Origin of the sequence: Bradyrhizobium zhanjiangense (assembly GCF_004114935.1) — a bacterium.
Taxonomy (GTDB): domain Bacteria; phylum Pseudomonadota; class Alphaproteobacteria; order Rhizobiales; family Xanthobacteraceae; genus Bradyrhizobium; species Bradyrhizobium zhanjiangense.
In genome coordinates, this window is sequence record NZ_CP022221.1 from 677,057 (window position 1) to 792,399 (window position 115,343).

97 protein-coding genes and 1 pseudogene (2 of these 98 running past the window's edge) are annotated in these 115,343 nt (G+C 63.8%); 52 read left to right on the forward strand and 46 right to left on the reverse strand.

Annotated features, from left to right (window positions below):
- The 5 genes from XH85_RS03275 to XH85_RS03295 all read right to left on the reverse strand — a co-directional run.
- A protein-coding gene (locus XH85_RS03275) for an NAD(P)/FAD-dependent oxidoreductase (RefSeq protein WP_128930720.1) crosses the window boundary here: on the reverse strand, positions 1 to 646 show its 5' portion. 560 nt of this gene lie to the left of the window's left edge; only the first 646 of its 1,206 coding nucleotides appear in the window; it begins with the start codon at positions 644 to 646; its stop codon lies beyond the left edge, outside the window.
- Positions 647 to 764: 118 nt separating this feature from the next.
- Complete coding sequence (locus tag XH85_RS03280) at positions 765 to 1,070, reverse strand: hypothetical protein (protein WP_245473597.1); 306 nt, start codon at positions 1,068 to 1,070, stop codon at positions 765 to 767.
- A 98-nt stretch (positions 1,071 to 1,168) separates the two neighbouring features.
- Positions 1,169 to 2,128 (reverse strand): helix-turn-helix transcriptional regulator, encoded by a 960-nt coding sequence (locus XH85_RS03285; protein ID WP_128930721.1) that lies wholly within the window; start codon positions 2,126 to 2,128, stop codon positions 1,169 to 1,171.
- 296 nt (positions 2,129 to 2,424) lie between these two features.
- Positions 2,425 to 5,088, reverse strand: a complete 2,664-nt coding sequence (locus XH85_RS03290) for a bifunctional diguanylate cyclase/phosphodiesterase (protein ID WP_128930722.1) — start codon at positions 5,086 to 5,088, stop codon at positions 2,425 to 2,427.
- 108 nt (positions 5,089 to 5,196) lie between these two features.
- Positions 5,197 to 5,889, reverse strand: a complete 693-nt coding sequence (locus XH85_RS03295) for a hypothetical protein (RefSeq protein ID WP_128930723.1) — start codon at positions 5,887 to 5,889, stop codon at positions 5,197 to 5,199.
- Positions 5,890 to 6,066: 177 nt separating this feature from the next.
- Between XH85_RS03295 and XH85_RS03300 the strand changes: the two genes are divergently transcribed.
- Positions 6,067 to 7,134, forward strand: coding sequence for a LysM peptidoglycan-binding domain-containing protein (locus XH85_RS03300; protein ID WP_128930724.1), 1,068 nt, complete (start codon positions 6,067 to 6,069; stop codon positions 7,132 to 7,134).
- A gap of 79 nt (positions 7,135 to 7,213) precedes the next feature.
- Here the strand turns inward: XH85_RS03300 and XH85_RS03305 are convergent.
- Both XH85_RS03305 and XH85_RS03310 read right to left on the reverse strand, forming a co-directional pair.
- A pseudogene (locus XH85_RS03305) lies at positions 7,214 to 7,519 on the reverse strand (transposase); the annotation flags it as partial.
- 276 nt (positions 7,520 to 7,795) lie between these two features.
- Complete coding sequence (locus XH85_RS03310; protein ID WP_128930725.1) at positions 7,796 to 8,314, reverse strand: hypothetical protein; 519 nt, start codon at positions 8,312 to 8,314, stop codon at positions 7,796 to 7,798.
- Positions 8,315 to 8,698: 384 nt separating this feature from the next.
- On the opposite strand from XH85_RS03310, the gene XH85_RS03315 reads away from it, so the two are divergent.
- A complete protein-coding gene (locus XH85_RS03315; RefSeq protein ID WP_128937079.1) occupies positions 8,699 to 9,967 on the forward strand; it encodes a Spy/CpxP family protein refolding chaperone in 1,269 nt (422 codons plus the stop codon).
- Here XH85_RS03315 and XH85_RS03320 read toward each other — a convergent pair whose 3' ends face one another.
- Complete coding sequence (locus XH85_RS03320) at positions 9,968 to 10,795, reverse strand: hypothetical protein (RefSeq protein ID WP_245473598.1); 828 nt, start codon at positions 10,793 to 10,795, stop codon at positions 9,968 to 9,970. It abuts the gene before it with no gap.
- 240 nt (positions 10,796 to 11,035) lie between these two features.
- On the opposite strand from XH85_RS03320, the gene XH85_RS03325 reads away from it, so the two are divergent.
- Together XH85_RS03325 and XH85_RS03330 are read left to right on the forward strand one after the other, a co-directional pair.
- Positions 11,036 to 11,266 (forward strand): AbrB/MazE/SpoVT family DNA-binding domain-containing protein, encoded by a 231-nt coding sequence (locus XH85_RS03325; protein WP_091897901.1) that lies wholly within the window; start codon positions 11,036 to 11,038, stop codon positions 11,264 to 11,266.
- Positions 11,263 to 11,667, forward strand: coding sequence for a PIN domain-containing protein (locus XH85_RS03330; RefSeq protein ID WP_091897895.1), 405 nt, complete (start codon positions 11,263 to 11,265; stop codon positions 11,665 to 11,667). Before XH85_RS03325 ends, XH85_RS03330 begins: the two co-directional genes overlap by 4 nt.
- A gap of 170 nt (positions 11,668 to 11,837) precedes the next feature.
- Here XH85_RS03330 and XH85_RS03335 read toward each other — a convergent pair whose 3' ends face one another.
- Positions 11,838 to 14,285, reverse strand: a complete 2,448-nt coding sequence (locus XH85_RS03335) for an adenylate/guanylate cyclase domain-containing protein (protein ID WP_128930727.1) — start codon at positions 14,283 to 14,285, stop codon at positions 11,838 to 11,840.
- A 207-nt stretch (positions 14,286 to 14,492) separates the two neighbouring features.
- Entirely contained in the window at positions 14,493 to 16,544 is a 2,052-nt protein-coding gene (locus XH85_RS03340; RefSeq protein ID WP_128930728.1) for an AsmA family protein, read from the reverse strand.
- Between the two features lie 248 nt (positions 16,545 to 16,792).
- Here XH85_RS03340 and XH85_RS03345 point away from each other — a divergent pair, with 248 nt between their 5' ends.
- Complete coding sequence (locus XH85_RS03345; protein WP_128930729.1) at positions 16,793 to 17,467, forward strand: Crp/Fnr family transcriptional regulator; 675 nt, start codon at positions 16,793 to 16,795, stop codon at positions 17,465 to 17,467.
- A gap of 5 nt (positions 17,468 to 17,472) precedes the next feature.
- On the opposite strand, the gene XH85_RS03350 is transcribed toward XH85_RS03345, so the two are convergent.
- From XH85_RS03350 to XH85_RS03375, 6 genes are all read right to left on the reverse strand, one after another.
- A complete protein-coding gene (locus tag XH85_RS03350) occupies positions 17,473 to 17,757 on the reverse strand; it encodes a type II toxin-antitoxin system RelE/ParE family toxin (RefSeq protein WP_128930730.1) in 285 nt (94 codons plus the stop codon).
- Complete coding sequence (locus XH85_RS03355) at positions 17,754 to 18,041, reverse strand: hypothetical protein (protein WP_128937080.1); 288 nt, start codon at positions 18,039 to 18,041, stop codon at positions 17,754 to 17,756. Before XH85_RS03355 ends, XH85_RS03350 begins: the two co-directional genes overlap by 4 nt.
- Before the next feature lie 56 nt (positions 18,042 to 18,097).
- Entirely contained in the window at positions 18,098 to 21,247 is a 3,150-nt protein-coding gene (locus XH85_RS03360; protein ID WP_128930731.1) for an efflux RND transporter permease subunit, read from the reverse strand.
- The gene (locus XH85_RS03365; RefSeq protein WP_128930732.1) at positions 21,247 to 22,176 is read right to left on the reverse strand and encodes an efflux RND transporter periplasmic adaptor subunit; all 930 of its coding nucleotides are present in this window, start codon (positions 22,174 to 22,176) and stop codon (positions 21,247 to 21,249) included. Before XH85_RS03365 ends, XH85_RS03360 begins: the two co-directional genes overlap by 1 nt.
- A 158-nt stretch (positions 22,177 to 22,334) precedes the next feature.
- Positions 22,335 to 23,006, reverse strand: coding sequence for an OmpA family protein (locus tag XH85_RS03370; protein WP_128930733.1), 672 nt, complete (start codon positions 23,004 to 23,006; stop codon positions 22,335 to 22,337).
- Between the two features lie 145 nt (positions 23,007 to 23,151).
- Entirely contained in the window at positions 23,152 to 24,684 is a 1,533-nt protein-coding gene (locus XH85_RS03375; protein ID WP_128930734.1) for a caspase family protein, read from the reverse strand.
- A 377-nt stretch (positions 24,685 to 25,061) separates the two neighbouring features.
- Here XH85_RS03375 and XH85_RS03380 point away from each other — a divergent pair, with 377 nt between their 5' ends.
- Together XH85_RS03380 and XH85_RS03385 are read left to right on the forward strand one after the other, a co-directional pair.
- Positions 25,062 to 25,868, forward strand: a complete 807-nt coding sequence (locus tag XH85_RS03380; RefSeq protein ID WP_128930735.1) for an N-acyl homoserine lactonase family protein — start codon at positions 25,062 to 25,064, stop codon at positions 25,866 to 25,868.
- A 288-nt stretch (positions 25,869 to 26,156) separates the two neighbouring features.
- The gene (locus XH85_RS03385; RefSeq protein WP_128930736.1) at positions 26,157 to 27,596 is read left to right on the forward strand and encodes an IS1182 family transposase; all 1,440 of its coding nucleotides are present in this window, start codon (positions 26,157 to 26,159) and stop codon (positions 27,594 to 27,596) included.
- 321 nt (positions 27,597 to 27,917) lie between these two features.
- Here the strand turns inward: XH85_RS03385 and XH85_RS03390 are convergent, their stop codons facing one another.
- Together XH85_RS03390 and XH85_RS03395 are read right to left on the reverse strand one after the other, a co-directional pair.
- On the reverse strand, positions 27,918 to 28,391 hold the full coding sequence (locus XH85_RS03390; RefSeq protein WP_128930737.1) for a hypothetical protein: 474 nt from the start codon (positions 28,389 to 28,391) through the stop codon (positions 27,918 to 27,920).
- A gap of 284 nt (positions 28,392 to 28,675) precedes the next feature.
- Complete coding sequence (locus tag XH85_RS03395) at positions 28,676 to 29,074, reverse strand: hypothetical protein (RefSeq protein WP_128930738.1); 399 nt, start codon at positions 29,072 to 29,074, stop codon at positions 28,676 to 28,678.
- Positions 29,075 to 29,301: 227 nt separating this feature from the next.
- Here XH85_RS03395 and XH85_RS03400 point away from each other — a divergent pair, with 227 nt between their 5' ends.
- The 3 genes from XH85_RS03400 (at position 29,302) to XH85_RS03410 (ending at position 33,439) form a co-directional block, all read left to right on the forward strand.
- Positions 29,302 to 31,863, forward strand: a complete 2,562-nt coding sequence (locus XH85_RS03400) for a GAF domain-containing protein (RefSeq protein WP_128930739.1) — start codon at positions 29,302 to 29,304, stop codon at positions 31,861 to 31,863.
- A 283-nt stretch (positions 31,864 to 32,146) separates the two neighbouring features.
- Positions 32,147 to 32,809 carry a phytochelatin synthase family protein gene (locus tag XH85_RS03405; protein ID WP_128930740.1) on the forward strand — a complete coding sequence of 221 codons (663 nt, stop codon included), beginning with the start codon at positions 32,147 to 32,149 and terminating at the stop codon, positions 32,807 to 32,809.
- Between the two features lie 189 nt (positions 32,810 to 32,998).
- The gene (locus XH85_RS03410; RefSeq protein WP_128930741.1) at positions 32,999 to 33,439 is read left to right on the forward strand and encodes a hypothetical protein; all 441 of its coding nucleotides are present in this window, start codon (positions 32,999 to 33,001) and stop codon (positions 33,437 to 33,439) included.
- 112 nt (positions 33,440 to 33,551) lie between these two features.
- Here XH85_RS03410 and XH85_RS03415 read toward each other — a convergent pair whose 3' ends face one another.
- Positions 33,552 to 34,094: a MarR family winged helix-turn-helix transcriptional regulator gene (locus tag XH85_RS03415; RefSeq protein WP_128930742.1), complete on the reverse strand. Its 543-nt coding sequence runs from the start codon at positions 34,092 to 34,094 to the stop codon at positions 33,552 to 33,554.
- A gap of 110 nt (positions 34,095 to 34,204) precedes the next feature.
- Here XH85_RS03415 and XH85_RS03420 point away from each other — a divergent pair, with 110 nt between their 5' ends.
- The 5 genes from XH85_RS03420 to fahA all read left to right on the forward strand — a co-directional run bounded on the left by XH85_RS03420 (position 34,205) and on the right by fahA (position 39,851).
- Positions 34,205 to 35,818: an FAD-dependent oxidoreductase gene (locus tag XH85_RS03420; RefSeq protein WP_128930743.1), complete on the forward strand. Its 1,614-nt coding sequence runs from the start codon at positions 34,205 to 34,207 to the stop codon at positions 35,816 to 35,818.
- An 8-nt stretch (positions 35,819 to 35,826) separates the two neighbouring features.
- Positions 35,827 to 36,051, forward strand: a complete 225-nt coding sequence (locus XH85_RS03425; RefSeq protein WP_128930744.1) for a DUF2783 domain-containing protein — start codon at positions 35,827 to 35,829, stop codon at positions 36,049 to 36,051.
- A 24-nt stretch (positions 36,052 to 36,075) separates the two neighbouring features.
- A complete protein-coding gene (locus XH85_RS03430) occupies positions 36,076 to 37,032 on the forward strand; it encodes an MBL fold metallo-hydrolase (protein ID WP_128930745.1) in 957 nt (318 codons plus the stop codon).
- A 2-nt stretch (positions 37,033 to 37,034) separates the two neighbouring features.
- A complete protein-coding gene (hmgA, locus tag XH85_RS03435; RefSeq protein ID WP_164940584.1) occupies positions 37,035 to 38,381 on the forward strand; it encodes a homogentisate 1,2-dioxygenase in 1,347 nt (448 codons plus the stop codon).
- A gap of 198 nt (positions 38,382 to 38,579) precedes the next feature.
- A complete protein-coding gene (fahA, locus tag XH85_RS03440; protein WP_128930747.1) occupies positions 38,580 to 39,851 on the forward strand; it encodes a fumarylacetoacetase in 1,272 nt (423 codons plus the stop codon).
- Positions 39,852 to 39,970: 119 nt separating this feature from the next.
- Here the strand turns inward: fahA and XH85_RS03445 are convergent, their stop codons facing one another.
- The 5 genes from XH85_RS03445 to XH85_RS03465 form a co-directional block, all read right to left on the reverse strand.
- Entirely contained in the window at positions 39,971 to 40,282 is a 312-nt protein-coding gene (locus tag XH85_RS03445) for a DUF1272 domain-containing protein (RefSeq protein WP_128930748.1), read from the reverse strand.
- Positions 40,283 to 40,387: 105 nt separating this feature from the next.
- Positions 40,388 to 41,512, reverse strand: a complete 1,125-nt coding sequence (locus XH85_RS03450) for a CaiB/BaiF CoA transferase family protein (protein WP_128930749.1) — start codon at positions 41,510 to 41,512, stop codon at positions 40,388 to 40,390.
- Between the two features lie 210 nt (positions 41,513 to 41,722).
- Positions 41,723 to 42,523, reverse strand: a complete 801-nt coding sequence (locus tag XH85_RS03455) for an FAD binding domain-containing protein (RefSeq protein ID WP_128930750.1) — start codon at positions 42,521 to 42,523, stop codon at positions 41,723 to 41,725.
- A 15-nt stretch (positions 42,524 to 42,538) separates the two neighbouring features.
- Complete coding sequence (locus tag XH85_RS03460) at positions 42,539 to 44,881, reverse strand: xanthine dehydrogenase family protein molybdopterin-binding subunit (protein WP_128930751.1); 2,343 nt, start codon at positions 44,879 to 44,881, stop codon at positions 42,539 to 42,541.
- Between the two features lie 83 nt (positions 44,882 to 44,964).
- Positions 44,965 to 45,465, reverse strand: a complete 501-nt coding sequence (locus XH85_RS03465) for a (2Fe-2S)-binding protein (protein WP_091896516.1) — start codon at positions 45,463 to 45,465, stop codon at positions 44,965 to 44,967.
- Positions 45,466 to 46,016: 551 nt separating this feature from the next.
- Between XH85_RS03465 and XH85_RS47765 the strand changes: the two genes are divergently transcribed.
- The 5 genes from XH85_RS47765 (at position 46,017) to XH85_RS03490 (ending at position 51,191) form a co-directional block, all read left to right on the forward strand.
- A complete protein-coding gene (locus XH85_RS47765) occupies positions 46,017 to 46,127 on the forward strand; it encodes an SRPBCC family protein (RefSeq protein ID WP_420837926.1) in 111 nt (36 codons plus the stop codon).
- Positions 46,128 to 46,540: 413 nt separating this feature from the next.
- Positions 46,541 to 48,256, forward strand: coding sequence for a PQQ-dependent methanol/ethanol family dehydrogenase (locus XH85_RS03475; RefSeq protein ID WP_128930752.1), 1,716 nt, complete (start codon positions 46,541 to 46,543; stop codon positions 48,254 to 48,256).
- Between the two features lie 138 nt (positions 48,257 to 48,394).
- The gene (locus XH85_RS03480) at positions 48,395 to 49,585 is read left to right on the forward strand and encodes a c-type cytochrome (protein WP_338025602.1); all 1,191 of its coding nucleotides are present in this window, start codon (positions 48,395 to 48,397) and stop codon (positions 49,583 to 49,585) included.
- 123 nt (positions 49,586 to 49,708) lie between these two features.
- The gene (locus XH85_RS03485) at positions 49,709 to 50,395 is read left to right on the forward strand and encodes a response regulator (RefSeq protein ID WP_091896604.1); all 687 of its coding nucleotides are present in this window, start codon (positions 49,709 to 49,711) and stop codon (positions 50,393 to 50,395) included.
- A gap of 103 nt (positions 50,396 to 50,498) precedes the next feature.
- Positions 50,499 to 51,191, forward strand: coding sequence for a response regulator (locus XH85_RS03490; RefSeq protein WP_164940586.1), 693 nt, complete (start codon positions 50,499 to 50,501; stop codon positions 51,189 to 51,191).
- Positions 51,192 to 51,338: 147 nt separating this feature from the next.
- Here XH85_RS03490 and XH85_RS03495 read toward each other — a convergent pair whose 3' ends face one another.
- Positions 51,339 to 52,697 carry a hybrid sensor histidine kinase/response regulator gene (locus tag XH85_RS03495; RefSeq protein ID WP_128930754.1) on the reverse strand — a complete coding sequence of 453 codons (1,359 nt, stop codon included), beginning with the start codon at positions 52,695 to 52,697 and terminating at the stop codon, positions 51,339 to 51,341.
- Positions 52,694 to 53,860 carry an FIST N-terminal domain-containing protein gene (locus XH85_RS03500; RefSeq protein WP_128930755.1) on the reverse strand — a complete coding sequence of 389 codons (1,167 nt, stop codon included), beginning with the start codon at positions 53,858 to 53,860 and terminating at the stop codon, positions 52,694 to 52,696. The genes XH85_RS03495 and XH85_RS03500 overlap by 4 nt, the downstream gene beginning before the upstream one ends.
- A 258-nt stretch (positions 53,861 to 54,118) precedes the next feature.
- Between XH85_RS03500 and XH85_RS03505 the strand changes: the two genes are divergently transcribed.
- Together XH85_RS03505 and XH85_RS03510 are read left to right on the forward strand one after the other, a co-directional pair.
- The gene (locus tag XH85_RS03505; protein ID WP_128930756.1) at positions 54,119 to 56,158 is read left to right on the forward strand and encodes a methyl-accepting chemotaxis protein; all 2,040 of its coding nucleotides are present in this window, start codon (positions 54,119 to 54,121) and stop codon (positions 56,156 to 56,158) included.
- Between the two features lie 414 nt (positions 56,159 to 56,572).
- Positions 56,573 to 58,606, forward strand: a complete 2,034-nt coding sequence (locus XH85_RS03510; RefSeq protein WP_128930757.1) for a methyl-accepting chemotaxis protein — start codon at positions 56,573 to 56,575, stop codon at positions 58,604 to 58,606.
- Positions 58,607 to 58,836: 230 nt separating this feature from the next.
- On the opposite strand, the gene XH85_RS03515 is transcribed toward XH85_RS03510, so the two are convergent.
- Complete coding sequence (locus XH85_RS03515; RefSeq protein WP_128930758.1) at positions 58,837 to 59,211, reverse strand: DUF3175 domain-containing protein; 375 nt, start codon at positions 59,209 to 59,211, stop codon at positions 58,837 to 58,839.
- A 182-nt stretch (positions 59,212 to 59,393) separates the two neighbouring features.
- On the opposite strand from XH85_RS03515, the gene XH85_RS03520 reads away from it, so the two are divergent.
- From XH85_RS03520 to XH85_RS03550, 7 genes are all read left to right on the forward strand, one after another.
- A complete protein-coding gene (locus XH85_RS03520; RefSeq protein ID WP_164940176.1) occupies positions 59,394 to 60,878 on the forward strand; it encodes an MFS transporter in 1,485 nt (494 codons plus the stop codon).
- Positions 60,879 to 60,881: 3 nt separating this feature from the next.
- Positions 60,882 to 61,703, forward strand: a complete 822-nt coding sequence (gene otsB / locus XH85_RS03525) for a trehalose-phosphatase (RefSeq protein WP_128930760.1) — start codon at positions 60,882 to 60,884, stop codon at positions 61,701 to 61,703.
- Between the two features lie 231 nt (positions 61,704 to 61,934).
- The gene (locus XH85_RS03530; RefSeq protein WP_128930761.1) at positions 61,935 to 63,398 is read left to right on the forward strand and encodes a trehalose-6-phosphate synthase; all 1,464 of its coding nucleotides are present in this window, start codon (positions 61,935 to 61,937) and stop codon (positions 63,396 to 63,398) included.
- Between the two features lie 251 nt (positions 63,399 to 63,649).
- The gene (gene pcaH / locus XH85_RS03535) at positions 63,650 to 64,351 is read left to right on the forward strand and encodes a protocatechuate 3,4-dioxygenase subunit beta (protein ID WP_128930762.1); all 702 of its coding nucleotides are present in this window, start codon (positions 63,650 to 63,652) and stop codon (positions 64,349 to 64,351) included.
- Positions 64,352 to 64,954 (forward strand): protocatechuate 3,4-dioxygenase subunit alpha, encoded by a 603-nt coding sequence (pcaG, locus tag XH85_RS03540; protein ID WP_128930763.1) that lies wholly within the window; start codon positions 64,352 to 64,354, stop codon positions 64,952 to 64,954.
- A gap of 201 nt (positions 64,955 to 65,155) precedes the next feature.
- Positions 65,156 to 66,844, forward strand: a complete 1,689-nt coding sequence (locus XH85_RS03545; protein ID WP_128930764.1) for a methyl-accepting chemotaxis protein — start codon at positions 65,156 to 65,158, stop codon at positions 66,842 to 66,844.
- Between the two features lie 49 nt (positions 66,845 to 66,893).
- The gene (locus XH85_RS03550; RefSeq protein WP_128930765.1) at positions 66,894 to 67,985 is read left to right on the forward strand and encodes a phosphotransferase; all 1,092 of its coding nucleotides are present in this window, start codon (positions 66,894 to 66,896) and stop codon (positions 67,983 to 67,985) included.
- Positions 67,986 to 68,154: 169 nt separating this feature from the next.
- Here the strand turns inward: XH85_RS03550 and XH85_RS03555 are convergent, their stop codons facing one another.
- Genes XH85_RS03555 through XH85_RS03565 form a run of 3 tightly spaced genes read right to left on the reverse strand, consistent with a single transcriptional unit; the run spans position 68,155 to position 71,360 of the window.
- The gene (locus XH85_RS03555; protein WP_128930766.1) at positions 68,155 to 69,711 is read right to left on the reverse strand and encodes an MDR family MFS transporter; all 1,557 of its coding nucleotides are present in this window, start codon (positions 69,709 to 69,711) and stop codon (positions 68,155 to 68,157) included.
- A 4-nt stretch (positions 69,712 to 69,715) separates the two neighbouring features.
- Positions 69,716 to 70,885, reverse strand: a complete 1,170-nt coding sequence (locus XH85_RS03560; protein ID WP_128930767.1) for an HlyD family secretion protein — start codon at positions 70,883 to 70,885, stop codon at positions 69,716 to 69,718.
- Positions 70,878 to 71,360, reverse strand: a complete 483-nt coding sequence (locus XH85_RS03565) for a MarR family winged helix-turn-helix transcriptional regulator (RefSeq protein ID WP_091896610.1) — start codon at positions 71,358 to 71,360, stop codon at positions 70,878 to 70,880. The genes XH85_RS03560 and XH85_RS03565 overlap by 8 nt, the downstream gene beginning before the upstream one ends.
- Positions 71,361 to 71,517: 157 nt before the next feature.
- Here XH85_RS03565 and XH85_RS03570 point away from each other — a divergent pair, with 157 nt between their 5' ends.
- The 5 genes from XH85_RS03570 (at position 71,518) to XH85_RS03590 (ending at position 76,263) form a co-directional block, all read left to right on the forward strand.
- Complete coding sequence (locus XH85_RS03570) at positions 71,518 to 72,012, forward strand: Fur family transcriptional regulator (RefSeq protein ID WP_128930768.1); 495 nt, start codon at positions 71,518 to 71,520, stop codon at positions 72,010 to 72,012.
- A gap of 35 nt (positions 72,013 to 72,047) precedes the next feature.
- Positions 72,048 to 73,001: a DMT family transporter gene (locus XH85_RS03575; protein WP_128930769.1), complete on the forward strand. Its 954-nt coding sequence runs from the start codon at positions 72,048 to 72,050 to the stop codon at positions 72,999 to 73,001.
- A 12-nt stretch (positions 73,002 to 73,013) separates the two neighbouring features.
- Positions 73,014 to 74,297 (forward strand): flavodoxin-dependent (E)-4-hydroxy-3-methylbut-2-enyl-diphosphate synthase, encoded by a 1,284-nt coding sequence (gene ispG, locus XH85_RS03580; RefSeq protein WP_128930770.1) that lies wholly within the window; start codon positions 73,014 to 73,016, stop codon positions 74,295 to 74,297.
- A 260-nt stretch (positions 74,298 to 74,557) separates the two neighbouring features.
- On the forward strand, positions 74,558 to 75,454 hold the full coding sequence (locus tag XH85_RS03585; protein ID WP_164940164.1) for a TauD/TfdA dioxygenase family protein: 897 nt from the start codon (positions 74,558 to 74,560) through the stop codon (positions 75,452 to 75,454).
- Positions 75,455 to 75,564: 110 nt separating this feature from the next.
- Entirely contained in the window at positions 75,565 to 76,263 is a 699-nt protein-coding gene (locus XH85_RS03590) for an N-acetylmuramoyl-L-alanine amidase (RefSeq protein ID WP_128930772.1), read from the forward strand.
- A 34-nt stretch (positions 76,264 to 76,297) separates the two neighbouring features.
- Here XH85_RS03590 and XH85_RS03595 read toward each other — a convergent pair whose 3' ends face one another.
- From XH85_RS03595 to XH85_RS03605, 3 genes are all read right to left on the reverse strand, one after another.
- Positions 76,298 to 77,905, reverse strand: a complete 1,608-nt coding sequence (locus XH85_RS03595; RefSeq protein ID WP_128930773.1) for a Na+/H+ antiporter — start codon at positions 77,903 to 77,905, stop codon at positions 76,298 to 76,300.
- 48 nt (positions 77,906 to 77,953) lie between these two features.
- Complete coding sequence (gene bla, locus XH85_RS03600) at positions 77,954 to 78,811, reverse strand: class A beta-lactamase (protein WP_128930774.1); 858 nt, start codon at positions 78,809 to 78,811, stop codon at positions 77,954 to 77,956.
- Between the two features lie 222 nt (positions 78,812 to 79,033).
- Positions 79,034 to 79,408: a nuclear transport factor 2 family protein gene (locus tag XH85_RS03605; protein ID WP_128930775.1), complete on the reverse strand. Its 375-nt coding sequence runs from the start codon at positions 79,406 to 79,408 to the stop codon at positions 79,034 to 79,036.
- 93 nt (positions 79,409 to 79,501) lie between these two features.
- On the opposite strand from XH85_RS03605, the gene XH85_RS03610 reads away from it, so the two are divergent.
- Together XH85_RS03610 and XH85_RS03615 are read left to right on the forward strand one after the other, a co-directional pair.
- The gene (locus XH85_RS03610) at positions 79,502 to 79,930 is read left to right on the forward strand and encodes a GFA family protein (RefSeq protein WP_128930776.1); all 429 of its coding nucleotides are present in this window, start codon (positions 79,502 to 79,504) and stop codon (positions 79,928 to 79,930) included.
- A 169-nt stretch (positions 79,931 to 80,099) separates the two neighbouring features.
- Entirely contained in the window at positions 80,100 to 81,908 is a 1,809-nt protein-coding gene (locus XH85_RS03615; RefSeq protein WP_128930777.1) for a caspase family protein, read from the forward strand.
- A 140-nt stretch (positions 81,909 to 82,048) separates the two neighbouring features.
- On the opposite strand, the gene XH85_RS03620 is transcribed toward XH85_RS03615, so the two are convergent.
- Both XH85_RS03620 and XH85_RS03625 read right to left on the reverse strand, forming a co-directional pair.
- Positions 82,049 to 82,732: a DUF1345 domain-containing protein gene (locus XH85_RS03620; RefSeq protein ID WP_128930778.1), complete on the reverse strand. Its 684-nt coding sequence runs from the start codon at positions 82,730 to 82,732 to the stop codon at positions 82,049 to 82,051.
- 172 nt (positions 82,733 to 82,904) lie between these two features.
- Positions 82,905 to 83,828: a polyprenyl synthetase family protein gene (locus XH85_RS03625; protein WP_128930779.1), complete on the reverse strand. Its 924-nt coding sequence runs from the start codon at positions 83,826 to 83,828 to the stop codon at positions 82,905 to 82,907.
- Between the two features lie 161 nt (positions 83,829 to 83,989).
- On the opposite strand from XH85_RS03625, the gene mtgA reads away from it, so the two are divergent.
- The 3 genes from mtgA (at position 83,990) to XH85_RS03640 (ending at position 85,791) form a co-directional block, all read left to right on the forward strand.
- The gene (gene mtgA, locus XH85_RS03630) at positions 83,990 to 84,664 is read left to right on the forward strand and encodes a monofunctional biosynthetic peptidoglycan transglycosylase (RefSeq protein ID WP_128930780.1); all 675 of its coding nucleotides are present in this window, start codon (positions 83,990 to 83,992) and stop codon (positions 84,662 to 84,664) included.
- A 169-nt stretch (positions 84,665 to 84,833) separates the two neighbouring features.
- Positions 84,834 to 85,016, forward strand: coding sequence for a 50S ribosomal protein L32 (gene rpmF, locus XH85_RS03635; RefSeq protein ID WP_007598106.1), 183 nt, complete (start codon positions 84,834 to 84,836; stop codon positions 85,014 to 85,016).
- A 142-nt stretch (positions 85,017 to 85,158) separates the two neighbouring features.
- Complete coding sequence (locus tag XH85_RS03640; protein WP_164940165.1) at positions 85,159 to 85,791, forward strand: hypothetical protein; 633 nt, start codon at positions 85,159 to 85,161, stop codon at positions 85,789 to 85,791.
- Here the strand turns inward: XH85_RS03640 and XH85_RS03645 are convergent, their stop codons facing one another.
- Entirely contained in the window at positions 85,792 to 86,052 is a 261-nt protein-coding gene (locus XH85_RS03645; RefSeq protein ID WP_164934874.1) for a hypothetical protein, read from the reverse strand. It lies immediately after the preceding gene.
- Positions 86,053 to 86,273: 221 nt separating this feature from the next.
- Between XH85_RS03645 and XH85_RS03650 the strand changes: the two genes are divergently transcribed.
- Entirely contained in the window at positions 86,274 to 87,968 is a 1,695-nt protein-coding gene (locus XH85_RS03650) for a bifunctional diguanylate cyclase/phosphodiesterase (protein ID WP_128930782.1), read from the forward strand.
- 105 nt (positions 87,969 to 88,073) lie between these two features.
- Here the strand turns inward: XH85_RS03650 and XH85_RS03660 are convergent, their stop codons facing one another.
- The 7 genes from XH85_RS03660 to XH85_RS03690 all read right to left on the reverse strand — a co-directional run bounded on the left by XH85_RS03660 (position 88,074) and on the right by XH85_RS03690 (position 97,644).
- Positions 88,074 to 89,582: a tripartite tricarboxylate transporter permease gene (locus tag XH85_RS03660; protein ID WP_128930783.1), complete on the reverse strand. Its 1,509-nt coding sequence runs from the start codon at positions 89,580 to 89,582 to the stop codon at positions 88,074 to 88,076.
- Between the two features lie 4 nt (positions 89,583 to 89,586).
- On the reverse strand, positions 89,587 to 90,072 hold the full coding sequence (locus XH85_RS03665; protein ID WP_128930784.1) for a tripartite tricarboxylate transporter TctB family protein: 486 nt from the start codon (positions 90,070 to 90,072) through the stop codon (positions 89,587 to 89,589).
- Positions 90,073 to 90,220: 148 nt separating this feature from the next.
- A complete protein-coding gene (locus tag XH85_RS03670; RefSeq protein WP_128930785.1) occupies positions 90,221 to 91,198 on the reverse strand; it encodes a tripartite tricarboxylate transporter substrate binding protein in 978 nt (325 codons plus the stop codon).
- Positions 91,199 to 91,402: 204 nt separating this feature from the next.
- Positions 91,403 to 94,270, reverse strand: coding sequence for a PAS-domain containing protein (locus XH85_RS03675; RefSeq protein ID WP_128930786.1), 2,868 nt, complete (start codon positions 94,268 to 94,270; stop codon positions 91,403 to 91,405).
- 203 nt (positions 94,271 to 94,473) lie between these two features.
- Positions 94,474 to 95,349 carry an acyl-CoA acyltransferase gene (locus tag XH85_RS03680; RefSeq protein WP_128930787.1) on the reverse strand — a complete coding sequence of 292 codons (876 nt, stop codon included), beginning with the start codon at positions 95,347 to 95,349 and terminating at the stop codon, positions 94,474 to 94,476.
- 40 nt (positions 95,350 to 95,389) lie between these two features.
- A complete protein-coding gene (locus XH85_RS03685; protein WP_128930788.1) occupies positions 95,390 to 96,370 on the reverse strand; it encodes an amino acid--[acyl-carrier-protein] ligase in 981 nt (326 codons plus the stop codon).
- A gap of 56 nt (positions 96,371 to 96,426) precedes the next feature.
- Positions 96,427 to 97,644 (reverse strand): acyl-CoA dehydrogenase family protein, encoded by a 1,218-nt coding sequence (locus XH85_RS03690; RefSeq protein ID WP_128930789.1) that lies wholly within the window; start codon positions 97,642 to 97,644, stop codon positions 96,427 to 96,429.
- Positions 97,645 to 97,998: 354 nt separating this feature from the next.
- Here XH85_RS03690 and XH85_RS03695 point away from each other — a divergent pair, with 354 nt between their 5' ends.
- The 3 genes from XH85_RS03695 to mtnA all read left to right on the forward strand — a co-directional run bounded on the left by XH85_RS03695 (position 97,999) and on the right by mtnA (position 100,543).
- Positions 97,999 to 98,271, forward strand: coding sequence for a phosphopantetheine-binding protein (locus tag XH85_RS03695; protein WP_128930790.1), 273 nt, complete (start codon positions 97,999 to 98,001; stop codon positions 98,269 to 98,271).
- Between the two features lie 271 nt (positions 98,272 to 98,542).
- Positions 98,543 to 99,418: an S-methyl-5'-thioadenosine phosphorylase gene (locus XH85_RS03700; protein WP_128930791.1), complete on the forward strand. Its 876-nt coding sequence runs from the start codon at positions 98,543 to 98,545 to the stop codon at positions 99,416 to 99,418.
- An 18-nt stretch (positions 99,419 to 99,436) separates the two neighbouring features.
- Complete coding sequence (gene mtnA / locus XH85_RS03705) at positions 99,437 to 100,543, forward strand: S-methyl-5-thioribose-1-phosphate isomerase (protein ID WP_128930792.1); 1,107 nt, start codon at positions 99,437 to 99,439, stop codon at positions 100,541 to 100,543.
- A 121-nt stretch (positions 100,544 to 100,664) separates the two neighbouring features.
- Here mtnA and XH85_RS03710 read toward each other — a convergent pair whose 3' ends face one another.
- Positions 100,665 to 101,300 (reverse strand): HAD-IA family hydrolase, encoded by a 636-nt coding sequence (locus XH85_RS03710; protein ID WP_164940166.1) that lies wholly within the window; start codon positions 101,298 to 101,300, stop codon positions 100,665 to 100,667.
- Positions 101,301 to 101,419: 119 nt separating this feature from the next.
- Here XH85_RS03710 and XH85_RS03715 point away from each other — a divergent pair, with 119 nt between their 5' ends.
- Positions 101,420 to 102,178 (forward strand): S1 family peptidase, encoded by a 759-nt coding sequence (locus tag XH85_RS03715; RefSeq protein WP_128930793.1) that lies wholly within the window; start codon positions 101,420 to 101,422, stop codon positions 102,176 to 102,178.
- 125 nt (positions 102,179 to 102,303) lie between these two features.
- The gene (locus XH85_RS03720) at positions 102,304 to 103,806 is read left to right on the forward strand and encodes a flavin-containing monooxygenase (protein WP_128930794.1); all 1,503 of its coding nucleotides are present in this window, start codon (positions 102,304 to 102,306) and stop codon (positions 103,804 to 103,806) included.
- 214 nt (positions 103,807 to 104,020) lie between these two features.
- Here XH85_RS03720 and XH85_RS03725 read toward each other — a convergent pair whose 3' ends face one another.
- Positions 104,021 to 104,947: a response regulator gene (locus tag XH85_RS03725; protein WP_164940167.1), complete on the reverse strand. Its 927-nt coding sequence runs from the start codon at positions 104,945 to 104,947 to the stop codon at positions 104,021 to 104,023.
- Complete coding sequence (locus XH85_RS03730) at positions 104,931 to 108,302, reverse strand: hybrid sensor histidine kinase/response regulator (RefSeq protein ID WP_128930795.1); 3,372 nt, start codon at positions 108,300 to 108,302, stop codon at positions 104,931 to 104,933. Before XH85_RS03730 ends, XH85_RS03725 begins: the two co-directional genes overlap by 17 nt.
- 170 nt (positions 108,303 to 108,472) lie before the next feature.
- Between XH85_RS03730 and urtA the strand changes: the two genes are divergently transcribed.
- From urtA to XH85_RS03765, 7 genes are all read left to right on the forward strand, one after another.
- Positions 108,473 to 109,732: an urea ABC transporter substrate-binding protein gene (gene urtA / locus XH85_RS03735; RefSeq protein ID WP_128930796.1), complete on the forward strand. Its 1,260-nt coding sequence runs from the start codon at positions 108,473 to 108,475 to the stop codon at positions 109,730 to 109,732.
- A 130-nt stretch (positions 109,733 to 109,862) separates the two neighbouring features.
- The gene (gene urtB, locus XH85_RS03740) at positions 109,863 to 110,789 is read left to right on the forward strand and encodes an urea ABC transporter permease subunit UrtB (RefSeq protein WP_128930797.1); all 927 of its coding nucleotides are present in this window, start codon (positions 109,863 to 109,865) and stop codon (positions 110,787 to 110,789) included.
- Positions 110,790 to 110,806: 17 nt separating this feature from the next.
- Entirely contained in the window at positions 110,807 to 111,949 is a 1,143-nt protein-coding gene (urtC, locus tag XH85_RS03745) for an urea ABC transporter permease subunit UrtC (protein WP_164940168.1), read from the forward strand.
- A gap of 226 nt (positions 111,950 to 112,175) precedes the next feature.
- The gene (urtD, locus tag XH85_RS03750) at positions 112,176 to 112,931 is read left to right on the forward strand and encodes an urea ABC transporter ATP-binding protein UrtD (protein WP_128930798.1); all 756 of its coding nucleotides are present in this window, start codon (positions 112,176 to 112,178) and stop codon (positions 112,929 to 112,931) included.
- 10 nt (positions 112,932 to 112,941) lie between these two features.
- A complete protein-coding gene (urtE, locus tag XH85_RS03755) occupies positions 112,942 to 113,631 on the forward strand; it encodes an urea ABC transporter ATP-binding subunit UrtE (RefSeq protein ID WP_128930799.1) in 690 nt (229 codons plus the stop codon).
- Between the two features lie 27 nt (positions 113,632 to 113,658).
- Positions 113,659 to 114,888 carry a formamidase gene (gene fmdA, locus XH85_RS03760; protein WP_128930800.1) on the forward strand — a complete coding sequence of 410 codons (1,230 nt, stop codon included), beginning with the start codon at positions 113,659 to 113,661 and terminating at the stop codon, positions 114,886 to 114,888.
- A gap of 107 nt (positions 114,889 to 114,995) precedes the next feature.
- Positions 114,996 to 115,343, forward strand: the 5' portion of a protein-coding gene (locus XH85_RS03765; protein WP_128930801.1) for an FmdB family zinc ribbon protein. 15 nt of this gene lie beyond the right edge of the window; 348 of the gene's 363 nt are visible here — the first part of the coding sequence; its start codon is at positions 114,996 to 114,998; its stop codon lies beyond the right edge, outside the window.

Below are 115,343 nucleotides of genomic sequence, written 5' to 3' on the forward strand. Positions count from 1 at the left end.
GCTTGTGAAGGGCGTCCTCGATGACGGGTCGAGGGCCTGCGCCCATGTCGGGCGCGATCGCATTGTTGCGCTCGACGATGATGACGCGGGACTTCGCGTTGGTACCGAGGATGTCGCGAAGCCGTGCCGGCATTTCGGTGGCGGCCTCGATGCCGGTGAAGCCGCCGCCGGCGACGACGACCGTGTCGCGCCCGTTCGTGGCCGGCCGCTTGGCGAGGCCATGCAGGTGCTTGTCGAGCGCAATCGCATCGTCGAGCGAATCGACGCTGAAGCCATGGCCGGCAAGACCCGGAATGTTCGGACGGAACAGCCGGCTGCCGGTGGTCACGACGAGGCGGTCGTAAGAGAGTGTCTTCTTCGTGCCCTTCGCGGTGGCGATCTTTACCATGCAGGATTTGGTGTCGACCGTCTCGGCGATGCCCTGCACATAGGTGACGTCGATGGCCTCGAGCACGTCGAGCAGGGGCGCCGTCAGGGTCTCGGGCTTCGGTTCGTAGAGCCGCGGGCGAACCACGAGCGTCGGCTCGGGGGCCACCAGCGCGATCTCGAGCGCCTCCGGCGAGACGCCCTGAATCTCGCGCAGGCGGGCTGCGGAAAGGGCGGCGTACATGCCGGCGAAGCCGGCGCCGATGATGACTAATCGCATGGGGTTGCTCCTTGGTAGGCAGTTTCGAAAGTCCGTGCGCGAGCCGTCGCTGCTCCGTCGAGGGCCGCGTTCGGCGACGGCACGAAGAGATGAGAAGGGATGAAGTGAATCGCTGGTCTTAAGGCGCTACGCAGCGCGACAGCTGCGAACTCGATGGCCAGCCTCGGCGAAAGATGACCGACTGAGCCGCCCTCGGGCTCCAGTCCTGGTAAGGAAGGCCGGAGCCGTCCCGGGTCATGATCGACATCAGCGGGTAGGCTCGGTGCAGGGCCTGCGCGGGAATCTCCACCTCCTCGCCCGTCGCGGACGTGAAGCGAACGGCCAGCGAGAGTCCGTACAAGGTTGCAGTCGCAAGGCCTCGGCGGCGCGAGGCGATCACCCTCCGGCTGATGAAGTTTTTCCAGGTCATCTTTTTCCAGGTCATCTTCGGTCTCCGTCGATTGGTCTGGGCATGGTGATGGTTTAGCGGATCGGATCTGCCGCTGCGCCAGAGCGATTGCCGTGATTGCAGCGCGATTGCTGCTAACGCTGGCGCCTGCGCCAATCGCTCGGGCTCTCGCCGGTCAGCTTCCTGAAGGCGGCTGCGAATGCCGTCTGCGAGGAATAGCCAAGCGCGGCTGCGATCGAGACCACCGCATCGTCACTGTCGCGCAGCATCTTCATGGCCTGCTCCAGCCGGTGCTGGCGGAGCCAGGCATGCGGCGACAACCCGGTGCTTTCCTTGAAGGCGCGGCAGAAGTGAAAGCGCGACAGACCGGCATCGGACGCCAGCGCATCGAGCGAGACGTCCGCATCACTGTCAGACCGCAATCGTTCGATCGCACGGAGCAGGACTTTCGGCGACAGCCCGCCCATGGTCGGCTGCAACGTGGTCGGCGAGCCTGAATGGGCCGCCAGAACGCGCGTGGCCAGAAGATCCGTCAGCTGATGCCGGAACAGATTATCCAGCGCGCCATGGCCCTCCAGCGCGTCCGCCGCGCTCAAGAGCAGTCGGGACGTGATGGGATCGGGATGCGCCGTTCGCTCCAGCAGGTCGGCCGGTCCGGTGGTTCCGGCCTCGTCGGCAATGCGCTTCAGCGTCGCATCGGGAAGATAGAGCTGAACCACGTCGACGGGCTTCGGAATGTCCCACCTGGAGCTCGATCCTTCCGGAATGATGATCAGGACCCCGGGGCGAAACGTACCGATCGCAACCGATCGTCCCGAGCGCCGCTCCATGCGCTGCATCACGCCGTTGTAGGCCATGATCACGTGGTGGCTCATGGGCTCGACGACGTCGTGCAGTGGATCGTGTCTCCAGTGCGCGATGCCGGCGCCGGAGGCATCCAGCGCCATGCGAAATGGCTCGGTCCTGAGCACGCGCGCCATCTCCGCACCGGCGGCGCGCCGGTCGGAATGCGAGTTGTCCTCCCCCTGTCCGCCAAGTGCAGGTGGCAAGCCCTGCTGCGGGGGATCGCGCATGGGAGCGGAGTTTCCGGTCATAGTTGCGCCTCCTGATCAGTCGAACTTCAAATCAGTCGCCCGTATTTGTACGGGCCGGTGCGCGTTCTATGGCTGTGAGTGCCCAGCGTATTGCCTGAAGCGGCCACGCTTTGTCCGATCCTGCTCCAAGCAGGCGCGGGGTTTCGCGAACGCACGATGGGCGGAGGGGGAGGGAAACGCTTTATGACAAAAGGCGTGACAGGCGGTCGCGTGCCATCAGTTCAACCGCATCACGAGCCCTTCGGTGCCGATCGTCTCGGACACCGCGGATGGAGCGGCAGTCATGAGCGCGCGGCTCAAGCCGCCGCGGCCTGCGCCGACAAGAGCTGTTTCAGTTTCGCCGCGGGCACCGCGGGGCTGAACAGCCAGCCCTGCATCTGGCTGCATCCGAGCTGGCGCAGCACCTCGCGCTGGGCCTCGGTCTCGACGCCTTCGGCGGTCGTCGCCATGCGGCGGGCGGCGGCCATGTGCACCACGGCCTGCACGATCGGCGAGGAATCCTCGGGCTCGCCGATGTCGCTGATGAAGCTGCGATCGATCTTGATCTTGTCGAACGGGAAGCGGTGCAGATAGCTCAGCGACGAATAGCCGGTGCCGAAATCGTCGAGCGCGATTCGTACGCCGAGCTCGCGCAGCTGCTGGAGGATGGTCAGCGCCTCCTCGTCATCGCGAATGAGCACGGTCTCGGTGATCTCGAGCTCGAGCCGTTCCGGCGCCAGCCCCGACTCCGCGAGCGCGGCGGCGACCTTGAGCGCGAGCGTTCGCGATCGGAACTGCACCGGCGACACGTTCACCGCAACGTGGATCTGGCCGGGCCAGCTCGCGGCCTCGGTACAGGCCTGCTTCAGCACCCATTCGCCGATCTCGCCGATCAGGCCGGTCTCTTCCGCAACCGGAATGAAGTCTGCGGGCGAAACCATGCCGCGTTCCGGGTGGCGCCAGCGCAGCAGCGCCTCGCAGCCGGTGACGACATTGGCCGCGAGGTCGACCAGCGGCTGGTAGTGCACCTCGAACTCGCTGCGCGCGAGCGCCTGCCGCAGATCGAGCTCGAGCTGCCGGCGCGCCTTCGCCTTGGCGTCGTATTCGGGTGAGAAGACGCGGAAGGTGCGGCGCCCTTCCGACTTCGCGGCGTACATAGCGAGATCGGCGCGCTTGAGCAGGTCGTCGATATTGTCGCCATGGTCGGGCGCGATCGCGATGCCGATGCTGGCATCGGTCGGGATCTCCTGGCCCTTGCAGTTCACGGGTGTGCGCAGGGCATTCAAGATCGTTTCCGCCAGCGTGGTCAGCTGGGCCTCATCGTTGGTGCCGGCCTTGATGATGGCGAATTCGTCGCCGCCGAGCCGTGCCACCATGTCGTTGCCGCTGACGCAGGCGCGCAGACGGTTCGCGACCTGGCGCAGCAGCTCGTCGCCGACCTCGTGTCCGAGCGAATCGTTGACGCCCTTGAACTCGTCGACATCGATATAGAGGATCGCGAACGGCTTGCCTTGGGCAAGCTCGGCGACGCGGCGCTCCAGATGCCCGCGCATCAGCACGCGGTTGGGCAGGTCGGTCAACGCGTCGTAATGCGCCATATGGGCGATACGCTCATCGGCGCGGATGCGCGCGGTGACGTCGTCATGGGTGGCGAGCCAGCCGCCGGCCGCGCCCGGCTGGTTCTTGATCTCGATCAGCCGGCCGTCGGCGGTCTCGACGATGGTGCTCTGGGTGCGCCCGACATTGTTCAGGATGTCGTCGCAATAGGACGAGACGTCGCCGTGGAACGAGCCGGTGTCGTGGCGATGCTGGATCACGTCGCGGAAATGGGCGCCGGGCTTCACCACCTCGCTCGACAGAGCGTACATCTCGATATAGCGCCGGTTACAGACGATCAGCCGCTCGTCCTGATCGAACATCAACAGGCCCTGCGTCATGGTGTTCATGGCGGTGTCGAGCCGCTGCTTCTCCAGCGAGAGCCGGTGCGTCACCTGGCGGAAGATCAGATAGAGCGTGAGCACGAGCAGGCCGATCGACAGCACGGCCACCGTGACGAAGAACTTCGTCTGCGTGCGCCAGGTGGCGAGCGTCGCATCCAGCGACTTGGTCGCAATCACGACCAGCGGCTCGCCGGTGAGGAGGCGCGAAGCGACGATGCGGTCCTTGCCGTCGATCGGGCTTGCGAGCTTCGTGGTGACGAAGGTGCGCTCGAACACCGCCATCTGCTCGGGCGTGCCCTTGCGGTAGTTCTGCCCGATCATCGCATCGACATGCGGGATGCGCGCGAGCAGCTGGCCGTTCTGGTGATGCATCGCGATCGAGGATTCTTCGCCCAGCCCAGTCGAGGCGAAGAAGGATTCGAGCTGCTCCGGCGCGATCGCGCGCGAGACGAGCCCAAGGAATTCGCCGTGCGGGCCGGAGACGCGCCGGGCGAACACGATCGCCGGTCCGTTACCGAGGCGGCCCTTTACGACCTCGATCTCTTCCTGCGCGGCCGGATCGTTCTTGAGCCGATTGAAATAGCCGCGGTCGGCCACCGATATCTCGGCGACCGGCCAGCGCCGCGACGAGTTGATCAGCACGCCCTTGGAATCGAACACGTTGGCGCCGGCGACGTCGGACCAGCCGCTGGCCTTTGCGCGCAGCACCTCGTGCATGGCGAGCGTGCCCATCTCGCTGCGGAACACCTCGGCGGATTCGATGCCGCGGCTTTCGAGCTCGGCGATGATGCTCTTCTGGAGCACCGCAAAGTCCTCGAACTCGCGGTCGAAATGCCGCGCCAGCATGCGGACGGAGTTTTCCAGGCTGTCGCGGCCGCTCTCGATCGCGTTCTGCCGGAAGCGGTCGACGGTGAGCGCGGTGCCGATGGCGGTCGCGGCCATCAGCACGAAGCCGCCGACGATCAGCCATGTCAGCGGTGCCCCGCGCAAGCGGCGCAGCAACGCGCGCATCCGCGCGGTCCATCGGATCGATGTGCCCATCCAGCCCTCCCGTGGGGCGCAAGATGCAGCAAAACCGACAAGACCCCGTTACCAGCAAGGGTTACGAAAATATGAATCGGAACGGAATCAGGGGGTTGTTCCCCGGCGTCACCGCCGGATCTCCCACCTCAAGGCTTCCGCATTCGCCTTGGCGAACATCGCCGGCACGTCGAAGGTCCCGGACTTGAGATCATAGCGACAGCGCCAGTCGGCGAGGCCCTTCATGGCGACGTTCTTCGGGTGCTTGTCCATTTCGCCCGACAGCGAGATCACGAGGTAACGGTTGTCGGGCCATTTCACGCCGAGCCCGCGATAGGCCTCTTCCGTGCCTTTCACGAGATTGGCCGAGATGTGGTAGTCGAGCTTCATCTTCCGCGTGTCCGGCCGGCTGTGGAAATAGGCCCAGGCGAGATCGCTGAGCGAATGCTTCGTCGCGCTCACGAAGGCGCCCTTCTCGACATGGTAGAGAAAGAGGTCCTGCTCGCCCGAGCCGGTCTTCTGCATCCGCACCAGCCATTGCGAGTCGCTGGTGAAGCGGAAGCCGGCGCCATAACCTTGCTCGGGCTTCAGCTCGGTCATCTGCTCGCCGCGCCGGGCCCAGACCTGCCATTTGACGTCGAAATCGCCGCCGTCCTTCATGTACTGCTCGAGCTTGGTGGCACCGTCGGGCGAGGTGAAGGCGAGGTCGGCATTGTCGGTGAGGACGAAACCCGGCGGCGGGCCGGATGCGGCCAATGCGGGCGATGCGGCCAGCGTCAGGACAAGCGCCAGCCATGGTGCGGGGCGGCAAAATGCGTTCACGGGGAAAATCCTTAAAAAAATTGGGCGCAATGCGGTCTCGTTGATTTGACGCCGACAGGGCCCTGCCGGTTCATCTCGGGCGCGGCTGCGCATCATCCCAACGATCGTCTTGCTGCCGCAGCGAAAACGGCGCAATTTGCTGCCCTCGGCTGATTTGCGTCCCAAGGTTCATTTCCGATGATCACCGCATCCAAGGCCTTCATTGCCTTCTGTCTGCTCGCGGTGGGCGGCACCGTGCTGGTGATCGGCCCCACCGAACTGCGCCGCCTGCTGCCGGGCGAGGCGAAGACCGAAGTCGCCGCCAAGCCGGAGGCCAAGGCCGAAGCCAAAGTCGATGCCAAGATCGAGCCCAAGTCCGAACCGAAGGTCGAAACCAAGCCCGCGCTGAAGCCGGAACCCAAGCCGGAAGAGCAAAAGCTTGGCGCCAGCGCGCCGCCGGCACCGGCCGCATCGCCGGCGCCCGAGCCGAAGGCGGGCGCGCTGGCCGAGACGCAGAAGCAGGTCACGGCACTGGCGGATCTCGCGCCGGTCAAGCCGCTGCCGGCCGCAAGCGATGCGGGTCCCCGTTTCGACGTCGCGCGCATCGACGATCATGGCGAGGCGGCGGTGATCGCCGGCCAGGCCACGCCGGGTGCGAAGGTGGAGTTGCTGCGCGACGGCAAGCCGCTCGACACCGTCACGGCCGATGCGTCGGGCCAGTTCGTGATGACCCCGCCGCAGCTTCCCGCCGGTTCCTATGAGCTGACCCTGCGGGCGAAATCGACCGACGGGACCGTCACGCAATCCAGCCGCAGCATGCCGGTGACGATCGCCGAGGCCGCGCCGCCGCCGGCACCCGCCGCGCGGCAAGAAGCGAAACAAGAGGCGAAGCGGGCCGAGAAGACCGACGACAAGCCTGAAGTCGTGGCCTCCTTGCCCTCGGCGTCGCCACACTTGGCCTCAGCGCCCGACAGGCCCGCGGCTCGGCCCAGATTGATGGGTGCTCCGAAGCCGAAGGTAATGACCCGGGCAGCGGGGACGGCTGTCGCATCGGCTTCCCCCGCGGACGCACTCAGTGGCACACCTGCGGAAGCGGGTGGCAGCCGTGTGATCTCCCGCGGCGACAGCCTGTGGGCGCTCAGCAAGCTCGCCTATGGTGACGGCGCCCGCTACGCCGTGATCTTCAACGCCAACCGCAACAAGATCCACAATCCCAATTTGATCTATCCCGGCCAGACCTTCGTGATGCCGCCAAAGGCGCAGTGACGGGCACGGTCTTCCCCTCCCTCTCGCCACAAAGCGGTCCGCAAGCAGGGAGAGATAAGCGGCATTAGGTAGCAAACTCGAAAATCGCGATCGCCAAGAGGTAGTCGCGGATTGGCAGCTTACGGCTGGCGAAGATCGTGCCCGACGTGACGCTGAATTGGTGGTTGCAACCCTTGCACTTGAAAAGCCTGCGGGTTTGGTAGGTGTAAACAGCGACACAGCCGCACTTGGGGCAAAACGGCTCGCCGTTAGTGACGGCCCAGCGGATCAGTTTGAAGGTCTGATAGGCTTCCTCGTCCGACAAACGGGCGACTTTCGCTAAACTTAGCGACCTCGCCTTACGAAAAACAGCGCGGCATCGTCGTGCCGCGCTAGCTAATTTTATATCGAACTGCTATTTTATAGTGACCGATCGGAAGAATGGTGGACCGGTTGGGGATTGGACCCAAGCTTGCACAGGTGGAAATCCGGCGAGCGGCACCAGCCCCGGCCCGTCCGAGAAGCTACCAGCCACGCTGCAACGTGACGGATAGCCTCTCCCGCGTACTCGATAGCTCTATGTTGTCATGTACCACCTACCTTTCGAGCCGCCCCTAGCGGCTTCCACACTTGGTTAGACTGCGATCTACCGGGGCCTTGCGGCCCCGGATTTCGTTGAATCCTACTTCTCCCAACTCGCGTATTCTTCGGCCACAGCGTCATGGTCCTCCGCAGTTGGGTACAGAGGTTCCACAGGAAGCGATTGCCTCGGCTTCTTTACGTTCGGATACCAGGCGAGCAGCCCAAATTGGCCGTTCGGCAGCTTGTGAAACAGCGCCGTATTCTTAGCGAGCGAATTGCGAAGGGACTTCTGTGCAATGTCGTCTGACTTGGTATCGAATTCATAGCCCCCCTTAGTAAGGGCCTCGAATATCTCCTTGATGGTCGCCGCCCCTAGATTTTGAGCGCGGCGCATCTCCAGAATCGTCCGCACTGATCCCGCAAGCGGCTGGCCATAGAATTGATCCGACCGAATCTGCGTCGGTACTGCCGACGAGGCGACCTCAAGTGCATACGCGGGCGGCCTGCCCACCGCGCCGCAGAGCGTATTGACCGTTTCCTTCTTCTTACGAAGCGCGGCCTCGTCCGAGGTGATCTCGGCAGCAAGCTCGCTAATGACCTGATCAACAGTCTTGGACATGGCGTCCGTTTCCGGGGTTGCGATTTCCCCTAGGTACACGATGTCGGGTTCCGTTGCAAACTAGACTTCTAGGTCTTTCATGGCTATTCACACTCTTGGTGTTGTTGCGATTTCTACAACAAATTCCGTATATTGATTGTCAACGTAGTTTTGAACCTCGGATTAGACCGACTCCCTAGAGTCAAAAGCCCGCTTCTAGGCGGGCTGATTCGGCAACCTGATTCTTGGTTTTGGTGAGTTTGCTACCTAATGCCGGCGATAAGCTCGCCCGCGACGCTTTGCCCTGTGTCGCTCCGGAACTATCGGTTCCCCCGCGCGTCATTGTGATGCGACGCAGTGCGCGCTTGGCGTTGGGAGGAGGCCGAGGTGGTCAGGTCAGTTTTCATGTCCGGACGCATGGGACTGGCGCTGGCGGGCGCTGTCCTCATGTTTGGGGCAGTGCTGCTGCCTGACAAGGCCGAGGCCCAGTTCGGATTGCGCGGCGGTCCGCTCGGCGTGGCACGTTTTGCCGTCGGCCACATGATCGGCCTGTCGCGCTTGCGCCAAGCCCGCATGGCGGTGCGCGGCGGCCGATACCGCTCGGCCGCGCTGAGGTCGCAGGATCCCCGCGGCGCCGAGCGCGGCCAGCCGGCCAACCCTTACGTCCTGCGTGCGGCGCTCACCGCGCAGGCCGCGCTGTCGGGCTGGCAGGGCGGTCGCCGTCCGCAGGGCTGGTGGCGCCATCCCGATGGCAGCTATGGCTGGGTCGGCCCGGTGTTCTGGCCGTTCGCGCATGACGATCTCACCACCGCGATCATCTTCGGCGACACTACCAGCCTCTCGCTCTATGGCTATGGCGACATCTATGCCGCGATCTTCACGCCTTATGCGGCCACGGAGCTTGCCGCCTACACTGCACCGCAAGGCCGGCGCGCGCGGCGCACCCCGTCCGCGGAGACTCTTTGCGAAACCAGCGACACCGGCGGTCTGCCCGTCGAACGCATCACTGCCGCCGTAGCGCCGAACGAATCGCAGCGCACCGCGCTCGACGAGCTCGCATCCGCCTGGAACGCTGCGCGCGACACCATCCGGGCCGCCTGCCCGGCGCAGGCCCCGGACACGGCCGCCGAGCGCCTCGGCCTGATGCGCGAGCGGCTCGAGGCCATGATCAAGGCAATTGACGCGGTCGCGCCGCCGCTTGCGAAATTCGTCGGCCTCCTCAAGGACGACCAGAAAGCCAGACTCAATGCGCTCGGCAATGAGCGTCGCGCCGCGCTTGCCGCGGCTCAGCCCAAGGACGCGCAGGCGGCCGCCGCGTGCAAGCCGGGCTACGATCCCCGCTACGATGAAAAGGCGCAGCGCCAATACGAGCAGCTGGTGCAGCAACAATGGCCCGCGAATGACATCGCTTCCACGCTCAAGCTCGACGAGACCGCCCGCGCCCGCTTTGAGGTGCTCCAGGATACCACGCTGCGCACCATGGAGACGCTGAGCGCCTGCCCGGCGGAAACCGCCGCGACACCGCAGGCCCGCCTCGCCGCCGTGAAAGCGCGGCTGGAGACGATGCTGCAAGCGGTCGGCGGCATCAGCGATGCGCTCGACGATTTCGAGGCGGACTTGAGCGATGAACAGAAGGCCGGGTTTGAGGCGATTGGGCCGAAGCGGGGGGCGTGATCACCCGCACGCCCAGTCGAACTTCATATCCCTGAAGTCGAGCTGCGCATTGCCGCCGCCAAAATTGTAGCCGCCGAAATATTCCTCGAACTCGATGTAGAACGGGCTCATCTCCGGCGCCGCCTGGCACGGCCGCATGGTGCCGCCGAGATGGTTGTGGGCGTGGTCCTTGCTCCAGTCGTGCAGGCGGAAATTGTCGCGGCCCGGCACGCCGCCGACGTAATAGTAGTAGGGCTGATAGCCGGTCGGCGCCTTCTCGCGTGTGTGCTCATCCTGCGGGCCCTTGCCGGCGTTCGGATCGCTCGCGCGCGGCGTCAAGGCAATCGCGCGATTTTCAATGAGAGCAGCGCGCGGAGCGCTGGCGAACATCTTCTGCCCGTAAGGCGGCGCGGCCTCGAAGAAGGCGCTGGCGCCGCCGACGTCGAGCCAGCGCGGCCGCTCGGCCGTCGCAAGTGCAATCGGCGCCGGCGGGCTCGCGAACGCGCCCTCATATTCGGCCTTGGTGAGCAGCAGCGCGGCATATTCATAGTCGAGGATGTCGGTCATCCGCGACAGCCGCGGATGCGCTGATAGCGCCAGCACGGCCTCGCGGATTTCGGGATCATCAGGCGCGCCGCCGTCATTGTGATCGGGCGCGGTGGCAAAGAACGACACCGCGGCGATGTCTTCGCCATGCACGCGATAATCCTCCGGCAGCAGAAGCGTAAAACCGTGCATCAGCGGATAGCCGCTGACCGGATCGAGCGGCCATTGCTCGGATGTGATGCCCGGCGGCAGCCCATAGACCCAGCCATGATCGCGCGCGCGGTCGGCGGGACGGTCCAGCATCTGCAAATCATAAGCACGCGAAGGCAAGGCAAACGCCACAGGTCGTCTCCATCCGGATTTTCGCGAAGCGAGGATTGGTCGCAGGGACGCGGGATATGGTTCGTGGGAGGGTGAATTGCGCGAGATCCTCGGCTTCGCCGGCGCGCCTCCCAAGACGAAGGCATCGGCTGCAGGCCTCTTGAGGAGAAATGATATCCGTTTTATGATATACAGTAGCTGATGTATATCATGGAGGGTCCCGTGCTCGTTTCCAAATGGGGAAATAGCTTGGCGGTTCGCCTGCCCAAGGCGCTTGTCGAGGCTCTGAATCTTTCGCCCGGCGACGAGCTCAACGTGGTGGAGGCCTCGAAGGGCCGGCTCGCAGTAGAGAAGATCGACAAGCGAGCGGAATTTCTCAGGCAGGTGGAGCAGTTCCAGTTTCCCCTGCCCGAAGGCTACAAGTTCGATCGCGATGAGGCGAACGAGCGGTGAGCGCCTTCTTCGACAGCAATATTCTGATCTACGCCTATTCGACCGACACAAAGCGCCAGCGAGCGCTGAACACGATTGCTGGCGGTGGTGTCATCAGCGCGCAGGTGCTCAACGAGTTCACCAACGTGTTGCGTAAGAAGCAGAAGCAGGATTGGCCAATGATCGAGGCAGCTGTGCAGTCCCTCCGCTTTCGCTTTCCCGACATCTTGCCGCTGACATCACACACGCACGCCGCGGCGCTTGCGCTTGCCAGCGGTCACACCCTTGCCTTTTATGATGCGCTGATCGTCGCTGCGGCGGTCGAGGCCGGCTGCGACACGCTCTACAGCGAAGACCTGCAACACGGCCGCAGCATCGGCGGGCTCACCATCGTCAATCCGTTTCTCGGGAGCGCACCGTGAACGCCCAGACTCACGTCGCCAAGATCTGGAATTTTACGCATCTGCGCGATCAGCCTGAGCGCCCGATCATGTCAAATCACGCCAGCACCCGCGCGAGACCCGTCTAACTCATTGATCTCACAGACCCCACCTACTGTGCATGGGGTTGTTTTTCGACTTTTTTGTTTTGGCTAGCCTCGCCGCCGCGCCGCCGCGGCATCCACCACGTTCGCCATCTCCTCGCGCCAGTTCAAAATCTCCATCGCCAGCACGGGGTGATTGAAGCCCTTGAGCTGGAGGTCGTCGAGCGCGCGGGCTTCGACCCACGGTTCGACCATGCCGTAGACGCGGCGGCTCACCACGATCTGGTTGGGCTTGGCCTCGCCGCAGAGGCGGGAGGCGAGGTTGGTGACGCTGCCGATCGCGGCATATTCCAGCCGCTGCTCGAAGCCGACCTGGCCGAGCGTCGCGTAGCCGAGCGCAATGCCGATGCCGAAGCCGAGGCTATGTCCGCGGTTGCGCCAGCGCTCGGTCAGCGGGCCGATGGTGTCGCGCATCTCCACCGCCATCTTCACCGCGCGCTGGATGTGGTCCTCGAATTGAATCGGCGCGTTGAACAGGATCATCACGCCGTCGCCGGCATATTTGTCGAGCGTGCCCTCATATTTGAAGATCAGCTTGCCGAGTGCTGCGTGATATTCGCGCAGCACGTTCATCGCCTCTTCCGGCTCGGTCGCTTCCGTGAACGCGGTGAAGCCGCGCAGGTCGCAGAACACCACGGTCACCTCGCGGCGTTGGCTGGTGAGCAGCCCCTCGGGGCTGTCGGAGGAGGCGATCAGCTGCGCGACCTGCGGCGCCAGGAAACGCTCGAGCTTGCGGATGCGCTCGATCTCGCCGAGCTGGGTCTTGACGCGCGCCTCCAGCGACTTGTTCCAGTCCTTGAGCTGCTCGGTCTGCTCGCGCAGCTTGTCGGCCTGGGCGCGCACGGTCTCGTTCGCCGTCTCCAGCGCGTGGCTCTTGTGGTCGACCTCGGTGAACAGCCGCGCATTGCGCATCGCCAGCACCGCCTGGTTGGCGAAGGTACGCATCAGGCCGATGATGCTGGGGGCGAATGCGCCGCTGGCACGGCGCAGCACCACCAGCGAGCCGAGCGTGCCCTGCTGGTCGACCAGCGGCACCACCAGCACGGAATGGAAGCCGGCATTGACGGCAGCGTCGCGCAGCGGCTGCTCGGTGGCATCGTCGAGATCGGCCAGCGCGATCGGCTCGCCGCTCCCTGCCGAATCGCTCAGGATGTTCTCGCCTTCGTCGATGGTGACATGCGCGCCCTCGGCCGATTTGCCGATGCCATTGGCCTCGACCAGGTTGAAGCGGCGCGCTTCCGCGTCATAGCCGTAGATCAGCACGGCATCGGCACGGGTGATCTCGATGGCGCGGGCCGCGATCGTCGGCAGCACGGCATTGAGATCGAGCGAGGAGGCGACCGCGCGGCCGACCTCTTCCAGCACCTTGAGCTCGTGGATCGACTGCGCGAGATCGCGGGTGCGCTCCTCGACCTTGGTCTCCAGGTTCGAATAGGTCTCCTGGATCTGATCGGCCATGCGGTTGAATTGGCCGGCGAGGTCTTCCAGTTCGTCGGAGGTGTGGACGTCGATGCGGTGGCTGAAATCGCCCTCGCCGAGCTTGTGCGCGCCGTCGCGCAGCGCCGTGATCGGGATGATCATGCGGCGGGCGAGCAGCGTGCCGGCGAGGATCGCGACCATCAGGCCCATGCCGATCAGCAGCGCGATGCGCACCAGCTGGTCGCGGATCGGCATCAGGGCCTGCGTGGTCGGCTGCTCGAACAGCACGCTCCAGCCGAGCTTCGGCACCGTGCTCGCGGCGCTCATCACCGCATGGCCGTTGAAGTCGGTGCCCGACGTGTCGGGGTCGCGGCCGGGTGCGATCGCGGCCGCGACCTGCGGCAGCTTCGACAGGTCCTTGCCGATGTCGGGCCCTTTCGAGGATGTCGCCAGCACGCGGCCGCGCGGATCGACCACATAGGCGAACGCGGCCTTGCCGACCTGGGCGTCGGACAGGAAGTCGGAGAGGAAGCTGAGATCGATCTCGGCGACCGTGACGCCGGCGTTGAAGCCGGAATGCGCCACCGAGATCGACATCAACGGGGTCCGGTCGGCGAACCAGGCCGGCGCGTAGCTGACGCCGCGGGCGACGGTGTCGGTGAAGCGCATGTCGCGGGAGAGGTCGGCATTGCTCCCGGTCGTGGTCGACTGGCGCGAGACGCGCAGCACCTCGCGGCCCTCGCCATTGAGCTGGAACAGCTGGTTGACGACTGAGACCTGGTGCAGGAGCGAGGCGTAGTCGGCACGGCGCTTTTCGAGCGTGTCCTGGCTCGCCCGCGTCACCCAGCTGATCTGGCGCTCGAGCTCCGAGATCGATTGCTCGATCCGCCGCGCTGCGCCTTGCGCCTTGTCCTCCAGCCCGTCGGTCAGCGACGTCCGGGTGGCGCGGTAGGAGATCCAGGTCTCCATCGCGCCGTTGACGGCGAGCACGAACACGACGAGGCCGACGAGGGAGACGACATATTTGGCGAACAGGCCCTCGCGCAGAAACCGTGTCTTGTCGTTCGCTCCTGCCATCCCGATCCTCTCGCGCCGCCATTGACGCTGCGCGCTGCCGGCCGTACGGGCCCTTTCGAGCCCGTTCTACCACAATTTGGGCCAGGGGATTGCCGAGCGGCCGGCCGAGCCGCCGTTGTGGTTACCCGCTATGGACGCCAGAAGCGGTGACAAAGGGGCAGGTGGAAAAGCGGTTGAATTGCCGCAGCCTGCGCGTTGGTCCGCCCCTCATCGATTGAAGAGCTGCCGCAGCACGTCGTTCATTGGCTGACTGTCCTGCTGCGCGACCGGCGGGTCCTCCGGGGCTGGACCGGAAGGTGAGGCCTGTGGGGCCGGCGTGGATGATGTCGCCGGCAGGCTGCGGCTGCGGCCGGCGCCGGTGTTGGATCCCGCACCGCTGGAAAGCCCCTGCTGGATCAGATTGCCGATGGCTTCGCCCAAGGGGCCGCCGAGCAGATTGTTCTGTCCCGGCTGCTGACCTTGCGGATTGGCATTGCCGGTCGCGTTGCCGCCGCCCGGCGTGGTGCCGCCCAACCCGAGGCTGCCCAGGATATTGCCGAGCCCGGCGCCATCAGGGCCGAACAGGCCCTTGCCCATCTCGCGCAGCTTGGCATAGGCGGCGTCCGGATTGTCCAGCACACCGGCCATGTCTGGATAGATCCGCGGCTGCGACCAGGTGCCCTGGATCATCACGGGAATGCCGAAGCCGACCGGATCGGAGGTGCGACCCTGGCCCTCGGTCGTCATCACGAGCTTGGGCTCGACGCGGAAGCCCATCATCTTGGTGTCGAGGGCGATGGTGCCGGCGCCGGTCACGCGCACCAGCGGTCCGATCAGATTGAGATCGGTCGTCACCGCCTGGCCCTTGTCGATGTGGAACGAGGCCGAGAGCTGCGACAGGTCCGTGCTCTGCTCCTGGCCGGGGTCCTGGCTTTCTTGCCAGCCGGACAGCGTGCCTGTGGTCAGCGAGCGGATCATCTGCGCAACGTTGATGCCGCGGATCGCGCCGTCCTGAAAATTGACGAAGGCCGTGCCCTGCATGTTCGCCATCAGCGCGCGCTGGCTAGTGCCGGCGCTGCGCAAAGCGAGCTTGGCCTGCAACTTGCCGTCGATCCGGTCGAATTCGGCAAGGCCCTGCAGCAGCGGCCGCGCGCGCACGCCGACGAGATCGGAATGCATGGCAAAGCTCGGCGCGCCGGTGGTCGCATCCAGGATCACCTCGCCCGAGACCTGGCCGCCATAGGCGCCGAGATTGGCGGTGCCGGCCTTCAGTACGCCGCCGGCGAGTTTTGCATCGAGCGCGAGCGGCGAAAGATGGGCATCGCCGATCACGGCTTCGTTCGCGGAGATCCTGACTTGCGCATCGACATAATTGAGCCCGGAGACGTCGATCGGCGCATTGCTCCAGGGTTGTCCGGCCGTGCCTTCCGGCGATTTCGCCAGCGGAATCGCGAGCCGCTGGAAGTCGAGATCGACCTTGACCAGCGGCTTGCTCGCGATGTCGACCGAAGCCCAGCCGTTGAAGGCGCCGTCGCCGAGCCTGCCGTTCACGCCGTTGATCATCACGACATCGCCGCTCAGCCGCATCTCGGCGTGACCTGCGAGCTGGGATTTCAGCACGTCAGGCATGTCGATGGCGAAGTCGACCGGAATCGTCGGCCGGTCGCCGGGCGCCGTCGGTGGGGTTGCCTTGATATCGAACTTGGTCGGGTGCTCGCCGACGCGCGCGGTGCCGGTGATGTTGACCTTGCGGTCGCCGCCAACGACGGCATCGGCATTGATGGCGCTGATGCGGCCCTCGACGCGATCGCGTATCCGCGCGAATGCCACCTCGCCGTCGATGACCTTGACGCGGTCGATGGTCGCACCGCTCGTGTCAAGTGCGAGCGGCTTCGACGCGGTGCCGGCATTCGGCAGGCGCTCACGCAGCAACGGCTGGTAGAGCACGGGATGGGTGACGACGAGCTCGCTGATCGCAGGCCGGCCCGACCACACGCTGGAGAGCGACATGTCGGCCTGCACGCTGTCGACCGTCAGGCGCGTGATGCCGCTGCGGTCCTTCGGGTCTTGCAGCGTGAGGTCGTTCAGGGTGACGTTCAGCGTCGGCCACAGGCTGATCTTGGTAGTGCCGTCGATCGACAGGCGATAGCCGGTCGCGCTCTCGACCCGCGCGGCAATCGTCGAGGTCAGGAAGCCGGACGGGATTCCGACCACCAGCAGGACCGCGATCGCGATGATGACGACAGCCAAAGCCGCGCCGGCGAATTTCAGTGCTCTCATGTCGACTTCCCAACGACGGACGATCGGCAGCGAACCCGGCGGATTAACCGTCCTTTGCGCCCGTCTTTTGTGCCTGAGTTTATCCCGGGACGGGAAGCGGCTCCAAGCGCGCAAAAATAGTCGGGGGGTGCTGCAAAGTTATGTGACTTATGACACACTTCTCCGGCGCGGTTTTACGCGATCCTGATGTTGATGGTTCCAAGCGATTTGCCAAGGACATTCACGAGTAAATTGACGAGGACATTGAAATGAGCAAGCAGGCCGAATTTGCGGTCATCCTGAAGATGAACGCGATGTTCGCGGATCTCGGTGCGGACGAACTCCAGCGGCTGTCCAATCTCTGCCACACCCAGCATCTGGGGAGCGGCGAGGTGCTGTTTCAGAAAGGCGATCCCGGAAACGCGCTGTTTGGCGTGCGCCGCGGCCAGGTCCGCATCGAGACCGGCGCCTCCGACGGCAGCCGGCTGACGCTGAACTTCATGGGGCCGGGCGACCTGTTCGGCGAGGTCGCGGTGCTGGACGGCCAGAGCCGCACGGCGGATGCTACCGCAGGTGAGGCGAGCGAATTGTTCGTGCTGCGCCGCGAAGATTTCCTCGGTTTCCTCGAGCGCGAGCCAAAGGTCGCGATCAAGATCATCGCGCTGCTCTGCCAGCGCATCCGCTGGCAGAGCGAGCGCATGGAGGAATCCATGCTGCAGCCGCTGCCGGTGCGGCTGGCGCGGCGGCTCTGCGCGCTCGCCGCCGATTTCGGCTCCGAGGTTCACATCTCGCAGGAACAGCTTGGCGTCTTCGTCGGCGCCGCCCGCGAGAGCGTCAACCGCCAGCTCCAGGCCTGGCGCAAGGAGGCGATCCTGGATCTCCAGCGCGGCCGGATATTGCTGCGGAACATGACCAAGCTGACCGCGATCGCGCGGAACGAGTAGAGACTTCAGGTGCGTTCCTCACGACCGTGCCAGAGCCGAGTGATGAGAATATCGCCCGACTCCTCAACAATGACGTATCGCACGATGTAACCGGAAGAACCGAACCGGACGATAATCTGGCGGATGCTGTCATCCTCCGTTGGTTTGCCAAGGGATGGGAATTCCGACAGCCGATCGATGGCTGTCCAGATTAATCGCAGGGCACGTGTCGCGGCTTCGGGATTGACTGCGTCAAGGAAGCTTCGCAGCCGCTCAATATCCTCCAGAGCGGCCGGCGAAAGCAGGATCATTTGGTCTTGCGTGGTTGTGGGCGAGGCAGCTCGTTGGCTGAACCCCAGCTTGCCACCCATGCTTTGACGTCGTCGAGGGGCACGGCAAGTCCGGTGCGCTTGAATTCCTCATAGCGATCGCGATCCTCTGCGAGATCCGGACCTGAAAGGTCGATGACTGAATCCAGCAGCGCGACGGCCTCGGCGAGCACCGTTGCAACATCCTTGCCGCGCTCAGAGGCGATCTCCCTGAGACGGGCATCAGTGTCAACGTCGATTTCAAGCGTGCGGCTTACGAGGTTCATGCTCAAAAGATAACACTTCACCTGCGCATGTCGAGCCCGCTATCGCGGGGAAATATCTACTCCGCCGCCGGGTGCACGATTTTCTTTGGCGTTGGCCCCGCTTCCGCTGGCGCCGCTCCATAATGCTCCGTGGTCTCCGCATCCTCGCTGTGCACGATCAGCCGCTTGGCAAAACGCCAGATCAGGGCGCCGAAATCGTCCATCACCATGAACATTGCCGGCACGAACACCAGCGACAGGATGGTCGAGAAGATCAGGCCGCCGATCACCGCGAGCGCCATCGGTGAGCGGAACTCGCCGCCGGCGCCGACCGCGAGCGCGCTCGGCATCATGCCCGCGGCCATTGCGATCGTGGTCATCACGATCGGGCGGGCGCGCTTCATGCCGGCATCGATCATGGCCTCCTCGCGCGGCTTGCCGGCGTGAATGGATTCGATGGCGAATTCCACCAGCATGATCGCGTTCTTGGTGACGATGCCCATCAACATCAGGATGCCGATCCACACCGGCGTGGTGAGCTGCTTGCCGGTGACGAGCAAGGCGGCGATCGCGCCGCCGATCGAGAGCGGCAGCGAGAACAGGATGGTGATCGGCTGCAGGAAAGTGCCGAACAGCAGCACCAGCACGGCATAGACCATCATCAGGCCGGCCGTGATCGCGGTCGCAAAACCGTCGGACAATTCGTTGAGGCTTTCGGCGTCGCCCGAGGGTGAGACTTTCACGCCTTTCGGCAGACTCTTCATCACCGGCAGCTCGTAGATCTTCTTGGTGGCATCGCCGAGCGCGGCGGAGCCAACGAGGTCGGCCGCGACGGTCGCCTGTCGCTCACGATCGTAGCGGTTGATGCTGGTCGGGCCCTGGTCGAGCTTGACGTCGGCAATGACCGAGAGCGGCACACCGCCCTTCTCGCCGTGCTCGCCGAGCGGCACGCGGAGCTGCTCGAGCGTCTTCAGATTGCCGCGCGCAGCATCCTCGAGCTGAACGCGGATCGGCACCAGGCGGTCGCCAACGTCGAACTTGGCGAGTGCAGGCCCGACGTCGCCGATGGTGGCGACGCGGATGGTCTGCGACAGGCTTTCGGTCGAGACGCCGAGGCGCGCGGCGAGATCGGCGCGCGGCTCGATGCGCAGCTCGGGCCGCTCCAGCGAGGTTTCCGAGATCACGTTGGAGATGGTGGGAATGCGCTTCATCTGCGTCGCAAGCTCGCTCGCGACGTTGTTGACGATGTTGGGATCGACACCGGTCACCACCAGCGAGATCGCGCGCAGGCCGTTCTCGTCCAGGAACCAGAAGCGGATGTCGGGAACGTTCTCCAGCTCCTGGCTGATCGAGAACTCGAGCTCGCGCTGAGTGATGTCGCGGCTGTCCTTGGGCGTGTAGTTGATGATCAGGGCGGCGCGCCGGACTTCCTGGGTGCCCGGCGGGACGCGCCCGCCGTCGACGAAGATGCTCTTCACCTCGGGCCGCTTGCGCAGGCGCGCGACGATGTCCTCGGTGACCTTTTCGGTATAGGCGAGCTGAGTGCCCGGCGGCAGCTCGAGCGCAAGCAGCGAGCGGGCGCTGTCCTGCGCCGGCAGGAAGCCCTGCGGCAGCAGCGTGATGCTCCAGATCGAGGCGGCGAAGATGCCGAGTCCGATCAGCACCGTGATGAAATAGTGCCTCACCGACCAGGCCACGATTCCATGATACGACCGCAAAATGCGGCCGGGCGGCGGCTCCTCATGCGAACTGTGCTTGAGGAAGTAGGCTGCCAGCACCGGAGTGACGAAGCGGGCCGCGAGCAGCGAGAAGAACACTTGCACCGAAACGGTGATGCCGAACTGCTTGAAGAACTGCCCGGCGATGCCCGACATGAAGCTCGCGGGTGCGAAGATCGCGATGATGGTCAGCGAGATCGCGATCACCGCGAGACCGATCTCGTCGGCGGCCTCTAACGCGGCACGATAGGGCGACTTGCCCATATTCATGTGCCGGACGATGTTCTCGATCTCGACGATGGCATCGTCGACCAGAATACCTGTCGAGAGCGTGATGGCGAGGAAGCTGACGAGGTTGAGCGAGAAGCCGAGCAGGTCCATCGCCCAGAACGCCGGGAAGATCGACAGCGGCAGCGAGATCGCGGCGATGATGGTCGCGCGCAGGTCGCGCAGGAACAGGAGCACGATGACGACGGCGAGGATGGCGCCTTCGAACAGGGTCGAGATCGCCGCGTGGTAATTGCCCTTGGTATATTCGACCGAGGTGTCGATCAGCTTCAGGTCGACGTCGGGATAGGCGGTTTTCAGCGCGTCGATGCGCTTCTGCACGGCCTCGGCCACTTTCACGTCGCTGGCACCCTTGGAACGCTTGATGCCGAGCGCGACCACCGGCTCGCCGTTGAAGCGGGCGAAGGTGCGGCGATCGGCGATGGTGTCGGTGACAGTGCCGAGATCGTCGAGCCGGACCTCGCCGCCGCCGAACAGCGGGATCATGGTGCCGGCAAGATCGCCCAGCGTCTTGGCGCCGGCGAGCGTGCGGATGGCCTGGTCGTTCTTGCCGATCTCGGCGCGGCCGCCGGCGACGTCGACATTGGTGCCGCGCAGGCTCTGGCTGACATTGACCGCGGTCAGCCCCATCGCCTGCAAACGGTCGGGATCGAGCGAGACCAGGATCTCGCGCTCGACACCGCCGATGCGCTCGACCTGGGCGACGCCGCGCACGCCTTGCAGCGCGCGCTTGACGACGTCGTCGACGAAATAGGAGAGCTGCTCAGGCGTCTTGCCGGGCGAGATCGCGGCATAGGTGACGATCGGCAGGCCGATGACGTCGACGCGCTGGATCAGCGGCTCGGTGACGTTCTGCGGCAGGTTGGAGCGCACGCGCGTCACCGCGTCCTTGACGTCGTTGAGCGCGCGGTCCGTGTTGGTCTCCAGCGCAAACTGGATCGTGGTGACCGACAGGCCGTCGGTGATCGAAGAGGTGATGTGCCGCACGCCCTCGACGCCGGAGACCGCGTCTTCAACCGTCTTGGTGACCTGGGATTCGAGCTCGGCTGGCGCTGCGCCGAACTGCGAGACCGCAACCGAGATCACGGGGATGTCGGCCGACGGCAGCCGTGTGATCGCGAGCTTGGTGAAGGAGGTCCAGCCGAGAACCAGCAGGATGATCGAAAAGACGACAGACGGCAGCGGATGACGTATCGACCATGCCGAGATATTAAGAGCCATCAGCGTACCCGCGTGCGATCGAGTTCATCGGCGAACATGGTTTTGATCTGGTCGCCATCATGGAGCGAAGAGCCGGCGTCGGCGACGACGATTTCGCCGACCTCGAGCCCTTCCAGGATTTCCGTCGCGCTGTCGGACGACAGTCCGACCCGCACCTTGCGCGTCTCGACAATATTGCCTTTGACGACTTGCACGGTGAGATGGTCGATCGCGGTCTTGGGGATCGAGACGCCGCAGCTTCGCTTGGCGTCGATCGAGGCGCGCGCGAATACGCCGACCTTCAGCGAGGGATTGTTGGTGACGCTGATGCGGACGCGCCCGAGCTGGGTCGTGCGGTCGATTTCGGGCGCAACCAGCCGGACTCGGCCGATCAGATCAGGCGCGTCGTCGCGGCTGATGCGCACGGTCGCGCCGGAGCTGAGCTTGGGCATGTGAACCGCCGGGACTTGGGCGTCGAGCTCGATCTCGTTGTTGACGGCGATGCGGAACACCGGGCCGGCCTGCGGCGAGGCCGGCGCGCCGACGATGGTGCGGACCTCGGTGACGAGGCCCGGCGCGGGCGCCTTCAGCGAGATCGGGCCTTGCGGGCCGGGGCGCTGCGGCTGGCCCGGGATCTGCGGTGGCGCGGTCAGGCGCGCCAGCTCCTGATTGTCGGTGACAGTGGTGCCTTCGGTGACGAAGAGGTCCGTGACCCGCGAGCCTTCCTGGTCGGCGACGACCACGGCCTCGCGGCGCGGCACGAAGAAGCCGGTCACCCGCACGAGGTCGGAGAAGCAGGCATTGGTCGACTTCGTCACGATGACGAGCGCCTCGCCCGGCGTTTCCTTCGCCTCGGGGCGGCGCCGATGCTCGAACAGATAATAGCCGATGCCGAGCGCGACGACGAACGCCACCGTTCCGGCCGGCTTGAGATATGCGGAAAGGTTCATCGCCGGATCACCCTGGCCTGGCTCACGGCCGTCCGTACGAGGCCTATCGAGAGCGTTTCCCCGAAATAAAGCGGCGTCCCGCAAGGCTGCGGGACGCGCTTTGGAAGCGAGACGTTACACCACATCACGACGTGTCACTGCAAAGGATTGCGTCGTGCTTACTTCGATGCGGTGGTCTTGTTTTCCATGTTGACCACCTGCACGCGGCGGTTGACCTCCGCCATCGGCTGGCTCGGATCCTTCAGCTTGCTCTTGCCATAGCCGACGGTGACGAGGTCGGTCGCCGAGATGCCGTACTTGTCGACGAGGTAGCGCTTGATCGAATCCGCGCGGCGCTCCGACAGGTCCTGGTTGTAGGCTTCGCCGCCGGCGGCGTCGGTGTGACCGGCGACCACGAAGGTTGAGCCCTTCAGGTCGGGGCTGGTCAGCGCGCGACCGAGCGCCTGCACCGAAGGCATCGATTTGGTGCTGATATTGGCGGAGTTGTAGTCGAACGTGATCTCGAGATCGATGTTCGGCTTGTCCTTGGCGACTGAGGCGATTTCCTCGCGCTCGGTCGACGACAGCGAGCGTGTCGAGCGGCCGCGCACGGACTGGATCAGCTTGGTCTCCGCCGCGTTCGGCGCGGGATCGGCCTGCGGGGCGATCGAGAGGCCGCGGGTCAAAGGCTTCTTCGGCGGCGGCGCGAGTGCGCGGACGATCTCGTCCTCGGTGACGTTCTTGCTGTTACTTTCGTCGCCCGCGAAGGCGGGCGAAGTCGGCAGCGACAGAGCGGCGCCGATGGTGATGATGGACAGGATCGCGGTCAGTCCCTTTGCAGCCAATTTCATAGCAGTCCCTCCTGCGCAGCCAGCTCGCGCATTTCCAAATTCCTGCAACAAGCCCTCGGGAAAGGCCCCCTTGCGGCATCCGCCCATTAGTCTTCCTTGGGCTGTTGAAGGTTCGAGGCGTCTGCTGCCTCAACCCAAAAAAATATCAACGCACTCCGTAGCTTGTGAATTCCTGAACGATGTTTGGATCCATCGCCTTGGCATTGGCGATGTCGAGCGCGCCTTCCTGAGCGGACCCGTTGCGCTGCTTGGCGAGGCCGCGTCCGTAGAGCGAGGACGTCAGGCGCGGGTTGATCCTCAGGGCCGCGTCGAAATCGGCGATGGCGTTCTTGACCGCTCCCGATTTCAGATTGACGAGCCCGCGGCTGTCCAGCGCATCGACGAAGTTCGGCCGCAGCCGTAGCGCCTCGTTGCAATCCTTGAGCGCGCCCTGGAGATCGCCGACCACGGTGCGAGTCCAGCAGCGGTTGTTCAGTGCCTCGACGTCCTTCGCGTTGATGCGGAGCGTATCGTCGAAATCCTTGATGGCGAGGTTGTAGGCGCCCTTGCTGGCATAGACCTGGCCACGCCGGTACAGCGCGTTCACGTCGTCCGGATTGGCGGCAATCTTGGCCGTCAGGCTCTTGATCGTGGGGTCGTCAGCCAGCACGGCGGGGCTCGGTCCGCTGTCCGTGCTCGGCGCGGGACCGGGATCAACCGGCTTCACGGGCGGCGGCGGTGGCGGCAGGGCGGCTTCGACCTGCGGCTTCGGCGAGGCGGCCGGTGCGGGCGCAGGGGGAGCGGGAGGAGGTGCAGGAGCCGCAGCCGTGTCGGCCGGCTTCGGGGGCGAAGGCGGCGTCGGCGGCGCGGGTGGTGCCGGCGGCGGGTTGTTGGCGACCATGGCCGGCGGCGCGGGTGGCGGCGTCGTTGACGGACGCGATCCGCCGGCCCCCGGAATGAACGAGAAATCTTCGGCCAATGAAGAGGATATCCACGGCACCTGCTCGCCACGCGAGGCGCGGGTGACGCCCATCTTGGTGCGGTTCAGCGTCTCCTCGGCCATCAGGTCGGGGACGCGGATTTCCTTCAGCAGTTCCTGGACGAACAGGCTGTGCTCGCCACCAGCGTCCGAGACCACAGAGGCCAGTGCGGCCGAATACATCACCAGCGTGCCATTCGGCGCGATGACTGGGGTCAGGCCGGCCGAGAAGCTGCGGAACCGGCGCTCGAACGGGTTGCGCCTGGAGGCGTCGATCAGCGCGATCTTGACGCCCGCGCCGCGGGTATTGAGCTCGCCGAGCACGGTCTCCAGGCTGAAACCATCGCGGCGCACGTCGGATTCGGTCCAGATCTGCGCATCGACCGGCAGCATGTAGCTCTGACGCGCGGACTGGATGCCGAAACCGCTGAAGAACACCAGCGCGACCGAGCCCGGCTTGATCTTGCCGTAGAGCTTGTCGAGGGCGCGGCGCATCCCGTCGCCGGTCAGGTTCTCGCCGATCTCGACGGAAAAGCCGTCGCGCTTGAGCTCGTCGGCGACGTCGCGCGCGTCATTGATCGGTTCCTTCAGCGGGGCATCCGCATCCGGATATTTGGCGTTGCCGATCACCAGCGCAAAGCGGTCGCCAGCCGCAAGTGACGGGGCAGTCGGAACAAGCGAGATCAGCAAAGTCAGCAGAAAAAGGAAGCGAATTTTCATAATCAGCGCGGTCCAGCCAAAAAGGCACCGTTCCCAGCTTGCGCCGCGGCGACCTTAACTTTCGCTCCATGCATTATCAGACCCGGGATGGGGGGCGTCAACCGCTTGGAGATTCGACTTTATCGCGACGATCGACCGCAAGGCATGGCCGTGCTGCGAGGGGAATAAAGAGGCTGTCATGGTTGCACCCGATGCGATCTGGCTCGATCCTGTCCGCGGGACGTTAGGGCAGCCAGGGCGACTAAAATGTGATTGGTCTCACATTGCGGGACCGCGGTCGTCGCAACCTCAGGTGTTTGACCTTTGCGACGGACAATGGCTTGGTCCGCCGGCTCGTCTCTGGTCCACTCAGAAAAAGCAAAACAAAGAGCTGCGTCATGGGAAACGTCTATGAGATCTACGCACTGCGCTATGCGACGATGTCGCCGCGCACCCCCCACATGAACTTCCTCGTGCCCGACCCGCATGACAGCGCGGCGCAGGACCTCGACTATTTCGTCTGGCTGATCCGAGGGCACGGTCGCGACATCCTGGTCGACACCGGCTTCAACGCCGAGGAGGCGAGCGCGCGGGCGCGCAAGCTGACGCTCAATCCGGTCGACGCGCTGGAGCGCTTCGGCGTCGCCGCGGCCGCGATTCGCGACGTCATCGTGACGCATCTGCATTACGACCACGCCGGCAATCTCGATCGCTTCCCGCATGCGCGCTTCCATCTCCAGGAGCGCGAGATGGCCTACGCGACCGGCCGCTGCATGTGCAACGGCCTCTTGCGCCATCCGTTCTCGGTCGAGCACGTCACGCAGATGGTGCGCCATGTCTATGGCGAGCGCGTCACCTTCTGTTCCGGCGATGGCGAGGTCGCGCCCGGCGTCACCGTGCACCGCGTCGGCGGCCATTCCGACGGCTTGCAGGTGGTGAGGGTCGAGACCGCGCGCGGACCGGTGGTGCTGGCGTCCGATGCCGCGCATTACTACGCCAATCTCCAGCGCAAGAGCCCGTTCCCGATCGTCTACAATGTCGGCGATATGGCGCAAGGCTGGGAGACCATCGAGCGCCTCGCCGGTCACCCTGATCGATTCATTCCCGGCCATGATCCGATCGTGACGGAAATCTATCCCCGCGCCAGCGACAAGGTCGATGCGTGGGCGCTGCACCTGCCGCCGTTGAGATCGTTTGCGAAATAGCCTGACGCAGACCCTCATCCTGAGGCGCGCGCTCTTGCGCGCGTCTCGAAGGATGAAGGCCGAGATGCAGCTGAGGGGCCTTCATGGTTCTCGCGGCGATGCGAAGCATCGTCCCGCGAGACGGCGCTTGCGCACCTCCGGGATCGAACTAGGGCGGCGCCCGGCACGTCAGCAGCCGGTGCCAGACCGGACGCGGTGGCGACGCGGCCAAATCGACGCGAATGACCCTGGCTGTGTGAAAACGCTGGGCTGCTGTTATGATTCTCCTGTGATTCTATGGGGGAATCGATGAGGCGCTTCGTTGAAGAGGCGGATCGTGGGCAGCGGACGCTGTTGCCTGAATGCCTCGATGATTTCATTGACGAGAACAACCCTGTTCGCGCGATCGACGAGTTTGTCGATGCGCTTGATCTGGCCGAGATGTGCTTCGGCGGAGTTGCGCCGGCGGCGACTGGCCGGCCGTCGTATCACCCCTCGGTTCTCCTGAAGCTTTACATCTACGGCTATCTGAACCGGGTACAGTCAAGCCGGCGGCTGGAACGAGAGGCTGGACGGAACATCGAGGTGATGTGGCTGCTGGGTCGGCTTGCTCCTGATCACAAGACGATCGCGGACTTCCGCAAGGACAACAGCGTCGGGCTGCGTAAGGTCTGTGCGCGTTTTGTCGAGCTCTGCCGCGGGATGGGTCTTCTCACGACGGCGAGCGTCGCCATCGATGGGAGCAAGTTCAAGGCCGTGAACAACCGGGACAGGAACTTCACGCGCGCGAAGGTGGAGCGGCGGCGTGCTCAGTTGGAGGAGAGCGTCGCGCGCTATTTGAGCCAACTTGACACGGCCGACCGACAGCAGCCGAGCGAGGCGCTGGCGGCGAAGGTGACGAGGCTTACCGAGAAGCTGACGAAGCTGAAGGGGGAGATGGGCAAGCTTGCTGCCTATGAGAAGCAGATGCTTGCTTCGCCGGATCAGCAAATCTCCCTGACCGATCCGGATAGCCGTTCGATGGCAACCAGTGGCCGCGGATCCGGCGTTGTCGGCTACAATGTCCAAGTCGCCGTCGATACCGACAATCACCTGATCATCGCGCATGAGGTGACGAACAGCGGCTCAGATCGGGCACAACTTGCCAATATGGCCAGGCAGGCGAAGGCTGTTCTGAAGGCTGAGACGCTCGAGGCCGTTGCCGATCGCGGCTACTTCAGCAGCCCGGAGATCCTCGCCTGCCACGAGGCCGGCATCACGGTAACTCTGCCTAAGCCGATGACTTCGGGCGCCAAGTCGGACGGACGCTTCGGTAAGCAGGACTTTGTCTATTTGCCGGAGGAAGACGCCTATCGTTGTCCGGCCGGGGAGCGATTGCCGTATCGCTATACAAACGAAGAAGCCGACAAGATGCTGCGGCGATACTGGACCAGCGCCTGTAAGAATTGCTCGATCAAACCCCAGTGTACGCCCGGGTCAGAGCGACGGATCACGCGATGGGAGCACGAGGATCTGCTCGACGCCGTGCAGCAGCGGCTCGATGCGAACCCGCTCGCTATGCGCCTTCGTCGCGAGACTGTCGAGCACCCGTTCGGCACGATGAAGGCACGCATGGGAGCAACGCACTTCCTGACCAAAACCCTCCCAAAGGTAGCCGCCGAGATGGCCCTCTCGGTTCTGGCCTACAATCTGACCCGAGCAATGAATATCCTCGGGATCAGGCCGCTGATCGCCGCGATCGCGGCCTGAGACCGGACCAGTTTTGGCAAGACTGATGGTCCTGTAAGGCCGTTTTTACACGGCCAAGACCCACAAGAGACATCGATTGCTCGGAGTGCTACATACCAGCCGAGGATGCGGGAACCAGTTGCTTGTGCGGTCACCGATAGCTGCCGACGCTTTGAGCCTGTTGCCGTTTCTTGACGCCGGGATTGACAGTCGCGCCTATGACAAGGCGCAGCATCGGCAAAGGCTTTGCGCACGCAAGCCCATTGCCCGGAGGCCTTCCGCCTCCGGGCTTTTTTAATTGTCTTGGCGATCGCTAGTTTCAGTGTTCGACGAGACTTGGCGCTATTGCGCCTTCATGGTCCCGTTCGCATTGAAGTCGTTCTTCCGATCATATCCGGAGTCGTGCAAATTTTTCATATACTGAGCGTGGTCCTTGCTGCTCACACCGCCCGGAGCCATGGCGTAGGAATTAGCCGGGTAATAGCCATAGGAATTAGCCGGCCGGAATGGTGCCGTTGCAATCGCGCCTGCGGTATTGACTGCGCCAGCGGCGATCGCTCCGGCCGTTCCAATCGCGGCGCCGGCTGCATCGGCCGGCCAAAAGCCTGAACGCGCATAACCCGGACCATAATAGCCGTTGTTGTAAGCGCTATAAGCGCGGTTGTTCATGGCTTCGCGTTGAGCTGCCCTGGTCGCGCCGTAGGCGGAACCATAGTGAGGCCGGTGGCTATTCCGGTAGCTTTGATGAGTCCATGCCGAAGCGGCAGAAGTGGAGACAGTGAGGATAGCAAGACCAACAAGAATGGTTTTCTTCATGCTCAGCTCCTCTGAAGCGACGCATCATTCGCGCTAAACCGCCTCAGAGAGCCTTCGTTCCGATGCGCTAAAAAGTTTAGGTCCAGCTTGCTGCGTACTTGATTCTCATGCCGGGTTTTAGGGCCCAAATACTCGGACCCGCCGTTCCCTTGGCAGGATGACGATTGAGGCTACCTCAGTGTCGGCCTCCTCAGCGCGTCGCCGCGATGTCGCCTACTGGCCCTTTAGCTGACCTTTCGCATGCCTTGAGCGAACGTCCGCGAATGCCTCCAAGCCGACATTCGTCAGGCAGTGATATCGACAACTTCAAAGGATGGCTCCACTCCAGAGAGCACATCCATGCAGCCCCACCCGGTGATGAATTCGTACTGTCGAACGGGACGATGAATCTCCTTCCAGGTCTCCGACTGGCTGTCCGCGAAGGTCGAACCCTCCACGCGATAAGCGAAGTGCCTTGGAACTAACCTCTCGTTTTTCGTAGGCTGTTGCTCCGTACTGAGCGGCATTTCGTCCAAAAGGCGGACTATAGTGGCGCCGTTGAAACGAACGCGAAGCGCCTGACCCTCAGCGCTCGGAAGAACGAAGTCCGCCGAGAGGCTTTCTGCCTTCCACTTGATCGCGAGCAGGTCGCTCTTATCGCAGTCAAACGTCACGCCTGCGTCGATCGGAAAATACTTAGGCATGGCTTGCTCGGGTGGCACCAATCAGGCAGGGGCGTTCTACCATTTCCCCGCCTGTATGTCTGCTTGGGCCCGTGGCAGACCTTGTCGCGCAGCCCGCCGACCGTCTGCTTGTGGACCCTTCTCGGACATCAGCCCGGCCCGGTGACATGCGATTCAGGCTATCCCGGCCCTTCCTGAATGATGGTTTGGACCGATAAGATACCCTTCTTGACCCTTTGGGGGCGGATATGGCGCGGCCATCAAGAACGGGCGGCAAGACGAGCCAGGCGAAGACCCGCAAGGGCCGCAAGACCACCAAGAGCAAGCGCCGCATTGCGCCAGCGGCCAGCCGAGCGAAGCGTCGTTCGGTCGCCGGTTCGAGCAAAGACCTGAAGGAGGCCCGCGAGCAGCAGGCGGCGACGGCCCAAATATTGAAGGTCATCGCAAGTTCGCCTGACGATGTGCAGCCGGTATTCGAGGCGATTGCGATCAGCGCCAACAGGCTGATTGGCGGTTTCTCTACGGCAGTGTTTCGCTATATCGACGGCATGCAACACCTGGAGGCGTTCACGCCGACCAATCCGGTCGCTGACGAAGCATTGCGAGCTTCGTTCCCGCGGCATCTCACAACGACTTCGGCGCCCTTCGAGTTACTGCGTGATGGCAAACCAACGCAGATTGTCGATACCGAATCCTCGCCAAACATACTGGCCAGGGATTTGGCGCGATTGCGCGGCTTTCGCAGCATGTTGTTCACGCCGTTGATGAGCAATGGGGTGCCTATCGGCTTGATCACCGTGACGCGAGTCGAGACCGGTTCATTCGCCGACCATCACGTGCAATTGCTACAGACCTTCGCCGACCAGGCCGTGATCGCCATCGAAAACGCGCGGCTGATCAACGAGGTGCAGGCCAAGACCCGCGATCTCTCCGAAGCCCTCACCTACCAGACCGGCAGCAGCAATATCTTAAGGGTCATAGCGTCCTCACCGACTAACGTCGAACCAGTTCTCGAAGCAATCGTCGCAAGTGCGTGCCAACTTTGTGAGGCCGATGACGCTGCCGTGCTCTTGAAGGACGGCGACGAACTGCGCTTCAGCGCACATCATGGCCCGATTTCGATAGATGTAGGAAAGTGGCCGATCAATCGCGGCTGGGTCTCGGGGCGTGCGTTCCTCGATCAGACGCCGGTGCACGTGCGCGACCTCCTCTCAGACGAAGGCGCCGAATTTCCAGATGGTCGGAAATTGACCCAGCATACCGGCACCGGGGTTATTCACAGCATTCTGGCTGTTCCGTTGCTGCGCGAAAAGGAGAGCATTGGCGCGATTCTGCTTCGCCGCACCGAGGTGCAGCCATTTAATGAGAAGCAGATTGCCTTGCTACAGTCCTTCGCCGACCAGGCGGTGATTGCGATCGAGAACGCGCGATTGTTCAATGAAACGAGGGAAGCGCTGGAGCGGCAAACTGCGACGTCGGAAGTGCTACGAGTCATATCCAGTTCGCCTGGCGGACTTGGGCCGGTGTTCGAGGCCATGCTGGAAAATGCCGTGCGCATCTGCCGTGCCAGTTTTGGGACGCTGCTCCTATACGAAGGCGACAGGTTGCGGCGGGTGGCCCGGATGGCCGCGCAAAACGTGCCGCAATTGTACGCGCCCGACCAGGAAACGCCGCCACACTTCATCGCGCCGTTTGATGGGGCGCCTTCGCTGGGGCGCCTCGTCGAGACCAAGGCGCTGGTTCACATTGCCGATATCGCCACAGAGCATCCCGACGATCTGATCTACAAGGTCGCCGCAGCCCGCACCGTTCTGATTGTGCCGATGCTCAAGGACAGCGAGCTTGTCGGTGGCTTTGCTGTCTACCGCAAGGAAGTGCAAGAGTTCAGCGACAAGCAGGTCGAGTTGCTGGAAAATTTTGCGGCACAAGCGGTGATCGCCATCGAAAACACACGACTGCTCAAGGAGCTGCGGCAGCGAACCGACGATCTCTCGCAATCCCTCGACGACCTCCGCACCGCACAGGACCGCCTGGTGCAGACCGAAAAGCTTGCCTCGCTCGGCCAGCTCACCGCGGGCATTGCGCACGAGATCAAGAACCCGCTCAACTTCGTCAATAATTTCGCAACCCTTTCAGCGGAGTTGACCGAGGAGTTGAACGAGGCCCTCAAGCCCGCCGAACTCGTCGACAAGATCCGCACCGAAGTCGATGAGCTGACGGCGCTTTTGAAGAGCAACCTCGAAAAGGTCGTGCAGCACGGCAAGCGGGCCGATTCCATCGTCAAGAACATGCTGCTGCACTCACGCGAGGGACCGGGCGAGCGCCGCCTCGCCGACATCAATGCCCTGGTCCAGGAGAGTCTTAATCTAGCCTACCATGGCGCGCGCGCAGAGAAGTCCGACTTCAACATCACGCTCACGCAGGACCTCGACCCCGACGCGGGCGAAATCGAGGTATATCCGCAGGAGATCACGCGCGCGCTGCTCAACGTGATCTCCAACGGCTTCTATGCCGCGACCAGGCGCAAGTCCGAGGCGGGAGACGAGACCTTTGAGCCTGTGCTGAGTGCGGCCACGAACAACCTTGACGACAAGGTCGAAATTCGCATCCGCGACAACGGCACCGGGATTCCGGTCGAGGTGAAGGAAAAAATGTTCAATCCCTTCTTTACTACCAAGCCAGCTGGCGAAGGCACGGGGCTCGGTCTGTCGATGACCCACGACATCATTGTCAAACAACACGGCGGAACCCTCGATGTCGAGAGCGAGCTGGGTGTGTTTACCGAGTTCATTATCACGCTGCCGCGATGACCTCTTTTGGCCATCGGCGAAACTGTGGATAGCCTTTTAGAGTTCTGCTTCGGGTCTAGCGGACGCGAATTGCTCTCGTTGAGCTCTTCTCAGTTTGACCCGAAGGCGAAGATCGCGATAGCGCCCGGACGTCAGCAGCTGACGCCAGACCGGACGTGGTGGCGACGCGGCCAAATCGATGAGAATGACCTTCAACGGACGTTTACTTGGGGTCGCTTCCGCCAATTAGCTTAAGGATATAATCTGGCCAGCCTCCAGTCGGACTGCTGCCAGGTTCAGACCCATGAAGCGGTGGCGCTCAGTCAGCATTATCTGCATGGTTGTCACTGCGGGCCTGCTGGGTGCCGGGGCCCTTGTCGTCGGCCAGTCACGCGTGCCGACAGAAGCCATTGCATCCTCGGTAACACGTACACCGGAGCTTATGGAACGCGCGTGGCACCTGCCAGTGGCCGCCACATTCCATGGGAACGTGAACTGGCAATCAAATAGCTCTCGTTGCGGACCTGCAGCTGTTGCGAATGCGTATAGGTCGCTCGGCGAGACGGCAAGCACGGAGGATAAGGTGTTGGCCGGTACCGGGCGGTGCTGGACGGGCTTATGCATCCTGGGTCTCACGCTCGACGAACTGGCCGAGGTGGCGCGGACCAACACGAGCCGGAACGTCACGGTCTTGCGTAATCTCAGCGAGGGCCAGTTTCTGGAACATTTGCGTCGCTCCAACGATCCAGGCCGACGCTACATCGTGAATTTCAATCGCGCGCAAATTTTTGGTGCTGGTGTTGGACATCATTCGCCCATTGGCGGCTATCTGGAAGCCGAAGATCTAGTTTTCGTGCTCGATGTCAATTCCAATTACCAGCCATGGCTAGTCGAGCGAAAGCGGCTGTTCGCAGCTGTGAATACGTACGATGGCGATAAGAAGCGCGGGCTGCTGCTGATCGAGTAATTGCAAATCTCTTCGGCCTGTCACGTACAGCCCTGGGCTGAAGAAGGCGAGCGAGGCGGTGGAGGTGACCAGGCGATCGAATAAAACAAGGCTGCGAGCGGCTGCCTTGCGACGGGTCTGCTCGTGGCCCTGAGTCGAACAGAACTGCAGCCGTCACGACGTCGGCTGTCTGATGTGGTCCGGATTCCGATGAAGCATTTTATGGAAGGACAGTCGGTTTTAGCGCCTCTCCCTGTTTTACTTTTGCTGGGCGGGTGTGCCGGAACGATGCCCGAGTGCAATTCTTTGGATGCGCGTAATACAGTGATTAAGATCGTTTCGGGCGACAGCAACAACGCGCTTGTCAACTACGCCGTTATGAACTCGAGCGCGGTTGCGGCGATGATAAGTCGTGCGACCACAGAGGCCGAAAAACTAGCGATTTGGGAAAAGGCGAGACAAGGTGCCGCTTATAGGTTGGATGATGCGATAAGCACAAATTCAAGAAGCAAAGCCAAGCGAGCAGTTACCTGTACCGCGTTATTGTCTGCGACCGTTGAGGATGTGACAGCGCAAAAGGAGGTGGACTTCGAGGTGGAACTAACCGCAGACGGCAAGATTTCCGTTTCGGTCAGACCGTTTCAATTTTGACCGATGCCACGTAGCGGCCTCTTTCATATCAGGCCAAGCAGGGAATGTCGCCTTTGGTCCATAGCAGGCCTTGGCCTATGCTTCGTCGATTTCCGCTTTATAGATACCCACCCTAATACGCCTGCTTGGCGTCCGCCTCTTCGCTGGTCTGGATCAGGTCGAGGCTCTGCTCGATCTTGCCGAGCAGGGCCGAGAGCTGCTTGCGCTCCTGTGCGGAGAGGCAGGCGAGGATCTCGTCTTCCCGCCGCAGCAATTGCGGGAATAGCTCCTCATAGAGCGCGCGGCCCTTCTTCGTCAGTTGCAGGCGGAATTCGCGGCGGTCGGCTTCGTTCTCGACCCGCTCGATCAATCCCTGGTGCAGCAGCGTCGTCACCGCCCGGCTGATGGTCGATTTGTGCGTGCGGGTGCATTGCGAGATGAATTGCGCGCTGCAGGCATCATTGCGGAAGCCGAGCGTGGCGATCACGCGCCATGCCGGAATGTCGAGGCCATGCCGCTCCTGATATTCGACCGCGAGCGCGGAACTCACCTCCGCCGCGAGCCGGTTGAGGCGGAACGGCACGAACTTGAACAGGTCGAGCCGAGGCTTTGGCCGCGGCGAAGCCTCGTCGGCTTGCCGTGTCTTCAGCGCGATGTCGCTGGATGTCCTCGCCAAGGAAAGCGCTCCGAATTCAGTTGACGGCCGGCCGGCTCCGGTCCAAAATAGTTGCACGTGAGACTATCTAGCAGATCAGTCCTCTCCTGACCAGAGCGAAAGGTTAGCGCATGGCGCAGGCCAAATCCCAGTTCGGCTATCGCCGCCACCCCGATCAGGATCGTCCGGGCCAAGACCCGGCCGCGCATCCGGTCGTGGTCGTCGGTGCGGGCCCGGTGGGGTTGTCGCTCGCGATCGATCTTGCCCAGCGTGGCCAGCGCGTCGTGCTTTTGGACGATGCCGACCGTATCGGCGAAGGCTCGCGCGCGATCTGCTTCTCGAAACGTTCGCTGGAATATTGGGACCGCCTCGGCGTCGGCGACCGCATGGTCGAGAAGGGCGTGGTGTGGAGCGTCGGCCGGATCTTTCACGGCGAGTCGCAGCTCTACCAGTTCAACCTGCTGCCCGAGGACGGCCACAAGCGGCCGGCCTTCATCAACCTCCAGCAATATTACGCCGAAGCCTATCTGGTCGATCGCATCCAGGATCTGCCTGCGATCGACCTGCGCTGGCGCAACAAGGTGACGGCGCTGGAGCAGCGCAATGATTCGGTCGCGCTGACGATCGAAACGCCGGAGGGAGCCTATCGGCTGCACGCGCAATATGTCATCGCCTGTGACGGCGCGCGGTCCTCGCTGCGACAGATGGTCGGCGCCGAGTTCGCGGGACAGGTGTTCGAGGACCAGTTCCTGATCGCCGACGTCCAGATGACCGCAGAATTCCCGACCGAACGCTGGTTCTGGTTCGATCCGCCGTTCCATGCCGGACGTTCGGCGCTGCTGCACCGGCAGCCCGATGACGTCTGGCGCATCGATCTCCAGCTCAATCGCTACGCCGATCCGGTTCTCGAGAAGAAGCCGGAAAACGTGCGGCCGCGCATCGCGCGCATGCTTGGCCATGACAAGTTCGAGTTCGAGTGGATCTCGCTGTACAAATTCCAATGCCGGCGGATGGACCGCTTCATTCATGGCCGCGTGATTTTTGCCGGCGATTCCGCGCACCAGGTCTCGCCGTTCGGTGCGCGCGGCGCCAACTCGGGACTGGAGGACGCCGAAAACCTCTCCTGGAAGCTCGATCGCGTGCTGCGCGGGACTTCGCCCGCGAGCCTGCTCGAGAGCTACCATGCCGAGCGCAGCATGGCGGCCGATGAGAACATCCGCGAATCCACCCGCTCGACCGATTTCATGGCACCGAACTCGCACCAGGAAGCGCGGCTGCGCAAGGCGGTGCTGTCGCTCGCCAAGGAGACCGAGTTCGGCAAGCGTATGGTCAATGCCGGCCGGCTGTCGGTGCCGTGCAGCTACGACTCGCCGCTGTCCTCGCTCGATGCGGATACGTGGCGCGGTGGACCGTCGCCCGGCTGTTCCATGCTCGACGCGCCCGTCGCAACGCGTGCCGGCGAGCAGATCTATCTGACGGATGCCTTCCGCGAGGGTGGAACGGACTTCACCTTGCTGTCGTTCAGCAATGGCGCGCCGATCGATGTGCCCGATGGCATCAAGGGCATCTGCATTGGAGATGAAGGCGGACTTGCCGATCCCTCGGGCCTGGTCGCAAAACGCTACGGCGCCGAGCCGGGTGCCGCCTATCTGCTGAGGCCCGACGGTTATGTCGCGGCGCGCTTCCGCCACCCGACGCGCGCGACGATCGCGGCGGCGCTGGCGCGGGCCGAAGGTTTGTATTGAGGTTTCGCATGCCGCTCTCCACCAACTCCAACTTCGCGCGTCCCGACGATGCCTTTCGCGCCATCGTCGAGGCGCATCGCGGCCTCACCGAGGAGCAGAGCGCCGATTTCGACGCGGCGCTGGTGCTGATCCTCGCCAACCATATCGGCGACATCGACGTGCTGCGCGAGGCGATCGGCCTTGCCAAGCGGCGCATGATCGACGGCCAGCAGCAACAACAGCAACAACAATAACCCAATGACTTGAAGGACGAATTGATGGCGAAGAATTTCGCATCCACCGGCGATCTCTCCGAGAAGAAGATCACCTTCTCCGAGATCGGCACCGATCTCTATGCCTTCACCGCCGAGGGCGATCCCAACACGGCCGTCATTGTCGGCGACGACGGCTGCCTCGTGTTCGATGCACAGGCAACGCCCGCGATGGCGAACAAGGTGATCGAGCGCGTGCGCGCCGTCACCGACAAGCCGATCAAATATGTCGTGCTGTCGCATTATCATGCGGTGCGCGTGCTGGGCGCATCCGCCTACAAGGCGCAAGGTATCGTCGCCTCACAGGAGACCTATCGGCTGATCGAAGAGCGCGGCAAGCAGGATTGGGATTCCGAATACGGCCGCTTCCCGCGCCTGTTCCAGGACGCGCAGAGCATCCCCGGCCTGACCTGGCCGACGCTGACCTTCGAAGGCGAGATGTCGATCTATCTGGGAAAGCGCGAGGTGCGCCTGATGCAGTTAGGGGCCGGCCACACCTCCGGCGACATCGTCGCCTGGGTGCCGGATGCCGAGGTGATGTTCTCCGGCGATCTCATCGAATATCACTCGGCCTGTTATTGCGGCGATGCGCATTTGCGCGAATGGCCGCTGACGCTGAACGAGATTCGCAACTTTAATCCCAAGGCCATCGCGCCGGGCCGCGGCGATGCCCTGAAGGGCCTCGCCACCGGGCGCGAGGCCATCGCGATGACGCGCGATTTCGTCTCCACACTCTATGGCGCGGCCGAAATCTCCGTCGCCAAGGGCCGCACCTTGAAGGAGACGATGGCGGCGACGCGCGAGGTGATGGATCCGAAATTCTCGAGTTTTGCCATCTACGAGCACTGCCTGCCGTTCAACGTGTCGCGCGCGTTCGACGAAGCGTCGGGGATCGACGACCCCGTGATCTGGACCGACAAGCGCGACCAGGAGATGTGGTCTGCCCTGCAAGGAGGAGGATAGTCATGAACATCAACACCTCGCCCGATCAGATCGTTCGCAGTTCCGCACAGGTGACGCCGGGCTATATGTCCGGCTTCGGCAACAGTTTTGAGACCGAGGCGCTGCCGGGCGCGCTGCCGATCGGGCGCAACTCGCCGCAGCGCTGTGCCTATGGCCTCTATGCCGAGCAGCTCTCGGGCTCGCCCTTCACCGCGCCGCGCGGCACCAATGAGCGCTCCTGGCTCTATCGCATCCGTCCGTCGGTGAAGCATTCCGGCCGCTTCGAGAAGATCGATGCCGCGCTGTGGCGCTCGGCACCGTGCCACGAATACGATCTGCCGATCGCGCAGCTGCGCTGGGATCCGACGCCGATCCCGAAGGAGGAGGTGACCTTCCTCCAGGGCGTGCAGACCATGACGACAGCGGGTGACGTCAACACGCAGGCCGGCATGGCGGCGCATGTCTACCTCATCACCAAATCGATGGTGGACCAGCATTTCTACAATGCCGACGGTGAGCTGATGTTCGTGCTTCAGCAGGGCGTCTTGCGTATCGTCACCGAGTTCGGCCGCATCGATGCCGAGCCCGGCGAGATCGTGGTGATCCCGCGCGGCGTCAAGTTCCGCGTCGAAATCCCGAACGGTCCGGCGCGCGGCTATCTCTGTGAAAACTATGGCGGCGCTTTCACGCTGCCGGAGCGCGGGCCGATCGGCGCCAATTGCCTCGCCAATGCGCGCGACTTCCTGACGCCGGTCGCGTACTATGAAGACAAGGATACACCGACCGAGCTTTACGTGAAATGGGGCGGCTCGCTGTTCAAGACCACGTTGCCGCATTCGCCGATCGACGTCGTCGCCTGGCACGGCAATTACGCGCCCTATAAGTACGATCTGCGCACGTTCTCGCCGGTCGGCGCGATCAGCTTCGACCATCCCGATCCCTCGATCTTCACGGTGCTGACCTCGCCGTCGGAGACGGCTGGGACTGCGAATATCGACTTCGTGATCTTCCCCGAGCGCTGGATGGTCGCCGACAACACCTTCCGCCCGCCCTGGTATCACATGAACATCATGAGCGAGTTCATGGGCCTGATCTACGGCGTCTACGATGCCAAGCCGCAAGGCTTCGTCCCCGGCGGCATCAGCCTGCACAACTGCATGCTGCCGCACGGCCCGGATCGCGATGCGTTTGAGCATGCCAGCAATGGCGAACTGAAGCCCGTGAAGCTGACCGGCACCATGGCCTTCATGTTCGAGACCCGCTACCCGCAGCGTGTCACCGCGCATGCCGCGAAATCATCGACGCTCCAGGACGATTACGCGGAGTGCTGGAAGGGCCTGGAGAAGCGGTTCGATCCGAACAGCCCGTGAGGCTTCTTACCCTCCCCTGGAGGGGGAGGGTCGATCGCGCGTAGCGCGAGCGGGGTGGGGTGACGGTCTCTCCACGTCCAACAGTGCTCGTGTTGAGAGATCACCCCACCCCGTCTCATATTTCGCTGCGCTCAATACGAGCCGACCCTCCCCCTCCAGGGGAGGGTGACACCGCCACCGCTGCGCCACGGAAAACCAATGCCCCACCCCAACGACCCCAGCCTCCGCTCCTTCATCGACGTCGATCCCGCTTCCGACTTCCCGATCCAGAACCTGCCTTACGGCGTGTTCTCGACTGCGGGCAATCCAACGCCACGGATCGGTGTTGCGATCGGCAATTACGTGCTCGATCTCTGGGAGCTCGAGCAGGCCTCGCGGCTCGACGTCGGCCCGCTCGGCGTGTTCTCCGGGGCCTCGCTCAATCCCTTCATGGCGCTCGGACCAAAAGTCTGGACCAAGACGCGGGCGCGGATCGGCGAGCTCCTGCGTCACGATCATCCGGAGCTGCGCGACAACGAGGAGCTGCGCAGCCGCGCGCTGGTGCCGATGCGCGATGCAAAGCTGCATCTGCCGTTCGCGGTCTCCGGCTACACCGATTTCTATTCCTCCAAGGAGCACGCCACCAATGTCGGCGTGATGTTCCGCGGCAAGGACAATGCGCTGCAGCCGAACTGGCTGCATATGCCGATCGCCTATAACGGCCGCGCCTCCACCGTCGTGGTGTCGGGCACCAAGGTGAAGCGGCCGCGCGGGCAGCTGAAGCCGCCGAACGTGGAGGTGCCGAACTTCGCTCCGTGCAAGCGACTCGATTTCGAGCTGGAGATGGGCGTCGTGATCGGCCAGCCATCGCCGATGGGCGGCATGCTGAGCGAGAGTCAAGCCGAGGAGATGATCTTCGGTTTCGTGCTGCTCAACGATTGGAGCGCGCGCGACATCCAGCAATGGGAATATGTGCCGCTCGGCCCGTTCCTGGCAAAAGCGTTCGCGACCTCGATCAGCCCGTGGGTGGTGACGCGCGAGGCGCTGGAGCCGTTCCGTCTGAAGGGGCCGGAGCAGGCGCCGGCGCCGCTCGACTATCTCAAGCAGAACAAGCCGCAGAACTACGACATTGCACTCGACGTGTCCTTGCGCGCTGCCGGCGCCAACGCCCCCGCCAGCATCAGCCGCACCAATTTCAAATACATGTACTGGTCCTCGGTGCAGCAGCTCATGCACCACGCCTCCAGCGGGTGCGCCATGAATGTCGGCGATCTCCTGGGGAGCGGCACCATCTCCGGCCCGGAAAAGGATCAGCGCGGCAGCCTGCTCGAGATCAGCTGGAACGGCACCGAGCCGGTCGAATTGCCCGGCGGCATCAAGCGGTCGTTCCTGGAAGACGGCGACAGCCTCGTCATGCGCGGCTGGTGTCAGGGCAAGGGCTATCGCGTGGGGTTCGGCGAGGTCGAGGGGACGATTCTGGCGGCGGAGTAGCGCGCGCCGCCACGACCTCCGTCATTGCGAGCGCAGCGAAGCAATCCAGAATCTCTCCGCGGAGGGATTCTGGATTGCTTCGTCGCAAGGGCTCCTCGCAATGACGGTGTGGCAGCAGTTCACCGTCTCTCCGGCGGCACCTCGCGTATCCTCGCGCAATGCGCCGCGACGTCGTCCAGGCTGTACTTCAGATGCACCCGCTTGTCGGACGGCACCTGCTTGGTCGTGCACACGCCCGGCCGCCATTCCTGCGCGGGCCTGATCGGGCGCGGGGCAAAACCGCCGCCGCAGTTCGGGCAGACGTTGAAGAGTTTCGTCTCCACGCAATCCGCACAGAACGTGCATTCATACGAGCAGATCCGCGCGTCGGTTGCATCAGGCGGCAGGTCGCGGTCGCAATATTCGCAGTTCGGTCGTAGCTGGAGCGCCATGGCTGAATCTCCCGGATTGACCGGGATCATCGCAGATCGCGCCCGCGGCGCGAATGACGTAGTTCCCTCGATTTCAGCCGGGCTCCAGGCGATTGCCTAGCGCCGCTAGCGCCCGGCCTTCCACGCAGCCGTCACAGCCCCGATCTCCGCCGCCTCCGGCTCGCGGACGGCCGAAGGCGTGCGTGAGAATCTCGGCGCGGGCGCGGGCTGCTTCACGCCGTGACGCTCGACGAAGACATTGCGGGCGACCATGTGCGGGTGTTGCGTGGCCTCCGACATGGTCAGCACTGGCGCGAAGCAGATGTCGGTGCCTTCCATGATCTTGCACCAGTCCTCGCGCGTCTTGCTCTTGAACACCGCCTTCAGCTTCTCCTTCAGCGCCGGCCAGGCGTTGCGGTCCATCTGCGCGTCGAAATCGGCGTCGGTCAGGCCCGCGTGCTGGCGCAGCAGCGCGTAGAATTGCGGCTCGATCGACCCAATCGAGACGAAATGGCCGCAGGCGCATTCGTAGACGCCGTAGAAATGCGCGCCGCCGTCGAGGAAGTTCTGGTTGCGCCCCTCGGTCCAGCGTCCCATCGTGGTCATGTCGAAGAAGAACGACATCAATGACGCCGCGCCATCGCACATGGCGGCATCGACCACCTGGCCCTTGCCGGACTTTTGCGCTTCAAGCAGCGCCGCGAGCACGCCGACGACGAGATAGAGCGCGCCGCCGCCGAAATCGCCGACCAGATTGAGCGGCGGCACCGGTGTCTCCTTAGGTCCGATCGCGGCGAGCGCGCCGGTGATGGAGATGTAATTGATGTCGTGGCCAGCGGCGTTCGCAAGCGGGCCCTCCTGGCCCCAGCCGGTCATGCGGCCGTAGACCAGCTTCGGGTTGCGCGCGAGCACCACGTCAGGCCCGAGCCCGAGCCGCTCCATCACGCCGGGACGAAAACCTTCGACCAGCGCATCGGCGCTGGCCAGCAGGTCGAGCACTTGTGCGATCGCCGCCTTGTCCTTGAGGTCGAGCTCGATCACCTTGCGGCCGCGGCCCGCCACCGACTTCATGCTCTTCCTGGCGCCGATGCGATCGAGCGTGACGACGTCGGCGCCCATGTCGGCCAGCATCATGCAGGCGAACGGGCCGGGTCCGATGCCGGCGAATTCGACGATGCGGAAGCCCGACAGCGGGCCGGAGGCGCGGACGGAGGAGCCATCTGATTTTTGTTGGGCTGGTTTATCGAGCACGTTGTTGTTTCCTCGGGTCGCGGGCGGATGCCGGTGATCCGGCAACGGCCTCGGACATTGCTCTTTGGGGCGAGTTAATTGGCTGATTAACTTTTCTCGCCTTCACACCAGCGAGGCAAGCGGTTTTCATGCCGCATGGCCAAAATAAAAACGGCGCGCACCGAAGTGCGCGCCGCGGAAAATTTGTGTCGAGGCGCTAAAGCGCGATCGTCAGCCCGCAGCGGTCACCGCGCGCTGTGCCATCACTTTGACGAGGTTGGCGCGGTACTCGGCAGTGCCATGGATGTCAGCCAGCAATCCGCTCGCAGAAATATTGACGCTGTCGATCGCCGATGGCGACCAGTTCGCCTTCAACGCGGCTTCGATGGCGCCCACCCGCATCACGCCGTTCTGCGAGGCGCCGGTGGCGGCCACCCGCACCTCGCCCGACTTGGTCTGCGCCACGAACACGCCGGTCAGCGCGAAGCGCGAGGCCGGATGCCGCATCTTGGCGTAGCCCGCTTTCGCCGGAACCGGGAACGACACGGCGGTGATGATCTCACCGTCTTCGAGTGCCGTGGTGAACAGGCCCTTGAAGAAATCATCCGCCGAGATCGACCGCTTGTTGGTCTTCACGGTGGCGCCGAGCGCGAGCAGTGCGGCGGGATAGTCGGCAGCGGGATCGTTGTTGGCGATCGAGCCACCGATCGTGCCGCGATAGCGCACCGCGGGGTCGCCGATCAGCGACGCCAGATAGGCGAGTGCCGGAATCGCCTTCTTCGCGGCATCGCTAGTGGCGACGTCATGATGCGGCGTGGCGGCTTTGATGGTCAGCGTGTCGCCGGAGGCCTCGACGCCGATCATGTCCTTGATCTTGCCGAGGTCGATGACGTCTGACGGATTGGCGAGCCGCTGCTTCATGACCGGCAGCAGGGTTTGTCCGCCGGCCAGGAATTTCGCCTCGCTGCTCTTGCCGAACAGGCTCACGGCTTCGTCGACCGAGGAAGCCCGATGATAGGTGGTCTGGTACATCTTCGTTCCTCCCTCTTAAGCCGCGTGGATCGTGCGCCATACCCTGTCGGGGGTCGCGGGCATTTCCAGATTGTTCTTGCCGATCGCATCCGTGATCGCGTTGATCACGGCTGCAGAAGCGCCGATCGCGCCGGCCTCACCGCAACCCTTGATGCCCAGGGGATTGCCCGGGCACAGCGTCGTGGTGTGGGAGAGGTTGAACGAGGGCAGGTCGTCGGCACGCGGCATGGAGTAATCCATGAACGAGGCCGTCACCGGCTGGCCGTTGGCATCGTAGATCGCGTGCTCGAGCAGCGCCTGCCCGATGCCCTGGGCGAGGCCGCCATGGACCTGTCCCTCGACGATCATCGGGTTGATCAGCCGGCCGAAATCATCGGCTGCGACAAAGTTGACGAAGGAGGTCTTGCCGGTGCCGGGATCGACCTCGAGCTCGCAGATATAGGCGCCGGCCGGGAAGGTGAAGTTGGTGGGGTCATAGAAGGCGCTCTCCTTCAGGCCCGGCTCCATCCCCTCAGGCAGATTGTGCGCGGTGTAGGCTGCGAGCGCGACCATCGGGAAGGCGATCGCCTTGTCGGTGCCCGTGACCTTGAACTCGCCGTTCTCAATGACGATGTCGGCCTCCGACGCCTCCAGCGCATGCGCGGCGATCTTCTTGGCCTTGGACTCCATCTTCTCCATCGCCTTCAGGATCGCGGTGAGACCGACGGCTGCGGAGCGCGAGCCGTAGGTGCCCATGCCGAACTGCACCTTATCGGTGTCGCCATGGACGATCGAGACCTGGCTGATCGGAACGCCCAGGCGGTCGGCGACGAGCTGGCAGAACGTGGTCTCGTGGCCCTGGCCGTGGCTGTGCGATCCCGTGAGGATCTCGATGGTCCCGACCGGATTGACGCGCACCTCGGCCGATTCCCACAGGCCGACGCCGGCACCCAGACTGCCGACGGCTTTTGACGGCGCGATGCCGCAGGCCTCGATGTAGCAGGACACGCCGATGCCGCGCAGCTTGCCTTGTGATTTGGCTTGTGCCTTGCGGGCAGGGAAGCCGGCATAGTCGATCGCCTTCATCGCGGCATCGAGTGAGGCGTTAAAGTCGCCGGTGTCATAGGCCATGATCACAGGCGTCTGGTGCGGGAACTGGGTGATGAAGTTGGTCCGGCGCAGCTGGGCCGGATCGACCTTCAGCTGCCGTGCCGCCGTCTCCATCAGCCGCTCCAGCAGGTAGCTGGCCTCGGGTCGGCCGGCGCCGCGATAGGCGTCGACCGGCGTGGTGTTGGTGTAGACGCCGATCACCTCGGCATGGATCGCCGGGATGTTGTACTGGCCCGACAGCAGCGTCGCGTAGAGATAGGTCGGCACCGACGACGAGAACAGCGACATGTAGGCGCCGAAATTGGCGTAGGTCTTCACCTTCAACCCGGTGATCTTGTTGTTGGCGTCGAAGGCCATCTCGGCATGGGTCACATGGTCGCGGCCATGCGCGTCGGTGAGGAAGGCCTCGGTGCGGTCGCCGGTCCACTTCACGGGACGACCGACCTTCTTGGAGGCCCACAGCGCCACCATCTCTTCGGGATAGATGAAGATCTTCGAGCCGAAGCCGCCGCCGACGTCGGGCGCGATCACGCGCAGCTTGTGCTCGGGCGCGATGTTATAGAACGCCGACAGCACGAGGCGGGCGACGTGCGGGTTCTGCGACGTGGTGTAGAGCGTGAAATGCTCCTCCGCCGCGTCGTAATCGGCGATCGCCGCGCGCGGCTCCATCGCGTTCGGGGCGAGGCGGTTGTTGGTGACGTCGAGCTTGACCACATTGGCGGCCTTCGAGAAGGCTGCATCGACCGCACCCTCGTCGCCGATCACCCAGTCATAGACCTGGTTGCCAGGGGCTTCGGGATGCAGCTGCGGCGCGCCGGCCTTGATCGCGGCGTGCATGTCGGCGACCGCGGGAAGCTCCTCGTAATCGACGACGACAGCTTCCGCCGCGTCGCGCGCGAGATTCTTGCTCTCGGCGATCACGACCGCGACGGCCTGGCCAACGAACCGCACCGTCTCCGGCGCCATCGCCGGCCATGCGCCCATCTTCATCGGGCTGCCATCCTTGGAGGTGATGGCCCAGCCGCAGATGAGGTTACCGACCTTGTCGTCGACGAGTTGCTGTCCCGTGAGCACCGCGACCACGCCTGGCATCTTCAAGGCGGCAGAGGAGTCGATCCCCTTCACCTTGGCATGCGCGTGTGGGCTTCTGATGAAATAGGCATGAGTCATGCCCGGCAATTTGATGTCGTCGACGTACCGGCCCTTGCCGGTAATGAAACGCTTGTCTTCCTTGCGCACGACGCGCGCACCGATGCCTTCAACACCCATGTCTGGTCCTCCCGACCGGAAATTTGTTGACCGGCGCTTTCCATCGAAAGCGGCAGTGGTTTTCTTGTTCGCGGCGGCCCGCTTTACTCGGCCGCCTGCGCAACCTTCATGCGACCGGCTGCATCCAGCACGGCTTTGACGATGTTGTGGTAGCCGGTGCAGCGGCAGATATTGCCTTCGAGCTCTTGACGGACGGTGGCTTCGTCGAGCTGGCCGCCAGATCCTTGAGCTTGATGGCGCTGCACGATGTCGATCGCCGACATGATCATGCCCGGGGTGCAATAGCCACATTGCAGGCCGTGATTGTCGCGGAAGGCGGCCTGCATTGGATGCAGCTCATCGCCCTTGGCGATGCCTTCGATCGTGGTGACGTTCGCGCCGTCCGCCTGTCCCGCCAGCATGGTGCAGGATTTCACGGCACGGCCGTCCATATGCACGACGCAGGCGCCGCACTGGCTGGTGTCGCAGCCGACATGGGTCCCCGTGAGGTTGAGGTGATCGCGCAAGAGGTGGACCAGCAGCGTGCGGTCCTCGACGTCGACAGCAACGGCCTTGCCGTTGACCGTCAGTTTGACTGTAGACACGTGAAGTCCTCCCAGAATGATTTTGATTGGTTCTAATTAGAAACAGCGCAACGGAACTTTGCAACTGGCATTTTGGTGACCTCGCGTCATGGAAAGGTCATCGTGGCGGCCGTCACGGCGCGCGATTCGATCATGATGCGCCACGCCGCCGCCAACGCATGGCGCGACCGCAAGCTAGGTTCGGAAAGTTCTCATCGCGTCCGCGGACAACGTCGCATCGCGTCCGAAGCCGCGTACGGCCGTCGCTCGCCTGCGAGCTCAGCCCTCCCGCACGTTGTTCTCCCTTGGATGTCTTGTTCCCTAGTGTGAATAGGAGCACGCGCTCGCGGCTTTGCAATCGCGATCTTGGTAGTAGGCGGCGGGACGCTAAGCCATTGATTTTATTGCGGGTGCGCCTGGGGTGCGCCGAGCGCCTGATGTCGCTGTGCCGGCCCTCGCGCCACGTCGGCGAGGGCCGGCGGCGTGGGCGGCTTCGCCAAGGGCGGCGCGAAGGCCAGGCTTGAGGGAGAGGTACCGACGTCACCACCCTGCATTGCGAAGCCGAGGCGCAGATCGGCGGCAAGCTCGCGCAGCTCGACTCGTGGTTGATCGATTCGACGTCGCGAAAACTTGCCGCGAACTTCTTCGAAAACTTCGCGGCGGTGGTAGCGCCATCATCGTGACTGCGCCGCACGATCGTTGCGCGATGCCCGATGCGTGCGGCCGGCTTGCGCGCGACATTGCCAAGCTGGCGAAGCAGTGGGACGAGGCAAGGTCAACACAAGCTCCCCTGTCGTCCCGGATCAGCGCTCACTTCGTTCGCTTGTCCGGGACGACGACCGAGAGTGAGGCGATGCCGTCGGTCCCCACACTCGCTTGGTGCGTTTCCACCTGAAAATCAAGGCAAGGAGCCGAGATTCGACAACGAGATGCGCGACGAAAGCGCCGACGATTTGCACTACTACCTTCCGCCTATACTAAGCGCGAAAAGCCGATGCTGTAATTTGCGCGATGGCTCGCAGGCAAACTGCGCATCGGGAGCGCAATGCGTTCCAGCGCCCAACCGGCGTACACAACAACACCGCGGAGGGAATACATGACCTTTGGAACGAAGGGTTTTTTGGCTGGTATTTCGATGGTTGCGATGCTGGCCGCCGGCACATCAGGCGTCCGTGCCAACGACTCGCTGATCAAGGCACAGTCCGATTCGAACCAGTGGGTCGTTGCCGGCCACGATTACGGCAATACGCGTTACAGCCCGCTCAAGCAGATCAATACCGAGAACGCCGGCAAGCTGACGCTCGCCTATTCGTTCTCGCTGGCGTCGTTGCGCTCGAACGAATCCTCGCCGATCGTCGTCGGCAACACGCTGTACGTCTCGAGCTCCTGGGGTCCGAAATACGTCTATGCGCTCGATGCCGCGACCGGTGCGCGCAAATGGACCTGGGAGCCCGAAATTCCCGATGACGTGCTGCAATATGCCTGCTGCGACGTGAACAACCGCGGCGTCTCCTATGCGGACGGAAAGATCTTCGTCGGCCGGCTCGATGGCAAGCTGACGGCGCTCGATGCCGCGACCGGCAAGGCGCTGTGGACGACGAAGGTCGTCGATTACAAGCAGGGTTCGGTCATCACCTCGCCGCCGCTGGTGGTGCGCGACAAGGTCATCACCGGCTTCGGCGGCGGCGAATACGGCGTGCGCGGTTCGCTCCAGGCCTTCGACATCAACAGCGGCAAGCAATTGTGGCAGACCTTTACGGTTCCCAGTCCGGATGAGCCCGGCGGCGACACCTGGAAAGGCGATTCCGCCCAGCATGGCGGCGGTGCGGCCTGGCTGGTCGGCTCCTACGATCCCAAGAGCGACACCGTTTATTGGGGCACCAGCAATCCCGGTCCGTGGAACACCGGCGTTCGTTCGACCGGCGACGGCAATTTCGGCAAGCTGACCAATCTCTACACCGCCTCGACGCTCGCGCTCGATCCCAACACCGGCAAGATCAAGTGGCATATCCAGACCACGCCGGCCGATGCCTGGGACTATGACGGCGTCAACGAAGCCGTGCTCGCAGATCTCAAGATCGGCGGCAGCACGGTGCCGGCGCTGATGAAGGCGGATCGCAACGGCTACTTCTTCGTCGCCAACCGTGAGACCGGCAAGGTGCTCTCGGCGGAGAAATACGTCTTCTCCAACTGGGCGAAGAAGTGGGACGTCAACACCATGCGGGCGGTCGAAGATCCGGACAAGCGTCCGGGGCCGGGCCATCCCGCCAAGGACATCTGTCCGAACCTGATTGGCGGCAAGAACTGGCAGCCGATGTCGTTCAATCCGCAGACCGGGCTCGTCTACATCCCCTCGAACAATGTCTGCATGGACTGGTCGGTGTCCGACGTCGCCTACAAGCGCGGCGTGTTCTATCTCGGCGCCGAATTTCCGACCAAGGAAGGCCCCGGCGGCTTCCTCGGCGAGCTCGTGGCCTGGGATCCCATCGCCCAGAAGAAGGTCTGGTCGATCAAGGAAGATCTGCCGTTCAACGGCGGCACGCTGACCACCGGCGGCGGCCTCGTGTTCGCCGGTAACATCCATGGTGACTTCCGCGCCATCGATGCGAAGTCTGGCAAGGTGCTGTGGAGCAAGAATCTCGGCTCCGGTATCGGCGCGGGACCGGTGACCTACAGTGTCGACGGCAAGCAGTACGTCGCCATCGTCGTCGGCCGCACGGCTGCATTGCCCGCGTTCCTGGGCGAGGTTGGGAAGAAGATGACGGCCGCAGCCCCCGAGGGCGGTTCGCTCTTCGTGTTCTCCGTCCAGTGACGACTCGCGCGCGTATCCCGGAGAACGGGATACGCGCGCGCTTTCTCGACATCGCGCGGCGACGGCATCGGCCAGATCTCGGGCCAGATCCTGTGTTGCCACGCTTGGTCCAACAATTCCCACCTGCCGGAGATGAGGATGCGTCCGATCAATCCAGGAAATGGCAACAGCCGACTTCGCACCATCGCGGGACTGCTCGCATGGGCCGGCGCGTCCGCGCTGATTGCATCGGCCGCAACCGCTCACGCAGACGAGGCGAAGCCGTTCCGTCTGTGCGCCGATCCGACCAATCTGCCGTTCTCGAGCGATAATCCGTCGCGGCCGGGCTTCTATGTCGAAATTGGCCAGGCGCTGGCGCAGGCGCTCGGCCAACCGATCACTTACGATTGGTACAAATCCTATTTCGGCAAGCGCACCGTGCGGGTCACGCTGCTGGGCAAGCAATGCGACGCCATGATCGGCTTGCCACGCTCCGAGGATTTCATGGGACCTGCCGTGATCTTCTCCAGCACCTTTGCGAAGGAAGGCTACGCCCTGGTCGCGGCGAAAGGTCAGGCGATCGGCGGCGTGGAAGACCTCAGGGGCAAGCGCGTCGCTGTCCAATACGCCAGCACACCACAAAACCTCCTTGCGACACGTGACAACATCCAGAAGGTGACCGTGCTCTCGCCCGAGGAGGCCATGCAGGCGCTCGATCAGGGTAGGGCCGACGTCGCCTTCATCTGGGGGCCCGTCGCCGGCTGGTTGAACATGACCGCCTATCATGACCGCTATCAAATCCGGCTCACCGAAGGCGAAGGCCTGTCATGGGATGCCGCCATCGGCTTTGCGAAGGGTTCGACCGAGCTGCGCGATCGGGTCGATGCGATCCTGCCGACGCTTCAGAGCACAATCGCCGATCTCGCGGTGAAATACGGCTTGCCGGCTGGACAGCCTGTCCGCTTTGGCGCGGCCCAGGCTGTGCCGGCGGGAACCACGACAGGAGCGGCCCCCGGGCCGAGCGTGAGGCAGGTCGCAAATGTGGTGGCAACCGAGATCAAGAGCGATGCATCTGCGCCGAATGCGGAGACCATCGGCGCGGGCAAGGAGATCTTCAACGGAACCTGCGCGCATTGCCATGGCCCCGACGCCATCCAGAGCGAACGGAAGATCGATCTGCGGCTCTTGCGTCACCGCTACGGCGACGACATGCGCGACACGTTCTGGAAGACCGTGCATGAGGGACGTCCCGCCAAGGGCATGCCGGCCTGGAAGGAGGTCTACACCGACGACCAGTTCGACAGCATTTATTCCTTCCTGCTGACCGTCCAGGTCGAATCGAACGACTGAACGGCCTTGACCGGACGGGATCGGGAAGATGTGGTAGCGTCCATCATGCATCTTTCCGACGCCGGACCGGCGCAGGATGGGTGCGCTGCCGCCGCGCGTGCGGTGGATCCTTTGGAAGGCGCCATGGCCAGCTTCCTGATCATCGACGATCATCCGCTGTTTCGCGAAGCTCTGGGCAATGCAGTGCGGCTCGCCTTGCCGGAGGCCCGCATCCTGGAGGCGATGTCGATCGAGGACGCCCTGCACATCCTGTCGGCCGAACAGGGGATCGACCTCGCGCTGCTCGATCTGTCGCTGCCGGATGCGACCGGCTTCTCCGGCTTTCTCCGCTTGCGCGAAACCTATCCGCGCCTGCCGGTCGCCATCGTATCGAGCGAGGAGGACCAGCATGTGGTCCGCGAAGCGCTGGCGCTCGGCGCGGCCGGCTATCTCCCGAAGTCGACGTCGAAGCGCGAGCTGGCCCAGTCGATCGAGGGCGTGCTGTCCGGATCGGTATCGGTGCCCCGGGATTTCGTGCCGACGCCGCCGCGGCGAAAAGCCGAGACCAGCAAGGCCCTCGTGGTCAAGCTCCGCGAGCTCACGCCGCAGCAGCTTCGGGTGCTGGACCTGCTTCGCCGCGGTTATCCGAACCGGCAGATCGCGCAGGAGCTACAGCTTGCCGAATCCACGGTGAAAGCGCACATCACCGAGATCCTGCGCAAGCTCGGACTGTTCAGCCGCAACAAGGCGATCATCGAAATCGGCAAGATGGACCTGCCCGATCCCAGGAGCCGGCCCTATGCGAGGGTCGATCGTGGGAGGCCGCAATGATCCGCGTCGTCGTTCTTGACCTGGATCAAACCGGCCCGGACCGGCTGATACATGCTCGGTTCAAGCTTGAACCCGGCAACGATTTGGGAATGGCTCACGCGTGATGCGATTTCTGATTGTCGAAGACCATCCGTTGTTTCGAGAGGCGCTCGAAGGCGCACTGCAAATGGTGGCGCCCGGGGCCGAGATCCTGCAGGCGACGTCGGTCGACGGCGCGCTCGAGCAGCTGTCCGCGGGCGCCGAGCTCGATCTCCTCCTCCTCGATTTGTCGATGCCGGGCACGACCGGCCTCTCGGGCATCATTCGCATCCGCAAGGCATTCCCGAAGGTTCCCGTCGTCATCGTGTCGGGGCATCAGGATCCACGCATCATCTCCGGCGCCTTGTCGCTCGGGGTGGCCGGCTACATCTTCAAATCCTCGTCCAAGCAGGAGCTTGCCCAGTCGATCGGCGAGGCGCTGCAGGGTCTCGTCTGTATTCCCGACGCCTATCGCGCACTCCGGCCGCGGCGGGCCCCAAGTCCCGCGCATGACCTGCTGAAACGGCTGCATGACCTGACGCCGCAGCAATTGCGGGTCCTCGAAATGCTCAAGCGCGGCCTGCAGAACAAGCAGATCGCCTATGAGCTGAAGATTTCCGAGACCACCGTGAAGGTCCATGTCTCGGACATCCTGCGCAAGCTGAACGTGCTGAGCCGCACCAAGGCGATCGTCGAAATGTCGCAGATCGATTTCGCGACGCTGGCAGGCGAGGGCACTACGCTGAGGCGCGAGCGTGCCCAACCGGATCAGCAGTGACACGAATTTCTTCCGTCCCGTCCCATCGATTGGCGGTCGTTCCTGTCGGTTATTTTATTTAAGAATCAATGTCTTGGCGGAATGTAATTCGTTACCGCTACTGTGCATGGGGTTGTTTTTCGATATTTTGTGTGACCGTCGCACCAGCTAGCTCAGCAGGAACGACAGCAGCGCGCGCATCTCGGCAGGCTTGACCGGCTTCTTCAACACTTCGAGGCCGGAGAGGCTCGCTTGCTTGGCGGCCTTCTCGGAGTAGTCGGCGGTGATAATCATCGCGGGCACGTCGAGCTTCAGTTGCTGCCGGATGTCGGCTATCGCCGACAATCCGCTTTCGCCGTGATCGAGATGAAGATCGGCGATGACCGCGTCGGGCGCGCCGCCCAGCTCGCTGAGACGCAGCAGCGCTTCCGCAGTCGATCGCGTGGTCGCGACATCGCAGCCCCAGCCTTCCAACAAGGCGGCCATGGCCTCGGAGCCGGATGGATCGTTCTCGACCAGCAGGATCTTGGCGCCTTCGAGGCCGCCATATTGACGTTCGGAGAGCTTGGTCTCGTGCACCTCGTCGCTGACCTCGGCGAGATCGGCCGGCTTGAGCTCCAGGACGAATGTCGATCCTTTGCCGACCTGCGACGACAGCTGCACCGCATGTCCGAGCACCGTCGCGAAGCGGCGAACGATGGAGAGACCGAGCCCGAACCCGGCCTGGTCGGTTGCGCTGGCCTCACCGCGCTGGAATTCGCGAAAGATTGCCTCCTGTTGCGCCTGCGCAATTCCCGGTCCGGTGTCGGAGACCTGGACGCAGATGCGGTTGTTCCGGCGCCTGCATCCCATTACGACGCCGCCGCTGCGGGTGTAGCGGATGGCATTGGCAAGCAGATTTTGCAGGATGCGCCGGAGCATCATCACGTCCGACGACACCGCGAGCGGCGAGTTGCGGATCCGCAAGGTCAGGCCTTGCCGTGCGGCGATCGGCGCGAATTCGTTGCGGAGCTGCTCGAACAGCGGCGCGAGCGCCAACGGACGCACGTCGGGCCTGAGGGCGCCGGCGTCGAGCTTGGCGATCTCCAGCAACGACCGCAACAGGTCCTCCAGCGTCACCAGCGAGCGGTCGACCTGGTCGATCAGCAGGCCCGCCTCCTGCGTCTCCATCATCTCGGCCAGCGCCGAGAGCGTCAGGCGCGCCGCGTTCAGCGGCTGTAACAGGTCGTGGGTGACCGAGATCAGAACGGACGATTTGAGCGAGCTTGCGGCCTCGGCCTGCTGCTTGGCGCGATACAGACCCTCATTGGCGCGTTCGATCGAATGCAGCGCCTCGCGCAACTGGTGCGTCCGGTCTCGAACCTGGCGGTCGAGCGCGATGGCTGTCTCGAACAACGAGAAGGCATTGAGCTGCTGGTCCATCGAGCGTTCGACCCGGGACATCAGCGCGGCATTGATCTTCTTCAGCTTCGCGGTTTCCCGCTGCAGCTGTTCGACCGTTTCGGCATCCTGCCATAGCCCGGTCACGAGGAGCGCCTGCCGATGGCGACGCCCGTGAACGTCTGGTTCACATGCATCGAGCCGAACTGTTCGCCGTAGGTATGAAAACCGACCACGCGATTCTGGTGGTAGAGCTCGGACATGTCGCGGGCGAGCTGGTGCTGCTCGGCGTCGAGCCGGCGCAGCAGGCACTCGAAACCGATATAGAGCGAGACCTCGCCGATCTGGTCGCGCGTTTCCGCGAAGGCCTCGCGCGTCGTGCCGACGAGGCTGCGCGATGTCGCCGCCGTCAGCACCATGCCCTCGTCGATGGCGCAAAAGAAGTGCAGCGAGCCGTCCGGTTCGACGCGCTGGATCGACCGGGCGTAGTAGGAGCCGCCGACGCGGACCAGAACCGGATGCGAGGCGAACGAGAACGGATCGAGCTTGGCGTCCATGATCCCGACGACGCGGGAATATTCCTGAGCCGCGGGCTCGGCGTTCAGTTCCCTGACCGTTCGATTCTCGATGTCGGCCTCGGTGACCACCATCTTCTGCGGCCGCGGTTCGAAATTGTCACATTTGAACACCCGGAACGGCAGCGACGTGCTCAGGAGGATCAGGAGAGCGGCATTCGTGTACGCCTTGCCGTCGAGGAACACCCAGGTCCTCTCGAAGCGCATCCCGTCGCCCGCAGATCCACCGACGATCGGAATGTCGTCCAGCGAGGCATAGATCGCGGACATCACCGCTTCTTCCCGGCGGCACAGGCCGTCGATCAGGACCAGACCGAACGGATTTCCGCGCTCGACCTGGGAGGACACCCGCAGCAGCTCCTGCCGAAGCTCGGCGCCGATCCTGCGGCCGTCCCCGACGCGAAAACTGTCGAGATTGAGGATGGGGCGCACCACGGCCGAGAAGTCGGCTCGGCTGAACGCGAGAGCGACGACGCTGTTCTCGTCCCAGCCGTCGGGGGCAAGCTCGCCGGCAGTGGTGCAACCGCAGACCGGGACCCCGTCAAATTGTCGGCTGATCTCGGCGATGAATTGGTGTGGATCGTAGCTCGGGGAGACGAAGAGCAGAATGAGCGCCAGCTCGTCGGATGGGAGCTGGCCGGCGAGGTCGGCAACGGCTTGTTCGGCGCCCGCGGCCTTCGACTTCGCGACAGCAACGCCAGACGCACCGCCAAACCGAAAGTCGGTTTGCCCCACTCCGTTTCTCCCCTCGAGGACCCGCTCGGTCTAATGCCAAGTGCCTGACAAGTGTCCAAAGAGTATGGCCTTTTTCGCCCGGTCGCAACACGGCGGCCAGGTGGCCGGGGCGGGTGTTCCGCACCAAGCCGCCGTTGCGGAGGGGGGACGGACGAATTTACCGCCCCTTGACGATTCTGCCCTAATTTTCATCGCCGGTCCGGAAGGGGCTGCTTCCAGGCCGCGTTGCACGTGCAAGAACAGATCTTGGGGGTTGGAATGTCCGGGCGTACCGCATCGCCGTCGAAGCGCACACTATTTCCGACCCTCAGATTTCGTACCAAGATCATTCTGGGCTTCGCCGCAGTGCTGGTGATCTCCGCCGGCAGCATGGCCTTCTCCTATTTCGGCTTCGAGCGGGTTTCCTCCGGGGTCGGATCCTACCGCACCAGCGTTTCCGAGGCCGACCTTGCCCGCAACATCGACCGCGAGCTGCTCGGCTATCGTTCGGCCGCCCGCTACTTTGTCGTGACCGGCAAGGAGGACGACGCCAAGGCGGCGCTGGAGGCGGAAGCCAACCTGAAGGGCGCGATCGACCAGGCCATCAAGAGCGCCAAGAAGCCGGCGCGGCAGGAGGGCCTCAACAAGCTCGCCAAGGAGTTTTCCAACTTCTCCGCGACCTTTGCCAAGATTTTGCAGGCCAAGCGCGACAGCGCGCTGCTGGTCCAGAACCAGCTCCAGCGCAACGCCAATCTCCTGAAATACAAGCTCGACGACATCGGCAACAACGCCTCCGACGCGGAAGCGCAGGCGATCGAGTTCGGCACCAAGCAGGTCAATGCCCAGTTCCAGACCGCAAGTTCTGCCGCGAGCAATTTCATCCTCAATTCCGACCAAGCGGTCGCGGCAAGCGCGCTGGCGCGGCTGAAATTCGTCGATAACTCGCTCGGTGCGGTCTATTCCATGGACGACAAGATCGTCGCCGGGCTGAAGGACGCCAAGGCGCTGCTGGGGGCCTATCGGCAAGCGCTGGAGAAGCTGATCGCCAACGCCAAGATGATCGATGACCTCGTGACCGAAATGAGCGGCTCGGCTGGGGCGATCCTTCAGGGCGCCACCGCCATGAAGGCGGACCTCGTCGCCGAACAGCAGCGGCTGGAAGCGGAGTCGGAAGCGACCATCGGACAGACCGAGCAACTGGTGCTGATCCTCGCCGTCGGCGGCACGCTGCTCGGTGCGGTCCTCGCCTTCCTGCTCGGGACCGGCATGTCGCGTCCGATGATCGCGATGTGCAAGGCGATGCGGGAGCTGGCTTCGGGCAATTTCGACGTGGTGCTGCCGGGACTTGGCCGCAAGGACGAGATCGGCGAGATGGCCGGCGCGGTCGAGGAGTTCAAGGTTCAGGCGGTGGCCAAGGCCGAGCGCGATGCCGCCGCCAGCGAAGTCCAGAACCGGGAGCAGGCGGCAAGCCGCCGCGCCGAGCTGATCCGCTTTGCCGACGATTTCGAGAGCGCCGTCGGCGCCATCGTCTCCAATGTCTCGGCCTCCGCCGTGCAGCTGGAATCGGCCGCCTCCACGCTGACCCGCACCGCCGAGACCACGCAGAGCCTGTCGAGCCAGGTCGCCGGCGTCTCCGAGCAGGCCTCCTCCAACATGCAGTCGGTGGCGACCGCGACCGAAGAGCTGTCGGCCTCGGTCGAGGAGATCGGCCGCCAGGTTCGCGATTCCAGCCGCATTGCCGAGGCCGCCGTGGTGCAGGCCAAGGAGACCGACGGCCGCATCGGCAAACTGTCGCATGCCGCCCAGCAAATCGGCGAGGTGGTCAAGCTGATCACGGCGATTGCCGAGCAGACCAATCTTCTGGCGCTCAACGCCACCATCGAGGCGGCGCGCGCCGGTGAAGCCGGCCGCGGCTTTGCGGTGGTTGCGAGCGAGGTGAAGTCGCTGGCGAGCCAGACGGCGAAGGCGACGGATGAAATCTCCTCGCATATTACCGGCATGCAGGGCGCCACGGCCGAATCGGTCGCCGCGATCAAGGAGATCGGCGCGACCATCGGCCAGATCTCGTCGATCTCGACCTCGATCGCGAGCGCCGTCGAGCAGCAGGGTGCGGCAACGCAGGAGATCGCCCGCAGCGTCCAGACCGTCGCCCAAGGCACTCAGACCGCGGCCACCGATATCGGCGAGGTCAACCGCGGCGCCGCCGAGACCGGGTCGGCCTCGGAAGAGGTGCTGAACTCGGCCAAGACGCTGTCGAGCGAAAGCACCCGCCTGCGCGCCGAGCTCGACCGCTTCATGGCGAATATCCGGGCGGCGTAAGGGCCCGCTGTCGCACTACCCTCTACTGTCGTCCCGGACAAGCGCGCCCTCAAGCGCGCGCCGATCCGGGACCCATAACCACCGAATTGCGTTGCTGCACGAGCTGGCAACTCCGAATCTTCGCAAAACGATTGCTGCGGAGTATGGGTCCCGGATCTGCGCTCCGCTCCTGACAACGCTTCGCGCTGCCAGGGCTCCGCTTGTCCGGGACGACGGTGGAGGATTTGCGCGCCGGCCTTCAATTTGTAGCGGCGCGGGAAAGCCCGCCTTAAGAAATCCCCGCGTCACCTCACCGCCAGTTGCGGTGCCACAAATTTACCACAGCTTATCCTTTGCCCCGTAACGTGCCGCGGAGTCGGGGAGCGGGCTGCTTCCGGCTGCGCCTGGTTTTCCGCGAATGGAATGGGGTGGGGAATGTCGGTCAAGTCGAAGTCGCAGCAATCGAAGCTGCCAACGCTACGGTTTCGCGCAAAAATCATCCTTGGCTTCGTGGCGGTGCTCGCCATCCTCGCCGTCAGCATGGCTTTCGCCTATTTCGGCTTCGAGCGGATCCAGGCCGCCGTGGGCTCCTACCGCGCAAGCGTCTCGGAAGCCGACCTCGCGCGGACCGTCGATCGCGAGCTGATCGCCTATCAGGGGTTGGCGTGGGCCTACACGTTGACCGGCACGGCGGATGACGAGACCGCGGCCAAGGCCGCCGAAGAGAATCTGAGGAGCGCGATCGGCAAGTCGATATCCGCCACGACCGGGGCCGCCCGCCGTGAGCAGGTCGGTAAGCTCGAGGCCGAATTCCAGCGCTTCACAAAGGTGTTCGGTGAGATCATCACCCTGACCCGCGAGAACAACAAGATCGCGGCCGATGAGCTCAACAGCGTCGGCAACAAGATCCGCTTCAAGTTCGACGATCTCGCCGACACGGCTGCGCTGGCGGGGCTTGCATCGGTCCAGACCACGGCCAAGGACGTCACCTCGCAATATCTGGCCGTTTCCACCTCGGTCAGCGCCTTCGTCGCCAAGCCGGAGCCGAAGACCGCCGATGGCGTGATCGCCCGCATCAAGTTTCTGGAGACCTTGCTGGTCTCGATCTATGCGAACGACCAGAAGATCACCGACCGCGTCACCGAGATCGGCAATCTCCTGAAGCAGTACCGCACCTCTTTCGCGAAGCTGACCGAAAACGTGAAGGTCATCGTCAAGCTGAACGGTGAGATGACCAAGACGGCCGCGTCGATCCTCAAACTCTCGGCCGAGCTGCGTTCGGACCTCACCGCCGACCAGCAGCGCATCGAGGCGAGCGCCAATGCGACCATCGGGGAGACCGAGCGGCTAATGCTGATGATGGCGCTCGGCGGTCTTGCCGTCGGTGCCGTCCTGGCCTGGATGCTCGGCAATGGTATCTCGCGTCCGATGATCGCGATGTGCAAGGCGATGCGGGAGCTGGCTTCGGGCAATTTCGATGTCGTGCTGCCGGGACTTGGCCGCAAGGACGAGATCGGCGAGATGGCCGGCGCGGTCGAGGAGTTCAAGGTTCAGGCGGTGGCCAAGGCCGAGCGCGATGCCGCCGCCAGCGAAGTCCAGAACCGGGAGCAGGCGGCAAGCCGGCGCGCCGAGCTGATCCGCTTTGCCGACGATTTCGAGAGCGCCGTCGGCGCCATCGTCTCCAATGTCTCGGCCTCCGCCGTGCAGCTGGAATCGGCCGCCTCCACGCTGGCCCGCACCGCCGAGACCACGCAGAGCCTGTCGAGCCAGGTCGCCGGCGTCTCCGAGCAGGCCTCCTCCAACATGCAGTCGGTGGCGACCGCGACCGAAGAGCTGTCGGCCTCGGTCGAGGAGATCGGCCGCCAGGTCCGCGACTCCAGCCGCATTGCCGAGGCCGCCGTGGTGCAGGCCAAGGAGACCGACGGCCGCATCGGAAAACTGTCGCATGCCGCCCAGCAAATCGGCGAGGTGGTCAAGCTGATCACGGCGATTGCCGAGCAGACCAATCTTCTGGCGCTCAACGCCACCATCGAGGCGGCGCGCGCCGGTGAAGCCGGCCGCGGCTTTGCGGTGGTTGCGAGCGAGGTGAAGTCGCTGGCGAGCCAGACCGCGAAGGCGACGGATGAAATCTCCTCGCATATTACCGGCATGCAGGGCGCCACGGCCGAATCGGTCGCCGCGATCAAGGAGATCGGCGCGACCATCGGCCAGATCTCGTCGATCTCGACCTCGATCGCGAGCGCCGTCGAGCAGCAGGGTGCGGCAACGCAGGAGATCGCCCGCAGCGTCCAGACCGTCGCGCAAGGCACTCAGACCGCGGCCACCGATATCGGCGAGGTCAACCGCGGCGCTGCCGAAACCGGGTCGGCCTCGGAAGAGGTGCTGAACTCGGCCAAGACGCTGTCGAGCGAAAGCACCCGCTTGCGCGCCGAGCTCGACCGCTTCATGGCAAATATCCGGGCGGCGTAAGGGCCCGCTGTCGCACCACCCTCCGCAGTCGTCCCGGACAAGCGCGCCCTCAAGCGCGCGCCGATCCGGGACCCATAACCACCGAATTGCGTTGCTGCACGAGCTGGCAACTCCGAATCTTCGCAAAACGATTGCTGCGGAGTATGGGTGCCGGATCTGCGCTATACTCCTGACAACGCTTCGCGCTGCCAGGGCTCCGCTTGTCCGGGACGACAGTGGAGATCTGAAACTCACTCCCGCCCGAACGCCCGCTTCAGCTCCACCTTCGCGCGCTCCAGTCGCGTGTGCTGCGTCTTCGGCAGCGTCTTGCCGGCGCGGTTGATGTAGAACGTCAGCATTGACAGCGCAGAGCGATAGGCGCCGGCCTTGCGGCGCGAGCTGTGCTCGGCCGAACGCTTCAGGGAGCCCGCGATTTTCTTGGGGTCCTTGAGCTTGAACACACCGCGCTTGAGATCGAGCGCGTCGCTCTCCTTCGTCACACGCTGCGACCATCGCTTCGGCGCTGCGCGGCGGCTTGACCTCTTGCGTGTCGTGCTGGCCTTGCGGCGCGCGGTGTTGCGCGCGCCTGTCTTCCGTGAATGTGTCGTCTTTCTGACCTGAGCCATGCGTCAACTCCTTGCAGCTCCATCGAAAACGGATGTTCTCGGCAGCTGTTCCTATGGGAACCCAGCCTCGTCGCAAACGTTGTCGCAGGTGGTAGGCGGAATGCCGCATCCCCATCATCGGATCGACCCCGTCCACGTCATGTGAACCGGGGCCGCTTCCATTGATCAGACACAACAACGCGATGGAATTGCAGCAAAGCCCAGCGCTGAATTATGAATCTGCGATCTCGGCGGTGGCGACGGATCGCGTCGTCGAGACCAGCATTCCCTCGCGCCTCGATGCGCTGCCGTGGAGCGGCTTTCACACGCGCGTCGTGCTCGCGCTCGGCATCACCTGGATCCTCGATGGACTCGAGGTGACGCTGGCCGGTGCGCTCTCGGGCGCGCTGAAGCAGAGTCCCTCGCTGCATTTCTCCAATCTGGATCTTGGCATCGCCAATTCCGCCTATCTTGCCGGCGCGGTGCTGGGTGCACTCGGTTTCGGTTGGCTCACCGACCGCATCGGCCGCAAGAAATTGTTCTTCATCACGCTTGCGCTCTATCTCTCGGCGACGGCTGCGACTGCTCTGTCATGGGATATCGCGAGCTACGCGCTGTTTCGTTTCCTCACCGGCGCCGGCATCGGCGGCGAATACACCGCGATCAATTCGACCATCCAGGAGCTGGTGCCGGCGCGCTATCGCGGCTGGACCGATCTCATCATCAACGGCAGCTTCTGGATCGGCGCTGCGATGGGCGCGGTGGCGGCCATCGTGCTGCTCGATCCAGCCGTGCTCGGTCCCGACATCGGCTGGCGCCTCGCTTATCTGATCGGGGCGACCGTCGGCCTCGTCGTGCTCTTGATGCGGATGTGGATTCCGGAGAGTCCGCGCTGGTTGATGATCCACGGCCGACCCGACCAGGCGCATGCCATCGTCGACGAAATCGAATGCTCGGTGATCGGACAAGGCCAGGATACGAGCGACGGACGCTTTGCGAAGATCCGTCTGAAGATGCGCGATCACACGCCGATCCCCGAGGTCGTCCACACGCTGTTCTCTGCCTATCGTCAGCGCGCGCTGGTCGGCCTCGTGCTGATGAGCGCGCAGGCGTTCTTCTACAACGCCATCTTCTTCACCTTCGCGCTGGTGCTGACCGATTTCTACGGCATCAGCGCCGATCATGTCGGCTGGTACCTGCTGCCCTTCGCCGCCGGCAACTTCCTGGGTCCGCTGCTGCTCGGCCGCCTGTTCGACACGCTCGGCCGCCGTACCATGATCGTGTTCACCTATGGCGTATCGGGCTTGTTGCTGGCGCTGTCAGGCTATCTGTTCTCGATCGGCGCGCTCAGCGCGCAGGGGCAGACGGTGGCCTGGATGATAATCTTCTTCTTCGCCTCGCCGGCCGCGAGCGCGGCTTATCTCACCGTCAGCGAGAACTTTCCCTTGGAGGTCCGCGCGCTGGCGATCGCAGTGTTCTATGCAGTCGGCACCGGCATTGGCGGCGTGATCGGGCCGGCACTATTCGGCGCGCTGATCGACACGGGATCACGCATCAGCGTGTTCGCCGGCTATCTGCTGGGGGCGTTCCTGATGATCGCGGCTGCGATCGTGGCGTGGCGCTATGCCGTCTCGGCAGAGCGCAAATCGCTCGAACAAATCGCACGGCCGCTTGCCTTTATGGAGTAGACTATGAAATCGGAACTTGCGGAAATGGCATTGGACGAGAAGCTCACCATCCCTGGTGACGACGAGACACCGGAAACGGTGCCGGTGCCGCATGCGCTCGTGCCGCATCTGGACGATACCGCGATCCTGCTCGACATCGACGGCACGCTGCTCGACTTGATGCCGACGCCGCGCGAGGTATGGGTGCCGCCGGGGCTGTCGGACACGCTCAATCGTCTGGTGGAACGCACCTCCGGCGCGCTGGCGCTGGTCAGCGGCCGCTCGCTTAACGACATCGACCTGATCTTCGCGCCCGACGTGTTTCGCGCCGTCGCCGGTCATGGCGCCGAGATGCGGCTGTCGGTGGACAGTGAAGCCGATGACGTCCACGCGCCGCCGCTGGACAAGGAGCTGAAGCGGCGGCTGGCTGCGATCGCCAAACTCAGCCCGGGAATTCTGCTCGAGGACAAGGGCTATTCGCTGGCGCTGCATTACCGCCTTGCGCCGCATGCGGAGAAGGCGATCTACGAATCCGTGTCGCTGATCCGCGCCGATCTGCCCAATGCGCCGATCGAGGTGCTGCCTGGCAAATTCGTCTGCGAGATCAAGCATTCCGGCTTCACCAAGGCGAGCGGCGTGCACGAATTGATGAAGCATGAGCCGTTCAGGGGACGTCGTCCTCTGTTCATCGGTGACGACGTCACGGACGAAACTGTGTTCGCGATCATGCCTGATATGGACGGGCTCGCCTTCTCGGTCGGCCGCCGCGCCATGGGTGTGAATGGTCACTTCGATGCGCCGAGCGATGTGCGTGCGTTCCTTGCGCGCTTGCTCGATCCGAGGTGAAACAAAGGCAGCGCCACCTCGCGGACATAATACGCGCCAGCATCGTTGCGCATCGCAATGCATGCTGCGCTACACAAATCGCAAAAAGCTGATGAATCGTCGGGTTCCGCGAAGGAAGCCAGTTCCAACGCGCACGCCCGATTTTGGTTTCAATTCGTTGAAACGATGATCCGGAACCATATTGATGAACGGCAGTTAAACGGGCTGGAATGAAACAGGAGGGGACGACCTGTGAACTTAGTTGTCGTTTCAAATCGCGTCGCGCGCGGCAAACCTAATGAACCCATGACGGGCGGCCTCGCGGCGGCCTTGCTGCCGGTGGTGGAACATTCGGGGGCCATTTGGGTGGGTTCTTCAGGCCGCGTGCGTGATGGCCATCAGAAGGAACCGTTCGCCGAGATTGAAGCACTGGGTTCGGGCGCGATTGCGACGCTGGATCTGCCGGCGGCACATTACGGCGGCTATTACGAAGGCTTTGCTAATTCAGCGTTGTGGCCGGCACTGCATTCGCGCAGCGATCTGATCCGCGTCTCGCGCGAAGATTATGTCAGCTATCGCGAGGTCAACGCCTTCATGGCGCGCGCCTTGATGCGATTTCGAAAAACAAAAACTGCGTTCTGGGTGCAGGATTATCACTTCCTGGCGCTCGGCGCAGAACTGCGTAGTCTCGGCGTCGGCGATCCCATCGGTTTCTTTCTTCATACGCCGTGGCCGGTCGCCGCGGTGGTGCAGGGCGTGCCCAATCATCGCGAGCTGATCACGGCGATGCTGGCCTACGATCTGCTCGGTTTCCAGACCAATGAGGACTGCCAGAACTTCCTCGCTTATGTCGGCGGCGAGCTCGGCCTCGCCATCGAGGACGGTGTTGCGATCTCTCAGCATGGCCGCACGCGCTGTGAAGTGTTTCCGATCGGCATCGATGCGGAAAAGTTCGCGCAATATGCGGCGAAGTCGGCCTCGCATCCCGACGTGTCGCGGCTGCGGCGCAGCCTCAATGGCGAGCGCCTCGCGATCGGCGTCGACCGCCTCGACTATTCGAAAGGCCTCGTCAACCGCATCAGTGCATTCGACCGGCTCTGGACGGAGCAGCCGCAGTTTGCGCGCAGCATCTCGCTGCTCCAGATCGCGAACCCCTCGCGAGGTGGCATCGAGGCCTATGGCAATCTCCAGAACGAGGTCGCGCGCCTCGTCACAGACGTCAATGGTCGTCACGGCGAAGTGGACTGGACGCCAATCCGCTATTTGAACAAGGGTTTTAGCCAGACCGTGCTCGCGGGCCTCTACCGCACGGCGCAAATCGGCGTGGTGACGCCGCTGCATGACGGCATGAACCTCGTCGCCAAGGAATACGTCGCCGCGCAAAATCCGGCCGATCCCGGCGTGCTGGTGCTGTCGAAGTTCGCCGGCGCGGCCAATGAGCTCGACACCGCCTTGATGGTCAATCCGCACGACATCGATGGCATGGCGCGCGCGATCGCGGTCGCGGCCTCAATGCCGCTCACCGAACGCAAGATGCGCTGGGACGCAATGATGAAGAAGCTGCGCGGCCACACCATCCAACAATGGTCGACCGACTTCGTGGCTGAGCTCGAGAAATGCCGGACCGAGAAGGCCGTCGTCGCCCCGCTCGCAGCGCAGCCGCCGCAGGCGCTACGCTGGCTGAAGTCGGCGATATCAGGTGTGCGGTTGATCTAGTTTTGCTCCCTCGCCCGGTTTTTACGGGAAGAGGGTCTGCACATGATTTGTCGAAGGGAGCTGTACCCCCCTTACCCGGATCGCGCCGGACGATGCTTCGCATCGCCGGGACGATCTGACCCGTCCCCGCTTGCGGGCGAGGTGAAGAAAGGAAGCCCGCGAAACCCGCTTCCCCAAATTAGTTATGTCCTATAATGATTGGCGGAAGCGTTGACCGGCCGGTCCACAATGGCCGGGGAGGAGTTCGCCAAATGACATTCATCTATCCCACGGACAGCAACAAGGCGCATCCGCTGCCGCTGTCGCCCGAGTACAAGAGCTCGATCAAGCGCGCGCCGAACAAGCCTTTGATCCCGATGCGCCACACCCTGTCGGAGCTGACCGGTCCGGTCTATGGTCATGAGACGGTGCGCCAGGGCGACAATGATCTCACCCGTCAGCACAGTGGCGAGCCGCTCGGCGAACGCATCATCGTGCACGGCCACGTCCGCGACGAGGACGGCCGCGGCGTGCCGAGCTCGCTGGTCGAGATCTGGCAGGCCAATTCCTGCGGCCGCTATGTCCATGTCCGCGACCAGCACCCGGCGCCGCTCGATCCAAATTTTACGGGCGCCGGCCGCACCGTGAGCGATGCCTCTGGCTACTACCGCTTCGTCACCATCAAGCCGGGCGCTTATCCCTGGGGCAATCATCACAATGCGTGGCGGCCCGCGCACATCCACCTGTCGGTCTTCGGCCATTCCTTCGTCACGCGCCTCGTGACGCAGATGTATTTCCCGAACGATCCGCTGTTCCCGTTCGACCCGATCTTCAATTCGGTGCCGGACGAGAAGGCGCGGGCGCGGATGGTCTCCTCGTTCGATCTCGAGAACACAAAGCCCGAATGGGCGCTGTGCTACCGCTTTGACATCGTGCTGCGCGGCCAGAACGCCACGCCTATGGAGAACCATTAAGTGCAGGATTCTGTGAAGCCAAACGGCATCACCCCATCGCAAACCGTCGGACCGTTCTTCAAATACGGGCTGACGCCAAACGGCGAATACGCCTGGAACGACGCGTTCACCAACTCGACGCTGACGCCCGACGTCACGGGCGACCGTGTCCGCATCGAGGGCCGGGTGTTCGACGGCGACGGCATCGCCGTGCCGGATTGCATGCTGGAGATCTGGCAGGCGGACGCGCAGGGCCGCTTTGCCGACCCGCAGGACAAGCGTGCGCTGCCGAATGCGAGCTTCCGCGGTTTTGCCCGCTGCGGCACGGATAAGGACGGCAATTATTCCTTCGACACCATCAAGCCGGGCGCGGTGCCCGATCCCGAGGGCAAGCCGCAGGCGCCGCACATCCTGCTTGCGGTGTTCGGGCGCGGCATGCTCAGGCATCTCTATACCCGCATCTATTTCAGCGACGAGGCCGGCAACGCCGCCGATCCCGTGCTGGCGCTGGTGCCCACTGAGCGGCGCGCCACGCTGGTTGCGACGCGCGAGGGCGGCAAGGCGGTCTACCGCCTCGACCTGCGGCTCCAGGGCGACGACGAGACGGTGTTCTTCGACGTTTAACTCCCGCGTCGTCCCGGATCTGTGCGCGCCCGAGGTGCGCTTGTCCGGGACGACGGCCGAGCGGGGTAGCGGAAGCCTCCCGACCGTTTTCCCGTAGTTTCCCGGAGTTCGCGCGGTGCAATTTCTGCGCGTAGCAATCCCGTGTTTACCGCAGTCGTTTAGGATCCATTCGGATTTTGACGTGCGGCATTGGATTGTTCCATGAAAATTCGTCTTTCGCTTTCTTCTGCGATCATTGCATTCGGCATCGTCCTGGCCCTCGGTTTCACGGCCGTGGTCTCCACCAGTCTCTATACGCTACGCGAGCTCAAGGTCGGCGGCCCGCTCTATTCCGACATCAAGCTCGGCAACGACCTCATCGCCGACATCCTGCCGCCGCCGGAATACGTCATCGAAGCCTATCTCGAGGCCACCCTCGCCATGCGCGAGCCGGACCAGCTCGCGGCCCATGGCGAGCGCCTGGTTCAGCTCCGCAAGGATTACGACGAGCGCAAGGCATTCTGGGTCTCCTCCAGCCTCTCGGCTGATCTGAAGACCGCGCTGGTGTCGAAATCCGATGCCGAGGTGCAGAAATTCTGGAAGGCGTCCGACCAGCTCCTGCCGGCCCTCAAGGCCAAGGACGCGGCCGCTTCCGAGCGCGCCTATGCGCAGCTCAAGGACGCCTACACCGCGCATCGCACCGTCATCGACAGCATCGTCGAGAGCGCCAACAAGCAGAATGCCGCCATGGAGAAGCTGGCCGCGGATCGCGACAGCTCGATGCTCTACATCCTCCTCGGCGTCTCCGCCGCTGTCCTCGCCTTCATTGCCGCAGGCCTGCTCGGCGTTGCACTCGGCGTGGTGCGCCCGATCGTGCGCATGACTGACACGATGCAGAAGCTCGCGACCGGCGATCTCGCCGCCGACATTCCTTTCGCGCACCGCCGGGACGAGGTCGGCTCGATGGCCGGTGCACTCCTGGTGTTCAAGCAGGCGGCGGTCGAGAATTCCCGCCTGCGCGAGGAGCAGTTGCGGCAGGAACAGGAGGCCGCACTCGCCAAACGCGGCGCCCTGCAGCAGATGGCCGAAACCGTCGAGCGCGAGACCGGCCGGTCGGTCGACACCGCGAGCGCGGCGACGCATGGCGTGGAGCGCGCCGCCACCAGCCTGTCCGAGATCGCAAGTTCGCTCTCCGCGCAATCGCAGGCGGTCGCCGCGGCCTCCACCCAGGCCCTCGGCAGCTCGCAGACCGTCTCGGCTGCGGCGGAAGAGCTGAGCGCCTCGATCCGCGAGATCGCGAGCCAGGTCGCGCGGACCAGCACGGTTACCAAATCTGCGGTCGCCGGCCGCGAGCAGGCGCGCTCGACCATCCAGGCGCTGGCCGGTTCGGTGAAGAAGATCGCCGAGGTCTCCGATCTGATCGGCGGCATCGCCGGCCAGACCAACCTGCTCGCGCTCAACGCCACGATCGAGGCGGCGCGCGCCGGCGAGGCCGGCCGCGGCTTCGCGGTGGTGGCCGCCGAGGTGAAATCCCTGTCCGATCAGACCGCCAAGTCCACCGAGGAGATCGGGCGGCTGATTGCCGAAATCCAGACCTCGACGCAGGCCGCGGTCGATGCCGTCGAGACCATGGGAGGCCACATCGTCGAGATCGACGGCGTCGCGACCTCGGTTGCCGCCGCGATGGAAGAACAGGATGCCGCGACGCGGGAGATCACGCGGTCGATTTCCGAATCGGCGTCCGCGGCACAGGAGGTCTCGGCCAAGATCGGCAATGTCAGCCGCGACGCTGCCTCGGTGAACGAGCGCGCCGCGGAAGTCAGGCAGGCGATCGCCGGCATGGCGGCCAATCTCGAACAGCTGCGGTCGGTGGTGGTGCGGACCGTGCGGGACTCGACTGCCGCGGCTTGATGCCCGGCATCAACTCGGCCGCTGGTGTGTGGGGTTATGATCGTGCAGTATGGCGCGGGACAGGGGCATCGTGGTTATGACATCCCCACAATTGCCGGCGGTCATTGAGCCCGCCCGACTGACGGCCGCGCTACGCAGAGGCGGCGTGCTGGACGCTGGCGCAGTCCGCGAGGTGAAGGTGCTGCATCGGCGTGACACCGTGGTGTCGCACATTGCCCGCCTTGGACTGCGCTATGTCGGCGAATCGGCCGGCGCGCCGCAATCGCTGATCCTCAAGACGCCACATGCCGATTTTGCCAAGACGCTCGCCGATGGCGGCCGGCACGAGGTGGCCTTCTATACGAAGCTCGCTCCGAACATGCCGTGGGGGTTGGTGCCGCGCTGCTTCGACGGACGTTTCGACGAGCCGGGCGGGACCTGGCATCTCCTGCTCGAGGACCTCACCGATAGCCATGAGATCGCAACCCAATGGCCACTGCCGCCGTCGCGCGAGCAAATAGTCGCGATCGTCACCACGCTCGCGCGTTGGCATGCGGCCTGGTGGGACCATCCCGATCTCGGCGACACGATCGGCACCTGGGCGAGCCCCGAAGACAGCGCGCAGCACATGGAGACCTTTGCCGGCCATTACGACCGGTTCGCCGATCTGCTCGGCGATCGCCTCAGCGAAGAACGCCGGCTCCTCTATCGTCGCCTGATTGACCAGTCGGCCCGGCTACCCGAGCGCTACCATTCGCGCCGTAACCTCAGCATCACCCATGGCGATGCCCATACCTGGAATTTTTTCCTGCCGCGCGCTGGCGTTGCCGACACCGTGCGCATCTTCGATTTCGACCTGTGGGGCGTCAATGTCCCGACCAACGACCTCGCTTACATGATGGCGCTTCATTGGTTTCCGGAGCGCCGGCAGGCGCTCGAGCGCCCCCTGCTCAATCTCTATCACGAGACATTGCTCGCAAGCGGCGTCACCGGATACACGCGCGGCGCGCTCGATCGTGACTACCGCTTGTCGGTGCTCTGGCACATCACTAAGCCGGTCTGGCAATGGGCCATCAACATCCCGCCGGTGATCTGGTGGCACCATCTGGAGCGGATCATGATGGCGGTCGAGGATCTGGGGTGCGAGGAGTTGTTGGGGTAACTCGTCCCGCAAATCCGATGTCGTCCTGGCGAAAGCCAGGACCCATTACCCCAGGGAGAGGTTGTGGCACGAGCTGGCAACCGCGAGTCTTCGCCAAATTTCCGCCGGGGGTAATGGGTCCTGGATCTGCGCTTCGCTTGTCCAGGACGACAGCGGAAACTATAGCTGCCTACTCCATCACCGCGTGCTCCGGCCCCGCGGCCTGCTTGCGCAGTGTGGCCTTGGTCGAGCCGATCAGCAAAGCGAGCGGGATGGTGCAGAGGATAAAGACCATCACCAGCTGGTAATCGTGCGCGAAGGCGATGATCTGCGCCTGCACGCTGACCATTCTGTCGGCCATGGCGCGGCCGGCGTCGGTGGAGAGATTGATCATGCCGCTGACGCTGGGCATCTGGAGCGCGTGGTTGAACGGGTTGATGTGCTCGGAGAGGATCGCGTAGGTCCGCCGCGTCCCCTGCGTCAGCTCGGCGATGACGACGGAAATGCCGACCGAGCTCGCGACGTTGCGCATCAGGGTCAGCATCGCGGTGCCGTCGGTGCGCAGATCGTTCGACAGCGTCAGGAACGCCACGGTCGAGAGCGGCACGAAGACGAGGCCGAAGCCGAAGCCCTGGATGACGCTGACGGTGACGATCTCCGGCACCTGGGTCAGGTCGGTCCAGCCGGTCATCTGGAACAGCGAGCCTGCAGTCAGCGCCAGCCCTGTGATGATCAGCGTGCGCGCCTCGAAATAGCGCATCATGCGGCCGACCAGCATCATGGCGAAAAAGGTGCCCAAGCCGCGGCTCGCCAGCAGCAGGCCGGCGGTGATGATGGGATAGCCGATCACGTTCTGCATGTAGGGCGAGGCCAGCGCCATGGTCGAGAACAGCACGAGTCCCATCACGATCATGAACACGCAGCCGGTGACGAAGTTGCGATCCCGAAACAGCGCGAAGCGGATGAACGGCGTCGAGGTCGTGAAGGAATGTGCGAGGAAGAAGTAGAAGGCGATAGCGGAGACGATGAACTCCGCCAGGATCTCGTTGGATTCCAGCCAGCCCAGCTGCTCGCCGCGGTCGAGCGCGAGCTGAAGCGCGCCGATCGCGATCGCCAGCGCGGCGAAGCCGAACCAGTCGAATTTGAGGCTGAAATCCTTCCGGGTCTCGTCCATGAAGACGATCAGCCCGAGCACGGTGATGGCGCCGAACGGCAGATTGACGAAGAACACCCAGTGCCAGGAATAGGTCTCGGTGAGCCAGGCGCCCAGCGACGGTCCCATGATCGGGCCCATCATCACGCCCATGCCCCAGATCGACATCGCCTTGGCGCGTTCGTGGAGCGTGTAATAATCCAGCATCACCGATTGCGACAGCGGCACCAGCGCGGCGCCGAACACGCCTTGCAGCAGGCGGAACAGCACCATCTGGTTGATGTCCTGCGCGAGGCCGCACAGCACCGACGCCATGGTGAAGCCGGCCGAGCAGATGATGAAGATGCGCTTGCGGCCGAAGCGGTTGGCGATCCAGCCGACCGGCGCCGTCATGATCGCGGCGGCGACGATGTAGGAGGTCAGCACCCAGTTGATCTGGTCCTGCGAGGCCGAGAGCGTGCCCTGCATGTAGGGCAAAGCGACATTGGCGATGGTGGTGTCCAACGCCTGCATGATGGTCGCGGTCATGGCGCAGATCGTCACCATGTTCCGGCGCAGGCCGGGGACCATCAGGCTGGCATTGGGGCCGGACATCGGATCAGTCCTTGTCGTGGTCCTGGCCCGCTGTCGCCGACAGGCCAAACAGGCCGGCGAGTGAGCGCCGGTGGCCGGTGTCGATGGTGGCGTAGACGCTCATGCCGGCTTTCAGCTTCCGCACGTATTTGTCGGTCTCGTCGAAATAGATCCTGACCGGCACGCGCTGCACCACCTTGACGAAATTGCCGGTGGCATTTTGCGGCGGCAGGATCGCGAATTGCGCGCCGGTGCCGGGCGAGAGCGAGCCGATCTTGCCCTTGAAGACGTGATTCGGGAACGCGTCGACCTCGAGCGTGACGGGCTGGCCTTCTGCCACATAGGTGAGGTCGCTCTCCTTCGGATTGGCGTCGACCCAGGGATGCGCGACGTCGATGATGGAGAACACGGGCGCGCCGGCGGCAACGTAACGGCCGAGCTGAATCTGCTCGACCTGCGTCGCCACGCCGTCCATCGGCGCGCGCAGCACGGTGTGGTCGAGGTTGCGCTGGGCGTCGTCCAGCTTGGCTTTCGCCTGCGCGTAGGGCGGGAACTGCTCCAGCGGCAACGCGGGATCGCCGAGCAATTGCGTCTTGGCGTTGGAGAGCTGCTGCTTGATGAATTGCGCCTGCGCGCCCGCGGTGACCAACGCATTCGCCGCGTTGTCGAGATCGAGCTGCGAACCGTAATTGTTCTTCACCAGCGCCTGCTTGCGCTCGACGTCGCGCTGCTTGAGGTCGACGCCCTGTTGGGCAAGGTTGAGCATGTCGCCATAGATCTTGATGTTGGCAACGAGGTTGTCGTAGGTCGTGCGGGCCTGGGCGAGCTGTGCCTTGGCTTCATCTACCGCGTGGCGGAAGGGAACGGGGTCGATCTCGAACAGCTCGTCGCCTTGCTTGACGACCTGACCTTCTTTCACGACCACCTTCTGGATCTTGCCGGAGATGTCGGGCGTCACCAGCACCTTCTGCGCGCCGACATAGGCGTCGTCGGTGCCGACATAGCGGCCGCCATGCAAATAGAAGGTGATGCCGCCGATGGCGACGATGACAGGCAGGACGACCAGAAGCAGGAAACGGCGATAGCGGCGCAGGCCCGCCACCAGACGGCGGCGGGGGTCGCTGCCGGCTTTCTTGGTCGGCTTGCCGCTGTCGCTCTTCTGCTCGGGCTGGAACTTGAGAACCTGATCAGCCATAGCGCTGCTCCCTACGCGCTTGCTCCGCGCCGCTGGTCTGGGTCGCGTTCCGCACGTTTTCCTTGATTGTTTCGAGTTGGGTGAGGAGGCGGTGCGCATCAGCCGGGGCGATGCCATCGAGCGCGTTGGCGGTGATTTCGGACCGGAGCCCGCTCATCCGGCCGAGCAGCTGCCGGCCGGCCTTCTTCAGGTACAGGCGCTTGACCCGGCGGTCCGAGGCGTCGCTGCGGCGTTCGATCCAATCATTGTCGCAGAGCTTGTCGATCAGGCGCGTCAGCGTGATCGGCTGCACCTCCAGGAGCTCGGCGAGCTCCGACTGCTTCATGCCCTCGCTGCGCTCCACCTTGGCCAGCACCGCCCATTGCGCGCGGGTGATGCCGAAGCGCGACGCCTCCTTGTCGGCATAGACGCGCAGCAGGCGATAGAGCTCGGCGAGCGTGAACAGGAAGTTCTGGTCGACAGACCCGCGGGTCATGAGCTTAATCTCCAATGAGCCTGCAATATAATAAGCAAGCTTATGATTATTCCAGCGCAGATTGATGCGACGCTGTCCCGCAGCGAGAGCATGGCTGACAGCCATCCGAAGTGTCGCGCTTTGGGTTCCCTCGCCGAAATGCTAGAAAATGGGCCGCATGACCCTCGCAAAGCCGGCATTCCCCGCGCCTGACCACGATCACGGCCGCTGCACTGCGGATGCGCTGGCGCATGCCGAACAGGTCTGCGAGCAGCGCGCGCAGAAATTCACGCCGATACGCCGTCAGGTGCTCGGGGCGCTGCTCTCCAGCCACCGTCCACTCGGCGCCTATGAGGTGATCGACGAGCTCGCCAAGTCGATGGCGCGACCGGCGCCGATCACGGTCTATCGTGCCCTCGATTTCTTGATGGCCAACGGCCTCGTGCATCGCATCGAGAGCCGCAATGCCTATCTCGCCTGCGCCGCCCATGACCACGACGCGACCTCGGCCGTCGCGTTCCTGATCTGCGAGCGCTGCGGCCTGGTCGGCGAGATCCCGTCGGCCTCCTTCGCCAAGGATCTCAATGCCGCCGCGCGCAGCTCAGGCTTCGCCCCCAAATTGTCCGTGGTGGAGATCACGGGCGTCTGCACCCATTGTCAGAAAGCTGCTTAAAGCAACAACGGCACAAAGCCGGTATTCGGGAAGAGATGTCCTCGCCACAAGCCATACCATCCGCCGCACGTCCCCTCAGTGCCGGCGCCATCGCCCTGATGCTGATGCTGTGCCTGACCTGGGGGTTCAACCAGATTGCGGTGAAGCTGGTGCTGCCGGACATCCCGCCGATGCTCCAGGCCACGATCCGCTCAATGGGCGCGCTGCCGGTGCTGTTCATCATCGGCACCTTACGTGGCGTCAATTTCTTCGAACGTGACGGCACCTGGAAGCCCGGCCTCATCGCCGGACTGATGTTCGGCATCGAGTTCGTTCTGATCTTCCAGGGCCTGCGCTTCACGCCGGCGTCGCGCGCGGTCGTGTTCCTCTACACCGCCCCGTTCTTCGTCGCGCTCGGCTCCTACCAAGTGCTCGGCGAGCGGCTCGGCGGTACGCAATGGCTGGGGCTCGCCGTGAGCTTTGCCGGCGTCGCACTCGCCATCGGCGTGCCGCAGCCGGATGTCGATGCCAAGGTGTTGCTCGGCGACCTCATGATCGTCGGCGGCGCGGCGTTGTGGGCGGCGACCACGCTGGTCGCCAAGGGCACGCGGCTGCGCTTCGCCGCGCCCGAGAAGGCGCTGGGCTACCAGGTCGCGACCTCGATCCCGATCCTGGGGCTGGCAGCCTGGCTGTTCGGCGAATCCATCACGCACACGCCGGCGCCACTATCGCTCGCCCTCATGGCCTTCCAGGCGATCTGGGTGGTGGGAACCACGTTCACGCTTTGGTTCGCGCTGGTGAAGGCTTATTCGGCCAGCAAATTGTCGGCTTTTACCTTCATCACCCCTTTGTTTGGCGTGGTCGGTAGCTATTTCATCATGCACGACACCTTAAGCCTGACATTCGGGGCCGCTGCGGTCCTTGTAATTGTTGGGCTTTTTCTGGTTAACCGTCCGAACCAAACGGCTGCGGCGCCGCGCGATGCATTGCTGAACGTCACCAAAACCTGATATTTGGACCCCATGAACAAGCTCGAAAACACCATCGATTCCGACCTCGCGGGCCCCGCGCCCCGGCACAAGACCACCCAGGTCAAGGTCGGCGACGTCTCAGTGGGCGGCGGTGCACCGATCGTCGTGCAGTCGATGACCAACACCGACACCGCCGACATCGACGGCACCATCGCCCAGGTCGCAGCGCTCGCGCGCGCCGGTTCCGAAATGGTTCGCATCACCGTGGACCGCGAGGAAGCCGCTGCCGCCGTTCCGCATATCCGCGACGGCCTCGCCAAGCGCGGCATCAGCACGCCCTTGATCGGCGACTTCCACTATATCGGCCACAAGCTGCTTGCGGCCTATCCGGCCTGCGCCGAGGCGCTCGCCAAATACCGCATCAATCCCGGCAATGTCGGCTTCAAGGACAAGCGCGACACCCAGTTCGCCGACATCATCGAGATCGCGAACAAGAACAACAAGCCGGTGCGCATCGGCGCCAATTGGGGCTCACTCGACCAGGAACTGCTCACCAAGCTGATGGACGAGAATGCTGCCTCGGCCGATCCGCGCGACGTGCGCGCGGTGACGCGCGAGGCCATGGTGCAGTCGGCGCTCTTGTCAGCCGCGCGCGCCGAAGAGCTCGGCATGCCGAAGAACCGCATCATCCTGTCGGCCAAGGTCTCGGCGGTGCAGGATCTGATCGCGGTCTACCAGGATCTCGCCTCCCGTTCCGATTATGCCATCCATCTCGGTCTGACCGAGGCCGGCATGGGCTCGAAGGGCATCGTGGCGTCCTCGGCCGCGCTCGGCATCCTGCTGCAGCAGGGCATCGGCGACACCATCCGCATCTCGCTGACGCCGGAGCCCGGCGGCGACCGTACCCGTGAGGTGCAGGTCGGCCAGGAGCTGTTGCAGACCATGGGCTTCCGCACCTTCGTGCCGCTGGTCGCGGCGTGTCCCGGTTGCGGCCGCACCACCTCGACCACGTTCCAGGAACTGGCCCGCTCGATCCAGGATTTCATCCGCGACGAGATGCCGACCTGGAAGACGAAATATCCCGGCGTGGAAGAGCTCAACGTCGCGGTGATGGGCTGCATCGTCAACGGTCCCGGCGAATCCAAGCACGCCAATATCGGCATCTCGCTTCCCGGCACCGGCGAAGCGCCGGCCGCGCCGGTGTTCGTCGACGGCAAGAAGTTCCGCACCTTGCGCGGGCCCACGATCTCCGCCGACTTCAAGGCGCTGGTGATCGACTACATCGACCAGCGCTACGGCCAGGGCGCCAAGGTGCCGGTGACGGCGGCGGAGTAGTTTTCTCTACTCTCGCCCCACACACCTCCGTCGTCCCGGACAAGCGCGCCGCAAGCGCGCGCAGATCCGGGACCCATAACCACAGAGTCTGTGGTTATGGCAGGTCGTCACTCCGAGTCTTCGCCAAACCTAACCCTGTGGTTATGGGTCCCGGATCTGCGCTTACGCTGTCCGGGACGACGGCCATGTTTGCAGTGCAGATTGCACATCCATCGCCGCGCGCTACCATGCTCTCAATCAAAATGATCGGGAGACACGCCATGAGCTCACTCGCCGGCAAGCAAGGTCCGCGCTATCGCCACACCGCCGATGACGGCGCCCCTTATGAGACCATCGCGGTCGAAAAGCTCACGCCCATCATCGGCGCGGAAATCTCCGGCGTCGACATCGGCAGGCTCGTCGAGGGCGATAGCCGCTCCAACCGGCAGATGGACGAGATCCACCGCGCGCTTGCCGAAAACCTCGTGATCTTTTTCCGCGACCAGCACATCACGCCCAAACAGCATCTCGCCTTCGGCCGGAAGTTCGGCGAGCTGCATTTTCATCCGGCCGCACCGCACGAGGACGAAGACCCGGCGCTGATGAAGATCTACGCCGACAAGGACTCGCCGCGCGCCAACGGCGAGGGCTGGCATTCGGATGTGTCCTGCGATCTCGAGCCGCCGATGGGCTCGATCCTTTACATCAAGCAATGTCCGCCGCGCGGTGGCGACACGCTGTTCGCCAACATGTATGCGGCCTATGACGCCCTCTCGGATCGCATGAAGGCCTATCTCGACGGCTTGTCCGCGCTGCATGACGGTGAACCGATCTATCGCGGCCTCTACGCCAACTACGGCGTCGCCGACCGTCCCTCCTATCCGCATGCCGAGCACCCGGTGGTGCGCACGCATCCGGTCACGGGCAGGAAGGCGCTCTACGTCAACCGCGGCTTCACCCGCCACATCAACGGCATCCCGCGCGACGAGAGCGATGCGATGCTCGCTTATCTCTACCTGCATGCCGAGAACCCGCTGTTCCAGTGCCGCTTCCGCTGGACCGAGAATGCCATCGCCTTCTGGGACAACCGCTGCACCCAGCACCGCGCGATGTGGGACTACTGGCCGCATACGCGCTCCGGCACGCGGGTGACGGTGAAGGGGGAGCGGCCGGTGTGAGGAGGTCGTGGCGCTCGATCGCCGCTATCGCCATTTCGCTGATCCCGTTCTTGCTCTTGTCGGTTGACGATAGCCAGGCGGCCAGGACGCGGAAGGCTGCAAAGACGCAAATGAGGGCGGCAGCGCCGGCCAAATGCGAGATGCCGAAATTCCGGATCGTCGTGGATGTCGGACACACCCCGGACTCCTACGGCGCGTTGAGCGCGCGCAATGATCCGGAGTTCGGCTTCAACTTCCGTCTCGCAAGTCTGATCGCAGCAAAGCTCAAGTCCGAAGGCTTTGCCGCAACCCGCCTGCTCGTCACGGACGGCAAGGCGAGGGCGAGCCTGTTCAAGCGCGTCAGTGCCGCGAATGACGGCCGGACCGATCTGTTCCTCTCGGTCCATCACGATTCGGTGCCGGACAAGCTGCTCGAGAGCTGGGAATTCGACGGCGCCAACAGCTATTTCAGCGACCGCTTTTCGGGACATTCGCTGTTCGTGTCGCACCAGAATCCGCACTTCGCCACCAGCCTGTTGCTGGCCCGGATGATCGGCAGGCAGTTGAAGGAGCAGGGCCTGCACTATGCGAGGCAATACACCCTTCCGGTGATGGGCCGCTACCGGCACCAGCTGCTGGACAAGGACGTCGGCGTCTACCGCTACGACGGGCTCGTCGTGCTCTCGCGGACGAGAAGCGCCGCGGTGCTGCTCGAGGCCGGCTCGATCATCAACCGCGACGAGGAGATGGAAATGAATTCGTCGGAGCGGCAGGACGCGGTTGCGGGGGCCGTTGCGGCCGCGATGAGGGAGTTTTGCGAGCGGCGGTAGATTGCTTCGCTGCGCTTGCAATGACGACAGGAAGCTACAGCGGCGCGCCCCGATACTCTCTGTTTGCCAAACTCGCCTCCTCCAGATCGAGATCCCGCTCGATCCGCCGCCGCGTCTCGTCGGTGATCTGACCGTCGCGCAAGAGGTCGTGGATGAATTTGCGCTCGGCGACGATCAGCTCCCGGGTCAGTGCGATGCCGGCGGCGGAGACGTCGTGGTGGGTGGGATCGAGCAAATCCGGAAGCTGATTGATGCGGATCTCGTGGCGGGCACGAAGGAGCCGCATCACCTCGTCCGATACCTCCTTCTCCGCGGTCAGCGCGTCGAGCGACCTCAGTGCGGCGTCAAGCGCCTGGCGGCGTGCTGCGATCTCGGCCTCGTGCTCGCTGACATGCTCGTTGCGGCCGGCCTCGGCAATGCCGAGCCAGCGCACCACTGGCGGCAGCGTCAGGCCGACGCCGATCAGCGTGATGAAGATGACGCCGAAGGCGACGAACAGAATCAGGTCACGGTACGGAAATGCTTCGCCGTCCGGAAGCGTGAACGGCAGCGCCAGTGCCGCCGCCAGCGACACCGCGCCGCGCACGCCGGTGAAGGCGAGCGTGAACGCCCATTGCCAGGGCGGCGACGGATCGCGCTGGCGCAGCGATTTGCTGAGCATCCGCGGCAGATAGGTCGCGGGATAGAGCCAGGCGAAGCGCGCGATCACGACGATCACCAGAACCACGGCGGTCGCGATCAGGATATCGTCGAGCGGAAAGGCCTTCGACTTCTCGTAAAGCGCGCGCATCTGGAAGCCGGTGAGCAGGAACAAGAGGCCCTCGATCAAATAGATCACGAGGTCCCAGAAGAAGATGCCCTGCAGCCGCGTCGCGGAAGAAATCAGCAGCGGACCGTTCCAGCTCACATAAAGCCCGCAGGCGACCGTTGCGATCACTCCGGAGCCGCCGACATGCTCGGGCAGCCAGTAGGAGACGTAAGGCGTGATCAGCGACAGCGTGAGCTCGACCTGCGGATCACCCGACCATTTGCGGAAACGCAGGGAAAGCCACCCGACGCCGATGCCGAAGGCGATCTCGCCGGCGATGATGAGGAGGAATTCGCCGGCCGCCAGCGGCAGCGAGAAATGCCCGACCATGATCGCGGCGAGCGCAAAGCGGTAGAGGATCAACGCGGTGGCGTCGTTGGCGAGCCCTTCGCCCTCGAGCACGACCAGGATCCGGCGCGGCATGTGCAGCCGGCGCGCGATCGCGAGCGGCGCCACCACGTCGGGCGGCGCGACGATGGCCCCCAGCAGGAAGCCGATGGTCCACGGCAGGCCGATCATGTAATGCGTGGCGGCCGCCACCATGGCTGCAGTGAAGATCACCGCGCCGACTGCGAGCAGCACAATCGGACGCAAATTCTTCTTGAACTCGCGCCAGCTCATGGCGACGCTTGCCGAGTAGATCAGCGGTGGCAGCACCAGCAGCAGCACCAGCTCCGGCGGCAGTTCCACCGATGGCATGCCCGGCACGAAGGCGAGGCCGACGCCGGCCAGCATCAGCAGGATGGCGGGGGCGACGTTGAAGCGGCGTGCGGCCAGCGCCACGCCTGCCAGCACGGCCAGCAGGATGAGAAAGGTCTGAAACTTCGCTTCCATGACGGTCTGTCTTGACCCGGAAGCGACTGCTGCGTCAATGCGCGCGGCTCACGCCAGCCGCTCGGCCACCATCCGCCCGATCCGCGCGAACGCCGCCGCGATCTGTGCGGCGCTCGGCGTGCCGCCCTGGGTATAGGCCGCGATCAGGATCGGGGCATCCGGCCGCGGCCACACCACCGCGATATCGCCCGATGCGTCCTTGCCGTTGTTGCCGGTCTTGTCGCCGATCCTCCAGCCTGCCGGCACGCCGCCGCGCAGCCGGTTTGCGCCGGTCTTGCAGTTCACGATCCATTCGGTGAGCTGCGCGCGCGAGGTCAGTGACAATGCTTCCCCCAGCACGAGGCGGCGCAGGTTTCCGGCCATCGCCGCCGGCGTCGTGGTGTCCCGGGGATCGCCCGGCCGGGAGCGGTTGAGTTCGGGCTCGTTGTGGTCGAGCCGCGAGGTGGTATCGCCGATCGATCGCCAGAACGCGGTGAGCGCGGCCGGCCCGCCGATCCGCGCCAGCAGCAGATTGGCGCAGGTGTTGTCGCTGAGCTCGACGATCGCCTTGCACATCTCAGTGACCGACATTGCGCCGGCCGCGAGATTTTGCTTGGCAACCGGCGCGTACTCCAAGAGGTCGGCTTGGCCGTAAGGAATCATAGCCGCAAGCTGCTCCTCGCCGCGATCGACCCGCGCCAGTACACAAGCGGCGAGCGAGGCCTTGAATGTCGAGCACATCACGAACCGTTCGTCGGCGCGCCAGGCGAGCTTTGCGCCGGTCGCGAGGTTCTCCGCATAGACCCCGATCCGCCCGCCGCTCTCGCGTTCGTAGGTTTCGAGCTCAGGCGGCGCAGCCGCGGCAAGCGCGGGAGAAGCGGCCATCCAGCACAGCGAGGCGAGCAGGGCGCGGCGATCGAGAGACATGGGGGACTTTCGGGCGAGTGTGGCAGGGAGATGTAGCTTATGCTCCATCCGCACCGTCATTGCGAGCGCAGCGAAGCAATCCAGAGTCTCTCCGCGGAGGGATTCTGGATTGCTTCGTCGCAAGGGCTCCTCGCAATGACGTGTGGCGAGAGTTGGCCCCGCACTGACGGAGAATAGAAGAGAGCGAGTCCGAATTCGGGCAGCGGAGGGTCGAGAGACCCTTCACTCCCTCAGGTCGTACCGATACGACTTCGACACGATCTGCCAGCCGTCGGCGAGTTTCATCGCCACCAAATAGTCGGTGAAATAGCGCGGCGGCAATTGGCACCGGACCTTGATGAAGGCGGTGTTGTCGTCCGAACGGTCGATGGTGACGATGAAATCCTCGCGCGGCTTGCCTTCGGCCTTGCCGGAGGGGCGCTTGCGCACGCGGTCGAGCCAGTCCGGCACGGTCAGCACCTGCAATTCGCCCTTCTCGACCCAGCGCAGGTCGGCGGAGGGATGGAAGATGGCGCCGAGCTTTTCGGCGTCGCCCTCATAGAGGCCGTCGAAATAGGATTGCACGACGGCTTCGACACTTGAACGATTTGGGCTCATGGGTCATCCCTTCGAATGATGGCTTGGGGTGAACTTAGTCGTGCGCATCAAAATGCGCTATGGGTGTCTGTCGCCAATTGCGAGGACGCTGAAATGACCGCATCAGAGAAATCGAACGCCCGTATCCTGATCGGCGAATGCTATTGCCGCACCGTGCGCTTCGAGGTGGCGGATGCGTTCTCCTATGCGATGAACTGCCACTGCTCGAACTGTCGCCGCACCACCGGCGCCGCCTTCAAGCCGTTCGCCGGCATTACCCAGGACCAGCTCCGCATCGTCAGGGGCGGCGACCAGCGAATCATTTTCGGCGACGACACCACCCATGACGCGCACTGCGCCCGGTGCGGCTCGCTGCTCTATTCCCGGGTGCGTGGAGGAGCATGGGTCCATGTTGCCATGGGAACCCTGGTCGATACCCCCTCGATCCGGCCGAGCGCCCATATTTTCGTGGGCTCGAAGGCGCCCTGGCATGAAATTACGGACAATCTGCCGCAATATCGGGAGCACATCGGCGTTGTCTGAGGGAACCCGATCCTCCCGGCGAACCCGCGATCCCGCTGGTGCGACAAACAAAAGTGGCCTTTCCGCTTGTCGTTGGCACCTTCGTGACCTCCATCACAAGCGCCCGCGGTGGATCTTGCTAAAGCGGTCCCAAAGGGCCCAAGCGGCCCCGAATTTCGGAAGTCGTGTCATGCGCAATTTGCTCAGACTTTGTCCGCTTCTCCTCGCCCTCGCGCTGCTGCTCGGCGCCCAACCTGCTTTCGCCGGCAAGCGCGTTGCGCTGGTGCTCGCCAATTCGGCCTATCAGCACGCGCCGTCGCTGGCCAATCCCGTCAATGACGGTTCGGTGATGGCGAAGACGCTGAAGGAGGCCGGCTTCGATGTCGTCGATTCCCGGCACGATTTGTCGGCGCTGGATACGCGGCGGGTACTCCGCGACTTTGCGGATGCGACCCGCGATGCCGACATCGCCGTGGTCTACTATGCCGGCCACGGCATCGAGGTCGAAGGCTCCAACTATCTGATCCCCGTCGATGCCAAGCTCGAGCGCGACACCGACGTCTACGACGAGGCGCTTTCGCTCGATCGCATCCTGGTCGCGGTCGAGCCCGCAAAGCAGCTCCGCCTGGTGATCCTGGATGCCTGCCGCGACAATCCGTTCGGCAAGAGGATGAAGCGCACGATTGCTTCGCGCGGCATCGGCCGCGGCCTCGCCCAGGTCGAGCCGACCAGCCCCAACACGCTGATCGCCTATTCGGCCAAGGCCGGCTTCACGGCGCAGGACGGCGACGGCGCCAACAGCCCGTTCACGGTGGCGCTGTCGAAGCATCTGACGACGCCAGGCCTCGACGTCCGTCGCGCCTTCGGCTTCGTGCGCGACGACGTGCTCAAGTCGACCGGCAACAAGCAGGAGCCGTTCGTCTATGGCTCGCTCGGCGGCGAGGATGTTCCGCTGGTGCCGGTGAAGATGACGGCTGCGGCCCCCGCGCCTGCGGCGAACCCGCAGGCCGATATCCGCCGCGATTACGAGCTCGCGCTCCAGGTCGGCAACAGAGCGGCGTGGGATGCCTTCCTCGCCCAGCATCCCGACGGTTTCTATGCGAGCCTTGCCAAGCTCCAGGTCGAGAAGATCGGCGCCGAGCAGGCTCATGCCGCGGCGATCGCGAAGGCGAAGCAGGCCGAGGCCGAGCGCGATCGTCTCGCCGCCCTCGGCGCGCAGAAGGATGCGCAGGTCAAGGCTGCGGCCGATGCGAAAGCCGCCGAACAGGCGCAGCTTGCCGCCCAGAAAGCGAAGGAGCAGGCGCAGCAGCAGGCCGCCGTGGCTGAGCAGCAGCGCGTCGACCTCGCCGCTGCGGCACCGGGCGCTGCCCCGGCCAGCACGGCCAGCACCAACGTCGCCGCGCTGACGCCTGCGATTGCACCGGCCGATCTCAGCCGCTCGGTGCAGACCGAACTCGGCCGCGTCGGCTGCTTCTCCGGGCAGGCCGACGGCAATTGGAATACGTCGTCGCAGCGGTCGCTGTCGCAGTTCAACCGTTATGCCGGCACCAAGCTCGACGTGAAGGTGGCGAGCACCGATGCGCTCGATGCGGTCAAGTCAAAACCGTCGCGCGTCTGCCCGCTGGTCTGTGAGCACGGCTTCAAGGCCGACGGCGACAAGTGCAGCAAGATCGTCTGTCGTGACGGCTATGCGGTCAACGACGACAATGAGTGCGAGAAGCAGCGTGCCGCCAAGCCCGCAACGGCCAAGCGTGTAACTGCCAAGCGCGACGACGGAGATGAGCGTCCTGCACGGCAGCGTCGGCAGTCCGCTGGCGCAGCGGGCGGTTATGGCGCCGCTGCCGGCATTGCTGCTGCCGCTGGCGCCGGCCGCGCGACAGGTGGCGGGCAGGTCTACTGCAATAGCGGTGGCTGCCGTCCGGTGCATCGCGGCTGCCGTCTCGAATATCGCGGCGGCGGCGGCCCCGGCAACGACGCCAATGCCGAGGTCTGTTACTAGCGATCGCGGTATCCCCACATGGTCGTCCTGGCGAAAGCCAGGACCCATTGCCACCGGCCTTGATTTGGCAACTCAGCGCAGCAACTTCTCCCTGGGGTAATGGGTCCTGGCTTTCGCCAGGACGACTCCCTGGAGTGAGTTCAGGTCGCAATCGCGCTTGCAGCGATGTTCACCGTCAGCGCCAACAACGCCGTGTTGTAGATGAAGGACACGATGCCGTGCGCCGTCGCCGTGCGGCGGATGGTCTTGTCGGTGATGCCGACGTCGGAGACCTGCGCGGTCATGCCGATCACGAACGAGAAATAGACGAAATCCCAATAATCGGCGTGGTCTTCCTTGTCGCCGCTCGGAAACTGAAGGCCTCCTGCCGTACCGTGCCGATAATAATCATGCGCGTAATGCAGCGCGAAGGTCGTGTGCACCGCAGCCCATGACAGCGCGATCGTGGTGATCGCGATCGTCAGCTCCAGGACGCCGCGATGCGACGTGCCGAGCTCGGAGACGATCGCCGCGATGCTGGCGAAGGCGCCGGTCGCCGTCACCAGCAGGATGACGAAGCGGCCGTCGTCCTGCATCGCGGCGGCGCGACGGATGTGCTGGTGGTCGTTGCACAGCATCATCGCATAGACCAGCACGAGATAGACCGCGATCAGCGCGTCCCAGCCGAACAAGAGCCGCGTCACCAGCCGGTGCGTGCCCGGCAGCAGCAGGCAGACGAGGACGCCGATAGCGAGTGCGATGAACGTTCGCGGCCGGGCATAAAGCAGCCGCATCGGCCGCGACATCTGGCGGAAGCGGACGAGGACGGGATCTTCTTTTTGCATGCAGATCGTCCGGTAAGTCCTGAGCGACATCGCTGGTGCGCTCCCTCCCCCGCTTGCGGGGGAGGGTTGGGGAGAGGGTGTCTCCACAAGCGAAAACCCCCGAGGGGAGAGAGCCCTCACCCGCGCCTTCGGCGCGACCTCTCCCGCAAGCGGGAGAGGTGCAAACCCAACGTCAGTTCTTCCGTTCGGCGACGAAGCGCGCCGCGGCTTGCAGCACGGCGGCGCGGTCGCCGAAGATCGACACGGCGCTGTCGGCGCGCGCGAGCAGGTCGCGCACGCGCTGCTTGGCGCCTTCGATGCCGAGCTGGGTGACGAAGGTGGTCTTGCCGAGCGCGGCGTCCTGGCCCGAAGGCTTGCCGAGCGCTGCCGCATCGCCTTCGACGTCGAGCAGGTCGTCCGCGATCTGGAAGGCCTCGCCGAGCGCGCGGCCGTAATCGTCGAGCGCCTGGTATTCTTTCTGCGAGGCCTGGCCGAGGATCGCACCGGCGATGCAGCCATAGCGCAGCAGTGCGCCGGTCTTCATCTGCTGAATACGGGCGACATCGATCGGTTCGTTGCCGCCGAAGCGGCCTTCGCCGGCGAGATCGAGGATCTGGCCACCGACCATGCCGCCAATGCCGGCGCAGCGCGCCAGCGCGCGCGTCAACAGCAGCCGCACATTGGCATCGCGATGGATCTCGTCGCGGGTGACGATGTCGAAGGCGAGCGTCAACAGGCCGTCGCCGGCGAGGATCGCGGTGGCGTCGTCGGTCTGCTTGTGCAGGGTGGGGCGGCCGCGGCGCAGGTCCGAATTGTCCATGGCCGGCAGATCGTCATGGATCAGCGAATAGCAGTGAATGCATTCGAGCGCGGCGCCCACGAGCAGTGCCGCTTCGCGCGGAACGCCGAATACGGTCGCGCTCTCGACCACAAGGAACGGCCGAAGACGCTTGCCGCCGTTCAGGCTCGAATAGCGCATTGCGTCCATCAGTCGCTTGGGCCGGGCGATCTCGTCGTGCAGGATGTCGTCCGACAGCAGGCGCCCGAGCAGGGCCTCGGTGTCATCAGCGGTCTTGTCCAGACGTTTGGCGAAATCGGACGGGGACGTGCCGGTCATCAAGAAGGGCTCCAGAACTAAAATTCGGCCGGACAATCCTTTATGCGCCCGCCTCAGTCAATCGTTTGGAAGGCCTAAAAAGTGCTGGAAAAGGCCAGAATTATCACAGACTTAATGGCCCAGCCCGTGGCCGCGTTTCATTTTGCGCCGGAAAGGTCGATTTGCGCATCGTCAAGATCCTGCTGGTCGTGCTCGCGGTCGTGGCTCTCGCGCCCTATGTGATCGCGCCGTTTTACCGGACCGGCCATCCGGTTTCGACGCTGATGGCCTGGCGTTCGCTTCGGGGCGCGCCGATGCAGCGGCAATGGATCGATCTGGCGGCGATGTCGCCCTATCTGCCGCGGTCGGTGGTGGCAGCCGAGGACGCCCATTTCTGCAAGCATCGTGGCATCGACTGGGGTGCGCTGCGTGAGGCGATCGATGACGCCCAGGAGGACGGTACGCCGTTCCGGGGCGCCTCCACCATCACTCAGCAGGTCGCAAAAAACCTGTTCCTCTGGCAGGGGCGGGACTTCGTCCGCAAGGCGCTGGAATTCCCGCTGGCGCTGTGGATCGACCTCGTCCTGCCCAAACCGCGGATCCTGGAGATTTACCTCAACATCGCAGAGCTCGGTCCACAGGGGCAGTTTGGCGTCGAAGCGGCCAGCCTCTATGCCTTCGGCAAGTCGGCCGCCAACCTCTCCCCCCGGGAAGCCGCCCTTCTGGCCTCGACCCTGCCCAATCCGGTCAAACGCAGTGCCCGGACCCCGGGACCCGGTGTCAGGCGGCTGGCGGCGACCTATATGGCGCGGGGGCAGGCGAGCTCGCTTGCGACCTGCTGGCGCGAAAATCGCTGATTTCGGGCCCATTTCGGGCGTATTTTCCGGCCCAAGAGCCTAGCTTTACGGCCAGCCTTCCTCTATAAGCGCGGCCTTGATCGGCATTCAGCTCGCCTCGTATTGCGGGTGCTGAGCCGTCCTTTCGCGGACGATGCCCTGATGACACCAATCCCTAGAGGATATTGAAATGGCCGTTCCGAGAAGAAAAACCTCGCCGTCGCGCCGTGGCATGCGCCGCTCGGCAGACGCCATCAAGAAGCCGACCTATGTGGAAGACAAGGACTCCGGCGAGCTCCGTCGTCCGCACCATCTCGACCTCAAGACCGGCATGTACAAGGGCCGCCAGGTCCTGAAGAAGAAAGAGTCCTGAAGGCAGGACCTTTCTTTAGGCGGGAGGATTGGGCCCGCCTGATTTCGGCCAACCCATGAGATAGACGGTGACGGCGGCGGAGCAAATGCTTCGCCGCCGCATTGTCCTGTCCGGATATCTTGATCGAGAAGGCATTTTGCCGATGGTCGGTTTCCCGCTGCTTCTGATTCCGCTCGCGGTCTACAACATCATCGCCTTCCTGATGCCGACGGTGTCCTTTACGGACGTGCTGTTCAAGGTGCCGATGGTGTCCGGTGAGACCTGGCCGGTTACGCTCGCCGACCTGCTGCTCGCGCTCGGCGTGGTGCTGCTGCTGCTCGAGGTGGTCAAGGGCGCGCGGCCCGGCTCGAAATTCCTGATGGATCACCTGCTGTCGCTGATCGTGTTCGGCGCGGCCGCCGCCGAATTCGTGATGTGGCCCAAATTCGGCAACTCCACCTATTTCCTGCTGGTGCTGCTCGCGATGGCCGACTTCCTCGGCGGCATCGCCCAGCGCACGCGCCGTCGCGTCACCTATGTCGCCGAGACGACGGTGGCGGCGCCACGCAAGGCCAAGCGCCAGGAAGCGCCGGAGGAGGATGTGGCGTCCGAGCGCAAGTTCGAGCCGGTGATTGCGCCGCAGCCGGCACCGTCGGCGCAATCCGTCGCCGAATCCGTGCTGATGGATCATCCGGCGCCCAAGCCGGTGCAGGGCGCGCCCTCGCCGGAAATCCCCTCGCCGCAGCTTCAGCCGGGCAACGGCACGCCGTCCTCTCCCGACGCGCCACCGCGCTGATCAAGCCACCTGCCGTGTCCGCGCGCTGACGCTTTGCAGCGGGCGCTTGCTGCCATAGGCCATCAGCGCGTCTTCGGACGAGGCGCGGCGAAGCCGGCTCGTCTGGGGCATGTGCTCGGCATTGGCGATCAATTGGGTGACGAAGCTGGGATCGGGGCGCGGCAGCGGCGCCTTGTGGACCCATTGCAACGTCGGCATCAGCGGCACGAGGCCCGTGCCCGTGCCGTTGTCCGCCGCGTCCGATCGATCAGTACTCAACATCGCAATCACCGTTGATCCGGCCGGATTGTCGCATTTCGGGACGCTGGCGCCGGTGCGTGTCATGTACTCGCAAGCCCTATGCCGGCTGGGCCCGATTGGTTCCCCGAGGTCGGCAAACGTGGTTTCCAAATTGTTTATCAACTTTGCCTAGGGTCGAGGGCGAATCTGGCTTTATTCTGTGCCGGCTCAGGACTTTCCCACTGTCCCGAAACGAGGCGATTTTGACTCCAGCATTGCCGCAAGCCTCCGACATCCTGGCCGCGCTCGGCCAGGCCGTGTTCGCCTGGGACATCGCCAGCGACGTCATCGTCTGGGGTGAGCAGGTCAGCGCCGTCTTCCCGGGCATTCCACCCGAGCGGCTCGCCACCGGGGTGGAATTCGCCAAGCTGATCGAGCCGGCGCAATCGCTGCGGACCGCTGCGCTGGCACAGACCTCCGCCGTGCACGGTGCCGACGGCACACCTTACCGGGTCGAGTACGGCGTGCGCATGAGCGCCTCCGATCCCGTAGTCTGGATCGAGGAGACCGGCCGCTGGTTTGCCGGTCCCGACGGCCGCCCCACGCGCGCGATCGGCTCCGTCCGCATCAACAATGAGCGTCACGCCCGCGACGAGGAATTGAGGAAGCTGGCCCGGCTCGATCCCTTGACCGGCGAGCTCAACCGCTCCCATCTGATCGCGTCGCTGGCCGAGGCGATCGAGGAGACGACCCGCTTCCGCTCGACCGCAGCCTTCATGCTGGTCGGCATCGATCATCTCGCCCGCGTCAACGACGCCTTCGGCTTCGACGTCGCCGACGCGGTGATCCTCGACGTCGCCAAGCGCATTCGTGCGCGCTTGCGCGGCGGCGACGTGCTCGGCCGCTTCTCCGGCAACAAGTTCGGCCTGATCCTGAAGAACTGCACCGTCGACGACATGAACGTTGCCGCCGAGCGCTTCCTCGCCGGCATCCGCGACGAGGTGGTGCCGACGAAATCAGGCCCGGTCTCGGTCACCGCATCGATCGGCGCGGTCAGCGTGCCGCGCTATGCCCGCAACACCGACGAGGCGGTCAACCGCGCCCATGAGACGCTGGATGCCGCCAAGCGCCGCCGCGTCGGCTCGTTCGCGACATGGCGCCCGGATGCCGCGCGCGACGCGCAGCGCCGCGTCAATATCCGCGTCACCGACGAGATCGTCACCGCGCTGAACGAGCGCCGCATCAAGCTCGCCTATGAGCCGGTAGTCTCCGCCGCCTCGCGCGAACGCGCCTTCCACGAGTGCCTGGTGCGGATGGATCAGGGCGATGGCCAGGTGCTGCTCGCACCCGACATCGTGCCGGTCGCCGAACGGCTCGGCCTGATTCGCCTGGTCGATCATCGCGTGCTCGAGCTCGTGGTCGCCGAGCTTGCGGCCGCGCCCGACATCTGCCTCAGCCTCAACATCTCGCCTGATACCACCATGGATCCGGACTGGTGGGCGGGGATCGAGTCGCTGATGCTGGCCCATCCCGGCGTCGCCGAGCGGCTGATCGTCGAAATCACCGAAACGGTCGCGATCCAGGACATCGACGACGTCCGCGGCTTTGTCACGCGGCTGAAGAATTTCGGCAGCCGCATTGCCATCGACGATTTCGGCGCCGGCTACACCTCCTTCAGGAACCTGCGCAAGCTCGGCGTCGACATCGTCAAGATCGACGGCGCCTTCGTCCAGAACGTCACCCGGTCCGCCGACGACCGCGCCTTCGTGCACACCCTGATCGACCTCGCCCGACGCCTCGATATCAAGACGGTCGCCGAATGGGTGCAGGACGAAGAGACCGCAAGCATGCTGCGCGATTGGGGTTGCGACTACATCCAGGGCCGTTTGATTGGACTGGCGTCTGCCGAGCGGCCGTGGGCGGCTTCAACGGATAGTGCGCTGCCTGCTGCAAGCTGAGAAGCCGTAGGGTGGGCAAAGCGAAGCGTGCCCACCATCGTGCTGTGTCGTTGGAAAGATGGTGGGCACGGCGCAAGCGCGCCTTTGCCCACCCTACGAAATCTCTCATGCCCCTTCGTCCAATGCCACCAGCTCGCGCTTCTTGCGCAGCGCGGGCAATAGCGGCGCGATCAGCAGCACCGTTGCGAGTGCAAGGCAGGCCGCCGAGATCGGCCGCTGCACGAAGGTCCAGAGATCGCCCTGCGACAGGATCAGCGACTTGCGCAGATTGTTCTCCAGCATCGGTCCGAGCACGAAGGCGAGCACGAGCGGCGCCGGCTCATAGCCGAGCTTGCGCATGAAATAGCCGATGATCCCGAACGCGATCATGACGTAGACGTCGAACACGTTGTTGCTCGAGCAGTAGACGCCCAGGATCGTGAACAGGATGATCAGCGGGAACAGGATGTTGTAGGGCAGCTTCAAGAGCTGCACCCACATGCCGATCATCGGCAGATTGAGGATCAGCAGCATGACATTGCCGATATACATGCTGGCGACGATGCCCCAGAACAGGCCGGGATTCTGCGTGATCAGCAGCGGTCCCGGCTGCAGGCCATGAATGACGAAGGCGCCGAGCAGCAGCGCCATCACCACGTTCGGCGGGATGCCCAAAGTCATCAGCGGAATGAACGCGCCGCCGGCCGCTGCATTGTTGGCGGATTCGGGGCCCGCGACGCCCTCGATCGCGCCGTGGCCGAACCGCTCTGGCGTTTTCGACAGCCGCTTCTCCAGCGCATAGGACGCGAACGAGGCCACCACGGCACCGCCGCCCGGCAGGATGCCGAGCAGAAAGCCGAGCAGGGTGCCGCGCGCCACCGGGCCGGCACTCGCCTGCCAATCCGCCTTGTTGGGCAAGAGTTGTGTGATCTTGGCGTTGATGATGTCGCGCTTGATCGCCTGCTCGGTATTGAGCAGCACCTCGGCAACGCCGAACAGGCCCATCACGACGGGCACGAGGCCGATGCCGTCGATCAGCTCCATGCGGCCGAAGGTGAGCCGCGGCTGCGCCGTGATGCTGTCGAGGCCGATCAGGCCGAGCACGACGCCGATGCAGGCCATCAGCAGCGCCTTCGGCATCGAGCCCTGCGTCAGGAAGGTGAGCACGACGAGGCCGAGCACCATCAGGCTGAAATACTCGGCCGGGCCGAACGCGATGGCGATGCTGGCAAGCCTGGGCGCCACCAGCATCAGCGCGACCAGCGCGAAGGTGCCGGCGATGAAGGAGCCGAACGCGGAGATGCCGAGCGCGGGGCCGGCGCGGCCCTGCTTCGCCATCTGGTGGCCGTCGATGCAGGTGACGACGGAGGCCGCTTCGCCGGGGATGTTGACCAGGATCGAGGTGGTCGAGCCGCCATACATCGAGCCGTAATAGATGCCGGCCATCATGATGATGCCGGATTCCGGCGTGCCCGAGAGTGTCACGGGCAGCAGCAGCGACATCGCCGAGATTGGGCCGATGCCCGGCAGCACGCCGACCAGCGTGCCGATGAAGACACCGATGAAGCAATAGAGCAGGTTGATCCCGGTCAGCGCGACGCCGAACCCATGGGCGACATTGGCAAGCGTATCCATGCGATCAGCCGATCCCGAACAGGCCCGAGGGCAGCTGGATCAAAAGCAGCCGCTTGAGCACCCACCACATGCCTGATGGCACCAGCACCGCGATCGGAATCGCCAGCGTCCAGCGCACGGGATCGATCAGGCGCAACAGCAGCAGCATCAACGGGATCGACGACAACAGGAATCCCAGTGGCTCCAACGCGAACGAGAAGGCGGTGAGGCAGGCGATGACGAGAAGAGGCTTGCTCCAGCGCACATTTTCCCAGCGGGAGGCCAGCGTTGGCCCGCCCTCGGTGATGGCCGAGATGATGATGGAGGTTGCGAACACGCAGATCAGGATGCCCGTGTAGAACAGCACGTAACCGGAGCCAGGATCGTTGATGGTGCCGAGCTTGAGCTTCAGCCCCGACCAGATCACGAAGCCGCCGAGCGCGAGCCCGATCAGCCCGCCCCAAAGTTCGGAATTGCTGAGGCGGAGTTTGACGTTGGTTTGGTTGGTCATGTGAGATACCTCTCGACCACCGTCACCCTGAGGTGGCCGCTTCTTCAGCGGCCCTCGAAGGGCGACGGTGCCCGTCTGCATCCTTCGAGGCGAGCCGCAAGTGCGGCCCGCGCCTCAGGATGACGCCGGCATGTGTGGCAGCAGAACTCTACTTCTTCGCAAGCCCGAGCGTGTCGATCACTTTGCGCTCAGACTCCGTGACCTCGACGACGAACTTCTTGTAGTCCTCGGTGTTCTTGTAGTTCGGCACCATGTCGTATTTGGCGAGCGTTGCCACGACGGCGGGGTCCTCGACTGCCTTCTTGAAGGCATCGTGCAGCTTGGCGACGATTTTGGGATCCATTCCCTTCGGGCCGGCGATGCCAAACGGGGAATCATAGACCATGGGATAGCCGAGCTCCTTCAGCGTCGGCACATCGGGGTAATTCGGCGAGCGGGCACCGGTCCACACCATCAATAACCGCAGCTTGCCGGCATCGACCAGCGGCCGCCATCCCGTGGAATCAGCCTGAAGCATCGTATGCTGCCCCAGGACCGCGGCGTTGGTTTCCGCGCCGCCCTTAAAGGGGACCTGGGTCAGCTTGATGCCGGACATCGCCGCGATCTGCTCCATGCCGATATGCAGCGAGGTCCCGGTGCCCGGCGTCGCGTAGGTCACCTTGCCCGGGTTCGCCTTGGCGAACTCCACCACGTCCTTCCAGCTCTTGAACTGGGATTCCGCGTTGGTGGTGACGCCGAAGGTATAGCCGGTGAGATGGATGATGTAGGTGAAGTCCTTGGCCGGATCCCACGACACCTCCTGCATCAGAGGCAGGCGGAAGACGGTGATCGGGATCTGCGAGATGGTGTAGCCGTCCGGCTTCGCGCCCGCGGCCATTGTCGCAGGTCCCACCGTGCCGCCGCCGCCGGCCTTGTTGTCGATCACGATGGGCTGTCCCAGGACCTTCGAAGCGCTGTCCGCGATCGCGCGCATCGAGATGTCGGTCGAACCGCCGGCCGGCCATGGCACGATCAGCGTGATCGGTTTGGTCGGATAGTCCTGCGCGCTGGCGGCAGTGGAGAGCACTGCGCCCATGACCGCATGCATGGCGGCAAAGGCAATCGTCTTCAGCCCGTATCGCGACATCGAAACGCCTCCCTCGCAGCGGCCTCGCTCGGGCCGCCATCTCTCGTTCTTGTGGGGCGATTGTTTCCGAAATCACGAGAGAAGAAAAGCGCCATTGCGCGTGTGCCAGGCAAGGGCGAGACGCCAATTCCGCCGGAAACCATCCATGCGACAATTGGTCGTTTGGAGGCGTGCCGAGATACGGAATTTGAGTGGGGAAAGCCGCTACGCCACGCGGCGGACTGCGCTCAGCGTCTCGATGGTGCCGCCGACCTCGGCCGCCGGGCACGGCTTGCCGAAATAATAGCCCTGCACGGCGGTGCAGCCGCATTCGCGCACGAAGTCGAGTTGCTCGGCGGTCTCCACACCCTCCGCCGTAGTCTCGACGCCGAGCACGGAGCCGAGGCTGGCGATGGTGCGGACGATGGCAACGCTTTCCGGGCTTTCGCCGAGCGTGCCGACGAAAGAGCGGTCGATCTTGATGCGGTCGAACGGAAATTTGCGCAAATAGCTCAGCGAGGAATAGCCGACGCCGAAATCGTCGAGGCTGACCCGCACGCCGAGTGCGCGGAGCTGGTGCAGGATCTCGATCGTCGCCTCGCTGTCGTCGAGCAGCGCCGTCTCGGTGACCTCGAGCTCGAGACGTTGTGGCGGCAGGCCGGCTTCCGCAAGTGCGCTCGTGACCATCGCCACCAGGCCGCGCGAGCGGAACTGCACCGGCGACAGGTTTACCGCGACGGTGCCCCCGGGCCAGGAGACGGCGGTCGCACAGGCGGTGCGCAGCACCCATTCGCCGATCGGGACGATCAGCCCGGTCTCCTCCGCGATCGGAATGAAATCGGCCGGCGAGACGAAGCCGCGCGAGGGATGTTTCCAGCGCAACAGCGCTTCGAAGCCGGTGAGCTCGGAGTTGTCGAGCCGTACCTGCGGCTGGAACACGAGGTGGAATTCACGTGATTCCAACGCGCCGCGCAGATCCTGCTCCAGCGCGTGCCGGCTGCGCGCCTCCTCTTCCATCTCGGGCTCGAACAGCTGATAAGCGCCGCGTCCCTTGGCCTTGGCCTGGTAGAGGGCGAGGTCGGCGCATTTCATCAGTTCGTCGGCATCGAGCCCGTGATCGGGCGCGATCGCGATGCCGACGGAGACGCCGACATGGATCGACTGGCTTTCCAGCGGCGGCGGATGGCCGATGATCTCGACCAGGCGACGGGCGAGCTTTTCAGCCGCTTGTGGCTGCGGTCCGCGCTGGAGTACGGCAAACTCGTCGCCGCCGAGCCGCGCGACGGTATCATGCTCGCCGACATTCTCCTTTAGTCGCGCCGCAACCCAGCGCAGCAGGCGGTCGCCTGCGGCGTGGCCGAGGCGGTCGTTGACAGTCTTGAAATTGTCGAGGTCGAAATACAGCACGGCCATTGCGCCGCCGGCGATCGCGACATGGTTCAGCCCTTCACCCATCTTCTCGCGGAACAGCGTGCGGTTGGGCAGGTCGGTCAACGAATCGTGGCGCGCCATGTGCGCGACGCGGGCTTGGGCCTTGTGGCGCTCGGTGACGTCCTCATAGGTGACGACCCAGCCGCCAAGCTCCATCCGCTTGTGATTGAGCTTGATGATGCGGCCGTCGTTCAAATGGCGGTGCAGCGTGTGCTCGCCCTCGCGCAGCCTCTCGACATAGTCGGCATAGAGCCGCGCGCCTGTGGTGTTCGGATCAATGCCCAGTTCGCAGCTATGCTCCATGATCTCGCGCATCGAGACGCCCGGTTTCACGATCTCGGGCGACAGCCCGTACATCTCGATATAGCGGCGGTTGCAGACGATGATGCGCAGGCTCGAATCGAGCATGCACAGGCCCTGGCTCATGTTGTTCAGTGCGGCGTCGAAACGTCGATACTGCTCGCTCAGCTCCTCAATCGCGCGTTCGCGTTCGGTGATGTCCTCGTAGGTGGCGACGAAGCCGCCGTCTGGCTGCGCGCAGTAACGCACCGAGATCACGGAGCCATTGGACATGCGCCGTCGCATCGACGAGGAATCGCGGTTCGCAATCCTTGCGCTGGCGGCTTCCAGGAGCTGTTGCGGGCTGTATTCGGAAGCGAATGCGCCGTTCGCCATCGAACGCTCGATCAGCTCGGAAAGATGCGTGCCGGGCCGGGTCTCTTCGGGCGACAGCCGGTAGATCTTGCGGTAGTTTGTATTGCAGACGCGGAGCCGCATGTCGCTGTCGTAGAAGGCGAGTCCGTGCGCCATGTTCTCCAGCGCTGCATCGAGGATGAAGTTCTGCTGCCTCAGCGTCTCCTCGTATTGCAGCCGCTCGGTGACGTCTTCGTGCACCGTCACCCAGCCGCCGTCGGGCAGGAAGCGGGAGACCGCCTGCACCATCCGCCCGTCATAGCGCATCACCAGCAGGGTTTTTGCCTTCCTGGCGCGCACGTCGTCCAGCCTGGTGTCATGGAATTCATCGGCCGACATGCCCGGCAGGTTGCCGCGCGAAAGCCAGTGGTCGATGGCCGCGCTGTGCGTGACGCCCGGCTTCATGATCTCCGGGTCGAGGTTGTAGAGCTTCAGGAAACGTTCGTTGCAGACGACGACGCGGCTGTCGGCATCGTACATGATGAGGCCGTGCGACATGTTCGCGAGCGCGTGCTGGCTGCGCTCGGTCTGCACGCGCAATTCCGCCTCGAGCCGGGCGAGACGACTGACGTCGTCGCAGATCGTCATCCAGCCGCCGCCGGGGAGGGGCTTCAACTCGAGCGCCATGACGAGGCCGCTTGCAAGCCGCTGTTCGGTGCGGAATGGTTTGCCCGCTGCGATTTGCGCAATCCGCGCCGAATACAGCGCATCGAGCTCGTCCTGGGGGAAGTTCCCGCGTGTCGCGCTGTGGGCAAGCACCTCGCGATAGCTCGTGCCCACCCGCACGATATCGGCCGACATGTCGAACAGCGTGAGGTAGCGCTGATTGACCAGCACGATCCGGTTGTCGGCATCGTAGACGCAGACGCCCTGCTCCATGTGGTCGAGCGCAAGCTGGCCGAGCGCGATCAGGGCCGCGGGGGCCTGTTCGCGGTGTGCACCATGCTCATTGTCGCAGGTCGACATCATGGGAGTCGTGGATCTCGGCGGGCAATAGACTTAACGCAACGTAATTCAGCCGCGGAGGGTAGCGAAGAGGCCGGAAAATTCCCTTAAGCGCAGTAGTTTACGGAGGGTGACTGGCGATGCAGAGATGCGCGTGACGGCGCGAATGCGGAGGTGCGCGCAAGCCAGCGCTAGCCGGGACGACACCAAATAGTGACAGATTAGCGCTACGGCCCGTACAGCACGAGCTCCGTATCGGTGAGATCGGCAAGCTGTGGCCGATGCGGGCCCTTGAAATATTTGCGGCCGCGGCGCTCTGTGTAGAGGCCGATGAGGCCGGAAAGCGGGCTGTTGCAATCGACGGCCACCGAGATTTTGCCGAACCGCAGCAGCAGCCGGCCGATCCGGCCGGCGCAGGCGGCATATTCGGCGATGTTGCGGCAGTAGATTAGTTTCATCGCGGGCGGCGCGATGAAGCCGCGGCGGATGCGCACCGGTTGCAGGATGAAGGGGAACGTTCCCTGCGGCGTGCGGCAGACCAGGCTGAGGCAATTGTAGCGTGCATGACGCGTCAAGAGCTCGGTCTCTGTGTCGGAAAGCCCCTCGATCGCCTTGGCGTGCTGCGAGATCACCGCGATCTTGCTCCAGCGCGGGGCACGCGCCAGCGCGGGCACCGAGAAGAAGATGCCGCGGCAGTAATCACGAAAGCCCTGCGTCTCGATGATGGGCCAGGTCCACGGCGCCGGGCTGATGTTGAGGTAAGTGACGTCCTTGTGCCGCTGCGCAATCTTGGTCAGCAGCGGCGCGTAGTTGCGATAGGCCGGATCGACATACCAGCTCGACAAATTGCACTGGATGGTAGTCTCTTCGCCGTTCTTGCGCGCCGTGTAGATCAGCAGCAGCACGCCGACCGGTGTGCCGTCATCCTCGAGCATGTAGCCGAAGCGCGGATAGCCCTCCGGCACGGTCCGGAAGGCCTGCCGGCGCAGGCCCTGGATCCAATAGTCACGCGAGCGGCCGACGAAGCCGCGCGTCAGGAGGTCCGCGATGGCTTCGACATCGGACTCGGTGATTTCGCGGCATCGGACCTTGGTGTGGATCACGCTCGTCTTGCCCGTGGAAATGATCAGCCTCGTGGTTTCGTTAGCGCCAGCCTTCGCCGTGGGCCTCGGCCGCAACATGCGGCTGCAGGCCCAGGACGTCCCGTACCTTGGCGGGCCAGGCGGAAAGATCGGTGCCGTGGGTGTGGAACATGGCAACGGCCAGGCGGTCCATGCCGAAGGCAACGCAGCCGGTATGGGCCGGCTCGCCATTGGCCTCCCTAATGTCCCAGGTCGTGCCGAAATGCTCGCGGTGATAGTTGAAGCTCATGCAGGCGGTCGGCTGCTCTTCCGAGCGCAGCGGGATCAGGAGCTCGAACTTCAGCTGCTGCTGTTTCTGGCTCACCGCCTTCATCTGGCCGACGCGGCCGAAGAAGGGATCGCTGGCATAGTCGACGCGGAAGGTGAGGCCGAGATCGCGCGCGATCGTCTGCGCGCGGACCATCCAGCGCTCGCGGAAGTCGGCGACGTCATCGGGGCTGCCGATGCAGACATATTCGCGCATCCGGAACGATTGCAGCCGGTCGAGATGCTTCGACGGCTCGCGGCGGAAGCAGTCGGCGGCGACGTCGAAGCGCAGACCGCCCTTCGGCAATTGGCCGCGGCTCGCCGCGATCGGGTAGACGGGATAGCAGGCGGCCGGCGACAGCACGAGGTCGGCCGGCGAGAGCGATGAGGTCCAGTCGCCGCCGGCATCGAAGCGGCTCACCGCGGCGTTGATCTCGCGTTCGGTGCCGTGCAGGCCGCAGACGCAGCCGAGCAGGTTCGGAAAGCTCTTGAGGTAGCCGGACTTCTCCAGCTGAGCCCGGCTCATCACCGGCGGAAAGCGCATCACCTCGGTTCCGGCCTCGCGATGGCCAGTGATCAGCGTGGCGAGCTTTTCGACGATGCCCTCATAGAGCGCGGTGCGGGCGTAGACCCCGTCCGAGCCCATGCGGTGGAACAGCTTGTCGGCGAGATGATCGAGCGGATCGATGATCTGCGGTGCGGTGTCGGGCGAATTGGGGAGGACGGCAATATTCATGGGTCGATGTCCTGCTATCTCAAAATTGTTCTTGTTGGTTCAGTCGCCAAGGCACCTTAGTCACGAAGGCTCATTGGCACGCCGCTCATCAGCGTCGCTGTCGCGGCGTTGGCGAGAATACGGTCGTTGTTGATCATGATCGGCGACGACAGCACGTCGCGCAGGTGACGGCCCATCGTGAATTCGCCGTCGTTGCGGTAGCCGGAAAGACCCGCGGTGCGCATCGCATGCATCACCGTCTCGACCGCGAGCTCGGAGGCCTGCACCTTCAAAAGCGTGATCGAGGACTGGAAGTCGAGCGAGCCGAGCGCGCGCTCGTCATGCTCAGCGCGGTCGAAAGCGTCGATGTTGGCAGCAATCAGCGCGCGCAGCTTGGCGAGCGACATCTTGGCGGCGGTGAAATGCGCCGCGGCCGGCGGCATTTGTCCGCCGGAGCTGCGGGCCGCCTTGCGGATGAAGGCCTGCGCACGGGTCACCGCGGCGGCGGCAATGCCGGCCCAAGCCGACGACCAGCACAGATGCGCGAATGGCGTCATGGTCTGGGCGTGGATCTTGTCGTAGGATTCCGGGAAGACGCGGTCGGCGGGGCAATCGACCTTCAGCTCGAAACCGGTCGAGCAAGTGCCGCGCATGCCGAGCGTTTCCCAGCCCAGCGTCCGCTTCAGCGAATAATCGTCCTTGGCGAGTGCCAGCAGTACTTGGTCGGAAGCGGCAGCGTCGGTGGCGCGGCGGGCGATGGTGACGAGGCCGTCGGCCTCGGCGCCGTAGGAGATGACGGTGGCGTCGCGTACCAGCGACACGGTATCGCCGGCGTGATCGACGGCGGCGGCGCTGGCGCGGATGTTGCCGCCGTTCTGTCCTTCGGTGGTGGAGGAGGCGAGCAGCCACTGGTCGCGCGCGACCCGGCGCATCATGGTTTCCATCCAGGGAATGCCGTGGCCGTGCCTGACGACGCAGGCGACCTTGGTCTGGTGCATCGCGTAGATCATCGCGGTGGAAGCGCAGGCACGCCCGAGCGTGTAGCAGATATCGGTGACGTCGTAGATCGAAGCGCCGAAGCCGCCGAACTCGACCGGGATCATGACGCCAAGCAGTTTTTGCTCACGCGCGACCTCGAAAGCCGTGTGGGGGAAGCGGGCGTCGCGATCGACCCCGTCTGCATCGGCCGCTGCGGCAGCGGCGGTCCGGGCGGCACGCTCGATCAGGGAAGGACCCTGCTCGAGAAAGTTCGTCTGCGTTTCGTCGACAGTGAGGACTGCTTCACGCACGTTCATGCTCGTCCGCCTCCGGTTTGCCGTTCGAGATCGCCGCCATCATTCGCGATGCCGCCAGCGATCCTCCGACCATCTTTGCTTGTGAGACGAGGCTACGGATTTAATTCAAATTCGTCGATGAAATAGAGGGTAAACAAATCCCAATTCCGAACGAACAGTTAAGGTCCGGTTGTTTGCATCACCGGAATTTCCGCGGTCGCGTTAAGACTGGAAGAGGTCTGAATTTTAGTCAATCTGAGTCATCGTTTACTAAGAAAAGCGAAGTAACCCTCGCGCCCATTGCGGGATCGACTGGCCGTGCCCATCGTAGCCGGCAGTCCGGTCCGCCTCCGATAGACAGATGGGAATTTGCCGATGCAGGCCTTCGATACCGACATGCGCAGTCGCATCATCAAGCTGGTGAAGGGCATCCTCGAACAGAACTCGCTCACGGCGGACATCACGCCGTCGGCGAAGCTCGTGGACGTTGGCCTGACTTCGATGGACATGGTCAATCTGATGCTCGGCGTCGAGGCCGAGTTCGACTTCACCATCCCGCAAGCCGAGATCACGCCGGAGAACTTCCAGTCCGTCGAAACGCTGGAGCGGATGGTCGCGACGCAGCTGCAGCCGGCAACGGCGGCTTAGCTCCGGCACAACTGCTTATCCGGCGTCGTCCCGGCGCAGGCCGGGACCCATAACCCCCGGGAGTGGTTGTGGCGCAAAGCTGGCAACCACGAGTCTCCGCCAAACTCTATCCTGTGGCTATGGGTCCCGGCCTTCGCCGGGACGACATCGAGCGTAAGGCGCTTGCTTGTGCTTCTCACCGCACCGGCATTGCCCCCACCCCCGTTCCAAAACCGCTGCAAAACTGGCATAGCTTAACCATGTCGCACAGCGCGGACGGGATGGAGCAGGCATGACGCAGGCGGTATTGGGCATCATTGGCGGCTCCGGCATCTATGATCTGCCGGGCCTGGAGGGTGCGCGCGAAGAGGTGATCAAGAGCCCCTGGGGCGAGCCGTCCGCGCCCGTGCGGCGCGGCACTATGGCGGGCCTGCCGGTCGTGTTCCTGCCGCGGCACGACAAGGGCCATCGGCTGTCGCCCTCCGACATCAACTACCGCGCCAATATCGACGTTCTGAAGCGGGCCGGCGTCACCGACCTGATCTCGCTATCGGCCTGCGGTTCCTTTAGGGAGGAACTGCCGCCCGGCACCTTCGTTCTCATCGATCAGTTCGTCGATCGCACCCACAAGCGCGAGAGCTCGTTCTTCGGCCGAGGCTGCGTCGCGCACGTGTCGATGGCGCATCCGGTTTCGCCGCGGCTGCGCATTCACCTGGCCGCAGCAGCCGAGGCCGAGGGCATCGCAATCGCGCGGACCGGTACCTATGTCTGCATGGAGGGGCCGCAATTCTCTACTTATGCGGAAAGCATGACGTACAAGACGCTGGACTACTCGGTGATCGGCATGACCAACATGCCCGAGGCGAAGCTCGCGCGTGAGGCGGAGCTCTGTTACGCTACCGTCGCGATGGTGACGGATTTCGATTGCTGGCATCCCGACCATGATGCGGTCACCGTGCAGGACATTATCCGCGTGCTGAACTCGAATGCCGACAAGGCGAAAGCGCTGGTGGCGCGGCTGGCGAAGGATTTTCCGCGCGAGCATGAGCCGTGTCCGATCGGCTCGGATCGTGCGCTCGACACCGCGCTGATCACGGCGCCCGAGGCGCGCGATCCCGAGCTTTTGAAGAAGCTCGATGCGGTGGCAGGGCGCATCCTGCGTGGTTGAGACGAAAGGCAGAATGCCATGAAGGTCGACGGCAAGCATTTTCGCAGCATCTGGCGTGAGCGTGACGGCTGGTCGGTCGGCGCGATCGACCAACGCAGGCTGCCCCACGAGTTCGTCATTGCGAAGCTGACGTCATGCGAAGACGCGGCAGTCGCCATCCGCGACATGCTGGTGCGCGGCGCGCCGCTGATCGGCGCCACCGCGACTTACGGCATGGCGCTCGCGATGCGCGAGGACGCCTCCGACGCCGGCCTGAAGCGTGCCTATGAGACGCTCGTCGTGGCGCGGCCGACCGCGATCAATCTGAAGTGGGCGCTAGACGAGATGCGCGCGGCGCTGGCGCCGATCGATCCGGTCGAACGGGCGGAGGCGGCCTACGCGCGTGCCGACGAGATCGTCGAACAGGACGTCGAGATCAACCGCGGCATCGCCGGCAATGGCCTGAAGCTGATCGAGGCGATTGCGGCGAAGAAGCCGGGCGAGGTGATCAATGTCCTGACTCATTGCAACGCCGGCTGGCTTGCGACGGTCGACTGGGGCACGGCGACGGCGCCGATCTATCTCGCGCATGAGCGCGGCATCAAGGTTCATGTCTGGGTCGACGAGACCCGTCCGCGCAACCAGGGCGCCTCGCTCACGGCCTGGGAGCTGGGCCATCACGGCGTGCCGCACACGGTGATCCCGGACAATACTGGCGGCCATCTGATGCAGCACGGCATGGTCGATCTCGCCATCGTCGGCACCGACCGCGTCGCCGCCAATGGCGATGTCTGCAACAAGATCGGCACCTATCTGAAGGCGCTCGCCGCGCATGATAATGGTGTGCCGTTCTACGTTGCGCTGCCGTCGCCGACGATCGACTTCGCCGTTCATGATGGCATCCGCGACATCCCAATCGAGCAGCGCAGTGGCGTGGAGGTCACTGACATGACCGGCCGCACCGCGGACGGCAGGCTCGAGACGGTTCGCATCGTGCCGGAGGGATCGCCCGTCGCGAACTATGCGTTCGACGTAACGCCGGCGCGTCTCGTCACCGGCCTCATCACCGAGCGTGGCGTGCTGAAGCCCGACCGCGCATCGCTGGCGGCGGCGTTTCCGGAGCGGATCGCCGCCGCGGCGGAATAGTCAGTTCGCCAGTCGGGCTCGTTCAACACCGTCATTGCGAGCGAAGCGAAGCAATCCAGAATCTTTCCGCGGAGACAGTCTGGATTGCTTCGCTCCGCTCGCAATGACGGAGTATGACGCGCTAGCTCAGCTTCAGCCTCGTCGCGGCCTCGAGCTCGGCGATGGCCTGGGCTCCGCTAGTCACCTTGATCGTGGTCATGCCCATCTCGCGCGCGGGTTTCAGGTTGACGCCGAGATCGTCGAGATAAACACAATTGTTTGGGTCAACTTTCAGCGTCTCGACCATCAGCCGGTAGATACGCGGATCGGGCTTGCGCAGGCCGATCTTGGCGGATTCGATGACATGATCGAACAGCGCCATCACCTCGGCCACGTAAAGCGTGCGCCCCGTGAGGCTGCCGATGGCGTTGGCCGGAAGGTTGTTGGTGATGCAGCCGGTCTTGAATTGCGCCGTGATGCGCTTCAGCGCCTCGACCATCTCGGGACGCAGATCGCCCTGGAGCAGCGGCAGCACGTCGCGCCCGCGCACCTCCGCGCCAAGTGCACGTGATTCCTCGGCGAACAAATGATCGAATGCGTCGATATCCACCTCGGCGCGCTCGAACTTGGCCCAGGCATTTTCCAGATGGTTGGCGGCGTTGGTGCGCCGGATGATGTCGATGGGCAGGCCACGTTCGGTCTCGAACCGGGCGAACGCCTCGAACGGTGAGCTCGTCAACACGCCGCCAAAATCAAAGATCACAGCTTCGATCGTCAAGGTCCCGCCCTCGTCAATTCAGTGCCAAGATAGCTGACAAGACGGCTAGCACGCGCTATCGGCGAGGGCCAGCCCGAAGCAAACTCCGCCCCTGACCGAACCGACTGCAAGACGTTCCCATGAAAACAATTGCGACATTCATCACGGCCGCTCTGCTGCTCGCCACGCCTGCCCACGCCATCGTCGGCGGCGGCACGCCGCAGGCGGATGGTGTCGCGCGCGCCATTGTCACGATTGTCGGCTCGCGCGGCAATTTCTGCACCGGGAGCCTGATCGCACCAAAACTTGTGCTCACCGTCGCTCACTGCGTGCAGCCCGGTGCGGACTACAAGATCGTCGATCGCGGCGCCGACGGCCAGCCGCAATTGCTGAACGTCCGTTCTGTCGCGATCCATCCGAACTTCAACATGCAGGCGATGCAGGCGCATCGGGCGACCGCCGACGTGGCACTGTTGCAACTGGAAATTCCACTCAAGGGAAAATCGACGGTGCCAGTCGGTGCACCGAATATTCCAATCCGCGTCGGCAGCCGTTTTACCATCGCCGGCATCGGCGTCGCAGTTCGCGGCGATGGCAAGAGCGGCGGCATCACGCGTGTCGCTGCGCTTATCGCCACCGGCCAGCCCGGGACGCTCCAGATCCGGCTGGTCGATCCCGTAACCAGCGGTGGTCGCGACGGAATCGGCGCTTGTACCGGTGATTCCGGCGGTCCTGTGTTCGAGGACAAGCCGAATGGCGCCGTGCTCGTCGGCGTCGTCAGTTGGTCGACAGGGCCAAACGGCGCCGACGGTTGCGGCGGGTTGACCGGCGTCACGCCGCTCACGCTCTACCGGGACTGGATCTTGCAGACCGCACGGAGCTGGGGTGCGGCACTGTGATTTGACCGCGACCTGATCTATGTCATCTTGAAGCGGAAGCGCGATGGGCGACACTGCCTGTCGCGGAGGAAACGCGCCGTCCGATCAAGGCCGGCCACAAAAACAAAGCAAGGCAATAAGTAACAATGAATGTCGCTGTTCGCGGTCACACCGCCACCAAGCAAGCTTCCGAACATTTCGACGTACTGATCGTCGGCGCCGGCATCTCCGGCATCGGCAGCGCCTATCATATCGAAAAGCAGCTGCCGGGTACGAGCTACGTCATCCTCGAAACGCAGGCGACGTTCGGCGGCACCTGGAACACGCATCGCTATCCCGGCATCCGCTCGGACAGCGACCTCCACACCTTCGGCTACAGCTTCAAACCCTGGGTCGGCCCGCCCATCGCGACCGCCGAGGAGATTCTCTCCTACATGAAAGAGGTGATCGACGACAACGATATCGCCCGCCACATCCGCTACAAGCACAAGATCAATTCCGCGAGCTGGTCGAGCGAGCAGAATCTCTGGACCATCGAGGCGACGACCACCGATACGGGCGAGGCAAAGACCTTTACCGCAAACTTCCTCTGGATGTGCCAGGGCTATTACCGCCATTCGGAGGGCTATACACCGGAATGGAAGGGCGTGGACCGCTTCAAGGGTCGCATCGTCCATCCGCAGACCTGGCCGGATGATATCGATCTCGCGGGCAAGAAGGTGGTTGTGATCGGTTCGGGCGCGACCGCGGCAACACTTGTTCCGAACATCGCCGACGAGTGCGCGCATGTCACCATGCTGCAGCGCTCGCCGACCTATTTCCGGCTCGGCCGCAACGCCATCGAGATCGCGGAGGAGTTGCGCAGGCTTCAGGTCGACGAAAAATGGATCCATGAGATCGTGCGGCGCAAGATCCTGTTCGAGCAGGATGCGTTCACGAAGCTTTGCGTGTCCAAGCCGGAGCAGGTCAAGAAGGAGCTGATCGGCCAGATCAGCGCGGTTCTCGGTCCCGAGTACGACGTCGAGACCCACTTCACGCCAAAATACCGGCCGTGGCGGCAGCGCATCGCCTTCGTGCCGGATGCCGATCTGTTCAAGGGCATCGCGAGCGGCAAAGCCTCCGTCGTGACCGATGAGATCGAGTGCTTCGTCGAGAACGGCATTCAGCTCAAATCCGGCAAGCTGTTGGAGGCCGATATCATCGTCACCGCGACCGGCTTCAATCTCGCCGCCCTCGGCGACATCGCCTTCGAGATCGACGGCAAGCCGCTCGCCTTCGGCGACACCGTCACCTATCGCGGCATGATGTTCACGGGCGTGCCGAACATGGTCTGGGTGTTCGGCTATTTCCGCGCGAGCTGGACCCTGCGTGTCGACCTCGTCGCCGACTTCGTCTGCCGGCTGCTCGGTCATATGAAGGCCAAGGGCGCCAAGAAGGTCGAAGTGAGCTTGCGCCCCGAAGATCACAACATGCCGATCCTGCCCTGGATCGATCCGGAAAACTTCAACCCCGGCTACATGATGCGCAACATGGACCTGCTGCCGAAGCGCGGCGACAAGCCGGAATGGCAGCACAGCCAGGACTACTGGGTGGAGAAGGACGAGATCCCGAAGACGGATCTGGACGATGCGGCTTTTGTGTATGGGTGAAATTTCTTAGCCTAGCGTCACACTTTCCGCAGTCGTCCTGGCGAAGGCCAGGACCCATTAGGGAGGTGTCGTGGCACAAGCAGGTAACTACGAGTCTTCGTCAAGCTTCTCCCTGTGGTTATGGGTCCTGGATCAGCGCTCCGCTTTGCTGCGCTTGTCCAGGACGACACCATTTATTGCGCAAGCGGCGCCTCAACTCACTCGCGCGATACGCTCACGAATTCCGCCGCGTCGCATTGGTCGCAATCGCCGCCGCAGCCGTCCGGTTCTCCACGCCGAGCTTGGCGTAGATCTGCTCCAGATGCTTGTCGACCGTGCGCGGACTCAGTCCCAAAATCTGCGCGATGTCGCGGTTGGTCTTGCCCTTGCTGAGCCAGGCCAGCACCTCGCCTTCGCGGGTGGTGAGGCCGAGTTCGCTGATGAATTCGGGCGGCGGCGCGGTGCCGGACTCCTTGGACAGCCGCAGCAGGAACTCGTTCGGCGCGGTTTCGCCCATGTAGTAGAACCGGAGTTGCGGATTGTCGGGCAAAGAGGCCGCTTGAGATTTCGAGCTGCCCTTGCTCCTGGCCTGATCCAGCCATTGCAGCAGTGATGGCGGCAGGACGAAGTCGTCGGCCTGCGGGCCGCGGTGGTCGGACAGCAGCCTTTGCGCCTGCGGCGTTGCCCAGAGCACGTTGCCCTGTCGGTTGACCGCGAACAGGAAGCGCCCGGAGACGTCGAGTGCGGCGCGCGCGCTCTGGGTCAGGCGGGCGTTGCCGAGATGTACGCGGATGCGCGCCAGCATCTCCTCGATCACGATCGGCTTTGTCACGTAATCGACGCCGCCGGCTTCCAGCCCGCGCACGATGTGTTCGGTTTCGGCAAGCCCCGTCATGAAGATCACGGGAACATTGGCAAGGCCGGCGTCGCGCTTCAGGCGGCGGCAGGTCTCGAATCCGTCCATACCGGGCATCACGGCGTCGAGCAGAACGATGTCGGGGGTGATCTGGTCGACGATGCGCATCGCGGCCGCGCCGTCGAGCGCCACCATCACCGTCATCCCGGCGCTATCGAGCGCATCGGTGAGCAGCCGCAGCGTCTCGGGGGAGTCATCGACAACAAGCGCGACATCGCGCTTCCTCGACTCAATGCTCATGCGCATGCAACGCCTTCAATGTGGTCATGTACTGGTCGAGGTCGAAGCGGTCGACCAGCAACCGCATTTCCGCGACGAAATCGGCATGCTCGGGATGCTCGCTGCCGATCTCGTCCAGCTTCAGCTGGATCCCCTTGACGTAGCCGATCTGGCCGAGCCCGATCAGCGCCTCGATGTGCCGGACCGGCGGTTTTGATCCACTCTCGGGCCGCCAGAACGGTGCCGTGATCTCATCCGAGCCGTATTGCCATTCAATCTTGAGGAGCTGACGAATCGTCTCCAGCAGCCGCGGGATGTCGATCGGCTTCATCAGATAGCCGTCGTGGAAGGGCTGCGCCAGCGGCGTGCCGTGGGCCTCCAACGCACTCGCCGACACCATCAGGATACGCGCTTGGTGATGGCCGCTCGCACGCAAGGCCTCGGCCACGGCCCAGCCGTCCATGGCCGGCATGGAGATGTCGAGCAGGAACAGATCGGGCCGGCAATGCTGCGCCAGCGCGAGGCACCCCGGGCCGTCGGGGGCACTGAGCAGGATGAAACCGAGCGGTGTCAGCACCTCGCGCAGGAGGTCGCGATGCACGGGGTCGTCGTCGGTGATGAGGATAGTCTTGCGCGCGCCCTGATAGCCGGAGACCGGCGCCTCCACCGGCGCGATACGCTGAGGATTGGTCACCTCCGACAGCAGGATCTTGACCTTGAACGTACTGCCGGCGCCGACCGTGCTCATGACCTTGATGTCGCCGCCCATGACGCCGGCGAGCAGCCGGCTGATGGTGAGGCCTAGGCCAGTTCCGGTCTGTGGCTGCGAGACACCGAGCGCACCGCGCTCGAAGGGCGCGAAGATGCGCTCGAGATCGTCGCTTCGGATGCCGGGACCGGTATCGATCACCTCGAACTCGGCGACGGGGCTGCGATAGTGCACGACAAACTGCACGCTGCCGGCCTGGGTGAACTTGATCGCGTTGGAGAGCAAATTGATCAGCACCTGGCGCAGCCGCTTCTCGTCGGCATAGACGACGAGCGGCAGCGAGGTGGGCCTCCTGAACACGAAATCGACGCCTTTGGCGGCGGCTTGAAGGCGGAACATGCCGACGAGCTGGTCGAGGAATTCGCTGAGGCGCACCTCGTCGCGTGACAAATACAGCCGCCCCGCCTCGATCTTGGAGATATCCAGGATGCCATCGATTAGGCCGGAGAGGTGATCGGCACTGCGGCGGACGACGCGGACCTGGTCGCGCGGCTTGGTGGCGAGTGTTGCGTCCTGCTCCAGGAGCTGAGCGTAACCGCTGATGGCGTTCAGCGGCGAGCGCAGCTCGTGGCTCAGGCCGACGACATAGCGGCTCTTGGCGAGATTGGCGGATTCGGCGACCTCCTTGGCGCGCTGGAGCTCGGCGTCGGTGCGCTTGTGCGCGTCGATCTCCTGGATCAGCAGCGCGGTCTGCCGTTTCGTTTCAGCTTCCGCGGCCCGGCGGCTCTGCTGTGCCAGCACGAACAGCCAGGCCACGACGCCGATGATGATGCTAAGCGAGAAGAACACCTTCCAGAGCACGTTGGAAACGAGCATGTTCTCGCCATATACGGTCGCCGAGGTCTGGAGATAGATCAGTCCCAGCACCAGCGCGACAAGACCCGCGGAGACCACGAACACTCCGATGTAATGGCCGAACTGCGAATTGATCCGCTGATAAATCGGCTGCGGCAAAATCCTGCTGAGCGCGTCGGAGAACTGCACCTGAGCGCGCGCGTGCGGCTTGCAGAGATCGTGGCAGCGGGCATCGAGCGAGCAGCATAGCGAGCAGATCGGGCCGGCATAGGCCGGACAGGAGGTGGTGTCTTCCGGCTCGAAACTGTGCTCGCAGATACAGCACTGGATCGCCTCGATATTGGCCCAGCTCTTTTTGGGCTTGCGCGCGATGTAGTATTTTCCGTCGGTAAGCCAGGCGATGACAGGCGCGGTGACGAAGGCGACGGCCAATGCGACGAACGCCGCGAGCGCCTTCATGACAGGGCCGAACATGCCATAGAATGCCGCGATCGAGACGATGGTCGCGATCGTCATGGCGCCGACGCCGACCGGGTTGATGTCGTAGAGATGGGCGCGCTTGAACTCCATCTGCGGCGGGCGCAGGCCGAGCGGCTTGTTGATGACGAGATCGGCGACCAACGCGCCGACCCAGGCGACGGCGACGTTCGAGTAGAGCGCCAGCGTCTGCTCCAGCGTCTTGTAGACGCCGATCTCCATCAAGAGCAGCGCCACCATGACGTTGAACACCAGCCACACTACGCGACCGGGATGACTGTGCGTCAATCGCGAGAAGAAGTTCGACCAGGCAATCGAGCCGGCATAGGCATTGGTGACGTTGATCTTGATCTGCGACAGGATCACGAACATGCCGGTGAGCGCCAGCGCCATGTCCGGCTGCGACAGCACGTATCGGAATGCTTCGAGATACATGTGCGCTGGCTCGGCCGCCAGCTCGCTGGAGAGGCCGTGGCTCAGCGCAAAGAAGGCGAGAAACGAGCCCAGCAGCAATTTCAGCGCGCCGAAGATGATCCAACCGGGCCCTGCGATCAGCAGGGCGATCCACCATGACGTGCGCGACGTGCGGCGGTCGCGCGGCAGAAACCGGAGGAAGTCGACCTGCTCGCCAATTTGCGCCACCAATGAAAATACCACGGAGGAGGCGACACCGAACAGCAACAGGTCGAAATGTCCGTTCGCGTCGCCGTGCTCGCCGGCGAACTTGCTCCACTCCGTGAACGAATAGGGATTGGCCCAGGCAATCGCGGCAAAGGGCAGGATATGCAGGATGACCCAGATCGGCTGCGTCCAGAGCTGGAAACGGCTGATCAGCGTGATGCCATAGGTGACGAGCGGGATGATCGCGACCGCGCTGATGAGGTAGCCGATCGGGCGTGGAATGCCGAAGCACATCTCGAGCGCGGTGGCCAGAATCACCGCTTCGATGGCGAAGAAGATGAAGGTGAAAGAGGCGTAGATCAGCGAGGTGACGGTCGAGCCGATATAGCCGAAGCCGGCGCCGCGTGTGAGCAGGTCAATGTCGATGCCGCATTTGGCCGCGTAATACGCAATCGGCACGCCGCAGAAAAAGATGATGGCGGAGACGACGAGGATCGCGGCGCTGGCGTTGGTGACGCCGTAGTTCAGCGTGATAGTACCGCCGATCGCTTCCAGCGCCAGAAAGGAGATCGCGCCGAGCGCCGTGTTGGCGACGCGAGCGGCGGACCAACGGCGGGCGCTCTTCGCGGTGAAGCGCAGCGCGTAGTCTTCCAGCGTCTGGTTGGCGACCCATTGGTTGTACTGGCGCCTGACGCGGTCTATTCGCTGCCGCCCTGCCACGCTTTACCCCACTCCAGATACGGACCCGGAGCCCCTCGCAATTTCCGTACCAAAAGCCTACGTCGGCATTTTGCGGTGCAGTATACGCGATCTTGCGTATGCTTGAGCTGCACAAATTCGAGCCATCCTCACGGCACCAACGCGTGTCCTCGAACAAAAGTGGGGTGCTCATGTCAGACGAAGCAAACAAGGGGCTGTTATCGCCGCTCCGGCGTAAACTGTTGATGGGAATGGCGGCCGTGCCTGTTATCACGATGCTGCCACGGGCATCTTTTGCGCAGGCCCCGGCGACGTCGGCAGTCAACACCACAGGCCTCGCGGTCACGGACACCGAGGTGACGGTCGGCATCCTGCACTCGGCGACCGGCACCATGGCCATCTCCGAGACCGGCTCGATCGAAGCCGAGAAGCTCGCCATCGAGCAGATCAATGCCGCCGGCGGCGTGCTCGGGCGCAAGATCAAGTTCATCCAGGAGGACGGCGCCTCGGACTGGCCGACCTTCGCCGAAAAGGCCAAGAAGCTGCTCGTCAACGACAAGGTCGCGGCGATCATGGGCTGCTGGACCTCGGCCTCGCGCAAGGCGGTGCTGCCGGTCGTCGAGCAATACAACGGCATGCTCTATTATCCGACCTTCTACGAGGGCCTCGAGCAGTCCAAGAACGTCATCTACACCGGCCAGGAGGCGACCCAGCAGATTCTCGCCGGCCTGAACTGGATCGCCAAGGAGAAGGGCGCGAAGTCGTTCTTCTTCATCGGCTCCGACTACATCTGGCCGCGCACCTCGAACAAGATCGCGCGCAAGCATGTCGAGAACGTGCTGAAGGGCAAGGTGGTCGGCGAAGAGTACTATGCGCTCGGCAGCACCCAGTTCAACTCGGTCATAAACAAGATCAAGCTGACCAAGCCCGACGTGATCTTCACCGACGTCGTCGGCGGCTCGAACGTCGCCTTCTACAAGCAGCTCAAGGCCGCCGGCATCGATCTCGCCAAGCAGCCGCTGCTCACGATCTCGGTGACCGAGGACGAGATCGACGGCATCGGCGGCGAGAACATTGCTGGCGCCTATGCCTGCATGAAGTACTTCCAGTCGCTCGACAATCCGAACAACAAGGCGTTCGTGCCGGCGTTCAAGAAGGCGTGGGGTGAGAAGACCGTGATCGGAGACGTCACCCAGGCTGCCTATCTCGGCCCGTGGCTGTGGAAGTTGACGGTCGAGAAGGCCGGCTCCTTCGACGTCGACAAGATCGCGGCGGCCTCGCCGGGCGTCGAGTTCAAGGGCGCGCCGGAAGGCTACGTGCGGATCCACGAAAACCATCACCTCTGGTCGAAGACCCGGGTCGGACGCGCCAAGCTCGATGGCCAGTTCGAGCTGATCTACGAGACCGCCGATCTCGTCGAGCCGGATCCGTTCCCGAAGGGCTACCAGTAAGGACCGCGGGGTCGCTCGCGTTCCCCTCTAGACCAAGCCGCTCCCTGGCGTGGATCGCAAGTCCATGCCCAAGACCCCGCGTCGCGAATCTGCTCGCGACGCGGGACCCTTTCCCCGACGGAGGACATCGATGTTCGGCGACTACTCGCTTGGTGACCTTGGCTCCATCTTCGTCATGCAGGGCTTTGCGGGACTGATCCTGTTCTCGGTCTACGTCCTGATGGCGTTGGGACTGGCGATCATCTTCGGCCAGATGGGCGTCATCAACATGGCCCATGGCGAGTTCATGATCTTGGGGGCTTACGTCACCTGGATGACCTCAAGCTTCTTCCAGGCCTATTTACCAAGCCTGTTCAGTGGCTACTTCTTCCTCGCGATGATCCTGGCTTTTGCCGCATCCGGCGCGCTGGGCATGCTGGTGGAATGGGTTCTGATCCGGCATCTCTACAAGCGTCCGCTCGACACATTGCTCGCGACCTGGGGCCTCAGCCTGATGCTGCAGCAGGCCTATCGCTCCGTGTTCGGTGCCCGCGAGGTCGGCGTCGAGCTACCGCAATGGATGCTCGGGTCGTTGCACGTGACTGACAGCATCGAGGTGCCGATCAACGGCGTCTTCGTGATGTGTCTCACCGTGCTGATCACCATCGCTGTGGCCTACGTTCTCTATATGTCGCGGTGGGGCCGCCAGGTCCGTGCCGTGGTGCAGAACCGCATCATGGCCGGCGCGGTTGGCATCAACACCGAGAGGGTCGACCGCTACACATTCGGGCTTGGTTGCGGCATTGCCGGTGTCGCTGGCAGCGCCTTCACAATGATCGGCTCGACCGGGCCGACGTCGGGCCAGCTCTACATCGTGGACACATTCCTCGTCGTCGTGTTCGGCGGCGCCGCCAGCCTGCTCGGCACCATCGCTTCGGCCTTCTCGATCTCGCAGACGCAATCGACGCTCGAATTCTTCATGTCGGGATCGATGGCCAAGGTGCTCACGCTGCTTGCTGTCGTCGGCATCCTGATGCTGCGACCGCAGGGTCTCTTCGCCCTCAAGGTCCGCAAGTAACGAGAAGCAGGCAAGTCATGATCATCAACTCACGCTTCTTCAATCGATCCGAACTCATGGGCTTCATCGTTCTGGCCGCAATGCTGTTCGTGATCCTGCCGCTCTCGCTGGATGTATTCCGCCTCAATCTGGTCGCGAAATACCTGACCTACGCCTTCGTCGCGCTCGGCCTCGTGTTGTGCTGGGGCTATGGCGGCATCTTGAGCCTGGGTCAGGGCGTGTTCTTCGGCCTCGGCGGCTATTGCATGGCGATGTTCCTCAAGCTCGAGGCGTCCAGCGTCGAGAACACGAAAATCCAGTCGACGCCCGGCATCCCTGACTTCATGGACTGGAATCAGATCACGTCACTGCCGCTGTTCTGGCAGCCATTTCACAGCCTCACCTTCACCATCCTCGCCATCATCCTGGTCCCCGGTCTCTTCGCTCTGATCATCGGCACCGCCATGTTCAAGCGCCGCGTCGGCGGCACCTATTTCGCGATCATCACCCAGGCCGTCGCCGCCATCCTCACCATCCTGATTGTGGGTCAACAGGGCTATACCGGCGGCATCAACGGCATGACCGATCTGCGCACGCTCAAGGGTTGGGACATCCGGCCCGACCACGCCAAGATCATCCTGTACTTCGTCGAGGTGGTGCTGCTGTTCGCCTGCATCGGCATCGCGCAGTTCATCCGCCTGACCAAGCTCGGCCGCATCCTGGTGGCGATGCGCGAGCAGGAGGACCGCGTCCGCTTCTCCGGCTACAGCGTCGCCAACTTCAAGATCTTTGCCTTCTGCATGGCCGCGGTCTTCGCCGCGATCGGCGGCGCCATGTTCGCGCTCAATGTCGGTTTCATGTCGCCGTCTTTCGTCGGCATCGTGCCGTCGATCGAGATGGTGATCTACACCGCGGTCGGCGGGCGCATGTCGATCTTCGGCGCGATATGGGGTGCGATCCTGGTGAATTTCGCCAAGACCAGCCTGTCGGAATCCTTCCCGCAACTCTGGCTGTTCGGCCTCGGTGCGTTGTTCATCGCCGTCGTGCTCGGCTTTCCGAACGGTCTATCCGGGCTCTGGGCCGATTACGTGCAGCCGCGCATTGATCGTCTGTTCGCCTCGCGCAAGTCGAAGTCGGGCTGGAACGACAACTCGGTCGCCGACGGCGCACCGGCAGAGTGAGGAGGCCATCATGCTCATCGGTCATCACGATGCCGATGCCACGCTGGCAGTGAGGAGATAGATCATGCTCATCGGTCATCACGATGCCGATGCCACGCTGGCAGTGAGGAGATAGATCATGCTCATCGGTCATCACGATGCCGATGCCACGCTGGCAGTGAGGAGATAGATCATGCTCATCGGTCATCACGATGCCGATGCCACGCTGGCAGTGAGGAGATAGATCATGCTCATCGGTCATCAGCCTAAGGAATTCCTGCTCGCGGTCTCCGGATTGACCGTCTCGTTCGACGGGTTCAAGGCGGTCAACGATCTCTCCTTCTACGTCGAGGAGAACGAGATCCGCGTCATCATCGGTCCCAACGGCGCCGGCAAGACCACGGTGCTCGACCTGATCTGCGGCAAGACCAAGGCGACCTCGGGCTCGATTCAGTTTCGTGGCAAGGAGCTCACGAAAATGAAGGAAAACGAGATCGTGCAGACCGGCGTCGGTCGCAAATTTCAGACGCCGTCGGTGTTCGAGGACCTGACCGTCTTTGAGAACCTCGAGATCTCGTTTCCGCGCGGTCGCACCGTGTTCGGCTCGCTGACCTTTCAGCGCGATCAGCTGGTGAAGGACCGGGTCGAAGAGGTCGCGGAGATGATCTTCCTCAAGGATAAGCTCAATACCTATGCCGACGAGCTCAGCCATGGCCAGAAGCAGTGGCTCGAGATCGGCATGCTGCTGATCCAGGACCCGGACCTCCTGATGCTCGACGAGCCCGTCGCCGGCATGAGTGTGTCCGAACGCGCCAAGACTGCCGAGCTGCTCAACCGCATCATCAAGAACCGCTCGGTTCTGGTGATCGAGCACGACATGAAGTTCGTCGAGGACATCGCGCACAAGGTCACCGTGCTGCACCAGGGCCAGATCCTCTCGGAGGGGACGATGGAGAAGGTGAAGAACGATCCCAAGGTCGTTGAAGTCTACCTCGGGCACTAAGGAGAGCGCGATGCTGGCAATTTCAGACCTTCACGTCGCCTACGGCCAGAGCGAGGTGCTGCACGGGCTCAACGTCAAGGTCGCGCCCAACGAGATCGTGGCGATCATGGGCCGCAACGGCATGGGCAAGACCACTCTGATGAAGTCGCTGATGGGCATCCTGCCGGCGAAAAGCGGCTTGGTGACCATGGACGGTGCCGAGCTCGGTGGCCTCAAGAGCTACGAGCGCGTCGCCAAGGGCCTCGCCTATGTGCCGCAGGGCCGCATGATCTTCTCCACCATGACGGTGAAGGAGAACATCGAGACCGGGCTCGTCGTCTCCGGCGGGGCGGAGGTGCCCGGCGACATTTATGAACTCTTTCCGGTGCTGCTGGAGATGAAAGGCCGCCGCGGCGGCAATCTCTCCGGCGGCCAGCAGCAGCAGCTCGCGATCGCCCGCGCGCTCGCGACCAAGCCGAAAGTGCTGCTGCTGGATGAGCCAACCGAAGGCATCCAGCCGTCGATCATCAAGGACATGGCGCGCACCCTCAAGCGCATCCGCGACGAGAAGGGGCTCTCGATCGTCGTGTCCGAGCAGGTCCTGAGCTTCGCGCTCGATATCGCCGATCGCGTGCTGGTGATCGAGAACGGCGAGATCGTTCGCGACGACCCGCGCGATGCCGTCGATGCCGCGCAGGTCTCGAAATATCTGTCCGTCTAACCAACTGTGTAAAAGGGGAGCATCTCGATGCCAGAGACACTGATCAAGGTCGATCTCACCAAGTCGGCCTATGAAAACGACATGGTGCACAACCGCTGGCACCCCGATATCCCGATCGTGGCCTGGGTCAATCCCGGCGACGATTTCATCATCGAGACCTATGACTGGACCGGCGGCTTCATCAAGAACAACGATTCCGCCGACGACGTGCGCGACATCGATCTGTCGATCGTGCACTTCCTCTCCGGTCCGATCGGCGTCAAGGGCGCCGAGCCTGGCGACCTGCTGGTGGTTGACTTGCTCGATGTCGGTCCGCTCAAGGAGAGCATGTGGGGCTTCAACGGCTTCTTCTCCAAGCAGAATGGCGGCGGCTTCCTCACCGACCACTTCCCGCTGGCGCAGAAGTCGATCTGGGACATCAAGGGCCTCTACACCTCGTCGCGCCACGTGCCCGGCGTGAACTTCGCCGGCCTGATTCATCCCGGCCTGATCGGCTGTCTGCCCGATCCGAAGATGCTGGATATGTGGAACAAGCGCGAGGCCGAGCTGATCTCGACCAACCCGACCCGTGTGCCCGGCCTTGCCAATCCGCCGTTCGCACCCACCGCCCACGGCGGCCGCGCCAAGGGCGACGTTAAGGCCAAGATCGGTGCCGAAGGCGCGCGCACCGTGCCGCCGCGCGAGCACGGCGGCAATTGCGACATCAAGGATCTGTCGCGCGGCTCGAAGATCTACTTCCCGGTCTATGTGCCCGGGGCCGGTCTCTCGATGGGTGATCTGCACTTCAGCCAGGGCGACGGCGAGATCACCTTCTGCGGCGCCATCGAGATGGCCGGCTGGCTGCATTTGAAGGTCGAGGTGATCAAGGACGGCATGGCCAAATACGGCATCAAGAATCCAATCTTCAAGCCGTCGCCGATCACGCCGAACTACAAGGACTTTCTCATTTTCGAAGGCATCTCGGTCGATGAAGCCGGCAAGCAGCACTATCTCGACGTCCACATCGCCTACCGCCAGGCCTGCCTCAACGCCATCGAGTACCTGAAGAAGTTCGGTTATTCCGGCGCCCAGGCCTATTCGATCCTCGGCACCGCGCCGTGCCAGGGCCACATCTCCGGCGTGGTCGACGTGCCCAACGCCTGCGCCACGCTGTGGCTGCCGACGGAGATCTTCGACTTCGACGTGATGCCGTCGGCGGCAGGTCCCATCAAGCATATCACAGGCGATATCCAGATGCCGATCTCGCCGGACAAATGACGCCGGGCTCCCTCTCCCCGTTCTTACGGGGAGAGGGTCGGGGTGAGGGGCTGTCTCCGCATCGCGGTAGCAGTGAGCTGTGTTGAACACGCATTGGGGATGATGCGATGCCGGTCTATGAATATCTCTGTGACGATTGCGGTCCGTTCAAGGACCTCAGGCCGATGGCGGAATGCGACGATCCGCAAAACTGTCCGCATTGCGAGACGCCGGCGCCGCGCGTAATCCTGACCGCACCGAATTTCTTCTGCATGCCGGCGGAGAAGCGCAAGGCGCATGCCGTCAACGAGCGCAGCGCGCATGCGCCGCAGACGCTGGCGCAATTCAAGGCTGCGCATGGTCCCGGCTGCGGCTGCTGCTCCACAGGCAAGACCACGTCAGACAAGAAAAAGCCCGCGCGTCTGATGACCAAGACCAAGAGCGGCGCCAAGGGCTTTCCCACCGCACGGCCCTGG

Coding starts and splice junctions, on each gene's coding strand:
- XH85_RS03280 (WP_245473597.1), bottom strand. CDS start 1,070: ATGACCTGGAAAAAGATGACCTGGAAAAACTTCATCAGCCGGAGGGTG.
- XH85_RS03285 (WP_128930721.1), bottom strand. CDS start 2,128: ATGACCGGAAACTCCGCTCCCATGCGCGATCCCCCGCAGCAGGGCTTG.
- XH85_RS03290 (WP_128930722.1), bottom strand. CDS start 5,088: ATGGGCACATCGATCCGATGGACCGCGCGGATGCGCGCGTTGCTGCGC.
- XH85_RS03300 (WP_128930724.1), top strand. CDS start 6,067: ATGATCACCGCATCCAAGGCCTTCATTGCCTTCTGTCTGCTCGCGGTG.
- XH85_RS03310 (WP_128930725.1), bottom strand. CDS start 8,314: ATGTCCAAGACTGTTGATCAGGTCATTAGCGAGCTTGCTGCCGAGATC.
- XH85_RS03315 (WP_128937079.1), top strand. CDS start 8,699: ATGTCCGGACGCATGGGACTGGCGCTGGCGGGCGCTGTCCTCATGTTT.
- XH85_RS03320 (WP_245473598.1), bottom strand. CDS start 10,795: ATGCTGGACCGTCCCGCCGACCGCGCGCGCGATCATGGCTGGGTCTAT.
- XH85_RS03335 (WP_128930727.1), bottom strand. CDS start 14,285: ATGGCAGGAGCGAACGACAAGACACGGTTTCTGCGCGAGGGCCTGTTC.
- XH85_RS03340 (WP_128930728.1), bottom strand. CDS start 16,544: ATGAGAGCACTGAAATTCGCCGGCGCGGCTTTGGCTGTCGTCATCATC.
- XH85_RS03345 (WP_128930729.1), top strand. CDS start 16,793: ATGAGCAAGCAGGCCGAATTTGCGGTCATCCTGAAGATGAACGCGATG.
- XH85_RS03350 (WP_128930730.1), bottom strand. CDS start 17,757: ATGATCCTGCTTTCGCCGGCCGCTCTGGAGGATATTGAGCGGCTGCGA.
- XH85_RS03355 (WP_128937080.1), bottom strand. CDS start 18,041: ATGAACCTCGTAAGCCGCACGCTTGAAATCGACGTTGACACTGATGCC.
- XH85_RS03360 (WP_128930731.1), bottom strand. CDS start 21,247: ATGGCTCTTAATATCTCGGCATGGTCGATACGTCATCCGCTGCCGTCT.
- XH85_RS03365 (WP_128930732.1), bottom strand. CDS start 22,176: ATGAACCTTTCCGCATATCTCAAGCCGGCCGGAACGGTGGCGTTCGTC.
- XH85_RS03370 (WP_128930733.1), bottom strand. CDS start 23,006: ATGAAATTGGCTGCAAAGGGACTGACCGCGATCCTGTCCATCATCACC.
- XH85_RS03375 (WP_128930734.1), bottom strand. CDS start 24,684: ATGAAAATTCGCTTCCTTTTTCTGCTGACTTTGCTGATCTCGCTTGTT.
- XH85_RS03380 (WP_128930735.1), top strand. CDS start 25,062: ATGGGAAACGTCTATGAGATCTACGCACTGCGCTATGCGACGATGTCG.
- XH85_RS03385 (WP_128930736.1), top strand. CDS start 26,157: ATGAGGCGCTTCGTTGAAGAGGCGGATCGTGGGCAGCGGACGCTGTTG.
- XH85_RS03390 (WP_128930737.1), bottom strand. CDS start 28,391: ATGAAGAAAACCATTCTTGTTGGTCTTGCTATCCTCACTGTCTCCACT.
- XH85_RS03395 (WP_128930738.1), bottom strand. CDS start 29,074: ATGCCTAAGTATTTTCCGATCGACGCAGGCGTGACGTTTGACTGCGAT.
- XH85_RS03400 (WP_128930739.1), top strand. CDS start 29,302: ATGGCGCGGCCATCAAGAACGGGCGGCAAGACGAGCCAGGCGAAGACC.
- XH85_RS03405 (WP_128930740.1), top strand. CDS start 32,147: ATGAAGCGGTGGCGCTCAGTCAGCATTATCTGCATGGTTGTCACTGCG.
- XH85_RS03410 (WP_128930741.1), top strand. CDS start 32,999: ATGAAGCATTTTATGGAAGGACAGTCGGTTTTAGCGCCTCTCCCTGTT.
- XH85_RS03420 (WP_128930743.1), top strand. CDS start 34,205: ATGGCGCAGGCCAAATCCCAGTTCGGCTATCGCCGCCACCCCGATCAG.
- XH85_RS03425 (WP_128930744.1), top strand. CDS start 35,827: ATGCCGCTCTCCACCAACTCCAACTTCGCGCGTCCCGACGATGCCTTT.
- XH85_RS03430 (WP_128930745.1), top strand. CDS start 36,076: ATGGCGAAGAATTTCGCATCCACCGGCGATCTCTCCGAGAAGAAGATC.
- hmgA (WP_164940584.1), top strand. CDS start 37,035: ATGAACATCAACACCTCGCCCGATCAGATCGTTCGCAGTTCCGCACAG.
- fahA (WP_128930747.1), top strand. CDS start 38,580: ATGCCCCACCCCAACGACCCCAGCCTCCGCTCCTTCATCGACGTCGAT.
- XH85_RS03445 (WP_128930748.1), bottom strand. CDS start 40,282: ATGGCGCTCCAGCTACGACCGAACTGCGAATATTGCGACCGCGACCTG.
- XH85_RS03455 (WP_128930750.1), bottom strand. CDS start 42,523: ATGTACCAGACCACCTATCATCGGGCTTCCTCGGTCGACGAAGCCGTG.
- XH85_RS03460 (WP_128930751.1), bottom strand. CDS start 44,881: ATGGGTGTTGAAGGCATCGGTGCGCGCGTCGTGCGCAAGGAAGACAAG.
- XH85_RS03475 (WP_128930752.1), top strand. CDS start 46,541: ATGACCTTTGGAACGAAGGGTTTTTTGGCTGGTATTTCGATGGTTGCG.
- XH85_RS03480 (WP_338025602.1), top strand. CDS start 48,395: ATGCGTCCGATCAATCCAGGAAATGGCAACAGCCGACTTCGCACCATC.
- XH85_RS03485 (WP_091896604.1), top strand. CDS start 49,709: ATGGCCAGCTTCCTGATCATCGACGATCATCCGCTGTTTCGCGAAGCT.
- XH85_RS03490 (WP_164940586.1), top strand. CDS start 50,499: ATGCGATTTCTGATTGTCGAAGACCATCCGTTGTTTCGAGAGGCGCTC.
- XH85_RS03505 (WP_128930756.1), top strand. CDS start 54,119: ATGTCCGGGCGTACCGCATCGCCGTCGAAGCGCACACTATTTCCGACC.
- XH85_RS03510 (WP_128930757.1), top strand. CDS start 56,573: ATGTCGGTCAAGTCGAAGTCGCAGCAATCGAAGCTGCCAACGCTACGG.
- XH85_RS03515 (WP_128930758.1), bottom strand. CDS start 59,211: ATGGCTCAGGTCAGAAAGACGACACATTCACGGAAGACAGGCGCGCGC.
- XH85_RS03520 (WP_164940176.1), top strand. CDS start 59,394: ATGGAATTGCAGCAAAGCCCAGCGCTGAATTATGAATCTGCGATCTCG.
- otsB (WP_128930760.1), top strand. CDS start 60,882: ATGAAATCGGAACTTGCGGAAATGGCATTGGACGAGAAGCTCACCATC.
- pcaH (WP_128930762.1), top strand. CDS start 63,650: ATGACATTCATCTATCCCACGGACAGCAACAAGGCGCATCCGCTGCCG.
- XH85_RS03545 (WP_128930764.1), top strand. CDS start 65,156: ATGAAAATTCGTCTTTCGCTTTCTTCTGCGATCATTGCATTCGGCATC.
- XH85_RS03550 (WP_128930765.1), top strand. CDS start 66,894: ATGGCGCGGGACAGGGGCATCGTGGTTATGACATCCCCACAATTGCCG.
- XH85_RS03555 (WP_128930766.1), bottom strand. CDS start 69,711: ATGTCCGGCCCCAATGCCAGCCTGATGGTCCCCGGCCTGCGCCGGAAC.
- XH85_RS03560 (WP_128930767.1), bottom strand. CDS start 70,885: ATGGCTGATCAGGTTCTCAAGTTCCAGCCCGAGCAGAAGAGCGACAGC.
- XH85_RS03565 (WP_091896610.1), bottom strand. CDS start 71,360: ATGACCCGCGGGTCTGTCGACCAGAACTTCCTGTTCACGCTCGCCGAG.
- XH85_RS03570 (WP_128930768.1), top strand. CDS start 71,518: ATGACCCTCGCAAAGCCGGCATTCCCCGCGCCTGACCACGATCACGGC.
- XH85_RS03575 (WP_128930769.1), top strand. CDS start 72,048: ATGTCCTCGCCACAAGCCATACCATCCGCCGCACGTCCCCTCAGTGCC.
- ispG (WP_128930770.1), top strand. CDS start 73,014: ATGAACAAGCTCGAAAACACCATCGATTCCGACCTCGCGGGCCCCGCG.
- XH85_RS03585 (WP_164940164.1), top strand. CDS start 74,558: ATGAGCTCACTCGCCGGCAAGCAAGGTCCGCGCTATCGCCACACCGCC.
- XH85_RS03590 (WP_128930772.1), top strand. CDS start 75,565: ATGAGGGCGGCAGCGCCGGCCAAATGCGAGATGCCGAAATTCCGGATC.
- XH85_RS03595 (WP_128930773.1), bottom strand. CDS start 77,905: ATGGAAGCGAAGTTTCAGACCTTTCTCATCCTGCTGGCCGTGCTGGCA.
- bla (WP_128930774.1), bottom strand. CDS start 78,811: ATGTCTCTCGATCGCCGCGCCCTGCTCGCCTCGCTGTGCTGGATGGCC.
- XH85_RS03605 (WP_128930775.1), bottom strand. CDS start 79,408: ATGAGCCCAAATCGTTCAAGTGTCGAAGCCGTCGTGCAATCCTATTTC.
- XH85_RS03610 (WP_128930776.1), top strand. CDS start 79,502: ATGACCGCATCAGAGAAATCGAACGCCCGTATCCTGATCGGCGAATGC.
- XH85_RS03615 (WP_128930777.1), top strand. CDS start 80,100: ATGCGCAATTTGCTCAGACTTTGTCCGCTTCTCCTCGCCCTCGCGCTG.
- XH85_RS03620 (WP_128930778.1), bottom strand. CDS start 82,732: ATGCAAAAAGAAGATCCCGTCCTCGTCCGCTTCCGCCAGATGTCGCGG.
- XH85_RS03625 (WP_128930779.1), bottom strand. CDS start 83,828: ATGACCGGCACGTCCCCGTCCGATTTCGCCAAACGTCTGGACAAGACC.
- rpmF (WP_007598106.1), top strand. CDS start 84,834: ATGGCCGTTCCGAGAAGAAAAACCTCGCCGTCGCGCCGTGGCATGCGC.
- XH85_RS03640 (WP_164940165.1), top strand. CDS start 85,159: ATGGTCGGTTTCCCGCTGCTTCTGATTCCGCTCGCGGTCTACAACATC.
- XH85_RS03645 (WP_164934874.1), bottom strand. CDS start 86,052: ATGTTGAGTACTGATCGATCGGACGCGGCGGACAACGGCACGGGCACG.
- XH85_RS03660 (WP_128930783.1), bottom strand. CDS start 89,582: ATGGATACGCTTGCCAATGTCGCCCATGGGTTCGGCGTCGCGCTGACC.
- XH85_RS03665 (WP_128930784.1), bottom strand. CDS start 90,072: ATGACCAACCAAACCAACGTCAAACTCCGCCTCAGCAATTCCGAACTT.
- XH85_RS03670 (WP_128930785.1), bottom strand. CDS start 91,198: ATGTCGCGATACGGGCTGAAGACGATTGCCTTTGCCGCCATGCATGCG.
- XH85_RS03675 (WP_128930786.1), bottom strand. CDS start 94,270: ATGATGTCGACCTGCGACAATGAGCATGGTGCACACCGCGAACAGGCC.
- XH85_RS03685 (WP_128930788.1), bottom strand. CDS start 96,370: ATGAATATTGCCGTCCTCCCCAATTCGCCCGACACCGCACCGCAGATC.
- XH85_RS03690 (WP_128930789.1), bottom strand. CDS start 97,644: ATGAACGTGCGTGAAGCAGTCCTCACTGTCGACGAAACGCAGACGAAC.
- XH85_RS03695 (WP_128930790.1), top strand. CDS start 97,999: ATGCAGGCCTTCGATACCGACATGCGCAGTCGCATCATCAAGCTGGTG.
- XH85_RS03700 (WP_128930791.1), top strand. CDS start 98,543: ATGACGCAGGCGGTATTGGGCATCATTGGCGGCTCCGGCATCTATGAT.
- mtnA (WP_128930792.1), top strand. CDS start 99,437: ATGAAGGTCGACGGCAAGCATTTTCGCAGCATCTGGCGTGAGCGTGAC.
- XH85_RS03715 (WP_128930793.1), top strand. CDS start 101,420: ATGAAAACAATTGCGACATTCATCACGGCCGCTCTGCTGCTCGCCACG.
- XH85_RS03720 (WP_128930794.1), top strand. CDS start 102,304: ATGAATGTCGCTGTTCGCGGTCACACCGCCACCAAGCAAGCTTCCGAA.
- XH85_RS03725 (WP_164940167.1), bottom strand. CDS start 104,947: ATGCGCATGAGCATTGAGTCGAGGAAGCGCGATGTCGCGCTTGTTGTC.
- urtA (WP_128930796.1), top strand. CDS start 108,473: ATGTCAGACGAAGCAAACAAGGGGCTGTTATCGCCGCTCCGGCGTAAA.
- urtB (WP_128930797.1), top strand. CDS start 109,863: ATGTTCGGCGACTACTCGCTTGGTGACCTTGGCTCCATCTTCGTCATG.
- urtC (WP_164940168.1), top strand. CDS start 110,807: ATGATCATCAACTCACGCTTCTTCAATCGATCCGAACTCATGGGCTTC.
- urtD (WP_128930798.1), top strand. CDS start 112,176: ATGCTCATCGGTCATCAGCCTAAGGAATTCCTGCTCGCGGTCTCCGGA.
- urtE (WP_128930799.1), top strand. CDS start 112,942: ATGCTGGCAATTTCAGACCTTCACGTCGCCTACGGCCAGAGCGAGGTG.
- fmdA (WP_128930800.1), top strand. CDS start 113,659: ATGCCAGAGACACTGATCAAGGTCGATCTCACCAAGTCGGCCTATGAA.